Origin of the sequence: Xanthomonas sp. SI (assembly GCF_014236855.1) — a bacterium.
Taxonomy (GTDB): domain Bacteria; phylum Pseudomonadota; class Gammaproteobacteria; order Xanthomonadales; family Xanthomonadaceae; genus Xanthomonas_A.
In genome coordinates this window covers 1834934-1948302 of record NZ_CP051261.1, presented here as the reverse complement: position 1 = coordinate 1948302, position 113369 = coordinate 1834934, and the positions used below count along the sequence as shown (strand labels likewise).

The 113369-nt window shown below is 69.5% G+C and carries 103 protein-coding genes (2 of these 103 running past the window's edge); 57 read left to right on the top strand and 46 right to left on the bottom strand.

Annotation, left to right across the window (positions count from 1 at the left end; genetic code table 11):
• From HEP75_RS07960 to HEP75_RS07850, 23 genes are all read left to right on the top strand, one after another.
• A protein-coding gene (locus tag HEP75_RS07960; protein ID WP_255424034.1) for a fimbria/pilus periplasmic chaperone crosses the window boundary here: on the top strand, window positions 1–555 show its 3' portion. Its footprint begins 162 nt before the window's first position; 555 of the gene's 717 nt are visible here — the last part of the coding sequence; the start codon falls outside the window, past its left edge; its stop codon occupies window positions 553–555.
• On the top strand, window positions 509–2872 hold the full coding sequence (locus HEP75_RS07955) for a fimbria/pilus outer membrane usher protein (RefSeq protein WP_221899317.1): 2364 nt from the start codon (window positions 509–511) through the stop codon (window positions 2870–2872). The genes HEP75_RS07960 and HEP75_RS07955 overlap by 47 nt, the downstream gene beginning before the upstream one ends.
• Complete coding sequence (locus HEP75_RS07950) at window positions 2869–3885, top strand: spore coat U domain-containing protein (RefSeq protein WP_185826060.1); 1017 nt, start codon at window positions 2869–2871, stop codon at window positions 3883–3885. The genes HEP75_RS07955 and HEP75_RS07950 overlap by 4 nt, the downstream gene beginning before the upstream one ends.
• 82 nt (window positions 3886–3967) lie before the next feature.
• Window positions 3968–4285: a hypothetical protein gene (locus HEP75_RS07945; RefSeq protein WP_185815924.1), complete on the top strand. Its 318-nt coding sequence runs from the start codon at window positions 3968–3970 to the stop codon at window positions 4283–4285.
• The gene (locus HEP75_RS07940) at window positions 4286–4996 is read left to right on the top strand and encodes a fimbria/pilus periplasmic chaperone (RefSeq protein WP_185826059.1); all 711 of its coding nucleotides are present in this window, start codon (window positions 4286–4288) and stop codon (window positions 4994–4996) included. It abuts the gene before it with no gap.
• A 281-nt stretch (window positions 4997–5277) separates the two neighbouring features.
• A complete protein-coding gene (rpsB, locus tag HEP75_RS07935; RefSeq protein ID WP_185815922.1) occupies window positions 5278–6081 on the top strand; it encodes a 30S ribosomal protein S2 in 804 nt (267 codons plus the stop codon).
• Between the two features lie 148 nt (window positions 6082–6229).
• The gene (tsf, locus tag HEP75_RS07930; protein ID WP_185822786.1) at window positions 6230–7108 is read left to right on the top strand and encodes a translation elongation factor Ts; all 879 of its coding nucleotides are present in this window, start codon (window positions 6230–6232) and stop codon (window positions 7106–7108) included.
• 113 nt (window positions 7109–7221) lie between these two features.
• Complete coding sequence (locus HEP75_RS07925) at window positions 7222–8727, top strand: GGDEF domain-containing protein (protein WP_185826058.1); 1506 nt, start codon at window positions 7222–7224, stop codon at window positions 8725–8727.
• 92 nt (window positions 8728–8819) lie between these two features.
• Window positions 8820–9542, top strand: a complete 723-nt coding sequence (pyrH, locus tag HEP75_RS07920) for a UMP kinase (protein WP_104558608.1) — start codon at window positions 8820–8822, stop codon at window positions 9540–9542.
• Window positions 9543–9729: 187 nt separating this feature from the next.
• Window positions 9730–10287 carry a ribosome recycling factor gene (gene frr / locus HEP75_RS07915; RefSeq protein ID WP_185822784.1) on the top strand — a complete coding sequence of 186 codons (558 nt, stop codon included), beginning with the start codon at window positions 9730–9732 and terminating at the stop codon, window positions 10285–10287.
• A gap of 17 nt (window positions 10288–10304) precedes the next feature.
• On the top strand, window positions 10305–11063 hold the full coding sequence (uppS, locus tag HEP75_RS07910) for a polyprenyl diphosphate synthase (protein WP_185815918.1): 759 nt from the start codon (window positions 10305–10307) through the stop codon (window positions 11061–11063).
• The gene (locus HEP75_RS07905) at window positions 11060–11884 is read left to right on the top strand and encodes a phosphatidate cytidylyltransferase (protein ID WP_185815917.1); all 825 of its coding nucleotides are present in this window, start codon (window positions 11060–11062) and stop codon (window positions 11882–11884) included. Before uppS ends, HEP75_RS07905 begins: the two co-directional genes overlap by 4 nt.
• A 2-nt stretch (window positions 11885–11886) precedes the next feature.
• Window positions 11887–13074 carry a 1-deoxy-D-xylulose-5-phosphate reductoisomerase gene (gene dxr, locus HEP75_RS07900; RefSeq protein ID WP_185826057.1) on the top strand — a complete coding sequence of 396 codons (1188 nt, stop codon included), beginning with the start codon at window positions 11887–11889 and terminating at the stop codon, window positions 13072–13074.
• A gap of 26 nt (window positions 13075–13100) precedes the next feature.
• Window positions 13101–14465 carry an RIP metalloprotease RseP gene (gene rseP / locus HEP75_RS07895; protein WP_185826056.1) on the top strand — a complete coding sequence of 455 codons (1365 nt, stop codon included), beginning with the start codon at window positions 13101–13103 and terminating at the stop codon, window positions 14463–14465.
• An 86-nt stretch (window positions 14466–14551) separates the two neighbouring features.
• A complete protein-coding gene (gene bamA, locus HEP75_RS07890; RefSeq protein ID WP_185815914.1) occupies window positions 14552–16918 on the top strand; it encodes an outer membrane protein assembly factor BamA in 2367 nt (788 codons plus the stop codon).
• A gap of 477 nt (window positions 16919–17395) precedes the next feature.
• Window positions 17396–18418 carry a UDP-3-O-(3-hydroxymyristoyl)glucosamine N-acyltransferase gene (lpxD, locus tag HEP75_RS07885; RefSeq protein WP_185826055.1) on the top strand — a complete coding sequence of 341 codons (1023 nt, stop codon included), beginning with the start codon at window positions 17396–17398 and terminating at the stop codon, window positions 18416–18418.
• Complete coding sequence (fabZ, locus tag HEP75_RS07880) at window positions 18415–18870, top strand: 3-hydroxyacyl-ACP dehydratase FabZ (protein WP_185815912.1); 456 nt, start codon at window positions 18415–18417, stop codon at window positions 18868–18870. Before lpxD ends, fabZ begins: the two co-directional genes overlap by 4 nt.
• Window positions 18871–18889: 19 nt before the next feature.
• Window positions 18890–19681 (top strand): acyl-ACP--UDP-N-acetylglucosamine O-acyltransferase, encoded by a 792-nt coding sequence (gene lpxA, locus HEP75_RS07875; protein ID WP_185826054.1) that lies wholly within the window; start codon window positions 18890–18892, stop codon window positions 19679–19681.
• Between the two features lie 23 nt (window positions 19682–19704).
• Complete coding sequence (gene lpxB, locus HEP75_RS07870) at window positions 19705–20991, top strand: lipid-A-disaccharide synthase (RefSeq protein WP_185826053.1); 1287 nt, start codon at window positions 19705–19707, stop codon at window positions 20989–20991.
• Window positions 20988–21683, top strand: a complete 696-nt coding sequence (locus tag HEP75_RS07865; protein WP_185826052.1) for a ribonuclease HII — start codon at window positions 20988–20990, stop codon at window positions 21681–21683. Before lpxB ends, HEP75_RS07865 begins: the two co-directional genes overlap by 4 nt.
• Window positions 21684–21834: 151 nt before the next feature.
• On the top strand, window positions 21835–25425 hold the full coding sequence (dnaE, locus tag HEP75_RS07860; RefSeq protein WP_185826051.1) for a DNA polymerase III subunit alpha: 3591 nt from the start codon (window positions 21835–21837) through the stop codon (window positions 25423–25425).
• A 196-nt stretch (window positions 25426–25621) separates the two neighbouring features.
• Complete coding sequence (locus HEP75_RS07855) at window positions 25622–26581, top strand: acetyl-CoA carboxylase carboxyltransferase subunit alpha (RefSeq protein WP_185815907.1); 960 nt, start codon at window positions 25622–25624, stop codon at window positions 26579–26581.
• Window positions 26582–26605: 24 nt separating this feature from the next.
• The gene (locus HEP75_RS07850) at window positions 26606–27364 is read left to right on the top strand and encodes a tetratricopeptide repeat protein (protein WP_185826050.1); all 759 of its coding nucleotides are present in this window, start codon (window positions 26606–26608) and stop codon (window positions 27362–27364) included.
• Window positions 27365–27438: 74 nt separating this feature from the next.
• On the opposite strand, the gene HEP75_RS07845 is transcribed toward HEP75_RS07850, so the two are convergent.
• Window positions 27439–27894 (bottom strand): CopD family protein, encoded by a 456-nt coding sequence (locus HEP75_RS07845; protein WP_185826049.1) that lies wholly within the window; start codon window positions 27892–27894, stop codon window positions 27439–27441.
• Window positions 27895–27975: 81 nt separating this feature from the next.
• Between HEP75_RS07845 and HEP75_RS07840 the strand changes: the two genes are divergently transcribed.
• Entirely contained in the window at window positions 27976–28581 is a 606-nt protein-coding gene (locus tag HEP75_RS07840) for a class I SAM-dependent methyltransferase (protein ID WP_185826048.1), read from the top strand.
• A gap of 63 nt (window positions 28582–28644) precedes the next feature.
• On the top strand, window positions 28645–29955 hold the full coding sequence (gene phaZ, locus HEP75_RS07835) for a polyhydroxyalkanoate depolymerase (protein WP_185826047.1): 1311 nt from the start codon (window positions 28645–28647) through the stop codon (window positions 29953–29955).
• A 54-nt stretch (window positions 29956–30009) separates the two neighbouring features.
• Here the strand turns inward: phaZ and HEP75_RS07830 are convergent, their stop codons facing one another.
• Both HEP75_RS07830 and HEP75_RS07825 read right to left on the bottom strand, forming a co-directional pair.
• A complete protein-coding gene (locus tag HEP75_RS07830) occupies window positions 30010–30930 on the bottom strand; it encodes a sensor domain-containing protein (protein ID WP_185826046.1) in 921 nt (306 codons plus the stop codon).
• The gene (locus tag HEP75_RS07825) at window positions 30927–31292 is read right to left on the bottom strand and encodes a PadR family transcriptional regulator (RefSeq protein ID WP_053834570.1); all 366 of its coding nucleotides are present in this window, start codon (window positions 31290–31292) and stop codon (window positions 30927–30929) included. The genes HEP75_RS07830 and HEP75_RS07825 overlap by 4 nt, the downstream gene beginning before the upstream one ends.
• A 162-nt stretch (window positions 31293–31454) precedes the next feature.
• Between HEP75_RS07825 and HEP75_RS07820 the strand changes: the two genes are divergently transcribed.
• Window positions 31455–33215, top strand: coding sequence for an XVIPCD domain-containing protein (locus HEP75_RS07820; RefSeq protein WP_185826045.1), 1761 nt, complete (start codon window positions 31455–31457; stop codon window positions 33213–33215).
• A 28-nt stretch (window positions 33216–33243) separates the two neighbouring features.
• Entirely contained in the window at window positions 33244–34215 is a 972-nt protein-coding gene (locus tag HEP75_RS07815; protein ID WP_185826044.1) for a peptidylprolyl isomerase, read from the top strand.
• 58 nt (window positions 34216–34273) lie between these two features.
• On the opposite strand, the gene HEP75_RS07810 is transcribed toward HEP75_RS07815, so the two are convergent.
• Entirely contained in the window at window positions 34274–34789 is a 516-nt protein-coding gene (locus HEP75_RS07810) for a DinB family protein (protein WP_185826043.1), read from the bottom strand.
• Between the two features lie 11 nt (window positions 34790–34800).
• Window positions 34801–35730, bottom strand: a complete 930-nt coding sequence (locus HEP75_RS07805; protein WP_255424032.1) for a DMT family transporter — start codon at window positions 35728–35730, stop codon at window positions 34801–34803.
• A gap of 219 nt (window positions 35731–35949) precedes the next feature.
• Here HEP75_RS07805 and HEP75_RS07800 point away from each other — a divergent pair, with 219 nt between their 5' ends.
• The 4 genes from HEP75_RS07800 (at window position 35950) to HEP75_RS07785 (ending at window position 39262) form a co-directional block, all read left to right on the top strand.
• Window positions 35950–36891: a LysR substrate-binding domain-containing protein gene (locus HEP75_RS07800; protein WP_185815897.1), complete on the top strand. Its 942-nt coding sequence runs from the start codon at window positions 35950–35952 to the stop codon at window positions 36889–36891.
• A gap of 212 nt (window positions 36892–37103) precedes the next feature.
• Window positions 37104–37418: a metalloregulator ArsR/SmtB family transcription factor gene (locus HEP75_RS07795; RefSeq protein WP_145707662.1), complete on the top strand. Its 315-nt coding sequence runs from the start codon at window positions 37104–37106 to the stop codon at window positions 37416–37418.
• 32 nt (window positions 37419–37450) lie between these two features.
• Window positions 37451–38902 carry a DUF2867 domain-containing protein gene (locus HEP75_RS07790; RefSeq protein ID WP_185826041.1) on the top strand — a complete coding sequence of 484 codons (1452 nt, stop codon included), beginning with the start codon at window positions 37451–37453 and terminating at the stop codon, window positions 38900–38902.
• Window positions 38903–38968: 66 nt separating this feature from the next.
• Window positions 38969–39262 (top strand): hypothetical protein, encoded by a 294-nt coding sequence (locus HEP75_RS07785; protein WP_184410501.1) that lies wholly within the window; start codon window positions 38969–38971, stop codon window positions 39260–39262.
• A gap of 110 nt (window positions 39263–39372) precedes the next feature.
• Here HEP75_RS07785 and HEP75_RS07780 read toward each other — a convergent pair whose 3' ends face one another.
• Complete coding sequence (locus HEP75_RS07780) at window positions 39373–40029, bottom strand: DUF4349 domain-containing protein (RefSeq protein ID WP_255424031.1); 657 nt, start codon at window positions 40027–40029, stop codon at window positions 39373–39375.
• A 263-nt stretch (window positions 40030–40292) separates the two neighbouring features.
• Window positions 40293–40649 carry a GFA family protein gene (locus tag HEP75_RS07775; protein WP_185826039.1) on the bottom strand — a complete coding sequence of 119 codons (357 nt, stop codon included), beginning with the start codon at window positions 40647–40649 and terminating at the stop codon, window positions 40293–40295.
• Window positions 40650–40753: 104 nt separating this feature from the next.
• Between HEP75_RS07775 and HEP75_RS07770 the strand changes: the two genes are divergently transcribed.
• On the top strand, window positions 40754–42571 hold the full coding sequence (locus HEP75_RS07770; protein ID WP_185826038.1) for a DUF885 domain-containing protein: 1818 nt from the start codon (window positions 40754–40756) through the stop codon (window positions 42569–42571).
• A 195-nt stretch (window positions 42572–42766) separates the two neighbouring features.
• Here the strand turns inward: HEP75_RS07770 and HEP75_RS07765 are convergent, their stop codons facing one another.
• Window positions 42767–44596 (bottom strand): ABC transporter ATP-binding protein, encoded by a 1830-nt coding sequence (locus HEP75_RS07765; protein ID WP_185826037.1) that lies wholly within the window; start codon window positions 44594–44596, stop codon window positions 42767–42769.
• 100 nt (window positions 44597–44696) lie between these two features.
• The gene (locus HEP75_RS07760; RefSeq protein WP_255424030.1) at window positions 44697–45638 is read right to left on the bottom strand and encodes a helix-turn-helix domain-containing protein; all 942 of its coding nucleotides are present in this window, start codon (window positions 45636–45638) and stop codon (window positions 44697–44699) included.
• 112 nt (window positions 45639–45750) lie between these two features.
• Here HEP75_RS07760 and HEP75_RS07755 point away from each other — a divergent pair, with 112 nt between their 5' ends.
• Window positions 45751–46173, top strand: a complete 423-nt coding sequence (locus tag HEP75_RS07755) for a rhodanese-like domain-containing protein (RefSeq protein ID WP_185826035.1) — start codon at window positions 45751–45753, stop codon at window positions 46171–46173.
• A gap of 608 nt (window positions 46174–46781) precedes the next feature.
• Here the strand turns inward: HEP75_RS07755 and HEP75_RS07750 are convergent.
• The 6 genes from HEP75_RS07750 to HEP75_RS07725 form a co-directional block, all read right to left on the bottom strand.
• On the bottom strand, window positions 46782–47180 hold the full coding sequence (locus tag HEP75_RS07750; RefSeq protein WP_255424029.1) for a VOC family protein: 399 nt from the start codon (window positions 47178–47180) through the stop codon (window positions 46782–46784).
• An 8-nt stretch (window positions 47181–47188) separates the two neighbouring features.
• Complete coding sequence (locus tag HEP75_RS07745; protein WP_185826034.1) at window positions 47189–48796, bottom strand: serine hydrolase; 1608 nt, start codon at window positions 48794–48796, stop codon at window positions 47189–47191.
• 231 nt (window positions 48797–49027) lie between these two features.
• Entirely contained in the window at window positions 49028–50281 is a 1254-nt protein-coding gene (locus HEP75_RS07740; RefSeq protein ID WP_255424028.1) for a sigma-70 family RNA polymerase sigma factor, read from the bottom strand.
• A 55-nt stretch (window positions 50282–50336) separates the two neighbouring features.
• Entirely contained in the window at window positions 50337–50744 is a 408-nt protein-coding gene (locus HEP75_RS07735; protein ID WP_185826033.1) for a VOC family protein, read from the bottom strand.
• A gap of 42 nt (window positions 50745–50786) precedes the next feature.
• Entirely contained in the window at window positions 50787–51209 is a 423-nt protein-coding gene (locus HEP75_RS07730) for a VOC family protein (protein ID WP_185826032.1), read from the bottom strand.
• A gap of 34 nt (window positions 51210–51243) precedes the next feature.
• A complete protein-coding gene (locus HEP75_RS07725; protein ID WP_185826031.1) occupies window positions 51244–51660 on the bottom strand; it encodes a YciI family protein in 417 nt (138 codons plus the stop codon).
• A 177-nt stretch (window positions 51661–51837) separates the two neighbouring features.
• Here HEP75_RS07725 and HEP75_RS07720 point away from each other — a divergent pair, with 177 nt between their 5' ends.
• Window positions 51838–52239 carry a YciI family protein gene (locus tag HEP75_RS07720; protein WP_185816541.1) on the top strand — a complete coding sequence of 134 codons (402 nt, stop codon included), beginning with the start codon at window positions 51838–51840 and terminating at the stop codon, window positions 52237–52239.
• 109 nt (window positions 52240–52348) lie between these two features.
• Here the strand turns inward: HEP75_RS07720 and rraA are convergent, their stop codons facing one another.
• The gene (rraA, locus tag HEP75_RS07715) at window positions 52349–52831 is read right to left on the bottom strand and encodes a ribonuclease E activity regulator RraA (protein ID WP_185815887.1); all 483 of its coding nucleotides are present in this window, start codon (window positions 52829–52831) and stop codon (window positions 52349–52351) included.
• A 135-nt stretch (window positions 52832–52966) separates the two neighbouring features.
• Here rraA and HEP75_RS07710 point away from each other — a divergent pair, with 135 nt between their 5' ends.
• From HEP75_RS07710 to HEP75_RS07700, 3 genes are all read left to right on the top strand, one after another.
• Window positions 52967–53797, top strand: a complete 831-nt coding sequence (locus HEP75_RS07710) for a DUF72 domain-containing protein (protein WP_185826030.1) — start codon at window positions 52967–52969, stop codon at window positions 53795–53797.
• Window positions 53798–54001: 204 nt separating this feature from the next.
• A complete protein-coding gene (gene kdgT / locus HEP75_RS07705; protein ID WP_185826029.1) occupies window positions 54002–54967 on the top strand; it encodes a 2-keto-3-deoxygluconate transporter in 966 nt (321 codons plus the stop codon).
• Window positions 54968–55048: 81 nt separating this feature from the next.
• The gene (locus tag HEP75_RS07700) at window positions 55049–55996 is read left to right on the top strand and encodes a DMT family transporter (RefSeq protein WP_185815884.1); all 948 of its coding nucleotides are present in this window, start codon (window positions 55049–55051) and stop codon (window positions 55994–55996) included.
• 18 nt (window positions 55997–56014) lie between these two features.
• Here HEP75_RS07700 and HEP75_RS07695 read toward each other — a convergent pair whose 3' ends face one another.
• The 3 genes from HEP75_RS07695 to HEP75_RS07685 all read right to left on the bottom strand — a co-directional run bounded on the left by HEP75_RS07695 (window position 56015) and on the right by HEP75_RS07685 (window position 60029).
• Window positions 56015–57082, bottom strand: coding sequence for a sensor domain-containing diguanylate cyclase (locus HEP75_RS07695; RefSeq protein ID WP_185815883.1), 1068 nt, complete (start codon window positions 57080–57082; stop codon window positions 56015–56017).
• A gap of 83 nt (window positions 57083–57165) precedes the next feature.
• The gene (locus tag HEP75_RS07690) at window positions 57166–57885 is read right to left on the bottom strand and encodes a pseudouridine synthase (protein ID WP_179565957.1); all 720 of its coding nucleotides are present in this window, start codon (window positions 57883–57885) and stop codon (window positions 57166–57168) included.
• Window positions 57886–58016: 131 nt separating this feature from the next.
• A complete protein-coding gene (locus HEP75_RS07685; protein ID WP_185826027.1) occupies window positions 58017–60029 on the bottom strand; it encodes a DEAD/DEAH box helicase in 2013 nt (670 codons plus the stop codon).
• 159 nt (window positions 60030–60188) lie between these two features.
• Here HEP75_RS07685 and HEP75_RS07680 point away from each other — a divergent pair, with 159 nt between their 5' ends.
• The 4 genes from HEP75_RS07680 (at window position 60189) to HEP75_RS07665 (ending at window position 62120) form a co-directional block, all read left to right on the top strand.
• Window positions 60189–60695, top strand: a complete 507-nt coding sequence (locus HEP75_RS07680) for a sigma-70 family RNA polymerase sigma factor (RefSeq protein WP_185826026.1) — start codon at window positions 60189–60191, stop codon at window positions 60693–60695.
• Between the two features lie 23 nt (window positions 60696–60718).
• Window positions 60719–61378, top strand: coding sequence for a serine/threonine protein kinase (locus HEP75_RS07675; protein ID WP_185826025.1), 660 nt, complete (start codon window positions 60719–60721; stop codon window positions 61376–61378).
• A 123-nt stretch (window positions 61379–61501) separates the two neighbouring features.
• On the top strand, window positions 61502–61723 hold the full coding sequence (locus HEP75_RS07670; RefSeq protein WP_185815878.1) for an RNA-binding S4 domain-containing protein: 222 nt from the start codon (window positions 61502–61504) through the stop codon (window positions 61721–61723).
• Window positions 61724–61781: 58 nt separating this feature from the next.
• Window positions 61782–62120: a hypothetical protein gene (locus tag HEP75_RS07665; RefSeq protein WP_185826024.1), complete on the top strand. Its 339-nt coding sequence runs from the start codon at window positions 61782–61784 to the stop codon at window positions 62118–62120.
• Between the two features lie 380 nt (window positions 62121–62500).
• On the opposite strand, the gene ubiM is transcribed toward HEP75_RS07665, so the two are convergent.
• The 4 genes from ubiM to HEP75_RS07645 all read right to left on the bottom strand — a co-directional run bounded on the left by ubiM (window position 62501) and on the right by HEP75_RS07645 (window position 65149).
• Window positions 62501–63688, bottom strand: coding sequence for a 5-demethoxyubiquinol-8 5-hydroxylase UbiM (gene ubiM, locus HEP75_RS07660; RefSeq protein WP_185826023.1), 1188 nt, complete (start codon window positions 63686–63688; stop codon window positions 62501–62503).
• 120 nt (window positions 63689–63808) lie between these two features.
• Window positions 63809–64204 carry an MAPEG family protein gene (locus HEP75_RS07655; RefSeq protein ID WP_185826022.1) on the bottom strand — a complete coding sequence of 132 codons (396 nt, stop codon included), beginning with the start codon at window positions 64202–64204 and terminating at the stop codon, window positions 63809–63811.
• Window positions 64205–64247: 43 nt separating this feature from the next.
• Window positions 64248–64814, bottom strand: a complete 567-nt coding sequence (locus HEP75_RS07650; RefSeq protein WP_255424027.1) for a DUF4019 domain-containing protein — start codon at window positions 64812–64814, stop codon at window positions 64248–64250.
• A 74-nt stretch (window positions 64815–64888) separates the two neighbouring features.
• Window positions 64889–65149, bottom strand: coding sequence for a hypothetical protein (locus HEP75_RS07645; RefSeq protein ID WP_185826021.1), 261 nt, complete (start codon window positions 65147–65149; stop codon window positions 64889–64891).
• 412 nt (window positions 65150–65561) lie between these two features.
• Here HEP75_RS07645 and HEP75_RS07640 point away from each other — a divergent pair, with 412 nt between their 5' ends.
• Window positions 65562–66407, top strand: a complete 846-nt coding sequence (locus tag HEP75_RS07640; protein ID WP_221899314.1) for a hypothetical protein — start codon at window positions 65562–65564, stop codon at window positions 66405–66407.
• A gap of 222 nt (window positions 66408–66629) precedes the next feature.
• Here the strand turns inward: HEP75_RS07640 and HEP75_RS07635 are convergent, their stop codons facing one another.
• Window positions 66630–67718 carry a hypothetical protein gene (locus tag HEP75_RS07635; RefSeq protein ID WP_185826019.1) on the bottom strand — a complete coding sequence of 363 codons (1089 nt, stop codon included), beginning with the start codon at window positions 67716–67718 and terminating at the stop codon, window positions 66630–66632.
• A 188-nt stretch (window positions 67719–67906) separates the two neighbouring features.
• Here HEP75_RS07635 and HEP75_RS07630 point away from each other — a divergent pair, with 188 nt between their 5' ends.
• The 4 genes from HEP75_RS07630 to HEP75_RS07615 all read left to right on the top strand — a co-directional run bounded on the left by HEP75_RS07630 (window position 67907) and on the right by HEP75_RS07615 (window position 73547).
• Window positions 67907–69382 carry an AlkA N-terminal domain-containing protein gene (locus HEP75_RS07630; RefSeq protein WP_185826018.1) on the top strand — a complete coding sequence of 492 codons (1476 nt, stop codon included), beginning with the start codon at window positions 67907–67909 and terminating at the stop codon, window positions 69380–69382.
• Window positions 69375–69899: a methylated-DNA--[protein]-cysteine S-methyltransferase gene (locus HEP75_RS07625; protein WP_185826017.1), complete on the top strand. Its 525-nt coding sequence runs from the start codon at window positions 69375–69377 to the stop codon at window positions 69897–69899. The genes HEP75_RS07630 and HEP75_RS07625 overlap by 8 nt, the downstream gene beginning before the upstream one ends.
• 643 nt (window positions 69900–70542) lie before the next feature.
• A complete protein-coding gene (locus tag HEP75_RS07620; protein WP_185826016.1) occupies window positions 70543–71811 on the top strand; it encodes an ectonucleotide pyrophosphatase/phosphodiesterase in 1269 nt (422 codons plus the stop codon).
• Window positions 71812–72143: 332 nt separating this feature from the next.
• Window positions 72144–73547, top strand: coding sequence for a chloride channel protein (locus tag HEP75_RS07615; protein ID WP_185826015.1), 1404 nt, complete (start codon window positions 72144–72146; stop codon window positions 73545–73547).
• 192 nt (window positions 73548–73739) lie between these two features.
• Here the strand turns inward: HEP75_RS07615 and HEP75_RS07610 are convergent, their stop codons facing one another.
• Complete coding sequence (locus HEP75_RS07610; RefSeq protein WP_185815867.1) at window positions 73740–73925, bottom strand: 30S ribosomal protein THX; 186 nt, start codon at window positions 73923–73925, stop codon at window positions 73740–73742.
• 110 nt (window positions 73926–74035) lie between these two features.
• On the bottom strand, window positions 74036–74449 hold the full coding sequence (locus tag HEP75_RS07605) for a MerC domain-containing protein (protein WP_145707752.1): 414 nt from the start codon (window positions 74447–74449) through the stop codon (window positions 74036–74038).
• 168 nt (window positions 74450–74617) lie between these two features.
• On the opposite strand from HEP75_RS07605, the gene HEP75_RS07600 reads away from it, so the two are divergent.
• From HEP75_RS07600 to HEP75_RS07580, 5 genes are all read left to right on the top strand, one after another.
• On the top strand, window positions 74618–76681 hold the full coding sequence (locus tag HEP75_RS07600) for a TonB-dependent receptor (RefSeq protein ID WP_185826528.1): 2064 nt from the start codon (window positions 74618–74620) through the stop codon (window positions 76679–76681).
• Between the two features lie 453 nt (window positions 76682–77134).
• Complete coding sequence (locus HEP75_RS07595) at window positions 77135–79543, top strand: TonB-dependent receptor (RefSeq protein ID WP_185826014.1); 2409 nt, start codon at window positions 77135–77137, stop codon at window positions 79541–79543.
• 318 nt (window positions 79544–79861) lie between these two features.
• Window positions 79862–80695: a 2Fe-2S iron-sulfur cluster-binding protein gene (locus HEP75_RS07590; protein WP_185826013.1), complete on the top strand. Its 834-nt coding sequence runs from the start codon at window positions 79862–79864 to the stop codon at window positions 80693–80695.
• Entirely contained in the window at window positions 80682–81683 is a 1002-nt protein-coding gene (locus tag HEP75_RS07585) for a xanthine dehydrogenase family protein subunit M (protein WP_185826012.1), read from the top strand. The genes HEP75_RS07590 and HEP75_RS07585 overlap by 14 nt, the downstream gene beginning before the upstream one ends.
• A gap of 22 nt (window positions 81684–81705) precedes the next feature.
• Window positions 81706–83901 carry a xanthine dehydrogenase family protein molybdopterin-binding subunit gene (locus tag HEP75_RS07580; RefSeq protein WP_185826011.1) on the top strand — a complete coding sequence of 732 codons (2196 nt, stop codon included), beginning with the start codon at window positions 81706–81708 and terminating at the stop codon, window positions 83899–83901.
• 180 nt (window positions 83902–84081) lie between these two features.
• On the opposite strand, the gene HEP75_RS07575 is transcribed toward HEP75_RS07580, so the two are convergent.
• Together HEP75_RS07575 and HEP75_RS07570 are read right to left on the bottom strand one after the other, a co-directional pair.
• Window positions 84082–84687, bottom strand: coding sequence for a nucleotidyltransferase family protein (locus tag HEP75_RS07575; RefSeq protein ID WP_185826010.1), 606 nt, complete (start codon window positions 84685–84687; stop codon window positions 84082–84084).
• Window positions 84684–85754 (bottom strand): XdhC/CoxI family protein, encoded by a 1071-nt coding sequence (locus HEP75_RS07570; protein ID WP_185826009.1) that lies wholly within the window; start codon window positions 85752–85754, stop codon window positions 84684–84686. The genes HEP75_RS07575 and HEP75_RS07570 overlap by 4 nt, the downstream gene beginning before the upstream one ends.
• Window positions 85755–86117: 363 nt before the next feature.
• Between HEP75_RS07570 and HEP75_RS07565 the strand changes: the two genes are divergently transcribed.
• Entirely contained in the window at window positions 86118–86939 is an 822-nt protein-coding gene (locus tag HEP75_RS07565; protein WP_185816539.1) for an alpha/beta hydrolase, read from the top strand.
• 168 nt (window positions 86940–87107) lie between these two features.
• Here the strand turns inward: HEP75_RS07565 and HEP75_RS07560 are convergent, their stop codons facing one another.
• The gene (locus HEP75_RS07560) at window positions 87108–88259 is read right to left on the bottom strand and encodes a crosslink repair DNA glycosylase YcaQ family protein (protein ID WP_185826008.1); all 1152 of its coding nucleotides are present in this window, start codon (window positions 88257–88259) and stop codon (window positions 87108–87110) included.
• Between the two features lie 269 nt (window positions 88260–88528).
• On the opposite strand from HEP75_RS07560, the gene HEP75_RS07555 reads away from it, so the two are divergent.
• A complete protein-coding gene (locus HEP75_RS07555) occupies window positions 88529–88972 on the top strand; it encodes a MarR family winged helix-turn-helix transcriptional regulator (RefSeq protein ID WP_185826007.1) in 444 nt (147 codons plus the stop codon).
• Window positions 88969–90195: an MFS transporter gene (locus HEP75_RS07550; RefSeq protein ID WP_185826006.1), complete on the top strand. Its 1227-nt coding sequence runs from the start codon at window positions 88969–88971 to the stop codon at window positions 90193–90195. Before HEP75_RS07555 ends, HEP75_RS07550 begins: the two co-directional genes overlap by 4 nt.
• Here the strand turns inward: HEP75_RS07550 and HEP75_RS07545 are convergent.
• The 4 genes from HEP75_RS07545 to HEP75_RS07530 are packed head-to-tail and all read right to left on the bottom strand — an operon-like array spanning window position 90192 to window position 96733.
• Window positions 90192–90875: a TetR/AcrR family transcriptional regulator gene (locus HEP75_RS07545; protein WP_185826005.1), complete on the bottom strand. Its 684-nt coding sequence runs from the start codon at window positions 90873–90875 to the stop codon at window positions 90192–90194. The genes HEP75_RS07550 and HEP75_RS07545 overlap by 4 nt on opposite strands.
• A 14-nt stretch (window positions 90876–90889) precedes the next feature.
• A complete protein-coding gene (gene adeC, locus HEP75_RS07540; protein ID WP_185826004.1) occupies window positions 90890–92356 on the bottom strand; it encodes an AdeC/AdeK/OprM family multidrug efflux complex outer membrane factor in 1467 nt (488 codons plus the stop codon).
• Window position 92357: 1 nt separating this feature from the next.
• Window positions 92358–95507, bottom strand: a complete 3150-nt coding sequence (locus tag HEP75_RS07535; RefSeq protein WP_185826003.1) for an efflux RND transporter permease subunit — start codon at window positions 95505–95507, stop codon at window positions 92358–92360.
• 14 nt (window positions 95508–95521) lie between these two features.
• Complete coding sequence (locus tag HEP75_RS07530) at window positions 95522–96733, bottom strand: efflux RND transporter periplasmic adaptor subunit (protein ID WP_185826002.1); 1212 nt, start codon at window positions 96731–96733, stop codon at window positions 95522–95524.
• 138 nt (window positions 96734–96871) lie between these two features.
• Here HEP75_RS07530 and HEP75_RS07525 point away from each other — a divergent pair, with 138 nt between their 5' ends.
• Window positions 96872–97474: a TetR/AcrR family transcriptional regulator gene (locus tag HEP75_RS07525; protein WP_185815852.1), complete on the top strand. Its 603-nt coding sequence runs from the start codon at window positions 96872–96874 to the stop codon at window positions 97472–97474.
• Window positions 97475–97606: 132 nt separating this feature from the next.
• Here the strand turns inward: HEP75_RS07525 and HEP75_RS07520 are convergent, their stop codons facing one another.
• Entirely contained in the window at window positions 97607–98077 is a 471-nt protein-coding gene (locus HEP75_RS07520) for a cupin domain-containing protein (RefSeq protein WP_185826001.1), read from the bottom strand.
• Window positions 98078–98722: 645 nt separating this feature from the next.
• Here HEP75_RS07520 and HEP75_RS07515 point away from each other — a divergent pair.
• Window positions 98723–100024, top strand: coding sequence for a sugar MFS transporter (locus tag HEP75_RS07515; protein ID WP_185826000.1), 1302 nt, complete (start codon window positions 98723–98725; stop codon window positions 100022–100024).
• Window positions 100025–100128: 104 nt separating this feature from the next.
• On the opposite strand, the gene HEP75_RS07510 is transcribed toward HEP75_RS07515, so the two are convergent.
• Complete coding sequence (locus HEP75_RS07510; RefSeq protein ID WP_185825999.1) at window positions 100129–100266, bottom strand: hypothetical protein; 138 nt, start codon at window positions 100264–100266, stop codon at window positions 100129–100131.
• Between the two features lie 118 nt (window positions 100267–100384).
• On the opposite strand from HEP75_RS07510, the gene HEP75_RS07505 reads away from it, so the two are divergent.
• A complete protein-coding gene (locus tag HEP75_RS07505; RefSeq protein WP_185825998.1) occupies window positions 100385–100756 on the top strand; it encodes a hypothetical protein in 372 nt (123 codons plus the stop codon).
• Window positions 100757–101012: 256 nt separating this feature from the next.
• On the opposite strand, the gene HEP75_RS07500 is transcribed toward HEP75_RS07505, so the two are convergent.
• The 11 genes from HEP75_RS07500 to HEP75_RS07450 all read right to left on the bottom strand — a co-directional run.
• Entirely contained in the window at window positions 101013–101501 is a 489-nt protein-coding gene (locus HEP75_RS07500) for a transcriptional repressor (protein WP_003472952.1), read from the bottom strand.
• A 16-nt stretch (window positions 101502–101517) separates the two neighbouring features.
• A complete protein-coding gene (gene gltX, locus HEP75_RS07495) occupies window positions 101518–102924 on the bottom strand; it encodes a glutamate--tRNA ligase (protein WP_185825997.1) in 1407 nt (468 codons plus the stop codon).
• A gap of 206 nt (window positions 102925–103130) precedes the next feature.
• Window positions 103131–104213, bottom strand: coding sequence for a DUF3616 domain-containing protein (locus HEP75_RS07490; RefSeq protein ID WP_185825996.1), 1083 nt, complete (start codon window positions 104211–104213; stop codon window positions 103131–103133).
• Between the two features lie 322 nt (window positions 104214–104535).
• Complete coding sequence (locus HEP75_RS07485; protein ID WP_185825995.1) at window positions 104536–105423, bottom strand: carbon-nitrogen hydrolase family protein; 888 nt, start codon at window positions 105421–105423, stop codon at window positions 104536–104538.
• Window positions 105420–106025 carry a GNAT family N-acetyltransferase gene (locus HEP75_RS07480; protein WP_185825994.1) on the bottom strand — a complete coding sequence of 202 codons (606 nt, stop codon included), beginning with the start codon at window positions 106023–106025 and terminating at the stop codon, window positions 105420–105422. The genes HEP75_RS07485 and HEP75_RS07480 overlap by 4 nt, the downstream gene beginning before the upstream one ends.
• Before the next feature lie 480 nt (window positions 106026–106505).
• A complete protein-coding gene (locus tag HEP75_RS07475) occupies window positions 106506–106937 on the bottom strand; it encodes a hypothetical protein (RefSeq protein ID WP_185825993.1) in 432 nt (143 codons plus the stop codon).
• A gap of 25 nt (window positions 106938–106962) precedes the next feature.
• On the bottom strand, window positions 106963–108279 hold the full coding sequence (gene creD, locus HEP75_RS07470; protein WP_185825992.1) for a cell envelope integrity protein CreD: 1317 nt from the start codon (window positions 108277–108279) through the stop codon (window positions 106963–106965).
• A gap of 689 nt (window positions 108280–108968) precedes the next feature.
• Window positions 108969–110411 (bottom strand): two-component system sensor histidine kinase CreC, encoded by a 1443-nt coding sequence (gene creC / locus HEP75_RS07465; protein ID WP_185825991.1) that lies wholly within the window; start codon window positions 110409–110411, stop codon window positions 108969–108971.
• Window position 110412: 1 nt separating this feature from the next.
• A complete protein-coding gene (gene creB / locus HEP75_RS07460) occupies window positions 110413–111126 on the bottom strand; it encodes a two-component system response regulator CreB (protein ID WP_185825990.1) in 714 nt (237 codons plus the stop codon).
• Between the two features lie 152 nt (window positions 111127–111278).
• A complete protein-coding gene (locus HEP75_RS07455; protein ID WP_185825989.1) occupies window positions 111279–111635 on the bottom strand; it encodes a NirD/YgiW/YdeI family stress tolerance protein in 357 nt (118 codons plus the stop codon).
• Window positions 111636–111996: 361 nt separating this feature from the next.
• Window positions 111997–113369, bottom strand: the 3' portion of a protein-coding gene (locus HEP75_RS07450) for an ATP-binding protein (RefSeq protein WP_185825988.1). Its footprint extends 82 nt past the window's final position; the window shows 1373 of its 1455 coding nt (coding positions 83–1455); the start codon falls outside the window, past its right edge; its stop codon occupies window positions 111997–111999.

The following is a 113369-nucleotide window of genomic DNA, read 5'->3' as shown; positions in this document are numbered from 1 at the left end:
GTACGGGTATTCCGCTGGCGCCAGCAGGACGGCGAGGACCTGCTCGACCCCAGCGACAAGATCGCGATCAGCCCGCCGATGCTGGAACTGGCGCCGCACTCGCGACAACTGGTACGCATCATCCGCCTGGACGATGCGCCCAGGACCACCGAGGACACCTATCGGGTCCTGGTCGACGAACTGCCGTCGGCGGACGCCACGGCCAACGCGTCCGGCCTGCAGTTCGTGCTGCGCTACTCGGTGCCGATCTTCGTCAAGCCGGCCGCCGCCGCGGCCCCCGCATTGCAGGCACGGCTGATCCGCGACGCCGCCGCACCGGCGCTGGAGGTCATCAACCAGGGCAGCCAACACGCGCAGCTGGTGGACCTGCATTTCGTCGCCAGCGACGGCACCCGTGCCGCGATCGCCGACGGTCTGGCCGGCTACGTGCTGCCGGGCCAACACAAGCGCTGGCCGCTTCCTCCTGCACTGGTGCGTGCCGACGGCACGTTCAAGGCCACGATCAACGGTGAGCCCATTGCTCAGTCGCTCGCGCTGGACGCACAGGCTCCTTGAGCTGCTGCTGGCGCTGTGGGCGAGCGCCGCACACCTCGCCGCCGCCCAGCCCAGCGGCCCGCCCCCGGACCAGGAAACGCTGTACCTGGAGGTCACCCTGAACGAAACCCGCAAGCCTGGACTGTTCCGCTTCGAACGCGACGGCGCGCGCATGCTCGCCGATGCGGCCACGCTGCGTCAGCTGGGCCTGCGTATCGGCGCCGACCCCGCCGACGCGGCGATCGCCCTGGAAGACCTGGACGGGGTGCGCTACCGCTACGACGCCGGCCTGCAGCAACTGGCGATCGATGCGCCGGTGGCGCTGCTCGACGTGCCGCTGACCCGCATCGACGCGCAGGGCAGCGGCCCGGCGCTGCCGGCGACCAGTTCGCCCGGCGCGCTGCTGGACTACGACCTGTACGCCAGCCGCCAGGGCAGCGCCAGCAATCTCACCGCGAGCGGCGAACTGCGCGCCTTCGGCCTGGGCGACGGCGTGCTCGGCCGCGGCATGTTCCGCCAATCCTTCGTCGGCCGTCTGTACCGCGAGCCGCGGCGCGACTGGCGCAGCCAGGCGATCCGCCTGGACACGCAATGGTGGTGGTCGCTGCCCGAGAGCATGACCAGCGTGGTGGTCGGCGATACGCTGAGCAGCAGCACCAGTTGGAGCCGCACGCTGCGTCTGGGCGGGATCCGCGTGGGCCGCGATTTCGGCCTGCAGCCGTACCGCGTGACCACCCCGCTGCCGGAATTCCTCGGCGAAGTGACGGTGCCGTCGAGCGTGGACCTATACGTCAACGGCATCCGCCAGTACGGCTCGGAGCTGCCGGCCGGGCCGTTCCAGCTGTCCGCCGCGCCCGGCGTGGACGGCGCCGGCAACGCGCAACTGGTCATCACCGACGCCTACGGGCGCAGCCGTTCGGTCGAGTTCCCGTTCTACGCCACCCAGGACCTGCTGGCCGATGGCCTGGACGACTGGTCGCTGGCGCTGGGCCGGGTCCGCGAGGGCTATGGCAGCGACGCCTTTGCCTATGCCGGCGATACCGTCGGCAGCGCCAGTTGGCGCCGCGGCCTCAGCGCCGGCTTCACCGCCGAGGCCCATGCCGAGGCCGGCGCCGGCATCCGCAACGCCGGTGCCGGCGGCATCTGGCTGCTACCGCGGGCCGGGGTGGTCGGCGCGTCATTGGCGCACAGCCAGGGCAATGGCCTGAGCGGCCGCCAGTACGCGCTCAGCTACCGCTGGAACAACGGCCGCTTCAACGTCTCGATGGATACCCAGCGCGCGCAGCGCGGCTATCGCGACGTGGCCTCGCAATACGGCGCACCGCCGCCGCGGATCAGCGAACGCGCGCTGGCCGGGGTCAGCTGGGAGCAGGTCGGCAACGTGTCGATGAGCTATGTGCGCCTGTCCTACCCGGACAGCGGCGATGTGCGCTATGCCAGCCTGTTCTGGACCCGGGCGCTGCCATGGCAGTCCTCGCTGAACCTGAGCGTCAACCAGAATCTGGACCAAGCCAGCGATCGCAGCATGTACCTGGGCTGGTCGATCGCGCTCAGTGGCGCGCGCCAGGCCAGCGTCGCGCTGCAGCGGGTCGGCGAGCGCATGAGCATGGCGGCCGATCTCAGCCGCTCGGCCGCCGCCGACGGCGGCAGCGGCTGGCGGCTGCAGGCGCGCAGCGGCCAGGACAGCGCCGGCGGCCTGGCCGAGGCCACCTGGCGGGGCGACACCGCACGCTATGCCGCCGGCCTGGCCAGCTACGGCGGCCAGGCCTATGGCTATGCCGAAGCTTCCGGCGGCCTGGCCTGGATCGGCGGCGGCTGGTTCCCCAGCCGCGATCTCGACCAGGCCTTCGCCCTGGTTTCCACCGGCGGCATCGCCGACGTGCCGGTGCTGCTGGAAAACCGCCCGATCGGGGTCACCGACGCACGCGGCTTCCTGCTGATCACGCCGCTGATGGGCTGGCAGCACAACCAGGTATCGATCGACCCGATGCAGCTGCCGCCGCAGATGCGTCCGGAGCGGGTCGACCAGATCGTGGTGCCGCGCGACCGCAGCGGCGTAGTGGTGGACTTCCCGATCCGCAGCAGCGACGGCGTCCTGGTGCAACTGCACGATGCGCAGCACGCGCCGCTACCGGTCGGCAGCCGGGTGCGCGGCCCGGGCATCGCCGCGGTGGTCGGCTACGACGGCGAGGCCTACCTGGAAGGGCTGAAGCTCGGCCGCAACGAACTGGAGGTGGACATGGCTGCAGGCAGCTGCAGGGTCACGATCGAATACGCGCCGCAACGGCGCCCGGCCCGCCTGGGGCCGCTGCGCTGCAGCGCAGGGCCGGCGCCGTGATCCGTCGCGCATGGCAGTGCGGCGCGCTGCTGGCGGTGGCCGCGGCGCTGGCGCCAGCGCCGGCAGCCGCCGCCACCACCTGCACGGCGGTGACCACCGCGCTGGATTTCGGCAACGTCTCCGCCAGCGCCGCCACCGACAGCAGCGCGCAGATCACGGTCACCTGCCAGACCGGCGCGCTCAGCATCCTGGGCACGATCTATGTGCGCATGTGCCTGAACATCGGCGAGGGCGCGCAGGGCGGCGGCTTGGGCATCGCGGCGCGGCGCATGCTCAACCCGCTCAGCGACAGCCTCGGCTTCCAGCTGTACCGCGACAGCGCCCGCAGCCTGATCTGGGGCAGCGCACTGAACGCCTCCACGCCGCTGCAGGTGGACCTGACCTATTCGTCGCTGCTGACCGGCGGCAGCGGCAGCGCCAGCTACACCATCTATGGACGCGTCCCGCTGCAGAGCGGCATCGCCACCGGGCTGTACCAGAACAGCTTCAGCGGGGTGTTCACCAACCTGCAATACCGCTACGACGAACCGCTGATCGGCACCCCGGCCAGCATGCCCGCCTCTTGCACCACCGGCGGCACCGGCGGCGCCACCGCGGCGCAGTTCCCGTTCGTGAGTTCGGCCAACGCGGCCACGCTGTGCACCATCGCCAGCATCGCCGACCTGGACTTCGGCAGCCAGTCCGGCCTGGTCGACAGCGCACTGAACTACACCACCGCGCTGAGCATGAACTGCCGCCGGCGCACCGCCTGGCAGGTCAGCCTGGACAACGGCCAGTACGCCAGCGGCAACCTCCGGCGCATGCGCAATGCCGCAGGCCAGTACCTGCGCTACGAGCTGTACCGTGACGCGGCACGCAGCCAGCGCTGGGGCAGCACCCTGAACAGCGATACCCAGACCGGCACCGGAACCGGCAGCACCCAATCGCTGACCCTGTACGGCCAGGTGCCTGCAGCACAGACCCCGCCCCCCGGCAGCTACAGCGACGTGGTCAAGGTGACTGTGACCTACTGAGAGATAAACGTCGGCGCGGACGCGGTAAAGTTGCTGCACGGCACGCCGTTATCTGTCGCATCCTCTTGGGAATACCACCATCATGACCGCCAGCCCGTTCATGCAATCGCTGCTGCTCGCTGGCCTGTGCGCCGTCTGCGCGAGCGCGGCGGCGCAGAATCCCGGCGCGAACGAAAACACGGCGTTCCGGGTCGGCATCCGCCTGATGGGCAGCTGCGAGATCGACACCGCCGGCCGCAGCCAGCCGGGCGCGGCCGCCGCGCAGGTGGCCTGCAGCCGCCCGCTGCCCTACCAGGTCAACATCGATGGCATCGCCGCGCCCAACGCGCTGGCGCTGAGCCTGAGTCTGGCCGAAGGATTGCCGCGCCAGGATTCGCGCTACGCCACGGTCGCGTTCTAAGTGAGCGGCCGCCCTAGCGGTTGGATCGCCGGCCTGCTGCTGGCGCTGCTGCCGAGCCTGGCCGCGGCCGCCGGCGTGCGCATCAGCCCGACCATCGTGCAGATCCCGCCCGGCGCCCAGACCGCCGAGATCTGGTTAAGCAATACCCAGGACCGGACCTGGCAGGCGCAGGCCAAGCTGTACCGTTGGCACCAGGCAGAAGGCATGGAGCAATTGCAGGCGACCGACGATGTCCAGGTCAGCCCGCGCCTGATCGACATCCCCGCGCAGGGGCGGCAGCTGCTGCGGGTGGTGCGTACCGGGCCGGCCGCGACCGACGGCGAGCTCGCCTACCGCCTGGTGCTGGAAGAACGCCCGGACGCGGACGTAGCCGCCGATCCGCGCCTGCTGCTGCGCTATTCCACCCCGGTGTTCCTGTCCCCGCCCGGTACCGCACCGGCCGCCGCGCTCAGTGCCAGCCTGGTCGCCGGCGCCTACGGCCCCGAACTGCAGGTGCGCAACCGCGGCAAGGCGCACGCGCGGCTCAGCGACCTGAGCCACGTCGGCGCCGACGGGCGCCAGCTGACCCTGTTCCACAACCTGGCCGGCTACGTGCTGGCCGGGGAACAGAAGCGCTGGCCGCTGCCGGTCGAGTTCGGCACCGCGCGCGGCGGCCATTTCGCCGCCCGGCTCGACAACCAGGCCGAGCTGCAGCCGCTGCTGGCCGAATGACCCGGCCGGCGCGCATTTGCGCGCAGGGCCGCAGCCCGTTATAGTTCCGCTGCTTTGTTGCGCCCGCCAGGGCCAGCGAACCGTCCACGCCGGACGCACCGGCGAATACACACCTGCTGCCATCGCCCGTGCCGGGGTGCTCCGCGAGGAGTTCGGTCACGGAGGCTGCAGGGAGGCCCAACCCCGGAATCGTCGTGCACGCCGTCGCAGGCCTGCACGTCCATGCGCGGCTTCACCCTACTTGCCCGCGCACGGCCGGTTCCCCATCAGGAGTCACTGCAATGCCCCAAGTCACCATGCGTCAGATGCTGGAAGCCGGCGTCCACTTCGGCCACCAGACCCGCTACTGGAACCCCAAGATGGCGCCGTACATCTTCGGCGCGCGCGGCAAGATCCACATCATCAACCTCGAGAAGACGGTTCCGCTGTTCAACGACGCGATGAACTTCATCTCCAGCGTCGCGCAGAAGCGCGGCACCATCCTGTTCCTGGGCACCAAGCGCAGCGCCCGCGACTCGGTGAAGGAAGAAGCCGAGCGTTGCGGCCAGCCGTTCATGACCCAGCGCTGGCTGGGCGGCACGCTGACCAACTTCCGCACCGTCAAGCAATCGGTGGCGCGCCTGAAGGAACTGGAAGCGGCGGAAACCGACGGCACCTTCGACAAGCTGGTCAAGCACGAAGTGCTGACCCTGCGCCGCGAGCGCGAGAAGCTGCTGGCCTCGCTGGGCGGCATCAAGGAAATGAACCGCCTGCCCGACGCGCTGTTCGTCATCGACATCGGCCATGAAGACATCGCCATCAAGGAAGCCAAGAAGCTCGGCATCCCGGTGATCGCGGTGGTCGACACCAACTACAACCCGGAACTGGTGGACTACGCCATCCCGGGCAACGACGACGCCATCCGTGCCGTGCAGCTGTACGCCCGCGCCGCCGCCGACGCCGTGCTGGAAGGCAAGGCCGCCGCGCCGAACGCCGCCAGCGTGCGCGAGGAAGAGTTCAGCAGCGAAGCCGGCGACGACAAGGGCCGCGGCCCGCGCAAGAACGGCAAGAAGGCCGAAGAAGCCGCCGCTCCCGCCGCCGAGTAATCGGCGCGCCATGCGATTGCGCGAGCATGCGCAGTCGCCACCCGGCGCGCGCTGCGCGCCCGGGTCCGCGGGCGCCGCAAGCGCCCGTTTCCCAGAATTCCCGGCCGGCCGCAAACCGGCCCTTTCCCACCTTTTGTGAGGTCACCCCGTGGAAATCACCGCTTCCCTGGTCAAGGAACTGCGCGAGCGCACCGGCGCCGGCATGATGGAATGCAAGAAGGCGCTCACCGAGAACGCCGGCCATATCGACAACGCCGCCGAGTGGCTGCGCAAGTCGGGCCTGGCCAAGGCCGACAAGAAGGCCGACCGCGTCGCCGCCGAAGGCCGCATCGCGATGGCCCAGGACGGCGGCAAGGCCGTGCTGGTCGAGATCAACTCCGAGACCGACTTCGTCGCCAAGGACAACAACTTCCTGGCCTTCACCGAAGCCGTGTCCCAGGCTGCGCTGAACTCCGGCGCTGCTGATGCCGAAGCGCTGAAGAGCGCCAAGCTGCCCGGCGGCGAGACCGTCGAGGAAGCCCGCGCCGCGGTCATCGCCAAGGTCGGCGAGAACGTGCAGGTGCGCCGCCTGGCGCGCATCGACAGCGCCAACAACGTCGCCGCCTACGTGCACGGCGGCCGCATCGGCGTGCTGGTCGAGATCAAGGGCGGCGACATCGAGCTGGCCCGCGGCATCGCCATGCACATCGCGGCGATGAACCCGCCGCACGTGAAGGCGTCCGACGTCCCGGCCGACTTCGTCGCCAAGGAAAAGGAAATCGAGCTGGCCAAGATGTCGGAAAAGGACAAGGCCAAGCCGGCCGACATCCTGGAGAAGATCATCAGCGGCAAGATCGCCAAGATCGTCAACGAAGTCACCCTGTACGGCCAGCCTTACGTGCTGAACACCGACCAGAGCGTGGAGCAGGCGGTCAAGGCCGCCGGCGCCGACGTGGTCGGTTTCCAGCGCCTGGCCGTGGGCGAAGGCATCGAGAAGGTGGTGGAAGACTACGCCGCCGAAGTGATGAAGCAGGCCGGCCTGGCCTGAGTCCGGCCCTCCGGAGAAAAAAAGCCGCGCGTGTCGCGGCTTTTTTTTCGCCAGTGGTACGCTCTGCGGGCAGGGACCCATCGCTGTCCCCATCACACTTCCCGCGGAACCGCATGCGCCCTGAACTCGAAGCCATCCTGGCTCACTCCCGAAACCTGCCCTCGCCGCCCGGGATTGCGCTGCGCATCATCGACCTGGCCCAGGATCCGGACGTCGATCTGGCCACCACCGCCGACACCATCGCGATGGACATGGCGCTGAGCGCGCGCATGCTGCGCATCGCCAATTCGCCGCTGTACGCCAGCCGGCGCCGCATCGACAACCTCGGCCAGGCGCTGACCATGCTCGGGCTCAACGCCGCGCTGAGCCTGGCGCTGGGCTTCTCGATGGTGCAGAGCCTGCGCGACGGCGCCGGTGCCGGCGACCTGCAGGAACGGGTCTGGCGGCGCAGCGTGCTGTCGGCGCTGGCCAGCCGCCTGCTCGGCCAGGCCATGGGCCTGCGCAAGCAGGAGGAACTGATGCTGGCCGGGCTGCTGCAGGACATGGGCGCGCTGGCCCTGCTGCACATCTGCCACGACGACTACGCGCCGCTGCTGCGCGAAGCCGGCGGCAGCGGCAGCGAGACCCTGATTGCCATGGAGCGCGAGCGGCTCGGCTGCGACCACGCCGAGGTCGGCGCCTGGCTGGCGCAGAAGTGGAAGCTGCCCGGTTACCTGCAGCGCAGCATCGGCCACAGCGCCGGCACCGAACTGGCGCCGGACACCTTCGGCAAGTGCGTGCTGCTGTCCGGCAGCGTCGCCGACATCTGGCTGAGCAGCGACGTCGACGCCGCGCGCGGCCTGGCGATGGAGCGCGCCTATCGCGAACTGCAGCTGGACAGCCGCCGCTTCGACGAGGTGATCGCCGGCATGGCCGAAGCGCTGCCGGTCATTGGCCCGATCTTCGACGTGCGCATCGCGCAGCCGGAGCGGATCGACGCGATCATCAGCCATGCCCGCGAACTGATGGTGCTGCGCAACCTGCGGCAGATCCAGGAAGCCACCCTCGCCCGGCACCAGGCCGACGAATCGGAGCACCGCGCGCGGCGCCTGGCCGAGCAGGCCAGCCGCGACGCGCTGACCGGGGTGTACAACCGGCACCAGCTGGACATCCTGCTCAGCCAGCAGTTCGACCTGGCCAGCCGCCACGACTGGCCGCTGTCGATCGCCTTCATCGACCTGGACGACTTCAAGAAGATCAACGACGCCCATGGTCACCTGATCGGCGACCAGGTGCTGCGCGCGTTCGCGCAGGCCCTGCAGCCGCTGTTGCGCGGCAGCGATACCGTGGCGCGCTTCGGCGGCGAGGAATTCCTGGTGCTGCTGCCCAACACCAGCGAGGAGGCCGCGCTGAGCGTGATCCGGCGCATCCTCATCGAGATCGCGCAGCGGCCGATGGTCGAATTGCAGAGCGGGCCGCTGCACATCAGCTTCTCCGCCGGCGTCGCCACCCAGGGCGGGCGCGAGCGCTTCGGCACCGCACAGGAACTGCTGCAGGCCGCCGACGACATGCTCTACAGCTCCAAGCACGGCGGCCGCAACCGCGTCACCGCGCGCTCGTTCCGCGACACCCTGGCCTGAACCGGGCCACTGCACGCACGCGTGCGCGCGGCAGATTCCGCGCCGCGCTTCGGCTAGAATCTCGTGGTTTGCCCGTCCCCCACGAGGTCACCATGTCCCAGCTCGCCTATCGCCGCATCCTGTTGAAACTTTCCGGCGAAGCGCTGATGGGGGATGGGGATTACGGCATCGACCCCAAGGTCATCAACCGCCTGGCGCATGAAGTGATCGAGGCGCAACAGGCCGGCGCGGAAGTGGCGCTGGTGATCGGCGGCGGCAACATCTTCCGCGGCGCCGGCCTGGCCGCCGGCGGCATGGACCGGGTCACCGGCGACCACATGGGCATGCTGGCCACCGTCATCAACGCGCTGGCGATGCAGGACGCGCTGGAAAAGCTCGGCGCCAAGGTGCGGGTGATGAGCGCGATCAAGATCAACGACGTGTGCGAGGACTTCATCCGCCGCCGCGCGATCCGCCACCTGGAAAAGGGCCGCATCGCGATCTTCGCCGCCGGCACCGGCAATCCGTTCTTCACCACCGACTCCGGCGCGGCGCTGCGCGCGATCGAGATCGGCGCCGACCTGCTGCTGAAGGCGACCAAGGTCGATGGCGTGTACGACAAGGACCCGAAGAAGCACGCCGATGCGGTGCGCTTCGACAGCCTGACCTACGACGAAGTGATCGCGCGCAACCTGGAAGTGATGGACACCGCCGCCTTCGCGCTGGCCCGCGACAGCGACCTGCCGCTGCGCATCTTCAACATGGGCCAGCCCGGCGAGCTGCTGAAGATCCTGCATGGCGCGGAGATCGGGACGCTGGTCAAGGGACGTAGCTGATAACGGCCGGGATTGGGGATTCGGGATTCGCAAACGCGACAGCCGCTAGCATGCGCCGTTGCGAGGCGCTCGCGGCAGACAAGCTGCTGCAGTGCGCAACGCTTTAGCGAATCCCCAATCCCCAATCCCGGCACCACGCTGTTCCCGGCTATAATCGTCCGATTCAGATTCAGCACGGACACCGGCGATGCTCAACGAAATCAAACAAGACGCACAGACCCGCATGGCCAAGAGCATCGATGCGCTGCGCCATACGCTCATCAAGGTGCGTACCGGCCGCGCCTCGACCGCTCTGGTCGAACACCTGAAAGTCAATTACTACGGTTCGGAAATGCCGCTGAGCCAGGTCGCCAGCGTGGCCGTGGCCGATGCCCGCTCGCTGACCATCAGCCCGTGGGAAAAGCAGATGGTCAGCGCGGTCGAGAAGGCGATCCTGGCCTCGGACCTGGGCCTGACCCCGAACACCTCCGGCACCACCATCCGCCTCAACCTGCCCGCGCTGACCGAAGAGCGCCGCCGCGAGCTGTCCAAGGTCGTGCACAGCGAAGGCGAGGACAGCAAGGTCGCGATCCGCAACATCCGCCGCGACGCCAACCAGCAGATCAAGGATCTGCTGAAGGACAAGAGTGTCACCGAGGACGAGGCCCGCGCCGCCGAGGACGACATCCAGAAGCTGACCGACAAGGCGATCAAGGACGTCGACGACGTGGTCAAGGGCAAGGAACAGGAACTGATGGCGGTCTGAGCCTGCGCCTCGCGGCCATGCCTTCGGACCCCTCTTCCATGTCCCTGCCCCGCCACATCGCCATCATCATGGATGGCAACGGCCGCTGGGCGCAGCGCCGCCGCCGGCCGCGCGTGATCGGCCACCGCGCCGGCGCGCGCGCGGTCAACCGCACCATCGACTTCTGCCTGGAGCGCGGCATCCCCGCGCTGACCCTGTTCGCCTTCTCCAGCGAGAACTGGGGTCGGCCGCAGGAAGAAGTGGACGCGCTGATGAAGCTGTTCCTGCACGCGCTGGATCGCGAGGTCGAGGAACTGCAGCGGCGCGGCGTGCGCGTGCGCTTCATCGGCGACCGTTCGCGCTTCGCGCCGTCGCTGCGCCAGCGCATGGCCCAGGCCGAAGCCGGCACCGAGCACAACCAGGCCCTGCACCTGTCGATTGCGGCCAGCTATGGCGGCCGCCAGGACATCGCGCAGGCCGCGCGGGCGCTGGCCGAAGAGGTCGCGGCCGGACGCCTGCGCCCCGAGCAGATCGACGAGAACATGCTGTCGGCGCACATGGCGCTGGCCGACCTGCCGCCGCCGGACCTGTTCATCCGCACCGGCGGCGACGTGCGCATCAGCAATTTCCTGCTGTGGCAGCTGGCCTACACCGAACTGTGGTTCACCGAGACCCTCTGGCCCGAGTTCGGCGCCGAGGTGCTGCAACAAGCCCTGGACGACTACGCCAGCCGCGAGCGGCGTTTCGGCCTGACCAGCGCGCAAGTCGCCCCGGCGACGGAGAACACATCCGCATGACCCGTACCCGTGTCATCGCCGCGCTGATCATGGCCCCGCTGGCCATTTGCGCCATCCTGCTGCTGCCGACGCAATGGCTGGCGGCCCTGGCCGCGCTGATCTTCCTGATCGGCCTGTGGGAGTGGCTGAAGCTGGCGGAGGTCGACGACACCTTGCCGCGCACCATCCTGCTGGTGCTGAACCTGCTGCTGATGGTGCTGCTGGTGTGGGCCTCGGCCGGCTCGCTGGTGCTGTTCCAGCTGACTACCCTGGTCGGCGTCGGCTGGTGGTGCGTGGCGCTGCTGTGGCTGCGCTTCTTCCAGTTCGGCTCCGACCACGCCACCTACGCGCGGGTGTTCAAGCTCGCCGCCGGCACCCTGGCGATCGTCCCGGCCTGGGCCGCGCTGGGCCTGATCCATGCCAGCGAGCCGAACGGGCACCGCTGGCTGCTGACCGCGCTGGTCACGGTGTGGGCCGCCGATTCCGGCGCCTATTTCGCCGGGCGCCAGTTCGGCAAGCACAAGCTGGCGCCGCGGATCAGCCCCAACAAGACCGTCGAAGGGCTGATCGGCGGACTGCTGGCCGGCCTGATCTGCGCCGCCGGCTTCGGCTGGCTGGCCGGGGTCACCCTGCCGCAGCTGCCCGGCCTGCTGATCGTGGCCGCGGTCAGCGTGCTGGCCTCGGTGGTCGGCGACCTGTTCGAGAGCCTGCTCAAGCGCCACGTCGGCGCCAAGGACTCGGGCAACGTGATCCCCGGCCATGGCGGCGTGCTGGACCGCGTCGACGGCGTGCTGGCGGCACTGCCGATCTTTGCGCTGGGTAAAGAGATCTTCGGATTCTGAACATGGCCGACGCCGTCCGCTCCATCGCCGTGCTCGGCGCCACCGGCTCGATCGGCGCCTCCGCGCTGGACGTGATCGCGCGCCACCCGCAGCGGCTGCGCGCCAGCGTGCTGGCCGCCGGCGGCAACGTCGCCGGGCTGCTGGCGCTGTGCGCCGCGCACCGGCCGGCGCACGCGGTGATCGCCGACCCGGCCCTGTACCCGGCGCTGCGCGACGGCCTGCGCGACGCCGGGTTGCGCACCGAAGCGCATGCCGGCGCCGCCGCGCTGGAACAACTGGTGGCCAGCGACGCCTGCGACAGCGTGGTCGCCGCCATCGTCGGCGCCGCCGGCCTGGCCTCGACCCTGGCCGCGGCCCGCGCCGGCAAGCGCCTGCTGCTGGCCAACAAGGAATCGCTGGTGCTGGCCGGCGAACTGGTCACCGCCACGGCCGCCGCGGCCGGCGCCGAAATCATCCCGATCGACAGCGAACACAGCGCGATCTTCCAGTGCCTGCGCTCGCGCCAGACCGGCGCCGAGGTGCGGCGGGTACTGCTGACCGCTTCCGGCGGCCCATTCCGCGGCTGGGACCGCAGCCGGCTGCAGGGCGTGACCCCGGCGCAGGCGGTGGCGCATCCGAAGTGGTCGATGGGCCCGAAGATCTCGGTCGACTCGGCCACCCTGATGAACAAGGGCCTGGAAGTGATCGAGGCGCACCACCTGTTCGCGCTGCCGCCTTCGCGCATCGAGGTGCTGGTGCACCCGCAGAGCCTGGTGCACTCGCTGGTGGAGTTCATCGACGGTTCCACCTTGGCGCAGATGGGTTTGCCGGACATGCGCACCACCCTGGCGGTGGGTTTGGGCTGGCCGCAGCGGATCGAATCCGGGGTCGCCGGACTGGACCTACTGGCCCATGGCCGCCTGGACTTCGAACCCGCGGACCTGGAGGCCTTCCCCTGCCTGGGCCTGGCCTGGCGCGCGATGCAGGTCGGCGGCAGCGCGCCGGCGATCCTGAATGCGGCCAACGAAGTGGCTGTTTCAGCTTTTCTTCAGGGCCGTATCGGTTTCCTATCGATTCCTGCGCTGGTCGAGAACGCCCTGACCGTGCTGCCTGCGGGCGCGGCCGACTCCCTGGACGCGCTGCTGGCGGCGGACGCGCAATCGCGCAAGATCACCGAACTCGCCATTGCCCGCCAGCCTGCCCATGTCTGACACGCACGCCCCTATGAGCCACGCGCATGGGTGACTTCATCGGGTCCGTCTGGTGGATGATCGTCAGCCTGGGCATCCTGGTGACCTTCCACGAGTTCGGCCACTTCTGGGTCGCCCGCCGCTGCGGGGTCAAGGTGCTGCGCTTTTCGGTGGGCTTCGGCAAGCCACTGTGGTCGTACTACGACCGCCACGGCACGGAGTTCGCGATCGCCGCGATTCCGCTGGGCGGCTACGTAAAGATGCTCGACGAACGCGAGGGCGAGGTCGCCCCGGCCGAGCGCGACCAGGCCTTCAACAGCAAGAGCGTGTGGCAGCGCATCGCCATCGTCGCCGCCGGCCCGATCGCCAATCTGGTGCTGTGCGTGGCGCTGCTGTGGGCGATGTTCGTGATCGGCAAGCAGGATTACGCGGCGGTGGTCGGCCGCGCCGAGGGCCTGGCGCTGCAGGCCGGGCTGCAGCCTGGCGAGCGCATCGTGCGCATCGGCAAGCTCGAGGTCTCCAGCTGGAGCGATGCCAGCATGCAGCTGACCGTGGCGGCGATGGACGCCGCCGACGTGCGCATCCAGACCGAGGACACGCGCGACGGCGCCAGCCGCGTGCATACGCTGCGCCTGTCGCAGCTGCCTGCCGGCTTCGACGAACAGCAGGTGCCGCGCCTGGCCGGCCTCACCTGGCGGTTCAGCCTGCAGCCGGCGATCGTCGCCAAGGTGACCCCGGGTTCGGCTGCCGACGGCGTGCTGCGCCCCGGCGACCTGATCCTGGCGGTGGATGGCGCCTCGGTCGCCGGCGCCGACCAGGTTGCGCCGCAGATCCGGGCGCTGGCCAAGAACGGCGGCAGCGGCCTGGTCGAGGTCGAGCGCAACGGCGAACGGCTGGCGCTGGAGGTGCATCTCACCCCCAGCAAGGACCCGCGCCTGAAGGGCCTGTCGCTGGGCGTGGACCTTGGCCAGGAGGACCGCCCGCCGCCGGCGTTCGACGCCAAGCTGCAGTACGGCCCGCTGGCGGCGATCCCGGTCGCGTTCCGCGAAACCGGCAAGCTGGCCGGGGATACCCTGGGGCTGATCCGGCGCATGCTGACCGGCCAGGCCTCGATCAAGAACGTGTCCGGGCCGATCACCATCGCCAAGGTGGCCAACGTCTCGGCCCAGCAGGGGCCGGACTGGTTCCTGTATTTCCTGGCGCTGCTGTCGCTGAGCCTGGCGATCATGAACCTGCTGCCGATTCCAATCTTGGACGGCGGGCACTTGCTGTATTACCTTATTGAGTTGGTCAAGGGCAGCCCGCTGAGCGAGCGTGCCATGGCTGCGGGGCAGTTCGTCGGTCTGACGATGCTGGCCGGGCTGATGGGGTTGGCGTTTTACAACGACATCTTCGGCCAGGTCCTGCGATGAACCCGATGCTGATCCACTCGACCCCGCTGTCGTCGTCTTACGCCGGCGCCCATGCAACAACGATATCGACCTCTACCGGACGTGACATGACGAGATTTCCCACTCGCCGCCTGCTAGCCCTCGCCCTTGCCGCCAGCCTCAGCTTGCCGGTTCTGGCCCAGGCGACGGAGCCCTTCACCGCCAGCGACATCCGCGTCGACGGGTTGCAACGCATCTCCTCCGGCACCGTGTTCACCTATCTTCCGGTGGAACGCGGCGACACGGTCGACGACGCCAAGGTCGGCGAAGCGATCCGCGCGCTGTACCGCACCGGCTTCTTCGAGGACGTGCAGGTCGATCGCCAGGGCAACATCCTGGTGGTCACGGTCAAGGAACGTCCGGCGATCAACAAGCTGACCGTCACCGGCAACAAGGACATCAAGAGCGAAGAGCTGCTCAAGGGCCTGTCCGACATCGGCCTGACCGAGGGCGGCACCTTCGACCGGCTGAGCCTGGACCGGGTGACCCAGGAACTGACCCGCCAGTACAACAACCGCGGCAAGTACAACGTCGAGATCACCCCGACGGTGAGCCCGCTGGACCGCAACCGGGTCGACGTGGCGATCGCGATCAAGGAAGGCAAGGCCGCCAAGATCCAGCACGTCAACCTGATCGGCACCGAGAAGTTCGCCACCGACGACATCCTGGAGAACTGGGAGTCGCGCGAGCACAACTGGCTGTCGTGGTACCGCCGCGACGACCAGTACTCCAAGGAAAAGCTGTCCGGCGACCTGGAGAAGCTCAACTCCTGGTACCTGGACCGCGGCTACGTCGATTTCAGCGTCGATTCCACCCAGGTGGCGATCAGCCCCGACAAGCGCGACATGTACCTGACCGCCGGCATCACCGAGGGCGAGCAGTACAAGATCTCCGACATCAAGGTCACCGGCGACACGGTGCTGCCGCAGGAAGAGGTCGAGAAGCTGGTGATCCCGAAGCCGGGCGACACCTTCTCGCGCGCGCTGCTGGAATTCAGCTCCGACGCGATCACCAACACCTTGAGCAACATCGGCTACGCCTTCGCCAAGGTCAACCCGGTCCCCACCACCGACCGCGAGAAGCGCACCGTCGCGATCAACCTGCAGGTGGTGCCGGGCCCGCGCGTGTCGGTCCGCCGAATCGTGTTCAAGGGCAACACCCGCACCTCCGACGAAGTGCTGCGCCGCGAGATGCGCCAGTTCGAGAACAGTTGGTACTCGCAGGCCGCGATCGACCGTTCCAAGGTCCGCCTGCAGCGCCTGGGCTACTTCGAGGCGGTGGACGTGGAAACGCCGCCGGTGCCGGGCAGCAACGACAAGGTCGACGTGGTCTACAGCGTCAAGGAAACCACCTCGGGCAGCTTCACCTTCGGCCTGGGCTATTCGCAGACCTACGGCGTCACCACCTCGATCCAGCTGTCGCAGAACAACTTCCTGGGCGGCGGCAACCGCGTCTCGGTGGACGCCTCGCGCAGCAGCTACCAGGAGCGCTACGCGTTCTCCTACACCAATCCGTTCTTCACCGACGACGGCGTGTCGCTGGGCTACAACATCTCCTACCGCAAGCTGGACTACTCTGACTTCGGTACCGCCCAGTACAACAGCAAGAACGGCGCGGCGCAGATGATCTTCGGCGTGCCGATCACCGAGAACGACACCGTCTCGCTGATGTTCGGCATCGACAGCAACCAGATCACCACCTATCCCGGCTACACGCCGCAGGCGATCATCAACTACATCGACGCGATCGGGCAGAAGACCTTCCACGCCTGGCGCAGCGAACTTGGCTGGGCGCGCGACACCCGCAACGACTACTTCATGCCGACCCGCGGTATGTATCAGCGTGTGGGCCTGGAAGCCACCCTGCCCGGCTCCACCGTCGAGTACTGGAAGCTGAACTACCAGATCTCCAAGTACTGGCCGATCATTCCTTCGATCGTGCTCAATACGCGCGCAGAGTTCGGCTACGGCGACAGCTACGGCAGCGACGTCAGCCGCACCATCACCAACGCCGACGGCACCACCCGCACGGTCACCGCGTCGGGCCTGCCGTTCTACGAGAACTTCTACGCCGGCGGCACCAACTCGGTGCGCGGTTTCGAGGACAACACGCTCGGCCCGCGTTCGGAAGCCACCGCCTCGTACAGCCGCGGGCAGCCGCTGGGTGGCTCGTTCAAGACCGTGGGCTCGGCGGAACTGTACTTCCCGAAGCTGTTCGACAGCCCTTCGGCGCGCGTCTCCGCGTTCGTCGACGTCGGCAACGTGTTCAACGGCGTGGACAACTACAAGACCAACGAACTGCGCGCCTCCACCGGCGTGGCGTTGCTGTGGCGCGCACCGGTCGGCCCGATCTCGATCAGCTACGCGCTGCCGCTGAAGAAGGAAGACAACGACGAGATCGAGCGTCTGCAGTTCACGTTTGGTGGGCAGTTCTGACGAACTGCCCGCTCCAGATTCCCGCTTCGCGGGAGCCTGGAGCTCGGGGCTTGGCAACCAAATCCCCGCGCCTGTCGGCGCGCCCCCTTTACTAAAGGGGGGAGCGCGTCATCGCGTTCGCGCTGACGCCCCACGATTCGCTGCGCGAATCGCGGGCCCCGGCTCGTCTTCTCCCAAATCCCCGCGCCTGTCGGCGCGCCCCCTTTACTAAAGGGGGGAGCGCGTCAACGCATTCGCGCTGACGCCCCACGATTCGCTGCGCGAATCGCGGGCCCCGGCTCGTCTTCTCCCAAATCCCCGCGCCTGTCGGCGCGCCCCCTTTACTAAAGGGGGCTTGTCTGCGCTCAATTGGCTGCGATCTTGGCCTGGGCATGAGCAGGTCTTTTCTGCAATCGGCGGGCGGCGGCTGATCGGGCCGCGCTGCCCGCTGCGCAGGGGCAGCATGACCGTGCCGATGGCACACGGTAGAATCCCCGCGTGAATACTCCTTCCCATACCGCACACGAGATCGCCGAGCGCTTCGGCCTGCAGGTGCATGGCGACGGCGCGGTCGCCGTGCATGGCGTCGCCACGCTGGCGCATGCCGGTCCCGGCCAGCTCAGTTTCCTCGCCAATCCGCGCTATCGCGCGCAGCTAGCCGACAGCGCCGCGGCGGTGGTGGTGCTGCGCGCCGACGACGCCGAAGCGGCGCCCGGTACCGCGCTGATCGCGCGCGATCCGTACGTCGCCTTCGCCAAGATCGCCGCGCTGTTCGACGTGACGCCGGCGCGTCCGCCCGGCATCCATGCCAGCGCCAGCATCGACCCCAGCGCGCAGATCGCCGCCGGCGCGCATATCGGCGCCTTCGTCAGCATCGGCGCGCGCAGCGTGATCGGCGACGGCTGCGTGATCGGTCCGGGCTGCGTGATCGGCGACGACTGCCAGGTCGGCGACGGCTGCGAACTGATCGCCCGCGTCACCCTGGTCACCCGGGTGCGGCTGGGCAAGCGCGTGCGCATCCATCCCGGCGCGGTGCTCGGCGCCGATGGCTTCGGCCTGGCGATGGACGCCGGCCACTGGATCAAGGTGCCGCAGCTCGGCGGCGTGTCGATCGGCGACGATTGCGAGATCGGCGCCAACGCCTGCGTCGATCGCGGCGCGCTAGAAGACACCACGCTCGAGGAAGACGTGCGCCTGGACAATCTGGTGCAGGTCGCGCACAACGTGCACATCGGCGCGCACAGCGCGATCGCCGGCTGTACCGGCATCGCCGGCAGCGCCAAGATCGGCCGCTACTGCATGCTCGGCGGCGCGGTCGGCGTGGTCGGCCACCTGGAAATCTGCGACAAGGTGGTGATCACCGGCAAGTCGGTGGTGCGCAATTCCATCCATGAGCCGGGCGAGTATTCCTCCGGCACCCCGTTGACCGACAACCGCACGTGGCGCAAGAACGCCGCGCGCTTCAAGCAGCTCGATGCCCTGGCCCGTCGCATCCTGTCTGTAAGCAAGGAGAAGCAATGAGCCACGACCAGACCCTGCCGGACATCCTGCAGATCCAGAAGCTGATCCCGCACCGCTACCCGTTCCTGCTGGTGGACAAGGTGGTGTCGCTCGACTTCGAGAACCGCAAGATCGTCGCGCACAAGAACGTCAGCGTGAACGAGCCGTTCTTCCAGGGCCATTTCCCCGGCCAGCCGATCATGCCCGGCGTGCTGATCATCGAGGCGCTGGCCCAGGCCGGCGGGATACTGACCCAGCTCGCGCTGGGCCGCGATGCGCAGTCCAAGCTGTTCTACATGGTCAAGGTCGACAACGCCCGCTTCAGCAGCCAGGTGGTGCCCGGCGATGTGCTGGAGCTGCACGTGCAGATCAAGCGGGTGATCCGCAACATGGCCGTGTACTACGGCGAAGCCAAGGTGGACGGCAAGGTCGTCGCCTGCGCCGAGGTGCTGTGCGCCGGCACCCGCGAATGAGCCAGGCAGGAGACCTGCAATGAGCGACAACGCCCCTCTCATCCATCCCACCGCGGTGATCGACCCGTCGGCGACGCTGGCGGCGGACGTGCGCGTCGGCGCCTTCACCCTGATCGGCGCCGAGGTCGAGATCGGCGAAGGCAGCGTGATCGGCCCGCACTGCAGCATCGCCGGTCCGACCCGGATCGGCCGCGGCAACCACCTGGTCGGCCACGTCGCGCTGGGCGGCGATCCGCAGGACAAGAAGTTCGCCGGCGAACGCACCGAACTGGTGGTCGGCGACCGCAACGTGATCCGCGAGTTCGTCACCGTCAACCGCGGCACCGGCCACGGCGGCGGCATCACCCGCGTCGGCAGCGACAACTGGTTCCTGGCCTACACCCACATCGCCCACGACTGCGTGGTCGGCGACCATTGCGTGTTTTCCAACAACGCCACCCTGGCCGGGCATGTCGAAATCGGCGACTACGTGATCATCAGCGGCTTCGCCGGCGCGCACCAGTTCTGCCGCATCGGCGATCACGCCTTCCTCGCCATGGGCGCGCTGGTCAATGGCGACGTGCCGCCGTTCACCATGGTCGGCGGCAACTCGCTGGGCCGCCCGCGCGGCATCAACAGCGAAGGCCTCAAGCGCCGCGGTTTCGACACCGAGCGCCTGGCCGCGATCAAGCGCGCCTACCGCGCGCTGTACGTGGCCGGCCTGCCGCTGGCCGAAGCCAAGCAGCAGCTGGCGGTGCTGGCCGAAAGCAGCGAGGACGTGCGCGCGATGCTGGAATTCATCGAAGCCAGCGAGCGGCCGTTGTTGCGATGAGTGCCGGGAATGGGGAATCGGGAATGGGGAATGGGAAGAGCGGTAGCCCGCCCGGCCACGGTCCCGCTCTTGCCTCACCCATTCCCCATTCCCCATTCCCGATTCCCGGCGCAGCAGCCAAGCTGCGCATCGCCCTGGTCGCCGGCGAAGCCTCCGGCGATCAGCTCGGCGCCGGGCTGATCGAGGCGTTGCGCGCGCGCTATCCGGATGCCGAATTCGCCGGCATCGGCGGCGATGCGATGCGCAACGCCGGTTGCCAGACCTGGTTCGATGCCAGCGAACTGGCGGTGATGGGCCTGATGGAGGTGCTGCGGCATCTGCCGCGGCTGCTGAAACTGCGCCGCGAGCTGCGCCAGCGCCTGCTGGACTGGCGCCCGGACGTGTTCGTCGGCATCGATGCGCCCGACTTCAACCTCGGCGTGGAGCGCTGGCTCAAGCAGCGCGGCATCCGCACCGTGCATTACGTGAGCCCCTCGGTATGGGCCTGGCGCGAGCGGCGCGCGGCCAAGATCGGCGCCAGCGCCGACCGGGTGCTGTGCCTGTTCCCGATGGAACCGCCGATCTACGCCAGGCATGGCGTGGATGCGCGCTTCGTCGGCCACCCGATGGCCGACGCGATCGCGCTGGACGAGGATCGCGATGCGGCGCGCGCCGAACTCGGCCTGCCGGCCGCCGCGACCGTGCTGGCGGTGCTGCCGGGCAGCCGCCTGGGCGAGATCGGCCGGCTCGGCGATACCTTCTTCGCCGCCGCTTGGCAGGTACTGCAGCAGACGCCGGGCGCGCACGTGGTGGTGCCGGCGGCCAATCCCGCGTGCAAGGCCTTGCTGGCCGAGCAGCTGTCGCGCTCGGCGTTGCCGGTGGTGTATTCGCACCTGCTCGACGGTCAGGCCCGCGCCGCCCTGCTCGCCGCCGACGTGGTGCTGCTGGCGTCCGGCACCGCGACGCTGGAGGCAATGCTGGTGAAGCGGCCGATGGTGGTCGGCTACAAGGTCGCGCCGCTGACCTACCGCATCGTCAAGGCGCTGGGCCTGCTCAAGGTCGATCGCTACGCGCTGCCCAACATCCTCGCCGGCCGCGACCTGGCGCCGGAACTGATGCAGGACGCCTGCACCCCGGACGCGCTCGCCGCCGCGCTGCTGCACTGGCTGCGCGACCCGCAGGCGGTGGCCGCGCTGCAGCCCGAGTACGCGCGCCTGCACCAGCTGCTGCGCCAGGACGCCTCGGCGCGTGCGGCCGATGCGGTGCTCGAGTTGCTGGAAGGCCGGGATTCGGGAGTGGGGATTCGGGATTCGGGAGAAGCAACGGCATGAAGCGCTCCGATCCCCCATCGCCGCAGCGGGAACTGCTCTGCGAATCCCCAATCCCGAATGCCGAATCCCGGCTGTTCTACGCCGGCGTCGACGAAGCCGGGCGCGGGCCGCTGGCCGGGCCGGTGGCGGTGGCCGCGGTGGTGTTCGATCCTGCGCGCACCCGCATCAATGGCCTGGACGACTCCAAGCAGCTGACTGCCGCACGCCGCGAGACGCTGTACGCGCGCATCGTCGAGCGTGCGCTGGCCTGGCAGGTAGTGCTGATCGAGGCCGAGGAGATCGACCGGCTGAACATCTACCAGGCCACCATGCTGGGCATGCGCCGTGCGGTCGAAGGCGTGGCGCACGTGGCCGGTTTCGCGCGCATCGACGGCAACCGGGTGCCCAAGGGCCTGCCCTGCGCCGCCGAGGCGCTGATCGGCGGCGACGGCCTGGACCGCGCGATCATGGCCGCATCGATCGTGGCCAAGGTCACCCGCGACCGCATCATGCAGCGCCTGCACGAACAGCATCCGCACTACGGCTTCGACCTGCACAAGGGCTACGCCACCCCGGCGCACCTGGCCGCGCTGGCCGCGCACGGCCCCTGCATCCACCACCGGCGCAGCTTCGCGCCGGTCAGGATGGCGCTGGCGGGCCGGGAGTCGGAAGTGGAGATTCGGGATTCGATGGAGTCACTGCAACTCGCTTAGACGTGCAAGCTGGATCTGCAGCGACGGTACGCGGCGCAGCACTGCCTGAGACCGCGACGAATCCCCAATCCCGACTCCCGAATCCCGGCTGTCAAGCCTTGCCCGTCCCCGCCCCCGCCGCTAACCTGCCCGGGCATCGTTCTGGTTCCGCATGTCCATTTCCCGCTTCGCTCATCTGCACGTCCACACCGAGTTCTCGCTGGCGGATTCGACCATCCGTGTGCCCGAGAAACCGGATCAGGCCGACCCGAAGAAAGCCAAGCAGGCCAACCTGCTCAGCCGCGCGGTCGAACTGGAGTTGCCCGCGCTCGCGGTCACCGACCTGAACAATCTGTTCGCGCTGGTCAAGTTCTACAAGGCGGCCGAAGGCGTGGGCATCAAGCCGATCGCCGGCGCCGACCTGATGATCGCCGACAGCGCCGGCGAAACGCCGTGGCGGCTCACCGTGCTGTGCCGCAACCGCGACGGCTACCTGAGCCTGTCGCGCCTGCTGACCCGCGCCTGGCTGGAAGGCCAACGCAACGAGGGCGGCGTGGCGATCCGCCCCGAGTGGCTGCAGACCGGCAGCGACAACCTGTTCGCGCTGGCCGGGCGCGACAGCCTGGCCGGGCGCCTGGCCAGCGAAGGCCGCCACGACCTGGCCGAGCAGCAACTGGCCGACTGGCAACGCATTTTCGGCGACGGCCTGCACCTGGAACTGACCCGCACCGGCCGCGACGGCGAGGAAGCGTTCAACCAGTTCGCGCTGCACGCCGCCGGCACCCGCGGCTTGCCGGTGGTGGCCAGCAACGACGTGCGCTTCCTGTACGCCAGCGATTTCGCCGCGCACGAAGCGCGCGTGTGCATTTCCTCCGGCCGCGTGCTCGACGATCCCAAGCGCCCGCGCGACTACAGCGACCAGCAATACCTGAAGTCGTCGGAGGAAATGGCCGCGCTGTTCGCCGACATTCCCGACGCGCTCGACAACACCCTGGCGCTGGCGCAGCGCTGCAACATCGAGATGCAGTTGGGCACCTACTTCCTGCCCGCGTATCCGGTGCCCGACAACGAGACCCTGGACAGCTGGATCCGCAGCCAGTCGCGCGACGGCCTGACCGCGCGCCTGGAGAAGAATCCGCTGGCGCCGGGCAAGACCCGCCAGGACTACGTCGACCGGCTCGAGTTCGAGCTGGACACGATCATCAAGATGGGCTTCCCCGGCTACTTCCTGATCGTGGCCGACTTCATCCAGTGGGGCAAGAACCAGGGCATCCCGATCGGCCCGGGCCGCGGCTCCGGCGCCGGCTCGCTGGTGGCGTGGGCGCTGCAGATCACCGATCTGGATCCGCTGCCGTACAACCTGCTGTTCGAGCGCTTCCTCAATCCCGAGCGCGTGTCGATGCCCGACTTCGACATCGACTTCTGCATGGACCGCCGCGACGAGGTCATCGACTACGTCGCGCGCAAGTACGGCCGCGACCGGGTCAGCCAGATCATCACCTACGGCACCATGGCGGCCAAGGCGGTGGTGCGCGACTGCGGCCGCGTGCTCGGCTTCCCGTACGGCCTGGTCGACGGCGTGGCCAAGCTGATCCCCAACATCCTCGGCATCACGCTGAAGGACGCGATGGGCGAAGGCAAGGACAGCGAGATGGCCTCGCCGGAGCTGATCCAGCGCTACCAGAGCGAGGACGACGTCCGCGACCTGATGGATCTGGCGCGGCAGCTGGAGGACCTGACCCGCAACGCCGGCAAGCACGCCGGCGGCGTGGTCATCGCGCCGACGCCGCTGTCCGATTTCTGCCCGCTGTTCGCCGAACACGACGTCGACAACCTGGGCAAGAACCCGGTCACCCAGTTCGACAAGGACGACGTCGAGCAGGTCGGCCTGGTCAAGTTCGACTTCCTCGGCCTGCGCACGCTGACCATCATCGACTGGGCGGTGAAGGCGATCAACGTGCGCCATGCGCGCGCCGGCATCCCGCCGGTGGACATCACCGCGCTCCCGCTCGACGACGCGCCCACCTACAAGGGCATCTTCGCCTCGGGCAACACCGGCGCGGTGTTCCAGTTCGAATCCTCGGGCATGCGCCGGCTGCTGAAGGACGCCAAGCCCGACCGCTTCGAAGACCTGATCGCGCTGGTGTCGCTGTACCGCCCCGGCCCGATGGACCTGATCCCGGACTTCAACGCGCGCAAGCACGGCCAGCAGGAAATCATCTACCCCGATCCGCGCACCGAAGCGATCCTGAAAGACACCTACGGCATCATGGTGTACCAGGAGCAGGTGATGCAGATGGCGCAGATCGTCGGCGCCTACTCGCTGGGCGGCGCCGACCTGTTGCGCCGCGCGATGGGCAAGAAGGTGCCGGCGGAGATGGCCAAGCACCGCGAGATCTTCCGCGAGGGCGCGGCCAAGGGCGGCGTCGGCGAAGCCAAGGCCGACGAAATCTTCGACCTGATGGAGAAGTTCGCAGGCTACGGCTTCAACAAGTCGCACGCCGCCGCCTACGCCCTGGTCAGCTACCAGACCGCGTGGCTGAAGCGGCACTACCCGGCCGAGTTCATGGCCGCGACGCTGTCTTCGGACATGGACAACACCGACAAGGTGGTCGGCTTCCTCGACGAGGTGCGCAACCTCGGCCTGACCGTGCTGCCGCCGCGGCTCAACGCCTCGGCCTACATGTTCGAAGCGGCCACGCCGGACACCATCCAGTACGGCCTGGGCGCGATCAAGGGCGTGGGCCGCGGCGCCTGCGAAGCGATCGTGGCCGAGCGCGAGCGCGGCGGCGAATACGCCTCGCTGCTGGATTTCTGCACCCGCGTGGAATCGGCCAAGCTCAACAAGCGCACCCTGGAAGCGCTGATCAACGCCGGTGCGATGGACGGGCTGGGCAGCAACCGCGCCACGCTGATGCTGCAGCTGCCGGAGGTGATGAAGGCCACCGAGCAGATGGCGCGCGAGCGCGCCTCCGGGCAGAACTCGCTGTTCGGCGGCGCCGACACCAGCGCCCCGGCCCTGCACCTGGATCTGTCGGAAAGCAAGGAATGGCCGCTCGGCCAGTTGCTGACCGGCGAGCGCGAGACGCTGGGCTTCTACCTCAGCGGCCATCCGTTCGATCCCTACCGCGAGGAAGTGCGCGAGCTGGTCGGCTGCGACCTGAGCGCGCTGGAAAAGATCTGCGCGCAATCCGGCGGCGGGCGCGGCGGTGGCGGCGACGGCGAAAAACGCGCCTGGCGCCCGGAAACCAGCGCGATCCTCGCCGGCCAGGTGGTCGGCGTGCGGCGCAAGGGCGACAGCCAGGTGTTCGTGCAACTCGAGGACGGCCGCGGCCGGGTCGAGTGCAGCGCGTTCACCGACGCCATCGCCGAGTTCGGCCACCTGCTCACCCGCGACCGCATCCTGATCGTCAAGGGCGGCGTGCGCGAGGACGAGTTCAACGGCGGCTATGCGATGCGCATCCGCCAATGCTGGGACTACGAACAGATCTGCACCCACCACGCGCAGCGCCTGTCGCTGCGCCTGGACCTGCGCCAGCGCAGCACCTGGCAGCGCATCGACGCCTTGCTGGCGCGCCACCGCCCCGGCAAGACGCCGCTGCGCCTGGACCTGCTGCTGCAATCCGAGCAAGGCCCGGTGGCCGGCATGCTCGACCTCAACGGCAGCCACGCGGTGCGCGTGGACCCGCAACTGCTGGACACCCTGCGCGCCGATCCGGGCGTGCGCGCGGTGAAGGTGAAGTACAGCCCGCCGTGGGCTTGAACGGCCGGAATTCGGGATTCGGGATTGGGGATTCGTAGGAGCGGGATCCGCGCTGTCCGCAGCGGCAGGAGCCGCCCGGCTTTTTCGAATCCCCAATCCCCAATCCCGAATCCCGGCCCCCAAACCGCACGGCCCCGTACGGGTGACGGACAGCGGTTCGGCTAAACTGCGCCCCTTACGTTCACGACGGCCTCCAATGAATCCGAACTACCTCGACTTCGAGCAACCCATCGCCGATCTGGAAGCCAAGATCCAGGAACTGCGCAACGCCAGCACCGGCCCGGCGGTCAACGTCGAGACCGAAGTGCGCGCGCTGCAGGACAAGCTGCGGGTGCGCACCGCGCAGATCTTCCGCGACCTGTCGTCGTGGCAGATCTCGCAGCTGGCGCGGCATCCGCAGCGGCCGTACACGCTGGACTACATCAACGTGTTCTGCGACGAATTCCAGGAACTGGCCGGCGACCGCGCGTTCGCCGACGACAAGGCGATCGTCGGCGGCCTGGGCCGCATCGACGGGCGCCCGGTGGTCATCATCGGCCACCAGAAGGGCCGCGACACCAAGACCAAGGTCGCGCGCAACTTCGGCATGCCGCGTCCGGAGGGCTACCGCAAGGCGCTGCGGCTGATGAAGCTGGCCGAGCGCTTCAAGCTGCCGCTGCTGACCTTCATCGACACCCCAGGCGCCTATCCGGGCATCGGCGCGGAAGAACGCGGGCAGAGCGAGGCGATCGCGCGCAATCTGCTGGAGATGGCCGAACTGAAAGTGCCGGTGATCTGCACCGTGATCGGCGAAGGCGGCTCCGGCGGCGCGCTGGCGATCGGCGTCGGCGACCGCACGCTGATGCTGGAGTACGGCACCTATTCGGTGATCTCGCCGGAAGGCTGCGCCTCGATCCTGTGGAAGGACGCCGGCAAGGCCAAGGACGCCGCCGAGCAACTGGGCCTGACCGCCAAGCGCCTGTCCGCACTCGGCCTGGTCGACAAGGTGGTGCGCGAGCCGATCGGCGGCGCGCACCGCAACCCCACGCAGATGGCCAAGCGCCTGAAGGCGGTGCTGCTCAACGAACTGGACGCGCTGGAAAAGCTGCCGGTCGAGCAACTGCTGCAGAAGCGCTACGAGCGCCTGCGCGGCTACGGGGCGTACGAAGCGGCCTGATCGCGACACAAGGAAGCGTTGCCCATGAATCCCATCGTCCTGCTGTCGCTGGCCTTGCAGTTGGCCTGCTGCGTGCACGTGGTGCGCAGCGGCCGCCCGCTGTACTGGATCTTCATCCTGCTGATCTTTTCGTATCTGGGGATCCTGATCTACGTGATCGCCGAACTGCTGCCGGAATGGCGCAACGATCCGCGCGCGCGCCGCCACCTGCGCAAGGTCGGCGCCACGCTCGACCCGAACCGCGACAAGCGCACCGCCGGCAATCGCCTGGAACTGGCCGACACCGTGGACAACCGCCGGCAACTGGCCGAGGTGCACCTGGACAACGGCGACTACGCGCAGGCCGCCGAGGTGTTCGAGAGCGGCTTGCGCGGCATCCATCGCGACGATCCGGGGCTGCTGCTGGGCCTGGCCAAGGCGCAGTTCGGCCTGGACCAGCCGGCCGCGGTGAAAGCCACGCTGGACCGGCTGATCGCCGCCAACCCGCAGTTCCGCTCGCACGACGGCCACCTGCTCTACGCGCGCGCCACCGAGGCGCTGGGCCAGACCGACGCGGCGCTGGAAGAATACGCCGCGCTCGCCGACGACTATCCCGGCGAAGAAGCGCGCGTACGCTACGCGCAACTGCTGCAACGCGCGGGCCAGCCGCAGCGCGCGCGCGAAGTGTTCGACGAAGCACTGAAGCGCTCCAGCCTGGCCCCGCGCTACTACCAGCGCGACCAACGCCAATGGATCGACCTGGCCCGCAGCGAACTAAAACAACTTGACAGCCGCAACGCCTAACTGCTGACGCAAACCCGGAAAGGATCGGCCACCAGGATTTTTCTAATCCCCAATCCCGAATCCCCAATCCCGGCTCAAAACGGCTTCGCCAACACCAACCAGATCACCACCAGCAGCGCCAGCACCGGCAGTTCGTTGAACAGCCGCAGCGCGCGCGAGGACGGCAGCGCACGCGCCTGCGCCACGCCCTTCAGCCAGCGCCCGCTGAAGATGTAGTAGCCGAGCATCAGCCCCACCAGGCCCAGCTTGGCGTGCAGCCAGCCGCTGTGGCCGGGCGCGACCATGGTCGGGAAATCGGGCAACACCTTGTAGCCCAGCCACAGCGTCAGCCCCAGCAGCAAGGCCAGGCCGAACATCATGTGGCCGAAGCGGTACAGGCGCCGCCCCATCAGCACCAGCCGCGCCTGCACCTCCGGCTGCCCCGCGCTCTCGGCGATGTTGACCAGGATCCGCGGCAGGTAGAACACCGCCGCCATCCATGCGACCACGAACAGCAGGTGCAGGGACTTGATCCACAGATAGAGTTGCATGCGCTGGCTCCGGGTCGCTGGCGTAGGATGTCACGCCATTTTCGCCGATTCGCATCGCGCCCGCACGGACCACGACCCCGCATGGACAAACAGTACGACGCCGACTATTTCCAGCGCTGGTATCGCCGCGACGATATCGGCGGCAACGCGCGCCTGGCGCGCAAGGTCGCGCTCGCCGTGGCCCAGGCCGAGTACTACCTGGAACGGCCGATCCGCAGCGTGCTCGACATCGGCTGCGGCGAAGGCGCCTGGCGCGCGCCGCTGCTGAAGCTGCGGCCGAAACTGCGCTATTTGGGCTTCGACAGCAGCGAGTACGCGATCGCGCGCTACGGCCGCCATCGCGACCTGCGCCCGGCGCGGTTCGGCGATTTCGCCTGGCTGCGGCCGTGCGCGCCGGTGGACCTGCTGGTGTGTTCGGACGTGCTGCACTACGTGCCCAACCGCGAACTGCGCCAGGGCCTGCCGGGCCTGGCCGAACTGTGCGGCGGGGTCGCGTTCCTGGAGACCTTCGCCATGGAGGACGACTTCGACGGCGACCATGCCGGCTTCCAGCCGCGTCCGGCGCGCTGGTACCGGCGCCAGTTTGGTGCGCTCGGGCTGCGCCCGGTCGGCAGTCATTGCTGGCTATCGCCAGCGCTGGCGGGGGATGCAGCGGCGCTGGAAACAATTGGTCTGGTGCCCCATTAAGGTGCAACCACCCCGGATAGGATATGCTGCACGGCAGCATACGCTCAGGATGGAAACACCGGCATGCTCTACCAGTGGCACGAACTGACCCGCAACCTGCTCGCCCCCTGGGTCCACCAGGCAGCGGCCAACGCCAAGATCTTCTCCGACGCCAATAGCCTGTGGGCCACGCTCCCGGGCGCCGAGCGTCTGGCCGCCACCAACGAACTGCTGCACCGGCTCGGCAAGGACTACGAGAAGCCGGCCTGGGCGCTGGACCACGTCGAGGTCGACGGCCACCCGCTGCCGATCGTCGAGCAGGAAGTGCTGCGCAAGCCGTTCTGCCGCCTGCTGCGCTTCAAGCGCTTCAGCGACGACGCCAAGGTCGTGGCCGGGCTCAAGCAGCAGCCCGCCGTGCTGGTGGTGGCGCCGCTGTCCGGGCACCACGCCACGTTGCTGCGCGATACCGTGCGCACCCTGCTGCGCGACCACAAGGTCTACGTCACCGACTGGATCGACGCGCGCATGGTGCCGCAGAGCGACGGCGACTTCGGCCTGGACGACTACGTCAACTACGTGCAGGACTTCATCCGCCACATCGGCGCCGACAAGCTGCACGTGATCAGCGTGTGCCAGCCGACCGTGCCGGTGCTGGCCGCGGTGTCGCTGATGGCCGGACGCGGCGAAGCCACGCCGCGCTCGCTGGTGATGATGGGCGGGCCGATCGACGCGCGCCGCAGCCCGACCCAGGTCAACAATCTGGCCACGCGCAATCCGCTGTCGTGGTTCGAGCACAACGTCATCCACACCGTGCCGCAGGCGTATCCGGGGCATGGCCGCGCGGTGTATCCGGGCTTCCTGCAGCACACCGGGTTCCTGGCGATGAACCCCAGCCGGCACTTCATGTCGCACTGGGATTTCTACGCCGACCTGGTCAAGGGCGACCTGCAGGACGCCGAGGCGCACCGCCGCTTCTACGACGAATACAACGCGGTGCTGGACATGCCGGCGACCTACTACCTGGACACGATCCGGGTGGTGTTCCAGGAATTCCTGCTGCCGCGCGGGGAATGGGTGATCGGCGGCGAGCGCGTGGATCCGGCGGCGATTCGCGACACCGCGCTGCTCAGCATCGAAGGCGAACTGGACGATATCTCCGGCCTGGGCCAGACCGCCGCCGCACAGGACCTGTGCACCGGCATCGCCGCGCACCGCCGCCAGCATCTGGAAGTGGAAGGCGCCGGCCATTACGGCATCTTCAGCGGCCGCCGCTGGCGCGACATCGTGTATCCGCAGGTGCGTGCGTTCATCGCCGCCAACGCGTCCGCCACGGCGCAGGCGCCGAGCGGCAACGTCACCCCGCTCAAGCGCCGCGGCAGCCGCAAGGCGGGCTGAGCGGCGTACCGCTCGCGGCCGGCGCCTGCCGGCCGCGCAGCGTCAATGTCAATGTCATTGCGCCGAGCTGTGCACCAGCAGGTGCTTGGCCAGCATGCCGTGCAACTTGCCGATGCCACGCGCTAGGTGCAGCGTGGCGAACAGCAGCACGATGCCCATCGCACTCCACAGCGGCAGCAGCCACGGCGCGCTTTCGGTGACGTTCCAGTCGACGAACATGACGTTGAACTGCTGCGGCAGGAAAAATCCCAGCGGTGCCGCCGCGAGCGCCAATCCCGTGCTCAGCAGCGTGATGAACACGGTGAAGTAGAAGATCCCCAGCGGCAGCATCAGCACGAAATACAGCATCGTGGTCCAGGTCCGCGCATCGGTGAACATCTGTCCGATGCGCCGCAGCCACGGTTGCTCGGGCGCGCTGTACAGCGGCCGCCGCGGCATGCGCTCGCCCAGCAACACCTCGACGATGCGCCCTTCCACCAGCGACAGCAGCCGCACCGAACCGAAGAACAGCACCAGCAACGGCACGCCGATGATCAGCAGCAGCATGCCCAGCGAGACGCTGACCCCGGTGACCACCCAGGTGAAGTAGAAGATGCCGGTGACCAGCGACAGCAGCATGTAGAAGAACGCGCCGTAGGCGCGCGGATCGGCGGCCACGCCGAAGAAGCGGCCGAGCAGCGACTTGCGCTTGGGCGGCGCCGGCGGCTTCAGCGCGCGGTTCACCGTGACCTCGGTGTCGCGGTAGATCGCAGCCACCTCCTCCGGCGCGCCGTAGCTGCCGGCCACCTCGGCGATGACCTCGGCCTCGCTCTTGCCGGCCTGCTCGGCCAGCTCGGCGCGCAGGTATTCCTCCGCGTCGTACAACGCGTCTTGGACCAGCGCCGGATCGGCGCCGGCCAGCGCCGCGCGCAGTTGCGCCAGGTAGTCGGGAATGGTGGCCGGCAACGGCCGCGCCTGGAGTTGTTCGCTGCTCATTCTGAAATCCCCTTCAGGACGGAATCGACGGAATCGCGAGTGGCGCGCCACGCCGCGGCCCACTGCTGCAAGGTGGCGTGGCCGGGTTCGGTGATGCGGTAGTAGCGCCGCGGCGGCCCGGCCACCGACGGTTCGACATGGCTGGACAGCAGCCCGGCCGCTTCCAGGTTGCGCAGCACCGGATACAGCGCGCTCTGCTTGCCGCTGAGCACGCCCTCGCCCACTTTTTCCAGGCGCTTGGCGATCAGGTAGCCGTACAGGGGTTCCTTGGCCTCGGCCAGCACCGCCAGCAGCGCGAGCGACACGGTGCCCGCACTCAGCTCCTTCTGGAACTTCTTCAGCTGCGCATCCGGCTCGACCATGACCGCTCCCCCACTAGGTTGGAATGCATACTAGTGTTGAGTTGGGTATAGCGAATGTGCCGGTAGTCATGGCAGGCATAACGAACGCCTGACGCATCGGCAACATCGGCCCGTCTATCCTCCGCGCCGCTTGCGCCGTCAGGCGCTATCCAGGAGGAATGCATGAATTCAACGACGCCCCCCGCCCAGGCTACGGATCCCACCTTCGCCAGCGCCGGCAGCAGTCGCAGTGCCGGTCCATTGAAGTGGAATCCAGCCGACGGCAGCGTCAGCGCGGAGCACACCGAATCGCGCGTACTGGGGCGCACCGGGCCGATCGAGCACCGGCTTGTCGCCACCCAGAGCGTGGGCGCCAGCCGGCGCACTGCCGACGGCAAAACCGAGTTCGGCCTGGAGATGGAATTTCGCCAGGGCCACCAGCTCGACGCCGCCACCACCGGCCGCAACGCAGCGAGCGTCAGCAGCACGACCCAGCTCGGCGAGCGAGCGCGCTACAGCGTCAAGCTGCCCGGCGACGCCACCGCCGAGGCCGCGCGCGGGGTCAATCCATTCGATCCACTGAGCATCCCGGTCGACGGCAGCGTCAAACTCGACGGCCAGGCCTTCGTCCGCACCTCGCTGGAGGCCTGGTTCCGCAGCTTCGCCAGCAGCAGCGAACACACCGACGCGGCGGGTATCAGCTACGCCGCGGAGCGCCTGGACCCCTACCACGTGCGCGTGGCCATAGGACCGACCGCGGCGATCGAACACGCCGAGATGCTCGGGCTGAAGACGTCCGTGGCGCAGGCCATGCTCGGCCGCCAGGACGCGCTGGGCCAGGCCAGCATGCACACCGCCACCTTCGATCTGCGCGAGCCGCAGGCGCAGGCCGCCTACCGCGATTTCCTCGGCAGCGGCCAGCTGCCGGCACAGGCGCCCGGGGTCAGCGACGTGCAGCGGATCGACACCCTGAGCATGAGTTCGCAGACCCGCGCCAAACTCGGGCTGGGGCCGGTGAGCGTGGATCTGGGCGGGCAGCGCAACAGCGGCGAGAACGTGCGCGCCACCCAGGCCGACGGCAGCAGCACCGTCGCCAGCAAGCTGCAGTACGCCGACAACGTGCCGCTCACCCTGACCCGCCAGTTCGATGCCGCCGGCAGCGAACACCTCGATGCGCGGCGCTACCAGCTCGGCTTCGGCAAGGTCGACGCCAATCAGGCGCAACTGCTCAATGCCGCGCTGGCCAGGAAGGACACCGCGGCCGACGCCATCGCCGCCGGCCAGGACGTGACCCTGAACTTCTCCGAGGCGCAGATGGGCGCGCTGCGCCAGCAGTACGCACAGGCCGCGCAGGCGCGCCCGTTCGATCGCGAGCGGGCCGGCGACTACGCCCGCATGAGCAACGAGGAATTCGCGATCGGCCTGGCGCGCAATCTCGGCAATTCCCCGTACGGCCTGAGCGAACGCCTGTTCCACATCGCCGCCGATGCCGATGGCGCGCTCAGCGGCGCGCTGACCCGGATCGACGCCGAAATCGAGCGCCACGCTCCGAAGACCGCGGCCGCAACGCCGGCAACAGCCGCGAGCGCGCCAGCCGATCCCCGCGATCCGGCGCATCCGGACCACGCGATGCAGCGCATGATCGACGCCCGGTTGACGCCGGCCGATCCGCAACTGGCGACCCATCTGCTGCTGGCGGCCAAGCGCGAAGGCCTGACCCAGGTCGACCATGTGCTGCGCAACGACGCCGGCCGCGTGTTCGCGGTGCAGGGCGACCCGCTGGGAGCCGACAAGCGCACCGCCTACGTGGACGCGCAGGTCGCCACGGCCACACCGCTACAGGACAGCCTGCGCCAGCTCAACGCCTTGAATGCGACTGCGCAGCCCGCGATGGCTGCCGCGCAGGAGACCCAGGACGCCCCGCAACGCGCACCGGCGCGCTGAGATAAAGGCAGGCAACGCAACGGCGGCATTGGCGCGGCGACGGTGGCTGGGTAAGAATCGGGCTACCGTCCTCCAGGCTGCCGCCATGCCCTTGCGTCCCACCCTGCTCGCCCTCGCACTGCTGTCGTCCGCCGCCTGCGCACTGGCGGCCGCGCCGGCAGTGCCATACCGCAGTCCGCAGCAGATCCTGGACGCGTCCAAGCCTGGTGACTGGCGCACGCTCGACCCGGCCAACACCCTGTATCTGGACCTGGATACCGGCCGCGTCGTCATCGAACTGGCGCCGGCATTCGCACCGCAGCATGTCGGCAATATCCGCACCCTGGCCCACGAGCACTTCTGGGACGGCCTGAGCATCTACCGCTCGCAGGACAATTTCGTGGTGCAGTTCGGCGATCCCGACGGCGAGGAGGCGGACAAGGCCAAGCCGCTGGGGTCGGCCAAGCGCCACCTGCCCGCCGAGTTCCAGCGCGACGCCAAGGGCCTCGCGTTCCAGGCGCTGCCGGACCGTGACGGCTGGGCGCCGCAAGTGGGCTTCGTCGACGGCTTCCCGGCCGCGCGCGACCCCAAGGACGGCAAGACGTGGCTGGCGCACTGCTACGGCACCCTAGGCGCCGGCCGCAACAACGACGAGGACAGCAGCATCGGTGCCGAACTGTATGTGGTCACCGGGCAATCGCCGCGGCAGTTGGACCGCAACATCACCGTGGTCGGGCGCGTGGTCAAGGGCATGGAACTGCTCAGCGTGATTCCGCGCGGACCGGACCCGATGGGCTTCTACGCCAAGCCCGAACAGCGCACGCCGATCCGCGCGATCAAGCTCGCCAGCGACCTGCCCGAGGCCGAACGCACCCCGCTGCAGTTGCTGCGCACCGACACCCAGACCTTCCGCGACGTGGCCGAAGCACGGCGCAACCGCAGGGACGATTTCTACAAGCGCCCAGCCGGGCACATCGACCTGTGCAACGTACCGTTGCCGGTGCGCACGCCGCCGCAGTAATTCGCCCCGGCGCTCGCGCTCGCCAGCGGACTGCCCTGCATTGGCTTTCCGCCGGCGCTCAGGCCATTGGCGCCGCGCCGCGCCGCTCGGGCTCGACTGCGTGCAGGAAGCGGGTGAACAGTTCGCGCGGCTGCTCCAGCCCGCAGTCGCTCAGCAACATGGCGATGTTGCCGCGGTGATAGGCGCCGTGCGCCAGCACATGGAACAGCATTTCCTCGCGGGTCATGCGGCCGGCATCGCCGTCGGTGAAGCGGAATACGAGAAACTGCTGCAATGCGACCGCATCGAGCTGGGCGACGTAGCCGGCATACCAGAGGTCGGATTCGGCGACGGCCGCGTGCAATACGTCCAGCGCCGGCGTCTCCGGCGTGTTGCTGTCCGTGAACGCATGCGTGCCACCGTCCAGGTGCGCGGCAAAGATCCGGTCCACCACGTAGGTGTGGTTCAACAGCCGGATCGCACGCTGCCGTTGCGCCGGATACGCGACCGCGTCGATCTGCGCCAGCGCCTGCAGCAGTTCGGCGTTGGCCCAGGCCTTGTAGGCGAATTGCGATACGAGCAGGGAAGCGGTCATCGGCAGCTCCTTCAACGCGCGCGCTGGCTGAAGGCGACGCTGCCCAGGATCAGCGCGCCGGCCAGCAGCATGCTCCAGGTCAGCGGCTCGCCGAGGATCGACCAGGACAGCAGCGCGCCGAACACCGGGACCAGATAGGTCACCGTGGACGCGCGCGCCGGGCCGATGCGCTGGATCAACCGGTAATACATCAGGAACGCCAGGCCGGTGCAGACCACGCCCAGCGCGCCGGCGCAGGCCCAGGCCACCGCCGGCACCGGCGCGGCCGGCCAATGCGTCCAGGCCAGCGGCGCCAGCAGCACTGCGCTGCAGCCCAGGGTGGAGGCGGCCGACGCGGCCGGCGGCAGGTCGCTCATATAGCGCTTCACCAGGCTGTAGCCGATGCCGTACAGCAGCGATGCGGTGGCGCCGGCGAATGCCGCCGGCCCCACGCTCAACCCGGCCGACTTGCCGGTGGCCAGGACCACGATGCCGACGAAGCCGATCAGCAGCGCCATCGCACGGCGCGCACCGATCTTCTCGCCGAAGAACAGGAACGCGATCAACGCGGTGAACAGCACCGTCATCGCGTTGCAGATCGCGCCGATCGCCGCCGGCGCATGCTGCGCGCCCCAGGCGAACAGCAGGAACGGCAGCGCGGAATTGAGCAACCCGATCGCCGCCAGCGTCGGCCAGCGCCGCAGCGGAAAGCGCGCGCGCGCCATCCACAGGAACGGCAACAGCACCGTCGCGCCCAGCGCCAGGCGCAGTTCCACCAGCGCATAGGCGCCGAATTGCGGCGCCGCCACGCGCATGAACAGGAACGAGCAGCCCCAGACGATGCCCAGGAACAGCAGTTCCAGCGGCGTGCGCCAGTCGCGCACCGCGGGTGCCGGAACGGCGTCGGCTGGATCGCCGGACGCGGGGTTGGCTGCATTCACTGTGTTGTCTCCTGGATTCATCTCGTGTCCGCTGCCATCGATCTTGCTGCCGCCGCGGACGCAGCTGCCGCCTGCCGCCGGGCAACAGGCAACGCGCGAACAGCGGCAGAAGCGGGCCGCGCACCGACCTGGGCCGCACCGGCCCCGCATCTTGCGCATGGCTGCGAGGATCGCGCGCCGTCGCAACGCCCACAAGCGCGTAGTATCGTCGCGAGCCACAAATCTGCCACGTGTCCCGCCATGCAACTGCGTCCTGCCCTGCTGCCTGCGCTCGGCGTCTTCGCCGTCGCCGCGCGCCACCAGAACTTCGCCCATGCGGCGGAGGAACTGCACCTCACCGCCAGCGCGGTCAGCCACCATGTGCGCAAGCTGGAAGCGCTGCTCGGCGCGGCCCTGTTCCAGCGCCATGCGCGCGGGGTCAAACTGACCGCCGAGGGCCGGCAACTGGCCGATGCGGCCAGCGCAGCGCTGGCCGACATCGCCGCGGTTGCCGGCAACCTGCACCCGCAAGCCGACACCGCGCCGCTGCGCATCACCACCTTGCGCTCGCTGTCCTACTGTTGGCTGCTGCCGCGGCTGCCGCGCTTCTGCCAGGCGCATCCGCACGTGCGCCTGGACATCCAGACCGACGCGGCGTTCTCGCGCTTCGAGGACGGCGGACCGGATCTGGGCATCCGCTACGGCCAGGGCGCGTGGCCCGGGCTGACCTCGCATCATCTGATGGACGACGAACTGTTCCCGGTGGCCTCGCCGGCGCTGCCGCAGTTGGCCACGCTGCGCCGCCCCGAGCAGATCGCGCAGCTGCCGCTGCTCACCGACATGTCGCCGCAGGGCTGGCGCGACTGGTTCCGCGCCGCCGCGGTGCGCGGCGTGGAACTGCCGCCGATGCACACCTTCAACGACAGCACCGATGCGATGCGCGCGGCGGTGTATGGCGTCGGCGCGGTGCTGGCGCGCAAGCACATCGCCCAGCCGTACCTGCAACGCTACGAACTGGTGCGCCTGCCCGGCCCGGCGCTGAAAGCGCGCTATTCCTACTACATCGTGCACCCCAGCCACCGCCTGCCCAGCCCGGCGGCCAGCCAGTTCATCGACTGGCTCAAGCGTGAGGCGCTGGACGAACGCACCCCGATGCCGGCGCTGCCGGCGGAACTGCTCGGATTGCCGCCGAGGGCGAGCTAGCCGTTCGCGTCTAGCCGCCCGCTCTTGACCGCACGCTCTTGTAGGAGCGGCTTCAGCCGCGACAGGCGTTACCGATAGATCCTGTCGCGACTGAAGCCGCTCCTACAAAAATGCCATTGCCCGAGAATCGGGACGACTGCTCCCACAGGACGCTTGACACCCCGCCATCGATACGTCATTAATTAGCTAATTCGTTAATTATCTAATCCCTGATGTCCATCGACCGCGTCTTCGAAGCCCTCGCCTCCCGCCCGCGCCGCGAGATCCTGGCCTACCTGTCGGCGCAGGAACTCACCGCCGGGCAGATCGGGCAGCGCTTCGCGATGAGCGCGCCGGCGATCTCGCGGCACCTGTCGGTGCTGGAAGCGGCCGGGCTGGTGTCGAGCGAGCGCCGCGGCCAGTTCGTGGTGTACCGGCTGACCCCCGACAACCTGGTCAACACGCTCAGCGGCTTCGCCTTCGAGGTCTGCCCCACTGCCGGCCCGCTCAAGCGCGAAGCGCGCAAGCTGGCGAAGAAGAACGCCTGACCCGTCCCGCCCCGGCCAAAAGGAATCCGCCGATGTCCACCGCTCCGCTCCGCGAAACCGCTGCCGCACAGGCAGGTTTTCCCTCCGTGCGTCTGGCCTCGTACAGCGGCGGGCTGCCGGTGGAAGTGACCCTGATCGCGCAGCTCGGCGCCGGCGCCGGCGATCCGTTGATCGCCCAGGCCTGCGTGCGCCAGCGCGCGCACCCGAGCTTCCACGATGCGCTGGACGAACCGTCGGCACGGCTGGCCGACACCGATTTCGCCAATGGCGAATCGACGTCGCTGTTCTCCTTCGCGGTCGGCGCGAACGGACATCCCTTCCATCGCCACGCCGGGCATCGCATGTTCACCGCGATCACCGGCAGCGGCGGCGCGCAGCTGCGCTTCTGCACCGCATCGATGGCGCAACTCGAACAGGATCCGCAGCATTTCCTGGCCGCGTTGCGCCACGTCGACCTGCCGGCCGACTGCCTGTTCACCGTGCGCTTCGGCGGCGGCACCTGGCACCAGTTCGCGCCGCTGCGCGCGCACGCGGCGCATCCGGCGTTCTTCGCGCTGTCCTGCCACAGCGACGAGGCTGGCGGCGAACTGAGCGCGGAAGTGCGCGAACGGGTCATGGCCGGCACCGCCGACATCGCCACGCTGACCGAGGTGCTGCCGCCCGCGGTGAGCGCGCTGCTGGCGTCGCCGCAGGCGCAGGCGATGCAGGTGCCGACCGTGCGCCTGTCGCTGTCCGCTTCGCCCGGCAGCCGGCGGCTGGCCTGGTGCGCGGACCTGCGCGCGCGCAGCGGGCGCCTGCGCCAGGCGCTGGGCGCATGGCGGCATCCGCCCGGCTTCGTCGCGTTGGCGCCGCGCCTGGCGGCCGTGCGCTCGCTACCGCAGCCGGTGCCCGGCTCGCTGCTGTGGGACGCACTGCAGGCGCACGACCACCAGGACAGCGTGCGCCTGCGCCTGCAGCCGCATCAGCTGCGCCAGCGCGGCGCGCACGCGTTGATGGCGACGCTGCTGGAAGGCTTCATGCAGCGTCGGCCGCTCGGCGTGACCTGGCTGATGCGGATCCGCAACGCGCTGGTCGCGCCGCTGCGGCTGCGCACCTCGCCGCTGGGGTGTCCGGTGTCCTCGCTGTTGTCGCCGCAGCGCGAGCGCCTGTTCGCCGGCCGCTTCCCGGTGCTGGACCAGGCGCACGCCGCGCACGACCGACGCGCGCAGGTGCTGCTCGGCGCCGACGACCGGCACCTGGTGTTCCGCAGCTGCGTGGGCGTGGACGTCGCCGAGGACGGCAGCGTGGAACTGAGCCTGGACACACGCGTGGCCTGCCGCAACTGGTTCGGCCGCCTGTACATGGCGCTGATCGCGCGCGGCCATCGCCACTACATCGCCCCGGCGATGCTGCGCGCCGCGGCCGAGGCGCTGTTGGCACCGGTGTTCGACGAGAGCACCGTGGACCAGGCCGTGCTCGGCAGCGCAGCGTCGCAGCCGCGCTGAGCCGTCATCACTTCGTCTTAGCCAGCGCCTGCCTAGCCTTGCCTTCCCCTACCCAGAGGAAGACGCATGCCCCAGCTCCGTATCCGCATCACCGGCAGCGAAGACGATGCCCGCGCCATCATCAACCTGCTCGGCAGCCTGGAAGGCATCGAGCACGTCGAGGAAATCGACGATCTGATGAGCCACATGGACGACGACGATTCCAGCTCGGCCGGACTGCCCGACGACCAGGGTCCAGGCACCCACGAGGTCGAGATCGAGGCCGGCAACCTCGCCACCGCGCAGAAGGTGCGCGAAGCGGTGGAGGCGCTGGCCTTCGACCTGGAAGTGATTGTGGAGTTCGAGCAGGACGAAGGCTAGCGCCTGCCGAAACACTGTAGGAGCGGCTTCAGCCGCGACGGGCCTTACTGATAAAGCCTGTCGCGGCTGAAGCCGCTCCTACAAGCGGCACCCTAGCGAGCGCCCGCTTCCTAGACGCGCCTGCGTCGCCGGCGCAGCCAGGCGATCAGCCACCAGAGCACCGCGCCGAGCAGCACGAACGGCGTAAGCGCCGCGATCGCACGGATCGCCCAGGCGGTGGCGGAGGCGAAGATCGAGCCGGTGTCGGCGAAGGCTTCGCCGATCTCGCTGCGGCTGCGTTCGCCGTCGGGCGTGGCGAACTGCAGGGTCAGCTGTTGCGTCTCGATGCGCCGGCGATGCTGTGCCGCTTCCTGGCTGACCGACAGCAGTTGCGTGTCGAGTTCGGCCATCTTCTCCGACAGGCTGATCATGTCGGCGACGCTGAGGTCGCGGCGCTGCTGGAATTCCTGCAGACGGCGCTGCTCGGCCTGCAGGCGCTGCTGCAGCGCGGCGTTGTCCTGCACCGCCTGCGCCAGGTCCTCGGCATGGGTGCTGCGGCTGCCGATCTCGCCGCCGTTGCCGGCCTGCGCGATCAGCGGCTCCACCCCCGCCGGCACGATGCGCACGCTCAGCGTGGCCTGCGGATACTCGCCGCCGCGCTGCTCCATCGACAGCACGTTGCAGGCGCCGAAGCGCCCGCTCAGGCAGCTGTCCTGCGCCTGCTTCAGCCGCGCCTCGATCTGCACCGCCGGCAATTGCACGCTCACCTCGTGTTCGTACGCCAGCATCGCCGCGCGTCCATCCACGGTCGGCGCTGCGGCCGGCACGGCAGCGGACGCCTCGGCCGCGCTTTCGGCACTGTGTTTGGAACACGCGGCGAGTGCCAGCATCAGCACCAAGGGCGCACAGACGATGCCGATGCTGCTTCTTGCGGGAGCGACTCCGGGTGGCTTCAGGCCATCAGTCGCGCCAGGCCTTCCCGGTACAGCCCGTCGCGACTGAAGTCGCTCCCACAACATGGTAGCTAGCCACCAGTACCGCGAGCGCGCCCTCACAGGCTCGCTCCGTCGACGCTGTGCACCTGCAGCGCGCGCAGGTCCAGCTCGGGCAGGCAGCGCACGTTGACCGCCACCGTCGCCTCGCCGGTCTTGGGATGGGTGCCTTCGCTGAACGGCGCGATGCCGCAGTCCGGGCAATGGTGATGGTCGATGTGCTGGCGATTGAACCGATACGTGCCCAAGACCTGCGGCGCGCTGCGCAGCGAAAACGACGTGCGCGCGCCAAACCACAGCAGCCCGCCGCGACGGCGGCACATGGAGCAGTTGCAGTCGTAGACCTCGGCGATCGGCGCCTCGGTTTCCAGTTCGAATGCAATGCGCCCGCAATGGCAACTGCCCGTGTAGTTCATCCCTGCGCTCCCGTCCAAGAACAAGCGCCAGAATAATCCAACGGCAGGTGCGCGCGCCGCCGCGGCCGCCTATGCTTGGGAATCGACCCACCACAGGAAACCCGATGCGCAAGCACCTGCTCGCTGCCGCCCTGCTCGCCGCCCTCGCCGGCTGCCAGAAACCCGCCGACGCGCCGAGTGCGCCATCCACCGCCACGCCCGGCGCGGCCGCCGATGCCGCCGACCCGGCCGCCGACGCCGCCTTCGCCGCGCTGTCCAAGCGCGCGGTGGACACCTGGATGCAGCTGTCCCCGGTCGGCGCCACCCAGACCGGCGATCACCGCTACGACAGCGAGTTGGACGATCTCAGCGCCGCCGGCCGGCAGAAGAGCCTGGACGCGAGCAAGCAACTGCTGGCCGAGCTGGACAAGCTGCAGGTGGCCAAGCTCTCGCGTGAGAACCAGGTGGATGCGGCGATCCTGCGCAACCAGTTGCAATCGGACATCTGGAACAGCGACGTGTCGCAGAGCTGGGCCTGGGATCCGCAGGTCTACAACGGCCTGGCCGGCGGCGCGATCTACGGGCTGATGGCGCGCGAATTCGCGCCACTGCCGGAGCGGCTGAAGTCCGCCACCGCACGCATGGAGAAGATCCCGGCGCTGTTTGCGCAGGCACGCGCGAACCTGGACCCGGCGCGAGTGCCGCAGATCAACGCGCAGACCGTGGCCAAGCAGAACCAGGGCATCCTCAGCATCGTCGATACCTTCATCGCGCCGCACGTCAAGGAACTGCCGGACGCCGACGCGCAGCGCCTGCAGGCGGCGATCGATGGGCTGAAGAAGGCGGTGGCCGAACAGCAGACCTGGCTGGACAAGACCCTGGTGCCCAACGCCAAGGGCGATTTCCGCATCGGCGCGGAGAAATACGACCAGAAGCTGAAATTCGCGCTCAACTCCTCGCTGTCGCGCGCCGAGATCAAACAGCGCGCCGAGGCCGAGCTCAAGCGCGTGCGCGAGGAGATGTACGGCATCGCCCGCACCGTGCTGAAGGACCGCCCGAATGCGCCGGCGCTGGTCGATGCGCCGAGCGACGCGCAGCAGCAGGCCGCGATCGAGGCGGCGCTGGAGCTGGCCTACGCGCAGCACCCGGCGCGCGATAAGGTGGTCGAGGACGCCAAGGCGTCGCTGGCCTCCTCCACCGAATTCGTCCGCGCCAAGGACCTGCTGACCCTGCCCGACGCGCCGGTGGACATCATCCTGATGCCGGAGTTCCAGCGCGGCGTGGCGGTGGCGTACTGCGATTCGCCCGGCCCGTTGGACAAGAACCTGAAGACCTTCTATGCGGTGTCGCCGATTCCCGACGACTGGAGCGCGCAGCAGGCCGAGTCGTTCCTGCGCGAATACAACGGCCGCATGATCCACCTGCTGAGCATCCACGAAGGCGTGCCCGGCCATTACGTGGAAGGCTGGCACTCGGCCAAGTTCCCCTCGACCCTGCGCGGCGTGCTGCGTTCCGGCACCTTCGCCGAGGGCTGGGCGGTGTACACCGAGCGGATGATGCAGGAGCAGGGCTACCTGGACAACGATCCGCTGTTCCACCTAGTCCAGCTGAAGTTCTACCTGCGCACCCTGGCCAACGCGCTGCTGGACCAGGGCGTGCACGTGGACAACTGGAGCAAGGAACAGGCCATGCAACTGATGGTGCACGACACCTTCCAGCAGCAGAGCGAAGCCGAAGGCAAGTGGGTGCGCGCGCAACTGACCTCGGCGCAGCTGCCGACCTACTTCGTCGGCGTGCAGGAACACCTGGACCTGCGCAAGGCGATGCAGGCCAAGCTCGGCGACACCTTCGACCTGAAGGCCTACCACGACCAGGTGCTGTCCTACGGCGCGCCGCCCGTGCGCTTCGTGCGTGAGCTGATGCTGGACGAACCGATCCAGTGAGGGGCCGGGATTGGGGATTCGGGAGTCGGGATTCGTAGAAGCGGTCCACCGCGCTCGATGACCTCACGCGACCCAACTGGAGAAAAGCCCCCCTTGAGTCAAGGGGGGCGCGCCGACAGGCGCGGGGGATCTGGAAGATGGTGAGCCGGGGCCCACGGTTTGCGTAGCAAACTGTGGGGCGTTAGCGCGAATGCGCTAGCGCGCTCCGACGAATCCGCCGGTCTGCCGCGCCCACAGTCGGGCGTACAGGCCGCCGCGTGCGACCAGTTCGGCGTGGGTGCCGGTCTCGACGATCGCGCCCTGGTCCATGACCACCAGCCGGTCCATGCGCGCGATGGTCGACAGCCGGTGCGCGATCGCGATCACCGTCTTGCCCGCCATCAGTTCGTCCAGGCTGTCCTGGATCGCCGCCTCCACTTCCGAGTCCAGCGCCGAGGTGGCTTCGTCCAGCACCAGGATCGGCGCGTCCTTCAGCAGCACGCGGGCGATGGCGATGCGCTGGCGCTGGCCGCCGGACAGCTTGACCCCGCGTTCGCCGACATGCGCCTCGTAGCCGCTGCGGCCTTCGCCGTCGCGCAGCGCGTCGATGAAGCCGTCGGCGCGCGCCTTGCGCACCGCCGCCAGCAGTTGCGCCTCGCTGGCGTCGGGACGGCCGTACAGCAGGTTGTCGCGGATCGAGCGGTGCAACAGCGAGGTGTCCTGGGTCACCAGGCCGATCTGCCCGCGCAGGCTTTCCTGGGTCACCGTGGCGATGTCCTGACCATCGATCAGGATGCGTCCGCTCTCCAGGTCGTACAGCCGCAGCAGCACATTGACCAGGGTCGATTTGCCGGCGCCCGACGGCCCCACCAGGCCGATCTTCTCGCCCGGGCGCACCTGCAGGTCGAGCCCGGCGATGACCCCGCCGCGCTTGCCGTAGTGGAAATGGATGTGCTCGAAACGCACTTCGCCGCGGCTGACCTGCAGCGCCTGCGCATCGGCGCGGTCCTGCACCTGGATCGGCTGGGCCACGCTCTCCATGCCGTCCTGCACGGTGCCGATGTCCTCGAAGATGCCGTTGACCACCCACATGATCCAGCCGGACATGTTGTGGATGCGGATCACCAGCCCGGTGGCCAGGGTGATCGCGCCGACGCTGATCCGGCCCTGGCTCCACAGCCACATCGCCAATGCGCAGGTGCCGACGATCAGGAAGCCGTTCAACGCCGCGATTGAGAAATCCATGGCGGTGGTCATCCGGGTCTGCACGCGGTGCTTGACCGCCAGCTCCTGGATCGACTCGCGCACATAGGCCTCCTCGCGCTTGGCATGCGCGAACAGCTTCAGCGTGGCGATATTGGTGTAGCCATCGACGATGCGGCCCATCGCCTTGGAACGCGCCTCCGAGGCGATCCACGCGCGCTGCTGCATGCGCGGCACGAAGTACGCCATCAGCGCCGTGTACGCGACCAGCCAGGCCAGCAACGGCACCATCAGCCGCACGTCGGCCTGCGCGAACAGGTACAGCGCGGTGCCGGTGTAGACCAGGATGTACCACAGCGCATCGACCATCTGCACCGCCGATTCGCGCAGCGAAGTGCCGGTCTGCATGACCCGGTTGGCGATGCGTCCGGCGAAATCGTTCTGGAAGAAATTCAGGCTCTGCCGCACCACGTAGTTGTGCATCAGCCAGCGCGTGCGGTTGCTCAGCCCGGGCATGATCGCCTGGTTGACCAGCAGGTTGTGCAGCCCGGTCAGCAGCGGCCGCGCGACCAGGGTGATGGCGGCCATCCACAGCAGTTCGTCGCGGTGGCGCGCGAAGAAATCCGGCCCCGGCGCCTCCGCGACCAGATCGACGATGCGGGCGAGGAAATCGAACATCGCCACTTCGACCAGCGCCAGCAGCAGCCCGGCCACCAGCGTGGCGGCGAACACCGGCCATACCGGACGCAGGTAGAACGCGTAGAAGCGCCACACGCCGCGCGGCGGCGTGCGCGGATCGATCTCGGGGAATACGGGAATCAGCGACTCGAACCAGCGGAACATTGCGGACCATCCTCTTGCAAGACGCGCAGCGTAGCCGATGCCGGTGTCCTCGCCGTGTGCGTTCGCGCCGGGCGGCGCGGATCGCGCAGGCGTCCAGGCCTCAGGCGAACCGCCCGAAGCCGCTGCGATACACCGAAGGCGCCACGCCCACATGGCGCCGGAACGCGGCGCGGAACGCCTCCAGCGTCTCGAAGCCGCAGGCCGCGGCCACCCGCTCCAGATCCAGCCGCCCGTCCTCCAGCAGGGCCTTCGCCGCGCGCACCCGCTCCTGCTGCAGCCAATGCGCCGGGGTGGTGCCGATCGCCGCCTTGAACCGTCGGTAGAAATTGCGCTCGCTCATCGCCGCCGCCCGGGCCAGGTCCGCGGCGCCGATGCCGGTGTGCAGTTGCTGGCGCGCCCAGTCGAACACGCCGTCGAACGGATGGCGGCGCGGCGCGGCGACCGGACTGGCGACGAACTGGCGTTGCCCGCCCTCGCGGTGCGGCAGCATCACCAGGCGCTGCGCCACGCGGTTGGCCACGGCGGTGCCGAAGTCGCTGCGGATCAGATGCAGGCCGGCATCGATGCCGGCGGCGCTGCCGGCCGAGGTCACGATGCGGCCGTCTTCCACGTACAGCGCATCGCAGACCAGGGTGCTGGCGGGAAAGCAGTCCCGGAACTGCTGCGCGTAACGCCAATGCGTGGTCGCCCTGCGCCCGTCGAGCAGCCCGCAATGGCCGAGCAGGAACGCGCCCGAGCAGATCGACAGCATCCGCGCGCCGCGGGCATGCGCGGCGCACAGGGCCGCCTTCAGGGCGGCGCCGGGTAACACCGCCGGCCCGCTCCAGCCCGGCACCACGATCGTATGCGCCTTGCGCAGCAGTTCCAGTCCGCCGTCGGCGGCGACCCGCAGCCCGCCGATACCGCTGTGCACCTTGCGCGCGGTCATCGCCACGCCGAAGCGGTACCACGGCATGTCCAGTTCCGGCCGCTGCAGCCCGAACAGCTCGGCGGCGATGCCGAACTCGAACAGGCACAGGTTCGGATAGGCCAGTGCGACCACGTAGGGTGGCGCTTTCGCCTTGGCAGGAAATGACCGGTGTTCGTCCATCCTGCCAGTGTAGTCGTCGCGGCGCCGGCGGCACACTGGCCATTCCCATGCCGAGGGCACCCCTATGCAGAATCCCGTGCTACAGACACCTGCCGCTTCCAGCGCCGACGCGCTGCGCCATTTCGCCGCCAAGCGCTCGCTGGAAACCGATTGCTGGGACGTGCACGCCGCGCTGTCCGGCGCCGATGCCGGCTTCGTCCTGCTCGACGTCCGTTCCCCGGCGCTGTATGCGCAAGGCCACCTGCCCGGCGCGATCAACCTGCCGCACGCCAAGCTCGTGCAGGGCAAGCTGTCCGCCTATCCGGCCGACACCCTGTTCGTGGTGTATTGCGCCGGCCCGCATTGCAACGGCGCCGACAAGGCGGCGCTGCGCCTGGCGGCGCTGCAGCGCCCGGTGAAGCTGATGATCGGCGGCGTCACCGGTTGGCTGGACGAGGGTTTTGCGCTGGTGCGCGGTGATAGCGGTGCCGGTGCCGACATCGGATGATCGGTCGCGGCTGCTTGCCGCTGCGCGAGTAACCGTGGGAACGGCGCTGCCGCGATATGGCTTTTTGTAGGGACTTCAGTCCCGACTGCTGCCGAAGACGGATACTTTCCGGCTTGGATGTCGCGAATGAAGTCGCTCCCACAAAAAACTGCGTGCGTCGAAGGCCATCCGCACGGCCCATCAGGATCTTTGTAGGAGGGACTTCAGTCCCGACTGTTGCCAAAGCCGGATGCTTTCCGGCTTCCATGTCGCGGCTGAAGCCGCTCCTACAAAAAACAGCGTATGTCGAAGGGCATCCGCGAGGCCGAGCAGGATCCTTGTGGGAGGGACTTCAGTCCCGACTGTTGCCGAAGGCGGGTGCCTTCCGGCTTCGGGGTCGCGGCTGAAGCCGCTCCTACAAAAGCAGCGTGTGTCGAAGGACATCCGCGCGGCCGAGCAGGATCCTTGTGGGAGGGACTTCAGTCCCGACTGCTGCCGAAGCCGGGGCCTTCCGGCTTCCATGTCGCGGCTGAAGCCGCTCCTACAGATGCCCTTGCGATCGGGGCTTGTTTCCTGCGTGGCGTACTAAACCGGGACAGTGGCCGACAGCATCGCGGCAACCACTGCGCTCATTCCGCGCCATGGCAGCACACGCACAGCTTGTTGCCGTCCAGGTCGCGGAAGTAAGCGCCGTAATAGTCCGGGTGGTAGTGCGTGCGCAGCCCGGGCGCACCTTCGCAGCGCGCGCCCTGCTCCAACGCCAGCGCATGGCAGCGATCCACCTGCGCCCGGCTCGCCGCCTGTAACGCGAGCATCTGGCCGTTGCCCGGGGTCGCCGGCTGGCCGTCGAAGGCACGGCCGATCAGCAGCAGCGGCCGTGGCGCGTCCGCCGCGGTCCAGCCGGCCCAGCCGCGCGCGTCGTCGCGGAATTTCAGCTGCAACCCTAGCGCCTGCAGCAGCGGCGCGTAAAACGCGAACGCGGCCGGGAAGTCGTTCACCCCCAGATGCACGTGCGAAAGCATCGGCATGGCCGCGCTCACGATGCGGCGGCCACCGGGGTCAGCAGCAGATCCTGGAAATCGAAGCTGAAATCGGTCAGCGGCGAGATCGCTTCCATGCGCACCTCGCGCACCTTGCCGTCCGGGGTCAGCGCGAAGTTGACGAAGGCATCGGCATTGAGCGAGCGGTCGCGCCAGCGCACGATGAAGGTGTCGTGCTGCCAGTGTTCCAGCGTGCCGACCAGCTGCGCGGTCTTGCTGAAGCGCAGTTCCAACTGCTTGCCGCGCTGCACGATCGCCACCTCGCCGTACCACGGATCGCGATAGCTGCCGGCGTAACCGGCCAGCGGCAGCGACGGTTTGGATTTGGCATCGCGCGCAGCCTGGTGCTTGCTCCAGTCCTCGTCGGCCTTCGCATCGGCCTTGGCCACCGCGGCGGCGTAGGCGGCGGTCCAGTCGGTCGCCGGCGCGCCCAGGTAGGCGTCGAGCACCTGCAGGGTCAGCGCGTTGAACGCCGCACCCACTTCCTGGTTGGTCAGCACGATCACGCCCAGTTTCTGTTCCGGCAGCAGGGTCAGCCGCGACACCATGCCCGGCCAGCCGCCGGTGTGCCAGACCAGCTTGTGCCCGCGGTAATCGCTCAGGCTCCAGCCCTCGCCGTAGCCGGCGAAGTTCGGCTTGGCCGGCAGCAGTTGCGGCACGCTCGGCTCGGCGATGCTGATCGGGGTGATCACCTGCCACATCTCCTGCTGCCGCTGCGCGCTGAACAGGCGCCGCTCCTGGCCATCGGCCGACGGCAGGCGACCGCCGTCGAGCTGCACCTGCATCCACTTGGCCATGTCGTGCACGCTGGCGTAGATGCCGCCGGCGCCGGAATTGTTCGACCAGGTCAGCGGCGGCACCGGGCGCAGGTCGCGGAAATCGGCCTTGGCATGGCCGACCGCCGCGCGGTCGCCGGGTTGCAGGTAATCGCTGTTGATGCGCGCGCCGCTCATGCCCACCGGCACGAAGATGCGCTGGCGCACGAACTCGGCGTAGGACTGCCCGGAAACCTGCTCGATCACTTTCTGCGCCACCGCGTAGAGGATGTTGTCGTAGGCATAGCGGTCGCGGAAGCCGCCCTTCAGCGGCACCTGCGCCAGGCGCCGCACCACTTCCTCGTTGCTGTAGCTGGTCGCCGGCCAGAACAGCAGGTCGCCGGCGCCCAGGCTCAGTCCGCTGCGGTGGCTGAGCAGGTCGCGCACGCGCATCTCGCGGGTCACGTAGGGATCGGCCATCTGGAACCACGGCAGGTGCTCGATGACCCGGTCGTCGAGTTTCAGCTTGCCCTCGTCGGCCAGGATCGACAGCGACGCGGCGGTGAACGCCTTGGTGTTGGAGGCGATCGCGAACAGGGTCTGCGCGTCCACCGGCTCGGGCTTGCCGAGTTCGCGCACGCCGTAGCCGCGCTCCAGCACCACCTGCCCGTCCTTGACGATGGCGATGGCGATGCCGGGCACGTCGAACTGCTTGCGCACGCGCTCGACCCGCGCGTCCAGGTCCTGCAGCGCCGGCGGCAGTGCGGCGTCCACTGGGGCGGGCGCCTGCGCCTGCGCGGTGGCGGTCATCGCCAACAACAGTCCGCAGCCCATCGACATCGTCTTCAAATCCATCGCTCCTCGCAGAAATACCGAAAAAGAACCAAGCCGGCGCCTTACCGCGGCATACATGCGCGGCGCATGCGGCATCGGCCAACACGCCGGCCGTCAAACCGCAGCGCGATCCGGCAGCGAGGCGAGACATCGTCAGCACCGCAGCGCTGCCGCATGCACCGCCCCACCCCGCGCCAGCGCAGCACCGAGTGTAGGACAGCTGGCGGCATGCGCGGCAGTGCCGCGCTAGAGCGCCGCCGCGCGCGCCAGCAGCGCCTGCCGCTCGCGCGCGTTGGCGGTGAGCGCGGCGGCCTGCGCGAAGGCCGCGCGCGCCTCGTCGGTGCGGCCCAGACGCTGCAGCACATCGCCGCAGGCCGCGGCCAGCGGCGCGTAGTCGCGCAGCCGCGGATCCTCGCGCAAGGGTTGCAGCAAGGCCCAGGCCGCAGCCGCGCCCTCGGCGCGCGCCACCGCGACCGCGCGGTTGAGTTCCACCACCGGCGAGGGATGCAGCTGCGCCAGCCGCGCGTACAGCGCCGCCAGCCGCGCCCAATCGGTGTCCTCGGCACGCCGCGCGCAGGCATGGCATTCGGCGATGGCCGCCTGCAACACGTAGGCGTCGTCATCGCCACCCAGCGCCTGCGCGCGCCGCAGCGCGTCCTGGCCGCGCGCGATCTGCAGCCAGTCCCAGCGCGCCCGGTCCTGCTCGGGCAACAGCACCGGGCTGCCGTCGGCGCGTACCCGCGCGGCGCTGCGCGAGGCCTGCAATTCCATCAGCGCCAGCAACCCATGCACCTGCGGCCACGCCGGCAACCGATGCGCCAGCACCCGGCCCAGCCGCAGCGCCTCCTCGCACAGCGCCGGACGCATCCAGTCGTCGCCGGCGCTGGCCGCGTAGCCTTCGTTGAACACCAGATAGATAACCTCCAGCACCGAGGCCAGGCGCTGCGGCAGCGCCGCCTGCCGCGGCACTTCGAACGGCACCTGCTTCTGCGCCAGGGTGCGCTTGGCGCGGACGATGCGCTGGGCGATGGTCGGCTCCGGCAGCAGGAACGCGCGCGCGATCTCCTCGGTGGTCAAGCCGCCGAGCAGGCGCAGGGTCAGCGCCACCCGCGCGTCGGCCGGCAGCAGCGGATGGCAGGCCACGAACATCAGCCGCAGCAGGTCGTCGCCGATGTCGTCCTGCAGCGCGTCGCTGTCGTCCGGCGCGGGCAACGCCTGCGGCTGCAGCGCCTCGCCCCACTGCGCGTGCTGGCCGGCGATGCGCTGGTGCTGGCGCAGCACGTCGATGGCGCGATTGCGCGCGGTGGTCATCAGCCACGCTCCGGGGTTGTCGGGAATGCCCTGCGCGGGCCAGCGCTCCAGCGCGGCCAGCCAGGTGTCCTGGACCAATTCCTCGGCACGGCCGACGTCGCCGCCGAGCAGCCGCGACAGGCGCGCGATCAGGCCCGGCGCCTCCATGCGCCAGACCGTCTCCAGGCGTTGCGCGAACGTGGTCTCCATGCGCGGAATCAGAGCACCGGATGCGCCGTGGCACAAGCCGCGGCGGCAACCGCGCTCAGCCCGGCGTGCCGCTCATGTGCGCGATCTCCCACAGATGGCCATCGGGATCCTCGAAGCCGCGCTGGTACATGAAACCGTAGTCGCGCGGCGGTTGCGGCTCGCGCGCGCCGGCCGCCAGCGCTTTCTCCAGCAGCGCGTCGACCGCGGCGCGGCTGGTGGCCGACAACGCGGTGATGACCTCGGTGCGCACACGCGCATCGCTGATCGGCTTGCTGGTGAAACCGGCGAAGAACGGCTCGGTCAGCAGCATCACGAAGATGCTGTCGCTGACGATCATGCAGGCCGCGTTCTGGTCGGTGAAGGTCGGATTGAAGGCGTAGCCCAGCGCCGCGAAGAAGGCCTTGGAGGCCTCCAGATCGCGGACCGGGAGGTTGACGAAGATCATCTGCGGCGCATCGGACATGGCGGCGTTTCTCGGACGAAGGGAGGCAGGAAGGCGCGGGAATCACGGCTGTTTCATGCAGTTGACCATCCACGGCTTGCCGTAACGATCGACCAGCATGCCCCAGCGCCGCGCCCAGAACGTCTCGGCCAGCGGCATGCCGACCTGACCGCCGGCGCTCAGCGCGGCGAACACCCGTTCGGCCTCCTCCACCGAATCCACCTCGACGTTGATGGTGGTGGTGCCGGCGCCCTGTGCGGCGTGGCTGTCGGCGGCCATCAGCACCGCGCCACCGGCTTCGAGCTGGCTGTGCGCGACCTGGTCCAGCGTGTCCGGCGGCATCTCGCCGCAGCCGTCCATGCTGTCGCTGGGCGGCATGTCGCGATAGGTCATTTCCGACACGACACTGCCGCCCAGGGCCTGCGCGTAGAACGCCATCGCCTCGTGGGTGCTGCCGTCGAAGCTCAGGAACGGAATCAGTTTCATCGGGGTTTCTCCTTGCGGTGGTGGTCGTGGTGGCTCAGTCGGGATTGCACGCGCGCAGGCGGCGCTGTCGGGCCTGCAGCAGATCGGGAGGGAGGGTGTCGCCCAGTTCCTGCAGGTCCAGCAGCGGGCGCAGTTCGACCTCGGTGCCGGCCTCGAACGGGGCGCGCTTGAGCCACTCGGTGGCCTCGTCCAGCGAGCGCACCTGCCATAGCCAGAACCCGGCTACCAAGTCGCCCGTGGCGGCGAAGGGACCGTCGAGCGCCTGCCGCCGCTGCGGCTCGAAACGCACGCGGCGGCCGCGCGAACTGGGCTGCAGGCCTTCGGCGGCGAGCAGGATCCCGGCCTCGGCCAACTGGTCGTTGTAGGCGCCCATCGCCCGCCACTCGTCTTCGCTGGGCAAGCGCCCGGTCTCGGAGTCGGCAGTGGCCTTGACCAATACCATCACTTTCATCGCGTTCTCCCTGGGTGCGGCCGCTGGCGGGCCGTGCATTGGGTACGACGCCCGGGGAAGACGGAAATCGACAGGCCTGCGCAAAAAATTTCGAGGCGATCGGATGCGGCGCCGCAACACGCGGCCGCGCCGCGCTGAGCGATCATGGGCCTCCTGTCGCCGCTGGCCGCTCGCACCATGCAATTCCTGCTGCTGATCTACATCGACGAGTCCTTGCTGCAGGCCCTGCCCGCGGAGGAATACGACAGCCTGATGCGCGATTGCCTGCAGCACGCCGATGCGCTGCAGGCCGACGGCACCCTGGTGCTGGCGCAGCAACTGCAGCCGGTGGCCAGCGCCCGCACCCTGCGCTCGCGCCAGGGCCAGCTACGCATCACCGACGGCCCGTTCGCCGAGACCCGCGAACTGCTCGCCGGCTTCAACCTGATCAATGCGCGCGACCACGACGAGGCGGTACGCATCGCCAAGCACTTCCCGTGGTCGCGCTTCGGCAGCATCGAGGTGCGGCCGCTGGCCGACATGGACGCCGAACGCGCGCGGGTCGGCGCGACCGCCGCGAGCCGGATCTCCGTTGCATAGCCGCGCCGCGTCCGCCAGGCGCGGGCTGCCGGGGAGTACCGCAGCGGCGCGGGTGCCGCGCGCGTGACGCAGCCGCTCGGCAGTGCTTAGCCCTGCCGAGCAGACACGCTCACGCCACGCGCAGCGCCTGCGCGGCGACCAGCACGCCGTTGCGATCGGCGTACAGCCAGTGCCCGGGCACGAACGCCACACCGGCGAACTGCAGCGGCACACCGACCTCGCCGAGGCCGCGTTTTTCGGTCTTGCGCGGGCATGCGGCCAGCGCCTGCACGCCCAGCGGCAGCGCCGCCAGCGCCTCCACGTCGCGTACGCCGCCGTGGATCAACAGCCCGGCCCACCCGTTGCGTACCGCGTTCTCGGCGATCTGGTCGCCGAGCAACGCGCAGCGCAGCGAGCCCTGCCCATCGACAACGATGACGCGGCCGGCACCGGGCGTGGCCGCCAGTTCGCGCACCCGCGAGTTGTCCTCGAAGCAGCGCACGGTGACGATCTGCCCGCAGAACGCGGCGTGGCCGCCGTAGCTGCGGAACAGCGGTTCGGCGACCTGCACCTCGGGATGGTCGTCGCACAGATCGGGCGTGGTCCAGGTCATGGTCGGTCCGGGCAGTAGGCGGCGCCTGGATGGTAGCGCGACGCCAACGCGGCGGCAGCCGCAGCGGCCATGCACGCGACGCAGGCGCGGCCTGCGGCACAATTCGCCTCCCTGTCCGCGCCGGCGTGCACTGCCATGAACGATCTCTTCGACTCCGCCCCGGCCGCGCCGGACGGCATCCGCGTCGGCATCGGCGGCTGGACCTATGCGCCGTGGCGCGGCGGCATGTTCTACCCGCAGGGACTGGTGCAGCGCCGCGAGCTGGAATACGCCAGCCGCCACGTCACCAGCATCGAGATCAACGGCACCTACTACGGCACGCAGAAGCCGGATACCTATGCGCGCTGGCGCGACGAGGCACCGGCCGATTTCCTGTTCTCGGCCAAGGCGCCCAAGCGCATCACCGGCATGCGCAAGCTGGCCGCGGCCGGCGCGCAGATCGAGGACTTCATCGGCGGCATCGCCACGCTCGGCGACAAGCTCGGCCCGCTGGTCTGGCAGTTCGAGCACGGCCGCACGCTCGACCTCGACGAACTGGCCGCGTTCCTTGAACTGCTGCCGCAGCAGGCCGATGGCCGCCGCCTGCGGCATGTGCTGGAAGTGCGCGACCCGGCCTGCGTCGGCCCACGCCTGCTGGAGCTGGTGCGCCGCCACGGCGTAGCCACGGTGTTCACCGATTCGCCCGACTTCCCCTCCTTCGCCGATCTCAGCGCCGACTTCGTCTACGCGCGGCTGATGCGCAGCCGCGCCGAGCTGGCGCACGGCTATCCGCCCAAGGAATTGCGCGCCTGGGCGGCGCAGGCGCAGGCCTGGCGCCGCGGCGAAGATCCGGACGCGCTGCCGCATGCCGACGCGCCGACCGCCGAGGCCAAGCCGCGCGAAGTGTTCGTCTATTTCATCAGCGCGGCCAAGGAACGCAATCCGGCCGCGGCGATGGCACTGCTGGCCGAACTCGGCAAGCGCTGAGCAACGGCAGCGGCGCGAGCGACCACCGGCACAGGCGACCGAGCGCACGGTGCGGCTGCGACGCGCGACTGAACCCAGCACAGACGGCACTGCGCCGCGACACTCTTCGCGCAATGCAGTTGCAGTACAAGCGGGAGCGCAGAACGACACCGGCGCAGGCCGGCGCCGGATGCGCCTTTTTCCCGAGTGGACATTCCAATCCCGATGCAGATCAAGCACACGCTCGAACGCATTCCAGGCGGCATGATGCTGGTGCCGCTGCTGCTCGGCGCCGCGTGCCATAGCGCATGGCCGCAGGCCGGCGCCTTCCTCGGCTCGTTCAGCCAGGGCCTGATCGGCGGCGTGGTGCCGATCCTGGCGGTGTGGTTCCTGTGCATGGGCGCCTCGATCCAGCTGCGCGCCAGCGGCCGCATCCTGCGCCAGTCGGGCGTACTGCTGCTGACCAAGCTCGGCGTGGCCTGGCTGGTGGCGGTGCTCGCGGCGCGGGTGCTGCCGCCGGCGGGAATCGCGCAGGGCTGCTGGCAAGGGGTCTCGGTGCTGGCCCTGGTCGCGGCGATGGACATGACCAACGGCGGGCTGTTCGCCTCGCTCATGCAGCAGTACGGCAAGCCCGGCGAAGCCGGTGCGGTGGTGCTGATGTCGCTGGAATCGGGCCCGTTGATGACCATGCTGATCCTCGGCAGCGCCGGCATCGCGGTGTTCGAGCCGCGCCTGTTCCTTGGCGCGGTGTTGCCGCTGCTGGTGGGGTTCGCGCTCGGCAACCTGGATCCGCAGCTGCGCGCGTTGTTCGCCGCGGCGGTGCCCGCGCTGATCCCGTTCTTCGCCTTCGCGCTGGGCAATACATTGGATCTGCACGTGATCGCCAGCGCCGGCGTGCCCGGCGTGCTGCTCGGGGTGCTGGTCGTCGTCGTCACCGGGATCCCGTTGCTGCTCGCCGATCGGCTACTCGGCGGCGGCAGCGGCAGCGCCGGCATCGCCGCCTCCAGCACCGCCGGCGCCGCGGTGGCGACGCCGGCGCTGATCGCGGCGATGGCGCCGCAGTTCCGTGCGGCGGCCCCGGCCGCCACCGCGCTGGTGGCGACCTCGGTGATCGTGACCTCACTGCTGGTGCCGCTGCTGACCGCGCTGCACGCGCGTGCGCAGGCCAAGCGCGCGCCGCCCGGCAACTGACGCGGCACCGGCGAGGCGATTGCAGGATCTGCCGCGACAACGCCGTCCGCCGCGCCGCCGGTTTACGCGACAATAGGCGCCATGCCCCTACACCCCACGACCAAAGCCCAACTGCAAATCCACTTCTGCGTGCTGCTGTGGGGGATCACCGCGATCCTCGGCAAGCTGATCACCCTGCCGGCGCTGCCGCTGGTGTGGTGGCGGATGCTGATGGTGGTGGCGGCGCTGGCGCTGCTGCCGCGGGTGTGGCGCGGGCTGGCCGCGCTGACCCCGAAGCTGGCGCTCGGCTACGCCGTGGTCGGCGCGCTGGTCGGCCTGCACTGGTTGACCTTCTACGGTGCGATCAAGCTGGCCAACGCCTCGGTGGCGGCGACCTGCATCGCGCTGGCGCCGGTGTTCACCGCGGTGATCGAACCGTGGGTGGCCAAGCGCCCGTTCCGTCCCAGCGAATTGGTGTTCGGCCTGGCGGTGCTGCCGGGGGTGGCGCTGGTGGTCGGCGGCGTGCCCGACGGGATGCGCGCCGGCGTCGTGGTCGGTGCGGTCTCGGCGCTGTTCGTCGCCGCGTTCGGCTCGCTCAACAAGCGCCTGGTCGATCATGCCGACCCGCTGACCGTGACCGCGCTGGAACTGGGCGCCGGCACCCTGACCCTCACGCTGCTGGCGCCGCTGCTGCCGTTCGTGCTGCCGGCGCTGAGCGGCCCGTTGCTGGTGCTGCCGAGCCTGCACGACACCCTGCTGCTGCTCGCCCTGGCGCTACTGTGCACGCTGTTGCCGTTCGCCCTGGCGCTGGTCGCACTGCGTCGGCTCAGCGCCTACGCGGTACAACTGGTGACCAACCTGGAGCCGGTCTACGCGATCGTGTTCGCGATCCTGCTGCTGGACGAGCAGAAGGAACTCACCGCGCTGTTCTACCTGGGCGTGGCGGTGATCCTGGGCGCGGTGTTCCTGCATCCGCTGCTGACCCGCGGCAAGCCAGTGCGGCACCCGGAACTGCTGGCGACCTCCGAAGCGAAGAACGCGCTGGAGTGAAGCCGCCGCCGGCGCGGTTCACTCCGCCAGCGAGACGCAATCGCGGCCGGCGCGCTTGGCCCGGTACAGGGCCTGGTCGGCGCGCTTGAGCAACTGCTCGGCGCTCTCGTCCGGCTGATAGGTGGCGACGCCGAAACTGGCGGTCAACGGCACCCCGGTCTGCAGCAGGCTGGTCTCCTGGCGCAAGGTCTCGCATTCGTGCATGGCCTCGGCCGCATCCAGGCCCGGCATCAGCACCGCGAACTCTTCGCCGCCATAACGCGCCACCAGGCTGCCTGCCGGCGCCCGCGCGCGCAGCATGTCCGCCAGCGCCAGCAGCACCGCGTCGCCCTTGTCGTGGCCATGCAGGTCGTTGATGTGCTTGAAGTAGTCCAGGTCCAGCAAGGCCACGCTGAGCGGCGCGGGACTGAACCGCGCCGCCTCCGCGTTGACCAACAGCGCGGTGGCGAACGCGCGCCGGTTGAGCAGCCCGGTCAACGGATCGGTGCGCGACTGTTGGAGCAGTTCGGCGTTAAGCGTTTCCAGCGTGGACTGATACTGCGCCAGCTGCTGCTCGTAGCCGTCGCGCGCGTGCAACTGCAGCGCCAGCGCATGGCTGGTGCGGCGCAGCTCGATCAGCTGCATCACCTGCCGCGACAGCGCCTGCAGCGCCACCACCTGCTCCGGCTCGAGCGTGCGCGGGCGGCGGTCGAGCACGCACAGCGCGCCCACCGCCAGCCCGTCGCTGTTCACCAGCGGCGAGCCCGCGTAGAAGCGCACCCCGACCTCGGTGACCAACGGATTGAACGCGAAGCGCGGATCCACCGCGGCGTCGTTGACCACCATCACCTGTTGCGGGGTCAGGATGGTGTGGCCGCAGAACGAGTCGTCGCGGGTGGCGCTGAGCAGGGTGACGTTGCGCTGCGATTTCAGCCACTGGCGCTCGTCGTCGACCAGCGAGATCAGCGCCGACGGCGTGTCGCACAGGCTGGCGGCGATGCCGACCAGGTCGTCGTAGGACGCTTCCGGCTCGGTATCCAGGATCTGCAGCGCATGCAGCGCGCGCAGGCGGTCGGCTTCGTTGTCGGGCTTGCGTGGCTTGATCACGGGAACGGGCGGCCGGCGGCGGATTGCCTGGCGAGTATGGCCAAAATCGCCGCCGATGCCAGTGAAGGCCATGCGGCCCGGGATTACCAGTCCTGGCGCTGCGGCAGCAGGCCGCGCAGTTCCTGCTCGGTGAGGTTGCGCCACTGGCCCGGCTTCAGCGCGCCGAGCTTGATGTTGTCGATGCGCACGCGGCGCAGTTGGGTGACGCGGTAGTCGAACGCGGCGGCCATCAACCGGATCTGCCGGTTCAGGCCCTGCTCGAGCACGATGCGGAAGCCGAACTTGGCGATCCGCGCGGTGCGGCACGGCAGCGTGGTCTCGTTGTGCACGCGCACCCCGCGCGCCATGCCGCGCAGGAATTCGTCGCTGACCGGCTTGTTCACCGCCACCAGGTATTCCTTCTGGTGGCGGTTCTCGGCACGCAGGATCTCGTTGACGATGTCGCCGTTGCTGGTCATCAGGATCAGGCCCTCGGACTCCTTGTCCAGGCGCCCGATCGGGAAGATGCGCTGCTCGTGGCCGACGAAATCGACGATGTTGCCCTTGACCTCGCTCTCGGTGGTGCAGGTCACCCCGACCGGCTTGTTCAGCGCGATGTAGACGTGGCGGCGGCCGGATTTCTGCTTGGCGCGCGCGCGCAGCGGCTGGCCGTCGACCTGCACCTCGTCGCCCTCGCCCACCACCGCACCGACCCCGCCGGGCCGGCCGTTGACGGTCACGCGGCGCGCGGCGATCAGCCGGTCGGCCTCGCGGCGCGAACAGTAGCCGGTTTCGGCGATGTGCTTGTTGAGGCGGATGGACATTGAGCGGGGATTCGGGAGTCGGGATTGGGGATTCGCAAAAGCGGGCTACCGCCATCTGCGGCGGCAGCGAGGAAGTCAGGGACACGGGAGCAGGGACGAATCCCCACTCCCGAATCCCCAATCCCGGCCCCTCAGCGCTTCGGCGGACCCTTGCGCGGCGGGCGATCGCCGGCCTTGTCGGCCATGCGGGTGGCGGCGCCGGCCGGGCGCGGGCCGGCCGCGTTCGGGCGGCCGCCGGGCTTGCCGGCGGCGCGCGCGAACTTCGGCTTGAACGGCGCGCTGGCGCCGGCGGCGGCGTCGCCGTCGAGCTTGCGCATCTGCAGTTGCTGACCCGAGACCCAGACCTTCTTCAGGTGGGTCAGCAGCTCGCGCGGCATGTCCGCCGGCAGGTCCAGCACCGAATGGTCGTCGTGGATGTCGATGCGGCCGATGTACTTGCTCTCCAGGCCGGCCTCGTTGGCGATCGCGCCGACGATGTTGGCCGGCTTGACCCCGTGCTGGTGGCCGACCTCGATGCGGTAGGTCTCCATGCCCACTTCCGGCTCGCCGCGCGGCGCCTTGGGCGCCTTGTCGCGGCGCGGGGCCTCGAAGCTGCCGACGTCGCGCTGGTAGTCGTAGTCGGGACCGTGCCCGGCCGGCGCGGGACGCGGCGCACGCGGCGGCGCGCGCTCGCCCTCGTCGCGGCGCGGCGGGCGCGCTTCGCGGTCGAACTTGGGCTCGAACTTGGGACGTTCCGTGCGCTCGCCGCGGTCGGCGCGCTCGCGGCGCTCGGCAGTGGGCCGCTCGAAGCGCTCGCCCTGCGGCGGACGCGCGCGCTCCGGCGCCAGCAGCAGCGGCGTGTCGCCCTGCAGCAGGCGCGCCAGCGCCGCGGCCACTTCGACCATCGGCACGTTCTTCTCGGTCTCGAAACGCTGCAGCAGGTCGCGGTAGGTGTCGATGCCGCCGCTGGCGATGGTCTCGCTGATCTTTTCCATGAAGCGGGTCACGCGCTGGTCGTTGACCGCGTCCACGCTCGGCAACTGCATCTCTTCGATCGGCTGCCGGGTGGCGCGCTCGATCGCGCGCAGCATGCCCTTCTCGCGCGGGCTGACGAACAGGATCGCCTCGCCGCTGCGGCCGGCGCGGCCGGTGCGGCCGATGCGGTGCACGTAGCTTTCGGTGTCGTACGGGATGTCGTAGTTCAGCACGTGGCTGATCCGCTCCACGTCCAGGCCGCGCGCGGCCACGTCGGTGGCGACCAGGATGTCGAGCTTGCCGTCCTTGAGCTGCTGGATCACCCGCTCGCGCTGCGACTGCTGGATGTCGCCGTTGATCGCCGCGGCGGCCAGGCCGCGCGCCTGCAGCTTCTGCGCCAGCTCGTCGGTGGCGGCCTTGGTGCGCGCGAACACGATCATCGCGTCGAACGGCTCCACTTCCAGGATGCGGGTCAGCGCATCGAGCTTGTGCAAGCCGCTGACCGCCCAGTAACGCTGGCGGACATTCGCCGACGTGGTGGTCTTGGAGGCGATGATGACTTCGGCCGGATCGTTCAGATAGGTCTGCGCGATGCGCTTGATCGCGGTCGGCATGGTCGCCGAGAACAGCGCCACCTGGCGCGAGGCCGGCAGCTTCTTCAGCACCGCCTCGACGTCGTCGATGAAGCCCATGCGCAGCATCTCGTCGGCCTCGTCGAGCACCAGCGTCTTCAGCTCCGACAGATCCAGGGTGCCGCGCTCCAGGTGGTCGATGACCCGCCCCGGGGTGCCCACCACCACGTGCACGCCGCGCTTGAGCGCCGACAGCTGCTGCACGTAGGGCTGGCCGCCGTACACCGGCAGCACCTGGAAGCCGGGGATCGCGCCGGCGTAGCGATGGAACGCCTCGGCGACCTGGATCGCCAGCTCGCGGGTCGGCGCCAGCACCAGCGCCTGCGGCTTGCGCTGGTTGAAGTCCAGCCGCGACAGGATCGGCAGCGCGAACGCGGCGGTCTTGCCGGTGCCGGTCTGGGCCTGGCCGAGCAGGTCGCGGCCGGTCAGCAGCGCGGGAATGGTGGCGGCCTGGATCGGCGACGGCGACTCGTAGCCGACATCGGCGACGGCTTTCATCACAGCAGGCGAGAGGCCGAGATCTGCGAACAGCAGCGGCGCGGGGATATCTTGGGACATGGGAGACTCCGGAGGCGCCGCAGAGAACCGGCAGGCGCAAAGAAGTGCATTGTGCGCCTTGCCGGGCCGCATGTCTAAACCGGGTGAACGATGCCGTTCAGGCGTGAGAAACCCCTGCCTGCCGCGAACCACCTTGCAGACCCTTCCGCGACCCGCCCAATGCCCGACACCCCCACCCCTGCCGCACCGGCCCCAACCGACTTCGCCACGCTGTTCCAGGCGCACCGCGGCATCGCCGCGAAAGTGGCCGGCAGCTATTGCCGGGATACGGACGACCGTGCCGACCTGATCCAGGAGATCGCCGCGCAGGCCTGGCGGGCCTTCCCCCGCTACGACCGGCAGCGGCCGTTCTCCACCTGGCTGTACCGGATCGCGCTGAATGTGGCGATCGGCGACCTGCGCGGGCGCAGCCGGGCGCATCGGCAGACCCTGCCGCTGGAGGACCTGGACCTAGCCGATCCGCACGCCGCCGACCCGGAGCGCGAGCGCCAGGTACAGGCCCTTTACCGCTTCATCGCGCAGTTGCCGGCGCTGGAACGGGCGCTGGCACTGCTGTACCTGGACGACCGCCCGCAGCGCGAGATCGCCGAGATCCTGGGCATCGGCGAAAGCAATGTCTCCACCAAGATCGGCCGCCTCAAGCAACGCCTCCGCGACGAACTCTGAAACTCCCACACAGGACATTCGACATGCATCCCGACGAACTGAAACACGCCTGGCAGGCGCTGGACCAGCGCCTGCAACGCCACGACCGCCTGCACGCGCAGCAGCTGCTGCAGCACAACCTGCAGCGCGTGCAGCGCAGCCTGCGCCCGCTGCTGTGGGGCCAGCTGCTGCAGTTGCCGTTCGGCCTGTGCTGCATCGCCCTGGCCGGCCTGCTGTGGAGCCGCGGCGGCGCGCTGCCGGCGTACCTGATCGCCGCCGGCGTGGCGGTGCATGCCTATGGCGTGGCCACCGTGGCGCTGGCCGGCATCGTCCTGGGCCGGCTGCTGCAGGTCGACTACAGCGCACCGGTGCTGGAGATCCAGCAGCGGATCGCGCGCACCCGGCGCTGGTACGTCGGCAGCGGCGTGGTCTGCGGGCTGTCGTGGTGGCTGCTGTGGGTGCCGGTGCTGATGGTGCTGGCCGCGCTCGCCGGCATCGACCTGCTGGCACGGGCGCAGGCCGTGGTATGGATCGGGCTCGGCGCCGGGCTGGCGGGGCTTGCCGGCAGCGCATGGCTGTATCGCCGTTCGCGCGATCCCGGGCAGCCGCGGCTGCGGCGCATCGTCGACGACGGCCTGGGCGGAGCGAGCCTGCGCAGGGCCAGCGGCCTGCTCGACGAGGTGGAGCGTTTTCGGCACGACTGAGTGCGCAGCCGCTGCGTTGCGATGCACGCGAAGATGTACGGCACGGCGTGCGCAGCGCGAAGTCCGAGCGTTTCCTTCGCGAATGACCGACAATGGGCGCCGATTTCCGAACAGCGTCCCCCAATGCAGACCATCGATCTCCAGTTAGAAAGCGACTATGTCGAACTCAAGCACCTGCTGAAACTGACCGGCGTGTGCGACAGCGGCGGCGCGGCCAAGACCGTGATCAGCGAAGGCCAGGTGCGCGTGGACGGCGAAGTGGAAGTGCGCAAGGCCTGCAAGGTCCGCGCGGGCCAGGTGGTCGAACTGGACGACGTGCAGATCCGGGTGATCGGCAAGGCATGAGCGTGGCCGGCGCGCCCTGCGCGTCGCTTCCCCGGCGGTACGACGCGGCAGCCGCGCCATGCTGACCAGCATCGGCATGCGCAACATCGCGCCGTCGGCGGACGATCCGCTGCATGACGTGTACGAAGTGCTGATCGATCCGGCCGCAGCGCGGCCGCTGTGCCTGGCGCAATCCATCCATGGCGGGCATGCCGACCGTGGCGGCGCGATCTTCCTGGGGCTGGACGAGCTGGATGCCTGGGCCGGCGACTGGCGCCTGCACCTGCGCCACGCCGACTGCGCCTGGGCCATCGCACCGATCGAAGCGGCGCAGCGCGGCGGCGACACGCAAGCCGCCCTCGCCCACCTCATCGCCGAGGCGGACGCTCGCCGCCTCGCCCGCACGCCGCGGCGCTAGCGCGGTTTTTTTCTTGCCTTCATTCGGGCGATTGCATTTTGTGGGAGCGACTTCAGTCGCGACGGGTCTTCCCGGTAGAGCCCGTCGCGACTGAAGTCGCTCCCACAATTACTTCGCCAAGCGAATAGGGCAGCCAGCATCCGCGTGCCGATCCATAGGCCATGTCATCACTACAGCTGGCGCCAGCTTTTTGTAGGAGCGGCTTCAGCCGCGACCGGAACTTTCTGGTAACGCCCTGTCGCGGCTGAAGCCGCTCCTACAGGGTGCATGCAGGCAGGCGAAAGAAGCGTTGCGCGGTGGCACTGGCTTGGCGGCGCGGCTGTCGCCGTAGCTCGCCGAGCAACGGCTATGTCTCCCAGCATCCCGCGCGCATCCACGCCTCAGCGCGCACCCACCGCAGCACGCTGGGTCAGGTGCGCGGCGATCGCGCGCTTGAACGGCGCCACCTTGTCGGCCACGCGCAAGGCCGCGTTGCGCAGCGCGCGCGCCGGCAATCGGTCGTCGGTGTACAGCGCGGCGATCGCGTTGGTCGCCTCGTACAGCGGGCGCGTGGCCAGGCGGTGGCCGCGCTCGTAGCCGGCCAGCAAGCCAGGCGCGGCGATGTCGCGGCCCTGCGCCGCGGCCGCGTGCAGCGCGCGCGCCAACCGCGCCTGGCTCTGCAGGCCGAAATTGAAGCCGTGCGCGGTCACCGGATGCATGCCCACCGCCGCGTCGCCGATCAGCGCATAGCGCTTGCCGACGAAGCGTTGCGCGTACACCGCAACCAGCGGATACGCCTGCGGCCGCACGATCGGCGTCATCGCGCCGAGCCGGTGCTCGAAGCGGGCGCTGATCTCCGCGCCGAGTGCCGCCTCGTCCATGTCCAGCAGCGCCTGCGCGCGATCCGGCGGCAGGGTCAGCACCGCCGAGGCCTGGTTACCGTGCAGCGGCAGCAGCGCCAGGGTCTGGCCGTAGCCGAACCACTCCCAGGCTGTTTGGTGGTGTGGGCGCTCGTGGCTGACCCGGCACACCAGCATGCTGCGGCCGAAATCGCGCATCTGCGCGCCGATGCCGAGCATGCGCCGGGTGGTCGAGAAACGGCTGTCGGCCGCCACCACCAGGCGCGCAGTCAGCGCCTGGCCATTGGACAGGCTCAGCTGCGCCTGGCTGTCGTCGCTGCGCAGCGCCTGCACCGAGACGCCGTCGAGAAGAGTCAGGCCCGGCTGCGCCTGCACCGCGGCGAACGCGGCACGGCGGATCAGGTGGTTGGGCACCAGCCAGCCCAGGTCGCCGCGGCGGTCCTGGCTGGCGGCAAAGGTCAGCGCGAACGGCGAGGAGCCGTTCATTACCCGCGCATCGCGCAGCGGCGCGATCGCGGCCGGATCGATCCGCGACCACAGGTCCAGCTGCTCCAGCAGCGTGCGCGAGGCGTGGGTCAGCGCGATCTCGCGGCCGTCGAACGCGGCCTCGGCCAGCGCGGTGCGCGGCTGCGGTTCGATCAGCGCCAGCGACAGGCCGCTACCGGCCAGCGACCGGGCGAAACACAGGCCCGCGGGGCCGGCACCGACAATGGCGATATCCACGTGCATTGCTGCGTTTCCTGTCTCAGACGCAGCCAGCATAAACCCGCCGCGGCGCGCGGCATTGATCTGGATCAGCGCTGCGGCAAACGGTCGCAGCGTCGTGCTTCGAACGCCACGCGCGCAGCCTCAGAACAGCGCCCACACCAGTTGCAGGATCGACCACAGCGACACCGCCCAGACCAGGCTGCGCAAGTAAGGCACGCCCGCCGCGTACAACGGCACATAGGCCAGCCGCGCCCAGAAATACAGCTGCGCCGCCAGCGCGGTATGCGCACTGCCCTTGCCCATCGCCACCACCGCCAGCGCCGCGGCGGCAAAGAACGGAAAGGTCTCCAGGAAATTGCGCAGCGCGCGGTCCAGGCGCCCGGCCACGCCGGCGGGCGGCGGCAGCTGCGCGTCGCGCGCGCCAGCATTCCACTTCAGGCCGCGCTGTGCGGTGACGAACGCTGCGGCCAGCAGCAGTTGCACGATCCCGAGCAGGATCGCCCAGGCCAGCATGCGGATTTCGATACTCATCGACACCTCGGTCGGTTGCGAAAACTAGGGAGCGACGCGCGCATGCGCGTCAGTTCGGCGGTCCGACGTGATAACCGACCAGGCGCCAGGTCTTGTCCTCGTCCAGGCGCAGCGAAACCAGCTCGCGCACCGGCTGCGGCGCGTTGGCGAACCGGCTGGGGAAACTGACGTTGACGTAGACCCCCGGCGGCACCTGCGAACCCGCCGCGTACTGCACCCGTGCCACGCTGGCCACGCCGCGACCGAGCAGCGCGCCGAGCCGTGCGCGGCCGGCATCGACCTGGCGCACGAACGTATCGCGCGCGACGGCCTTCTTGGCCACCGCGGATGCGCCGTCCCACAGCTCGCCGCTGCGTCCGGCATCGACCAGCTGCGCGGCGCGCAGGCCGGCCTGCGCCATCTGCGCGTCCTGCTTGGACAGCGGGCCCGGCGCGGCAGGATCGGCATGCTTGGCCGCGGCGGGTCTGGCGGCGGCGGGCTTGGGCGTCGCTGGCTGCGCCGCGGGCTGGGCCGGCGCGGATTGCGCAGGGACGCTCTGCGTCGGTGCGGTCTGCGCCGCTGCGGCGAACACGGCAGCGCCCAGCAGCGCGGGGAACAGACGAAGTGACAACGGCATGGGCATCGCTCAGGCAGCGCGGTGACGGCGGGGGCCGCAGTCTACGCCGGCCACGTGCGCCTGCGCAGCGACGCTCACGGCTCCTCGCCCGGCGCGGCCGCGCTCACCGGCACCGCATAGCGCTGCCGATGCCAGGCGCGCCAGCTCGCCCACAGCGCCCACACCGTGCCCCCGAGCAAGGCCGCCAGGCTCAGCAGCGAAGCGGTGCGCGCCAGCACCTGCGCATACCTGCCGCTGGCGAAATGCAGCAGCAGCTCCGCCGCCAGGAAACCGCCCACCACCAGCAAGGCCGGGGGCAGGTACAGCCGCATCATCATCTTCGATCCGACCGACATGCCAGGCGCCTCCAGGGAATTGGCCCGGACGCTAGCGTCAGCGCGGTGCCGGCGACGTGAAAGCCCGGCCGGCGCAACGGAAGGCTGGCCCGGGCGAGCCGAAACCCGGGGCCGCCCCGCAATCCAGCCTGCCGGTGATCCGCCAGGCGCTCCTCGGCACGCCATGCCGCCCGCCCCCGCCACTATCCACGGCGTGGATGCGCCGTGGATACCCGCGCCAACCCATTTGTGCCAGAGTGGCGCGAGGCCGTGAACCCATACATGGGAATGGCCGGGCCGCAGTGGCAAGCGGTCCGACAGCGCTCAGGGGTGATCTGGGAGAAAGCCGACATTTCCAAAATGCAGCATGGCGGCGATCGCCGCGTGCCGCGTGCCGCGTGCCGCGTGCCGCGTTGCCAGTAGAGGATTGCCGATGTCCATCACGACGAAACGCAACGGCTGGAGCGGCCCGGTGCTGGTTGTGGCGCTGTGCGCCGCTATCGTCATTTTCGGAAAACCCGCGCGCTATTCGATTCCGGTCTCCCTTGCGCTTTCGGCCATCCAACTCCTGGTAATGGCCATCGCGGCAGCGCCGCTGCTGTTGCGGACGTGGCGCTCTGGGGATGAACACAGGCGTCGGATCGCGCTTGTCGGCACCTTGTTGATACTGCCCTGGGCTCTACTGACGCTGATGCCGGGCTACGGTCCGCCGTTCGCTTCGAATCTCGCAATGAACCATGTCCGGTTCGTCATTCTTTTTGTCTCGGCTGCGGTTCTTGGTGCGGGTCTGTTCCTGCTCAAAGAGCCGTTGGCCGACGCTGCAGGCGATCGCCTGCTTGCGCCGCTGGGACAGGCAAGCGGCCTGTTTGCCGCACTCATTCAACTCGTCTGGGCTGCGCTGATGATCGGCTGGACAATGTCCGAAGCGCATAAACCCGCAGCCTATCTGCCGCTGTACGGCACGCCGCTCGGCAATGCCGCGGACGTCCTGCTCTTCTTCGCAGGATTGATGACGTATGTTTCCACTGCGCTCTATGCACTGTCGTTCGCACGGCAGGGCTGGCTTCGGCCCGCATGGGCGGGAATCATCGCGTCGGTGGCCGCTCTCGCCGTCGTTGCGCTGATGGTGCGCGGCCTCCAGTATCCCGACTTGTCCGACGGTTGGTTCACCATGCCCGGCATGATCGTCGGCATCCCCGCGATCCCCTGGCTGATGCCCTATCTGCTCGGGGTGTGTGCGCTGGTGCATGCGGCTCACGGGCCGAAGGCTGTTGCGTAAGCGGCAGGCTTGAACCGGACGAGCGGAGCTACGGCAGCACCTGGCGCGATTCCATGCCGACCGCGGCATGCATCTTCGGCCTACCACTACCGCCACGTGCAGGCCGTCAGGACGCGCACGCCGATTGGATCCGCCGCCGCTTCCACGCGCAGGCGGGATAGGCTCCGCACCGCACGCCCGTCCAGGCATGCCCTGGCTGAACAAGCTGCCGAGCGATCGCAGCTAGGCGCCCGGCGAGGCCAGCGGCAGCGTGGCCACGTCGATTTCCGACAGCGGGCTCTCCGCCGGGCAGGCCTGGTCGGGAAAGCCGAAGCGCTGCTTCAGCGCCTGCCCGCAGGCGGTCAGCGACTCCAGGTCCACGCCCTTGGCCTTGCACTCGTGGTCGAACGCGATCAGGAACGCGTCCTTGCGCCGCACGAAATCGTCGCCGCACTTGCGCAACTGCTTGATCCGCTCCAGATCGTCCTGCACCGCGTTGGTCCCGTCCAGCCCGTACTGCTTGAGTTCGTCGTTGCTGAGCAGGCGCAGGCTGCGATTGGGCACGGTCATCATCAGGTCGGCCACCGCCACCGCCACGCCGTTGCGCTCCAGGTAGTCCTTGACGTTGCCGTAGACCTCCTGCAGTTCGCGATTGAGCTCGGCGCGCGAGGTCGCGGTGGAACTGATCCGCATCATGCGGTGGATGCCGACCTTGCCGGAGATCAGCCGGTTGTCGCCAGCGGCGAGCACGAACACGCAGGCGCTGTGGCAGATCGAGCCCTCGCGCACCCAGATGGTCCAGCCGGACTCGCCGATCGCATCGCCGGCGCGGATCGCCGCCTCGACCTGGCCGCCGCTGGAATCCAGGTCCAGCACGCGCTTGCCGATGCCGGCGTGCGCGGCGACCTCGGCCAGGCGCCGCACCATCTCGGCGAAACCGGCGTTGATCTTGCCTTCGTAGCGCACCCGCAGCAGGCCGCGCTCGCGGCATGGCGCCAGCGCCGCCTCGATGGTCGGCCGATCCAGCCCGGCCAGCGCCTCGCCGTCGCCGGCGTCGGCCGCGTAGTCGGTGTCGCAGCTGACGAAGGCCTCGCCGTTCTCCAGCGCCGCCTGCTCCCAGACGTCGGCATCGGGTTTGGGCGTGGTGGCAGGCCGCGGCGCCGGCGTCGGCGCGGGCGGCGGCGTCCCGACCGACACCATGTGCTCGCCGTCGCCGGGCGGGCTGTCGGCCACGGTCCTGCCGGCGGATGGCGCGCCCTGCTGGCACGACAACAGGCCGACGCAGCACAACGACAGCCACCAGATTTTTGACGGAAGAGGCAAGCAGGACATCCGCGAAGGAAGAGACGGCGCTTTCGAAATGCGCGTCGCTAGTCTAGTGCCGATACGCATTCGGTTCCCAACTGCGCCTAAACCGCCGGCATCCCACCACAAGGACGTCTCGTGGACCACGCCGGGGCCGCTGCATCCATGTCCGAAAACGGCGAGTCGGGCGCGGCGGCGCGGACTAGACTGGCCCCATGCCGCACATCACGCTCGACGACCACGACCTCTACGACCGCGCCCGCCAGTCCCGCGATGCGCGCTTCGACGGGGTGTTCTTCACTGCCGTGCGCAGCACCGGCATCTACTGCCGGCCGGTGTGCCCGGCGCCGCCGCCCAAGCGCAGCAACGTGCGCTACTACCCCAGCGCCGCCGCCGCGGCCGCGGCCGGCTACCGCCCGTGCCTGCGCTGCCGGCCGGAACTGTCGCCGGAAGCGCAACAGCACCTGGGCGAGGAGTCGGTGCAGCGCGCGCTGGCGCTGATCGCCGAGGGCGCGCTGCAGGACGCCAGCGTCGAACGGCTCGCCGCCGAGGTCGGACTCAGTGCGCGCCAGTTGCAGCGCGTGTTCGTGGCCCAGCTCGGCGCCACCCCGGCGGCGGTGCATGCGACGCGGCGCCTGCTGCTGGCCAAGCAATTGCTGACCGAGACCGCGCTGCCGATCACCCAGGTGGCGTTGGCGGCCGGTTTCAACAGCCTGCGCCGCTTCAACACCGCATTCCTTGAAGGCTGCGGCATGCCGCCGTCGGCGATCCGCAAACAGCGCGCCGAGGTGCCCGGCGGCGACCTGCTGCTGCGCCTGGGCTACCGCCCGCCGCTGGATTTCGCGGCGATGCTGGCGTTCCTGCGCAAGCGCGCGATCCCCGGCATCGAGCGCATCGGCGAGGCCAGCTACGAGCGCGTGCTCGGTCCGCTCGACGCCTCCACCAGGATCCGCGTCGAGGCCGATCCGCAGCGCCACGAATTGCGCCTGCGGATCGCCGCGGCCGATCCGCGCGCGATCCCCGACATCGTGCGGCGGGTGCGCCGCATCTTCGACCTGGATGCCGACCTGCGCGCGGTGCACGCCACGCTCGGCGCCGAGCCGCTGCTGGCGCGCGCGATCGCGCGGCGCCCGGGACTGCGCGTGCCCGGCGGCTGGGACGGCTTCGAAGTGGCGGTGCGCGCGGTGCTCGGCCAGCAGGTCAGCGTGGCCGGCGCGGCGACCCTGGCCGCGCGTCTGGTCGAGCATCATGGCGCGTATCGATCGGGCCAGCCGCCCGGCCTGGACCGCGCGTTCCCGGCGCCGCAGGAGCTGCTGGACGCGCCGCTGGAGGCGATCGGCCTGCCGCGCTCGCGCGCCGCCACGATCCGCGCGCTGGCCGCAGCGGTGGTGGACGGACGCCTGCAGTTCCGCGCCGGCCAGCGCCTGTCCGAGTTCGTCGAACGCGCCACCGCCCTGCCCGGCATCGGTGCCTGGACCGCGCACTACATCGCGCTGCGCGCGCTCGGCCAGCCCGATGCGTTCCCGGCCGGCGACCTGGTCCTGCAACGCATGCTCGGCGCCGACGGCGCGCGCATGAGCGAACGCGCCACCGACGCCCGCGCGCAGGCCTGGCGGCCATGGCGCGCCTATGCCGTGCTGCACCTGTGGCATCTGGCCGGCGACCCATCCGAGGAGACTCCCCATGACTGAGCAACGCCTGTACTACGACGCCTTCGCCACCCCGATCGGCGAACTGACCGTGGCCGTCGGCGACGACGGCGTGCGTCACATCCTGTTCCCGGAGAACCGCTACGACGCGCGCGGCCGCGCCGACTGGATCCGCGACGCGGCGCCGGTACGCGAGGCGCGCGAGCAGTTGCTGGCTTATTTCGCTGGCGAACGCACCCGCTTCGACCTGCCGCTCGCGCCGCGCGGCACCACCTTCCAGTGCCGCGTGTGGCAGGCGCTGGCGCAGATTCCATTCGGCGCGACCTGGAGCTACGCACAGCTGGCGCGGCACATCGAGCAGCCGCGTGCGGTGCGCGCGGTCGGCGCCGCCAACGGCCGCAATCCGCTGCCGATCGTGCTGCCCTGCCATCGCGTGATCGGCGCCAACGGCACCCTGACCGGCTTCGGCGGCGGCCTGCCGACCAAGGCCGCGCTGCTGGCGCTGGAGCGGCGCGGGGCCGTCGAGGCGGACGGCGGGATGGCGTCGTTGTTCGACTGAGTTGCAGTGCGCTTGCGCCCCGACGGGCGAATGACGGCAGTGAGGTGCCCGACAGAGCTCCCTTCTCCCATCGGGAGAAGGTGCCCCGAAGGGGCGGATGAGGGTACGAGCGCAGCCTCGTGCACCCAAACTCAGCGAGTCGCTTCGCGCCATACCCTCACCCCAACCCCTCTCCCGGGGGGAGAGGGGCTACGGCAACTCCCTTCTCCCCTCGGGAGAAGGTGCCCCGAAGGGGCGGATGAGGGTACGGGCGAAGCCTCCTGCACCCGAACTCAGCGAGACGCTTCGCGCCGGACCCTCACCCCAACCCCTCTCCCGGTGGGAGAGGGGCTACGGCTGTTCCTTCTCCCATCGGGAGAAGGTGCCCCATAGGGGCGGATGAGGGTACGGGCGCAGCCTCGTGCACCCAAACTCAGCGAGTCGCTTCGCGCCGTACCCTCACCCCAACCCCTCTCCCGATGGGAGAGGGGCTGTTGCGGCTGGCGGCTGCGCGGGTGCATGCTTTTCGTTTCGCAGCACGCTGCCGCTGGCATCGTCGAAACGCATCGCTGTACATCGCTGTACCCGGAGTGCGTCGGCCATCGTGCGTGCGCGGCACGACGATGTCTTCGCCAGGTCACCGGACGCGTCTTATCATGCGCCGATGACTTCCATCGCCCTACGACTGGCAAGCGCCTGCGCGGCGCTGCTGCTCGGCGCTTGCGCCTCCGCCCCCTCTTCTCCCACTGCCAAGGCCACCGCGCCGCAGGCCGCGTCCAGTCAGGCGCAGCGACCGTTGCTGCTGCTGATCTCGATCGACGCGCTGCGCGCGGACATGCTCGATCGCGGCATCGCGCCGAACCTGAGCCGGCTGGCGCGCGAGGGCGTACGCGCGCGATGGATGACCCCGTCGTATCCGTCGCTGACCTTTCCCAACCACTACACCCTGGTCACCGGGCTGCGTCCGGACCACCACGGCATCGTCCACAACAGCATGAACGACCCGCTGCTGGGCACGTTCCGGGTCAGCGACCGCGACGCGGTCGGCGACGGCCGCTGGTGGGGCGGCGAACCGATCTGGGTCGGCGCCGAGAAGGCCGGCCTGCCCACGGCGAGCTGGGCCTGGCCGGGCAGCGAAGCGGCGATCCAGGGCGTGCGCCCCAGCCGCCGCCAGGCTTTCGACAAAGACGTCGCGCCGAACGCGCGGGTCGACCAAGTACTGGGCTGGCTGGACGATCGCAGCGCGCCGCATCCGCAGCTGCTGACCCTGTATTTCGAGCAGGTCGACGAGGCCGGCCACGACTTCGGCCCGCAATCGGCGCAGTACGCGCGCGCGATCGAACAGGTCGACGCGGCGATCGGCCGCCTGCTCGACGGGCTGGCCCGGCGCGGGCAACTGGATCGCACCAACCTGATCGTGGTCTCCGACCACGGCATGGCGACGGTGCCGGCGCAGCAGGTGGTCATCGTCGAGGACATGGTGTCGATGCAAGAGGCCGAGGTGGTCAGCTACGGCCAGTCGGTCGGCATCGCGCCGCGGCCCGGCCAGGAGGCCAGGGTCGAAGCCAAGCTGCTCGGCGCGCATCCGCAGTACGACTGCTGGCGCAAGGCCGAGCTGCCGGCGCGCTGGCACTACGGCAGCAATTCGCGCATCCCGCCGATCGTGTGCCAGATGCACGAAGGCTGGGACGCGCTGCCGGCCGAGCGCGCCGCGGAGAAGCCGCAGACCGGCCTGCGCGGCTCGCACGGCTACGATCCGGCGCTGCCGTCGATGCGTGCGGTGTTCATCGCGCGCGGCCCGGCGTTCCGCCAGGGCGCCACGCTTGCGCCGTTCGACAATGTCGATGTGTATCCGCTGCTGACCCGGCTGCTGGGAATTCCTGCCGCACCCAACGACGGCGATCCGCAGGCGCTGCTGCCGGCATTGCGCTGAGCGCCGCGGCGCCACGTCGCGCCGCGCCTTGAAGCGCCGCTAGCCGGGCGCGGCCTTGCCCGCCTGCAGCGCCTGGTCATCGGTTGCCGCATCGCCGCGTACCGCGGCGGCGCGATCGCGTTGCGGCCATGCCACCGCCTGCCGGTGAAGCGTGTCGCGACCGATGGCACGCGTCACTGCTGGACCACGGTGCCGACTGCAGATACCCGTCGCAACCGCCCGCGTTCGGCGCGGCGATCTGCCCAGCTGTGCAGCGCCACACACCGCGCCAGGCATGAATGTGTGGACGAGGCGACAAGCCCACGCGATGGCGCGCATGCGACAATCCCCGCATGCAGTCGCCCGATCCCGTGCCGCCGCCGCGCATGCGCCATCGCCTACGCCCGTTGCTCTCGCACGAGAGCTGGAAACAGCGCGCGGTGCTGTGGGGCGGCGCGGTCGCGGTGGCGCTGGTCGCGATCGTGTTCGCCAAGGCCAGCGACGCCGCCTTCCATCTGTTCCAGCGCATCATCGCGCACTCGCCGTGGTGGGCGCTGCTGCTCACGCCGAGCGTGTTCGCGCTGCTCGCCTGGCTGACCAACGGCGTGTTGCGGCCCACCCGCGGCAGCGGCATTCCGCAGGTCATCGCCGCGCTGGAGCAGCCGGACGACGCGTTCCGGCAAACCAACCTGTCGCTGCGCGTGTCCGCCGGCAAGCTGCTGCTGACCACGCTGGCCTTGCTCGGCGGCGCCTCGGTCGGGCGCGAAGGCCCGACCGTGCACGTCGGCGCCAGCCTGATGTACGTGCTCGGGCGCTGGTTCGGTTTCCGCGATCCGCGCCAGGCCTCGCATTTCCTGCTCGCCGGCGGCGCCGCCGGCATCGCCGCGGCGTTCAATACGCCGCTGGCCGGCGTGGTGTTCGCGATCGAGGAACTCAGCGGCCGTTTCGAACACCGTTTCTCCGGCACCTTGCTGACCGCGGTGATCGTCGGCGGCGTGATCTCGCTGGGCCTGCTCGGCAACTACACCTACTTCGGCAAGGTGTCCGCGGCGCTGCCGCTGGGCCGGGCGTGGCTGGCGATCGTGCTGTGCGGGGTGGTCGCCGGCCTGCTCGGCGGCGCGTTCAGCCGCATGGTGCTGGCCACTGTCGCCGGCAAGCCGCGCTGGCTGGGCGCGCTGCGCGGCCGCCATCCGGTGCTGCTGGCCGCGGCCTGCGGCCTGGCCCTGGTCGCGCTGGGCCTGATCTTCGGCAACGGGGCGTTCGGCACCGGCTACGAGCAGGCGCGCAGCCTGGTGCAGGGCCACGCCAGCGTCGGCCACGAGTTCGGGCTGATGAAGCTGCTGGCGAACCTGGTGTCGTACGTGGCCGGCATCCCCGGCGGCCTGTTCTCGCCGGCGCTGGCGGTCGGCGCCGGCGTCGGCCACAACCTGGCGGTGCTGATGCCGGACGTGGATCCGCGCACCTTCGTGTTGCTCGGCATGTGCGCCTACCTGACCGGGGTCACTCAGGCGCCGCTGACCTCGGCGGTGATCTCGCTGGAACTGACCGACAGCAGCGACATGCTGCTGCCGATCCTGGCCACCGTTCTGATCGCGCGCGGCGCCTCGGCGCTGGTGTGCCGCACGCCGATCTATCGCGGGCTGGCGGAACAGTTGCTGCCGGTGCCTAGCGTCGCCGAACCCGAACCCGAACCCGAACCGACCTCGCTGGCCGCCGACCTGGCCGGCGACAGCGGCGAGGACGATCCGCCGCGCTGAGCGCCGACTCCGCGAGTCGCTTCGCGCCGGACCCTCACCCCAACCCCTCTCTCCCACGGGGACTTCCTTCGGTCGCCGGGGGGAGAGGGGCTTAAGCTGCACCCTGCGGGGCTGCGGGGCTGCGACGTTTTTTTCAAGGCAAAAAAAACGCGGCGCAAGCGCCGCGTTCTTTCGTACCGCTGGAGCCGAGGCTCAGCCGGCCTTGGCGACCGTCTTCTTGGCCACTGCCTTCTTCGCCGCCGGGGTCTTGACCACCGACTTCTTGGCGACCGGCGACGCGGCGCCCACGGCCACCTTGCTCACGCTGTGCGAGCGCGAATTGCCATAGCTGGCGTTGTAGCGCTTGCCCTTGGCGGTCTTGCGGTCACCCTTACCCATGCTCATCGACTCCTGAATGTGTGTGCGAAAATCCCCGCGCGGTGCACGGGTTTGGCGAGGCCAACGCGGTCAGCGCCCTCGCGCAAGGGCGGCAAGCCTATCACGTGCGCTCAGTGGGCGCAGCTGGCGTCGTGCACGTGACCGTGGTTCAGCCGCAGGTTGAGCAGGTGCGCGAGTCCGACCAGGGTGCCGCCGAAGGTCATGATCGCCGCGTGCGGCGCCACCGCATGGTGCAGCGCCGGCACCAGCATGCCGGCCCACAACGACAGCAGGCCCAGCAGCAACAGGCCCAGCGCCTGCCAGGCGCGATGCCGGCGGTAGCCGAGCACCAGGCTGAACAGGCCAAGGCAGGTCACGAACAGCACCAGCGTGCGTTCCACCCCGTCGCCCAGCCACACCGACAGGCCCAGCGAGGGCAACACGGCCAGCGCCAGCGGCAGCAGCGCGCAATGCACCGCGCACAGCAGCGAACCGGTGGCGCCGAGGCGGTCGAGCAGTGCGCGCAGATCGGAGGTAGGCGACATGACTTCCAGCACAGTGGTGATTGCGTTATAGAATAATATAACATTACCGGGCCGGCGACCAGGGGGTCGCCACGCCCCCCATGCCATGCCTGTCGCCGCCTCAACGCGGCAAACGCGAGCGCCCGCGCTCGCCTGGCGGCGCCTTTTTTCCTCCCATTCGGTATGTCTATGTCCTCCTCCTCGCGTTCCCGCTCGCTCCATCGCACCGCCCTGTCCCTGGCGCTGGGCGGCCTGTTCAGCCCTGCCCTGGCCCTGGCCGCCGATGCACCCGCCGCCGACGCCACGCCGCCGGCCAGCGACAGCCGCCATGCCGACGGCCGCAAGCAGGACCGCCACGTGAAGGACATGGACGCGGTGGTGGTCACCGCCAGCCCGCTGCGCGATGCCGCCGGCGACCTGAGCCAACCGGTGGACGTGCTGGCCGGCGAGCGCCTGGACGAGAACCGCGGCGCCAGCGTCGGCGAGACCGTGGCCAGCCTGCCCGGCGTGCAGAGTTCCAACTTCGGCCCCGGCGTGGGCCGGCCGATCATCCGCGGCCTGGACGGCCCGCGCGTGGCGGTGCTCAGCGACGGCCTGTCCACCCAGGACGTGTCCACCGTCAGCCAGGACCACTCGCCGGCCGTGGAATCGTTCCTGGCCGACCAGATCGAAGTGCTGAAGGGTCCGTCCACGCTGCTGTACGGTTCCGGCGCGATCGGCGGCGTGGTCAACGTGGTCGACGGGCGCATCGCCGAAACCCCGGTGGACGGCGTGCACGGCCGCGCCGAAGTGCGCTTCGACGGCGGCGACAAGGACGGCAACACCGACATGTTCCGGGTCGATGCCGGCAACGGCAGCGGCCTGTCGATCCATGCCGACGGCGTGTACCGCAACCAGAAGGACTACGACACGCCGCAGGGCCGCCAAGCCAATTCCTTCCTGGACACCAAGACCGGCTCGGTCGGCGCCTCGCTGGCCGGCGACTGGGGCTTCGTCGGCGTGTCGGCCTCGCGCTTCCGCGACAACTACGGCAACCCGGGCGAACCCGGCGATCTGGCCGCCGGCGAGCGCGGCGTGTCGCTGCGCATGCACCAGGACCGCTACGAGCTCAAGGGCGGGCTGACCGATCCTTGGGGCGACGGCAGCGCGCTGCGCTACAGCTTCGGCCACACCGCCTACACCCACACCGAGTTCGAGGGCGAGGAAGTGGGCACGGTATTCGACAAGCGCGCCAACGAAGGCCGCGTCGAAGCGTCCTTCACCTTCGGCGGCGGCTGGCAGACCGCGTTCGGCGTGCAGGGCAGCGATTCCACCTTCCAGGCGATCGGCGAAGAGGCGTTCGTGCCGAAGACCGACACCCGCGCCATCGGCGTGTTCGCCGTGGCCCGCAACAACTGGGAGCGCGTCACCGCCGAGATCGGCGCGCGCGTGGACAAGGTCAAGTACGAAACCGACACCGGCGTGGACCGCGACTTCACCCCGAAGAGCTTCTCGCTCAGCGGCGGCTTCCGCTTCAACGAGCAGTGGCGCCTGACCGCCAACCTCGACCATGCCGAGCGCGCGCCGGCCGAGGAGGAACTGTTCGCCGACGGCCCGCACATCGCCACCCTCGCCTACGAGATCGGCGACGCCGACCTCAAGCCGGAGAAGGCCAACCAGGCCGAGCTGGGACTGAACTTCAAGAACACCTGGGTGGATGCCAAGGTGGCGGCGTACTACAACCGCTACGACGATTTCATCTACATCGTCGATACCGGCGCGCAGTGGTTCCATGAGGAAGACAACGACTTCCTGCCGATCCGCCAGTGGACCCAGGCCGACGCGATCTTCCATGGTTTCGAGGGCGAAGCCACCTTCCACCTGGCCGACAACGACAGCGGCGCCTGGGACCTGCGCGTGTTCGGCGACACCGTGCGCGCGCGGCTGAAGGACGGCGGCAACCTGCCGCGCATCGCCCCGGCACGCTACGGCGCGCAGCTGCGCTGGGACGCCAGCAACTGGCGCGCCTCGCTCGGCGCCACCCGCTACCAGAAGCAGGACAAGGTGGCGGTCAACGAGACCCCGACCGACGGCTACACGCTGGTCGATGCGCACCTGGCCTACCACGTCGATGCCGGCGCCACCGCCTGGGAAGTGTTCCTGGACGGCAACAACCTGACCGACCAGGACGCGCGCGTGCACACCTCGTTCCTGAAGGACGACGTGATGCTGCCCGGCCGCAACGCCTCGTTCGGCGTGCGCCTGTTCTTCTGACGCGGCTCCCCTCCCGAGCGTCAGTGGAGGCCGCCTTCGGGCGGCCTTTTTTTTGACGGCGCAGGAAGACCCGATCGATAGGCACGCTTGCAGCGAAAGCATGCAGCCACTGCGCGGTGCAGCGATCGGCTGCCATGTGCCAGCGGCAAGGAAAGTACGTCGTGATCTAGAGCGCACGGCCAGCTAACGTCGCTCCCACAACGCAGCGTCACGCTGCGCACGGCACGCCGCACGACACGCAGCGCTGGCGACCGGCCTGCGCAACCGGTCACGCAAACGGCGCATCTTCCGCGCTGCACAACGGCCTGCCCGCGCAACGGCGTTACAAAGAGCGCCGCGCGCTGTCCCCTGCATCGCGCTGTGCCGGCCGGCCCTGCTTTGACGCGCACTGCACGCGTGGGCCGCTATGCGTACCGGCGCATCGTTTTCGGATGAAGAAAGGAGAGATTCTTCATGAAAGCCGCCCTGCCGCTCCGCCTGCTGCCGCTGTCCATCGCCGCCATCCTGCTCGCGCCGACCGCGTTGGCGCAGACCGCCGCTGCCCCCGACGAGGCCGTCCAATCCGCCGCACCCGCCGCGCAATCCGACGCCACCACCCTGGATACCGTGGTGGTCAGCGGCACCGCGCGCTTCAAGGGCCTGCGCAAGCGCGACGCCAGTTTCTCGATCACCACCGCCACGCCCGAACAGATCCAGCAGGCGGTGCCGCAGAGCAGCGCCGACCTGCTGAAGATCGTGCCAGGCGTGTGGGCCGAGCCCAGCGGCGGCGGCACCGGCGCCAACATCTTCGTACGCGGCATGCCCTCCGAAGGCGATGCGCCGTTCGTCACCTTCCAGCTCGACGGCTCGCCGCTGTTCCCGCCGCCGACGCTGTCGTTCCTGGAAAACTCCACGCTGTTCCGCACCGACGACACCGTCGAGCGCCTGGAAGTGCTGCGCGGTGGCTCCAGCCCGATCTTCTCCAACGGCCAGGCCGGCATCACCGCCAACTTCATCCAGAAGCAGGGCCAGGACGAGCCGGCCGGCAGCGTGCGCCTGACCGGCGGCAGCGACAATCTGCGCCGCATCGACCTGTTCAACAGCGGGCCGATGGGCAATGGCTGGTACTACAGCATCGGCGGCTTCTTCCGCGAGACCGACGGCGTGCGCGACCCGCAGTTCTCCGCCGACAAGGGCGGCCAGTTCAGCGCCACCCTGAGCAAGCGCTGGGACAACGGCGACCTGACCTTCTACGCGCGCCACACCGACGACAACAACGCCTTCTACACCGCGATCCCGCTGCTGTCGCGCAACAACGGCAGCGACCTGTCCAGCTTCCCCGGCCTGAACGCGCAGACCGGCACCCTGCTCAGCAACGACTTCCGCAACGTCAGCCTGCCGGTCGGCCCGAACGGCGAGACCGTGCAGCGCGACCTGGCCGACGGCCGCGGGGTCAACATCGACGTGTTCGGCGGCGAACTCAACTGGCAACTCGGCGACTGGACCCTCGCCGACCGCTTCAGCGTGATGGGCGGTACCGCGCCGACCTACGCGCTGTTCACCGGCGATGCGCCGCAGCGCCTGGGCGATTTCATCGCCGGCTACGGCAGCACCGGCAGCGCCAGCTACAGCAACGGCGGCGGCGCGGTCGATCCGAACCAGCAGGTGCTGGAAGCCGGCTGGTGGTCGGTGGACAAGCGCCTGAATTCCTTCACCAACGATCTGCGTCTGAGCCGCGAACTGTTCGCCGGCAATACGCTCACGGTGGGCAGCTACTACGCCAAGTATTCCTCCAACGACACCTGGTATCTGGGCAACACCATGCTGCTGACCGCGCAGAACCACGCGCGGCGCATCGACGTCAGCCTGGACGACGGCCGCCAGCCGACCCGCGACGGCTTCACCAGCACCGCCTTCTTCGCCCTGCGCGCGCACTACGACGGCGAGAACACTGCAGTGTTCGTCGCCGACGAATGGGAACTGGACGAACGCCTGCGCCTGGACCTGGGCGCGCGCTACGAGCGCCAGCGCGTCACCGGCACCGTGCACGACACCGCCACCGTGGACCTGGACGGCGATCCGGCCACGCTGTACGACAACGCCACCTCGATCTCGCTGCCGAGCGCGCGCCGCATCGACCAGGACGACAACGCGCTGTCGTGGACCGCGGGCCTGAACTTCAAGCTCGATGAGTACAACAGCCTGTTCGCACGGGTCAATTCCGGGGTCAAGTTCCCGGGCTTCGACAACCTGCGCGACGGGCAGACCAAGGTGCAGGACATCGACCAGTACGAACTGGGCTTGAAGTCCGGTGCGGCCGCCTACGACCTGTACCTGACTGCGTTCTACAACACCTTCAAGAACTCGCCGTTCCAGGCGTTCCTGGCCGACGGCAGCAACTTCACCACGGTCGGCGATTCGCGCGCCTACGGCCTGGAAGTGGAAGGCGCGATCCGTCCGTTCGGCGGCTTCGAACTGGCCGGCACCGGGGTGTGGCTGGACGCCAAGTACCGCAACTACCGCGAGTTCACCGGCAACCAGGTGATGCGCCAGCCCAAGCGCCAGTTCCGGCTGACCCCGAGCTATTACTGGATGCTGCCGTTCGGCGACCTGCGCGTATTCGCCACCTACTCCTACATCGGCGAGCGCTACGCCGACCTGGCCAACAGCCAGCGCCTGCCGTCCTACGACATGCTCGACGTCGGCGCCAGCCTGCATGCCGGCGAGCACTGGGAGGTCACCGCCAGCGGCAGCAACGTGACCGACGAACTCGGCCTGACCGAAGGCAACGTGCGCGTGCCCGGCGCGGCCACCGGCGGCGTGTTCATGGGCCGCCCGATCGCCGGCCGCCAGTATCAGGTGTCGGTGGCGTATCGCTGGTAGCGCCTGCGCAGAAATTTGCGATCGCCCCGCCGTTGTAGGGGCGGTTTCAGCCGCGACAGGATCTATCGGTAACGCCTGTCGCGGCTGAAGCCGCTCCTACAGAAACGCAAAATACCGCCCGCGGCTACGCCGCGCATCACCACCCCACCACCCGCCCTTCGCAATCTCTTCGCGACGCCGCTGCAATGCTCGGGTTTGGGCGTGCCAGCGCGCCCGTGCGCCGGTGCCACGATGGCGGCACCGCTACCCAGGTCGAACCGTGCATCCGTTGTTGCGCCAGCGCGCAGCGATGCGGCGGTCCCCAGGCAGGAGAGACCGATGCAGCACGATCCCCACCCATCCCAGGCCGCGCCCGGCGCCACCGAACTCCCGCACGATGTCGGGCTGAGCGACGACGAGGCCGCGCTCGCGCGCCGGCTCGGGATCAGCGGCCTATCGCGGCGCGAATTCCTCGCCCTGCTGTCGGCCGCCGGCCTGGGCAGCGCCGGCGGGCAGATCGTCTTCAGCGACGCCGCTTTCGCCGCACCGGCCCCCAGTGCCGCCCCGCCGCAGAACGCGATGCCGGTGGTGCTGCAGGTCAACGGCCAGCGCCACGCCTTGCAGTTGGACCCGCGCACCACGCTGCTGGACGCACTGCGCGAACACCTGGCGCTGACCGGCACCAAGAAGGGCTGCGACCACGGCCAGTGCGGCGCCTGCACGGTGATCGTCGACGGCGAGCGGCGCCTGTCTTGCCTGACCCTGGCGGCGCAGGCCGAAGACGCGCAGATCACCACCATCGAAGGCCTGGCCGACGGCGAACGGCTGCATCCGATGCAGGCCGCGTTCGTGCAGCACGACGGTTTCCAGTGCGGCTATTGCACGCCCGGGCAGATCTGCTCGGCGGTGGCGCTGCTCAACGAGATCAAGCGCGGCGACGCCAGCCATGTCAGCGCCGACGTCAGCCAGCCAGTCACCGAGCTCAGCGACGCCGAAGTGCGCGAACGCATGAGCGGCAATATCTGCCGCTGCGGCGCCTATCCGAAGATCGTCGCCGCGATCCAGGACGTGCACAGCGGCGGCGCGCCACGCCCGCTGACCTGGCGCTACGTCGACCAGTCCGAACTGACCGCACTGAAGCTGGCGAAGGAGGTGGCCGATGACGCCGTTTGATTACCGGCGCGCCAGCTCGCCGGAAGACGCGGTACGCCGTGTCGCCGCCAATCCGAACGCGCGCTTCCTCGGCGGCGGCACCAACCTGCTCGACCTGATGAAGGAAGGGGTGACCGGCGCCGACGAAATCGTCGACCTGACCCGGCTCAAGGGCCTGGCCGAGATTACCGAAACCGCCGACGGCGGCCTGCGCCTGGGCGCGCTGGCCAACAACACCCACACCGCCAACCATCCGCTGGTGCGCCAGCGCTATCCGCTGCTGAGCCAGGCGATCCTGGCCGGGGCGACGATGCAGTTGCGCAACATGGCGACCAACGGCGGCAACCTGCTGCAGCGCACCCGTTGCGGCTATTTCTACGACACCGCCCTGCCCTGCAACAAGCGCGAGCCCGGCAGCGGCTGCGGCGCGCGCGAGGGGCTCAATCGCACCCATGCGATCTTCGGCCACAGCGAACACTGCGTGGCGGTGCATCCGTCGGACATGTGCGTGGCCCTGGCTGCGCTGGATGCGACGGTGCAGGTGCGCACGCCGGCAGGCACCCGCCGCGAGATTCCCTTCGCCGAGTTCCACCTGCTGCCCGACGCCCGTGCCGACCTGGACAACCAGCTGGCGCACGGCGAACTGATCGAGTCGATCGTCCTGCCGGCGCAACGCTTCGCCGCGCACAGCCACTACCTGAAGGTGCGCGACCGCGCCAGCTACGCGTTCGCGCTGATCTCGGTGGCCGCGGCGCTGGCGCTGGAGCCGGACGGGCGCATCCGCGAGGCGCGCATCGCGATGGGCGGGGTGGCGCACAAGCCGTGGCGCGCGCACGCCGCCGAACGCGCGCTGGTCGGGCAGCGCGTCGGCGAAGCCGCCTTCGCCGCCGCCGCGCAGGCGGAGATGGCCGCCGCGCGCCCGCTGGCGCACAACGCCTACAAGGTGCCGATGGGCACGCACGCGATGATCCGCGCCCTGCACCGCGCCAGCGGCAGCGACGCCGCGTGAGCACCGAACCGGAGAACCCGCAATGAACTACATCGGCAAGGAAATGCGCCGCGTCGACGGCTACGCCAAGGTCACCGGCAAGGCCCGCTATGCGGCGGAATTCCAGATCCCGCACCTGGCCCACGGCTACATCCTCACCAGCACCATCGCCAAGGGCCGCATCGTGCGCATCGACACGCGCGCCGCCGAGGCCGCGCCGGGGGTGATCAAGGTGCTGACCCATCTGAATTCGGTCAAGCCGGTGTCCGACGCCGTCAAGAAGAAAGGCGAAGACCTGTCGTTCCGCGCGCTGGTCGACGACCGCATCCATTTCAGCGCGCAGCCGATCGCGGTGGTGGTCGCCAGCACCTTCGAGCAGGCGCGGCATGCTTCGCGGCTGATCCAGGTGGACTACGCCGCCGAAACCGCGCACACCGATTTCGACGCGCTGCTCGGCCAGGCGCACGATCCCACCCCGGAGGAGTCGCCGAAGCCGCGCGGCAACCCGGCCGCCGCGTTCGCCGCGGCAAAGGTCAAGGTGGAAGCCGCGTACACGATGCCGATCGAGCACCACAATCCGATGGAACCGCATGGCGGCATCGGCTACTGGATCGGCGACACGCTGACCGTGGTCAACAAGAGCCAGAACGTGCACCAGGACCGCGAGCAGTTGGCCGGCTACTTCGGCATTCCGATCGAGCGGGTCAACGTGGTATCGCTGTTCGTCGGCGGCGCGTTCGGCTCGTGCCTGCGCCCGAACTACTACACCTTCCTGCTCGGCGCGGTGTCCAAGGCGGTCGGCCGCCCGGTCAAGATCGTCTACACGCGGCGACAGATGTTCAGCGGCCACGGCTACCGGCCCTACTACCGGGTGGAACTGGGGCTGGGCGCCGACGCCGCCGGCAAGCTGCAGGCGATCCGCTACCGGCACGTGCTCAACACCTCGCGCATCGAGGCGTTCAACGAGGCCTTCTTCCGCAACGCGCGCTCGCTGTACGCCTGCCCCAACGTCGAGGACCGCTTCGAGGTGGTGGAGACCGACCTGCCGACGCCGCAGGCGATGCGCGCACCCGGCACCATCAGCCAGATGTTCGGCATCGAGTGCGCGATGGACGAACTGGCCTACGCGCTGAAGATGGATCCATTGCAATTGCGCCTGGCCAACTACGCCGAAACCGACCCGGAGAGCGGCAAGCCGTTCTCGAGCAAGGCCTTGCGCGAATGCTATTCGCTCGCTGCCGAGACCTTCGGCTGGAGCAAGCGCACGCCCGAGCCGCGCTCGATGCGCGACGGCCGACTGCTGGTCGGCTGGGGCATGGCCACCGGCACCTGGGCGGCGATGCAGATGCCGGCGCTGGCACGGGTGGTGTTGAAGGCCGACGGCAGCGCCCAGGTCGGCAGCGCCACCGCCGACATCGGCCCCGGCACCTACACGGTGATGACCCTGATCGCCGCCGAATACCTGGGCCTGGACGCCAAGCGCGTGCAGTTCGAACTCGGCGACACGCGCCTGCCGAAGGCGCCGTCGCAAGGCGGCTCGTGGACCACCGCCAGTGTCGGCAGCGCGATCCACGGCGCCGCGCGCGAGATCCGCGGCAAGCTGCTGGAACTGGCCAGGCAGGACGGGCAAGCCGCGTTCAGCGGGCTGGACGTGGATGCGGTGGAATTGGCCGACGGCAAGCTGCGCCCGACCGGCAAGCCCGAGGCTAGTCTGGAGGTGGCCAAGCTGATGCGCCAGCACGGTTTGCAGGAACTGGAAGTGGTGCACGAGTCCAAGCCCTCGGCCGAGCGCAAGAAGTACGCCACCGCCGCGCACGGTGCGCAGTTCATCGAGGTCAAGGTCGATCCGGACACCGGCATGGTGCAGGTGACCCGGGTCATCGAGGCCACCGCCTGCGGCAAGATCATGAATCCGCTGACCTCGCACAGCCAGGAGATCGGCGGCGTGGTGATGGGCATCGGCATGGCGCTCAGCGAAGGCACCGAGGTCGACCATCGCTACGGGCGCATGCTCAACGCCTCGCTGGCCGACTACCACGTGCCGGTCAATGCCGACGTGCACCTGATCGAGACCATGTTCGTCGAGGAGAACGACACCATCGTCAACCCGCTCGGAGTCAAGGGCATGGGCGAACTGGGCATGGTCGGCATTCCCGCCGCGATCGCCAACGCCGTGTTCCATGCCACCGGCAAGCGCATCCGCGAACTGCCGATCACGCCGGACAAGTTGATCGGCTGAGCAGCCATCGAGGCGTCGCGCGGTTGGTCTCGCGACGTCCTCTTATGCCATTGCCCTCCCATGCCTTGTTGTAGGAGCGGCTTCAGCCGCGACATGACGTATCAGGCAACCATGACGTATCTGGCAACGGGTCGCGGCTGAAGCCACTCCTACAGGGGCGGGGCAGGTTGCCCTGCCACGCTACGGATCCAACCAGCCGCGTTCCACCGCGGCCTGCACGTCCTGCGGCGTGTCCAGGTCCAGCGCCAGTGCCGGGGCGACGATGCAGCCGAGGCTGTCCGGTGCCATCGCCTCGAACAACCCGCGTAGTCCCTGGTCGCCGCCCAACGGCAGTGCGTGCCAGCACGCCTGCGCCACCACCGCCGGCATGCCGCGCACGCCGGCGTAGGCGCTGACCGCGCAACCGGAGGCGGCGCGCCGCGACGCGGCCAGCAGATCCTGCAAGTGCGCCGCCTCCAGCGCCGGCTGATCGCAGCCCAGCACCAGGCTGTGGGTGATCGACGCATCCCCGTGCAATGCCTCGCGTAGACAAGCCAGGCTGCCGCCCATGCCGGTCGACCAATCGCGATTGACCACGATCTCCACCGGCAGGTCGTCCAGCGCCTGGCGCAGCGCCTCGGCCTGTGCGCCCAGCACCACCACGCAGCGGGCCGGCGACGAGGCCAGCGCCAGCCGCGCCGCGCGCCGCAGCAAGGGCTCGCCGTTGCGTGTCAGCGCCTGCTTGGCGTGGCCGAGGCGGCGGCTGGCGCCGGCGGCGAGAATCAGCGCGGCATGCGCGTCGCTCATCGCGCCGCACCCCGCACGCTGTCGGCGCGCAACGGCGCAAGCGCGGCCGATGCGACATCGCCGCCGTGCAGGCGGGTCACGCTGCAACGATTCGGTTCGTGAATGGTGCTGACCTGCTGCACGTCGCGGATGCCTTGCAATTGCGCGGCGATGCTCAGCGCGATCGCCTCCGCGCCGCTGCCGCCGAGGCGCAGCCCGATCGGGGAATGCAGCCGCGGCAACAGTTGCGCGTGCTGCTGCGGGCGCAACAGCCGGAACAGGTCCTCGCGCCGGCGCGCCGGTCCCAGCAGCCCCAGGAACGGGATCGTGCTCGCCGCCAGCGCCTCCAGCGCCTCGCGGTCCAGTTCGAAATGATGGTGCATCACCAAGGCCGCGTCGCTGTCGGCGCAAGCGTCCAGCGCACGGGTCGGCGTGCACGCCAAGGCCTGGTCGGCCAGCATCGCCTGCGCCGCCCAGCGCGGACGCTGTTCCACCAGCGTGGTCATCCAGCCCAGTTGCCGCAGCAGCGGCAGCAGCACCGCGGTTTCCGGGCCGGCGCCGAACACGCTGACCCGCGGCGGCGGCGGCACCTGCACCTCGCCGCCGCAAGCCGCCGCGCCAGCCCACGCCTGGCACCGCAAACGCCACTGCAAGGTTTCGCCGGCCACCGCCGCGACGATGCCGCCGTCGGCATCCAGCGCCAGGCGCAACGCACCGCGCCGCTGCAGCCACGCCTGCGCCAGGCGGTCGAACCCGGGCAAGGCGCGCAACGGCAGCAAGGCCAGATGCAGGCGGCCACGGCAACCCACCGCCGAACCGGACAGCAGGTCCTCGTCGTCGCGCGTGTCGATATCCATCCAGGCCAGTTCGCCCGCCACTGCCGCGGCCGCCGCGCAACGCGCGATCTCCGGCTCCAGGCAACCGCCGCTGAGCCAGCCCTGCTGCGCGCCGTCGGCGCCGAACAGCGCCACCGCACCGGCATGCGCGTAGGTGGAGCCTTCGGTGGCCATCACCACCGCCAGCACCGCAGGCGCGCGCGCACGGCAGGCGGCGATGGCATCGTGGAAACAGTGTCTGGCAGCGGACATGCGGCGGCGCAGGCTGGGGGGAACCCACAGCCTAAGCAGCGGCCTGTGGTGACGAGGTGACTTGGCGGCGACGAAAGCGCGATGGCGCCACCGCGCATGCTCGCGGCGTGGCGCGGCAAACCAGCAGGATTATGCAATCGGCATTACGCGGCGCCGCGCATCATCTGCATCGCTGCTTTCGACGCGGGAACTGCAATGGACGCTCACACGACGCACACCGGCATCGCCGATCCTGTCAGGCGGCGCCTGCTGCTCGGCGCCGCCGCATTGACCGCCCTGCCCCTGGCAGGCATCGCCGCACCGGGCCGAACCGGCCTTTCCCCCACGCCTGCGGCCAGCCCGCACGCCCATCAGGACACCACTATGCCCAGCATCACCACGCAAGACGGAACCGACATCTTCTACAAGGACTGGGGCACCGGCCAGCCCATCGTGTTCCATCACGGCTGGCCGCTCAGCGCCGACGACTGGGACGCGCAGATGCTGTTCTTCGTCGCCCAGGGCTACCGCGTCATCGCCCACGACCGTCGCGGCCATGGCCGTTCCACGCAGACCGCGAACGGCAACGACATGGACACCTACGCCGCCGACGTGGCCGCGCTGGCCAAGCATCTGGACCTGAAGAACGCGATCCACGTCGGCCATTCCACCGGCGGCGGCGAAGTGGCGCGCTATGTCGCCAAGCACGGCGCCGGCCGCGTGGCCAAGGCGGTGCTGATCGGCGCGGTGCCGCCGATCATGCTCAAGACCGCGAACAACCCGGGCGGCCTGCCGATGGACGTGTTCGACGGCTTCCGCACCCAGCTCGCGGCCAACCGCGCGCAGTTCTACAAGGAGGTGCCGGTGCCGTTCTACGGCTACAACCGCGACGGCGCCAAGATCTCGCAGGGCGCCATGGACAACTGGTGGCGGCAGGGCATGATGGGCGGCGCCAAGGCCCACTACGACTGCATCAAGGCGTTCTCGGAAACCGACTTCACCGAGGACCTGAAGCAGATCGACGTGCCGGTGCTGATCCTGCACGGCGACGACGACCAGATCGTGCCGATCGCCGACTCGGCGCTGCTGTCGGCCAAGCTGGTCAAGCACGCCACGCTGAAGGTCTACAAGGGCTACCCGCACGGCATGTGCACCACCCACCCGGACGAGATCAACCAGGATCTGCTGGCCTTCTTCAAGGCTTGATCCGCTCGCCGGCGCACGCAACGCGTGTGCGCCGGCAGTTGCACGGCGGCCAGCATGGTGTTCCGCTGCGCGCTGCACGCAGCAAGCGCGGCAAGTCCAGCGCGATGCACGGCTCCATGATCTGCACCACGAACCACGACGTGCGCGGCAGGGCGCGCAGCGCCTGCGCTATTGCAGATGAAACCGCTCGAAGCGCTGCAGCGCCGTATCGATCGCCGCCTTCAGCGCCGGCCGCTGCGGCACCAGCCAGGTCCATTTCTGGATCAGTAGCCTGCCCGCCTGGCGATCCATCTTCAGATCCAGCGCCGCGACGATGCGGTCGCCGACCAACACCGGCAGCGCGAAGTAGCCGAGCACCCGCTGCGGCGCCGGCACGTAGGCCTCGAAGCGATGTTCGTAGCCGAAGAACTGCTGCAGCCGCTTGCGCTGGATCAGCAACGGATCGAACGGCGACAGCAGCTGCGCGAGGGAATCGTCCGGCAGCGGCGGCGCATGCTCCAGCAGCGCCGGCGCAGCCCACAGCGCGGCCTGCTCCTGGCCCTGCAGATGCACCGGGACCAGGCGTTTGGCGGCGACCGCCGCGGCGAGCAGCGCGCGCACCGCGGGCTTGGCGCCGGCATCGCCGTAGCAGGTCGAATCCACGCCGACCAGGCCCTGCGCGCGCAGCGCGCGCTCCAGCAGATAGCGCGCGTACTGCACGTCGCTGGCCGGGCGCGGGCGCCGGCTCCAGCCGAAATGGCGCGCGGCCAGCTCGTAGGTCTTGAGCATGCCGCTGCGCTGGCTGACCACCAGGTCGCCGCTGAAGAAGCCGTAGCGCAACGCCGCCCGCGACGGCTTGCGGCTGCCCCACGGATGGGTCTTCTCGACCAGCACGTCGTCGTCGATATCGCGGATCGACAACGGCCCGTCGTTGCGGATGCGCCGCAGCAACCTGGCGTAGTCGGCCGGATCGATCTTGCCGGCCGCGTCCGCCTGGGCACGGTAGCGCGCCATCTGCGCCACGTACATGCGGTAGTCGGCGATCGGCACATAGGCCAGCGCATGCGTCCAGTATTCGAACACCGACTTGTCCTGCGCCTGCGCCTGTTCCAGATCCTGCTTGCGATAGGCGGGAATGCGGCTGTACAGCACGTGGTGGTGGCTGCGTTCGATCACGTGGATGGTGTCGATCTGCACGTAGCCCAGGTGCGCCGTGGCCTGCCGCACCGCCTCGGCGCCCGCGCCGAACGGCGCCGGGGTGGTCAGCCGCTGCGCATCCAGCCACAGCGCACGCGCCCGCGCGGCGGCGATCGGCACAGAGGCGGTGCGTGTGTTCGGCATCGGGATGGCACTCCGGCAAGCGCAAGGCGCCGCAGAGCATAGCAATGCCGGCGATCCGCGAGCGCGCGCAAGCGTCTGCGTGCGTTCGCTGCGCCTGGACGAAGCGTGGCGCTGCCGCAGCTGCACGCGAGCCGCACCATCCGTCCGCATGCCGTCGACCGACCAGGGCATGCCCCGCCCACGTCGCCCGCAGACGGCGGCGACACGTCGTCCTCCCCGCTCATCCGGGCGCTTGCCAATTGCATGCATATGCACGTACTTTGCGAAACATGGAAGACACCGCACCCTGCCGCTGCACCTGTTTCCTGCTGCGCCGCGCCGCGCGGCGTACCTCGCAGGTCTACGACCGCGAGCTGAGCGCGGTGGGGCTGAGCCTGAACGAGTATTCGATCCTGCGCCGCGCCGGCACCGCGCAGCAGCTCGGCGCGCTGGCCGAGCGCCTGGGCATGGACCGCAGCACGCTGTCGCGCAATCTCAAGCCGATGCAGGCGGCCGGCTGGATCGAGCAACGCCGCGGCGACGATGCGCGGCAGAAGCTGGTGGTGGTCAGCGCCGCCGGCCGGCGCCTGCTCAAGCGCGCGCTGCCGCACTGGGAACGCGCGCAGGCACGGATCGACGCGCTGGCCGGCGATGCGGCCATCGACGCCCTGCACCGCCAACTGCGGCAGCTGGAACGCGCGCTGTGCGCCGAGCGTGAGGACGCCGCCGCATGAGCGCCGCGGCGCCGCACGCGCAGGCCAGCCGTCACTGGGGCCTGCTGATCATCGCCTCGGCGACGCTGATGCTGACCATGGGCGCGCGCCAGACCACCGGCCTGTTCGTCGAGCCGATCCACCGCAGCAGCGGCGTCGGCATCGCCGCGATCAGCTTCGCGCTGGCGGTCGGCCAGTTCGTGTGGGGCGCGGTGCAGCCTGTCTTCGGCGCCATCGCCGACCAGCGCGGCCCGCTGCCGGTGCTGTGGCTGGGCGGGGTGTTGCTGGCGCTGGGCCTGGGCCTGGCGCCCTGGTTGCCGAGCGAATGGGGCCTGATCGTCAGCCTGGGCCTGCTCGCCGCGGCCGGCGCCGGTGCCGGCAGCTTCTCGGTGCTGATCGGCGCCACCGCGCATCGCATCGCGCCGGAACGGCGCTCGTTCGCCGCCGGGCTGATCAACGCCGGCGGCTCGCTCGGCCAGTTCCTGTTCGCGCCGCTGGTGCAATGGATGATCGGCGCCGCAGGTTGGGCGATGGCGATGACCGGCATGGCCGCGTTGTCGCTGCTGACCCTGCCACTGGCCTGGCCGCTGCGCCGCAAGGGCCAGACGCAGGTGGCGACGGCGGCCGCGCCGGACGGCGGCCTGCGCGCGCAATTGCGCATCGCCCTGCGCGATCGCAGCTATTGGTGCCTGCACCTGGGCTTCTTCACCTGCGGCGTGCACATCGCGTTCCTGGTGACCCACCTGCCCGGGGAAATCGCGTTGTGCGGGCTGGCGCCCAGCGTGTCGGCCATCGCCATCGCGCTGATCGGCCTGTTCAACGTCGCCGGCAGCCTGATTGCCGGCAAGCTCGGCGAACGCGTGCGCATGAAGTGGCTGCTGCTGGCGATGTACGCCAGCCGCGCGGTACTGATCGCGCTGTACCTGGTCGCGCCGCCGACGCCGCTGACCTTCTACCTGTTCGCCGCCGCGCTCGGTTTCACCTGGCTGGCGACGGTCCCGCCGACCGCCGGCCTGATCGGCAAACTGTTCGGGCCGCGCTACCTGGGCACGCTGTTCGGCCTGACCCTGCTGTCGCACCAGATCGGCGGTTTCTTCGGCGCCTGGCTCGGCGGCGTGGCGCTGGAGCGTTTCGGCAACTACCAGTGGATGTGGTACGCCGACATGGCACTGGCCGCGGCCGCGGCGCTGGTCAATCTGCCGATCCGCGAACAGCGTCCGCTGGCGGCCGCACAGCCCGCCTAGGGCCTGGCGGCGACGCGCCGGCGCATTGCCGGCGCAGGATTCGCCTCCGCGCGGTAGCCGCGCACGAACAACGCCACCGCGCTTTCCACGCAACGTGCGCCCGGCCGCTGCGGCGCGCCCGGCTCGCCGGTCAGCAAGCCGCGCAACGCCGACGCGCTGGCGATCAACGCGAAGAACTGCGCGGACGCCTGCGCCACGTCGGCGATCGCCAGCGTGCCCTGCCGGATCTCGGCGCGCAGCAACCGCTGCATGGCGCGATCGTAGCGCGCGAAACACAGGTCCCAGTACGTCTCGGCGCGCTGCAGCGACACCTGCGTGGACAGCGCGAGCATGCGCTGGATGGCCTGCAGCATCGGCGCGGCGGTCATCGCCATCAGGTCGTGCGCCACCGCCGTCAGCCGCAGCGGCAGCGGCCCGCCGATGGCGAGCAGCGCATCCCAGCGATCCGGCATCTCGCTCGCCATCGCGTCCACCGTGGCCTGGAACAGCGCATCCTTGCTGGCGAAATGCGCATAGACGGTGGCCTTGGACACGTCCGCGCAGGCGGCGATGGCATCCATGTTGGTGTGGTCGAAGCCGTTGCGGGAGAACAGCCGCCGCGCCGCGTCGAGGATCGCGGCGTGCTTTTCGCGCGTCGCGCTCCGCTCGCCACGCCGCCGCGCCCGTGCCGGCGCGGACACCTGGCGCGGCACCGCTAGCGCCCCGTCGAGGCCGTCGCGTCCGTGGACGCGGCCATCTCCACCCAGCCGCCGCCCAGCGCCTTGTAGAAGGTCACCAGGTTGGTGAAGCGCGACAGCCGCGTGTCGATCAGGGTCTGCTCGGCGGCGTACAGCGTGCGCTGCGCATCCAGTGCGCCGAGATAGCTGTCCACGCCGCGCTCGAAGCGCGCCTGCGACAGCCGGTAGCTGTCGGCGGACGCATCCACCAGCGCCTGTTGCGCCTGCAGCTGGCGGCCCAGCGTGCTGCGCTCGGCCAGCGCATCGGAGACCTCGCGGAACGCGGTCTGGATCGCCTTCTCGTAGTTGGCCACGTCGATGTCGCGCTGCACCTTGGCGACATCGAGATTGGCGCGGTTGCGGCCGCCGTCGAAGATCGGCAACGAGAGGCTGGGCGCGAAGCTCCAGCTGCCCGAGCCGCCCTTGAACAGGCCGGACAGGCCGGCGCTGGCGCTGCCGGCCGAGGCGGTCAGGCTGATGCTCGGATAGAACGCGGCACGCGCCGCACCGATGTTGGCGTTGGCGGCCTGCAGGGTGCGCTCGGCCTGCAGGATGTCCGGACGGCGCTGCAGCAGCTCCGACGGCAGCCCCGCCGGAATGCTGGCCAACACGTTGGCGTCGGCGCTAGCGCTGTCCGGCAGCGCGGTCGGCAGCAGCTCGCTCGGCACTTCCGTGCCCGCCAGCAGGCGTAGCGCATTGCGATCTTGCGCCACCTGCGCGGTGTAGCGCTCCACGTCCACCCGCGCGCTTTCCACCGTGGTCTGCGCCTGCCGCAGGGTCAGCGCCGAGGCCGCGCCGAGTTCGAAACTGCGTTGCTGCAGCCGGTAGCTCTCGCCCTGGCTGCTCAGCGTGTCCTGCGCCAGGCGCAGCAGATCCTGGTCGGCGGCCAGGGTCAGATAGGCCGTGGCGACCTGCGCGATCAGGCTGATGTGGGTGCTGCGCTGCGCCTCGGTGGTGGACAGGAACTGCTGCAGCGCCTGTTCCTTGAGGCTGCGCACGCGGCCGAACAGATCCAGCTCGTAGGCGCTGATGCCGAGCGTGGCGCTGTAGCTGTGCGCCACCAGCGGTTGCCCGGTGCCGGACAGGTCGCCCGGGGTGCGCGAGCCGTTGCCGCTGCCGCCCAGGTCCACGCCCGGCGCCAGGTCGGCGCGCTGCACCCGGTACTGCGCCCAGGCCTGGTCGATGTTGAGCGCGGCCACGCGCAGGTCGCGGTTGTTGTCCAGCGCCAGCTCGATCACCTGCTGCAGCTTGGGATCGGTGAACACCGCGCGCCAGCCGATGTCGGCGACGGGAACGGCGACGGTCTGCGCGCCGCTGTCGGCGGCGGCGCCGTCGAACTGCGCCGGCACCGGCGCCGCCGGGCGTTCGTAGGCCGGCATCAGGCTGCAGCCGGCAAGCAAGGTGGACACCGCCAGCGCCAGCGGGGTCAGGATCGAACGGGACATGTCAGGCTCCTTCCGCGACGCGCGCGGCGGACGGGTCGTCGGGGTTGCCGGCGCGGCGCTTGAACAGGCCGCACACCAGCACGAAGAACAGCGGCACGAAGAAGATCGCCAGCACCGTGCCCGACAACATGCCGCCGATCACCGCGGTGCCCAGCGCATGCTGCGCGCCGGCACCGGCGCCGCTGCCCAGCACCATCGGCACCACGCCGAGGATGAACGCCATCGAGGTCATCAGGATCGGCCGCAGGCGCATGCGCGCCGCTTCCAGCGCCGCCTCCAGCAGGCTCTTGCCGCCCTCGTGCAGTTCGCGGGCGAACTCCACGATCAGGATCGCGTTCTTGCAGGCCAGGCCGATCGTGGTCAGCAGCCCGACCTGGAAGTACACGTCGTTCATTTTCCATGTCAGCACCGCGCCGAGCAGCGCGCCGAACACGCCCAGCGGCACCACCAGGATCACCGCGAACGGAATCGCCCAGCTTTCGTACAGCGCGGCAAGGCACAGGAACACGATCAGGATCGACAGCCCGTACAGCATGCCGGTCTGGCCGCTGGACGCCTTCTCCTGCCGCGACAGCCCGGTCCACTCGAAGCCGATGCCCGGCGGCAGTTTGGCCGCCGCGGCCTCGACGATGGCCAGCGCCTCGCCGCTGGACGCCGCGCCCGGCAACGCCATGCCCAGGATCTCCACCGACGGCACGCTGTTGTAGCGCTCCAGCCGCGGCGAACCCATGCTCCAGCTGGCCTTGGCGAAGGAATTGAACGCGACCATGGTGCCGGCGCTGTTGCGCACGTACCAGCGGTCGATGTCCTCCGGCAGCATGCGGTACGGCGCATCGGCCTGCAGCATCACCTTCTTGACCCGGCCCTTGTCGATGAAGTCGTTGACGTAGGTACTGCCCCAGGCGCTGGAGAAGGTGTTGTTGATATCGGAAATCGACAGGCCCAGCGTTTCGGCCTTGTGCGGATCGATGTCCAGCCTGAACTCGGGCGTGTCCTCCTGCCCGTTCGGGCGCACCGCGACCAGCCGCTTGTCCTGCGACAGCTCGGCCAGCAACTGGTTGCGCGCCTGCATCAGTGCGTCGTGGCCGAGATTGGCGCGGTCCTGCAGCATCAGGTCGAAGCCGGTGGCATTGCCCAGTTCCGACACCGCCGGCGGCGCGAACGCGAACACCCTGGCGTCGCGGATGCCGGCGAAGAACTTGCCGGCCTTGGCCGCCACATCGGTCACGCTCTGGCCCTTGCCGGTGCGCTCGTCCCACGGCCGCAGCTTGACGAAGGCGAAGCCGACGTTCTGCCCGCTGCCGGCGAAACTGAAACCGGACACGGCGAACACGCCGGCGACCGAGTCCTTCTGCTCGACCAGGAAATGCTGCTCGACCTGGCGGATCACCGCATCGGTGCGCGCGGCGGTGGCGCCGGGCGGCAGCTGCACCAGCACGAACAGCGTGCCCTGGTCCTCGTCCGGCAGAAACCCGACCGGCAGCTTCATGAAGCCGACCATCACCAGCGCCAGCACCACCGCGTAGGCGATCATGTAGCGCCAGCCCTTGCCCAGCATGTGCCGCACCGCGCCCTGATAGCGGCCGTTGCCGCGGTCGAACACGCGGTTGAACCAGCCGAAGAAGCCGGTGGTGGCCATGCCGTGCTGCTTGGCCGGCTTGAGCAGGGTCGCGCACAGCGCCGGGGTCAGCACCATCGCCACCAGCACCGACAGCGTCATCGCCGCGACGATGGTGATCGAGAACTGGCGGTAGATGACGCCGGTGGAGCCGCCGAAGAACGCCATCGGCACGAACACCGCCGCCAGCACCAGGGCCACGCCGACCAGCGCGCCGGTGATCTGCCCCATCGACTTGCGCGTGGCTTCCTTAGGCGGCAACTGCTCCTCGTTCATCACCCGCTCGACGTTCTCCACCACCACGATCGCGTCGTCCACCAGCAGGCCGATCGCCAGCACCATCGCGAACATGGTCAGCGTGTTGATGGTGTAGCCGAACACGGCCAGCACGCCGAAGGTGCCCAGCAGCACCACCGGCACGGCGATGGTCGGGATCAGCGTGGCGCGGAAGTTCTGCAGGAACAGGTACATCACCAGGAATACCAGCACCACCGCCTCGATCAGGGTGCGTACCACCTCTTCGATCGAGATGCGCACGAACGGCGTGGTGTCGTACGGCTTCTGCACCTTCATGCCCGGCGGGAAGAACTTCTCCTGCTCGGCCATGCTGGCGTCGATCGCCTTGACCGTGTCCAGCGCGTTGGCGCCGGTGGCCAGCTTGATCGCCAGGCCGGCGGCGGGCTTGCCGTTGTAGCGGCCGACGGTGTTGTAGCTCTCGCTGCCCAGCTCGATCCGGGCCACGTCGCGCAGGCGCACCTGCGAACCGTCGGATTGCGTGCGCAGCAGGATGTCCTCGAACTCCGCGGCGGTCTTCAGCCGCGTCTGTGCGGTGATGGTCGCGTTGAGCTGCTGGTTGGCGGCCGCCGGCAGCGCGCCGAGCTGGCCGGCCGAGACCTGCGCGTTCTGCGCCTGGACCGCGGTCTTCACGTCCAGCGGGGTCAGGCTGAAGTTGCTCAGCTTGTTCGGGTCCAGCCAGATCCGCATCGAATACTGCGAACCGAACAGGGTGGTGTCGCCGACGCCTTCGACGCGGCTGATCGCTTCCTGCACGTTGGCGGCCACGTAATCGGACAGGTCCGAATCGCTCATGCTGCCGTCTTCGGAGGTGAAGGCCAGCACGTTGAGGAAGTTGGTCGCCGACTTGGTCACGGTCACGCCCTGCTGCTGCACTTCCTGCGGCAGCAACGGCGTGGCCAGCGACAGCTTGTTCTGCACCTGCACCTGCGCGGTGTCCGGGTCGGTGCCGTTGTCGAAGGTCAGGGTGATGGTGACCTGGCCGCTGGACTCGCTGGTGGAGGCCATGTAGCTCAGATGATCCAGGCCCTTCATCTTCTGCTCGATGACCTGGGTGACGGTGTCCTCGAGGGTCTTGGCCGAAGCGCCGGGATAGTTGGCGGTGATCGCCACGGCGGGCGGCGCAATGCTCGGGTATTGCGCGATGGGCAAGGTGGCGACGGAAAGGATGCCGGCCAGCATCACGATGATGGCCAGCACCCAGGCGAAGATCGGACGATCGATGAAGAAGCGTGCCATGACGGTCTAGCGCCTCAGTTGGCCGCGCGCGGCGTGGCCGCGGCGGGTGCGGCGGCGGCAGGCGCGCCCGTGGCCGCCGGCTTCGGCTGCCACGGCACGGTCTTGACCGTCGTCCCGGGCTGCGCCCGCGACTGGCCTTCGACCACCAGTTGCTCGCCGGGCTTGAGCCCGCTGCGCACCAGCCATTGGTCGCCGACCGCACGGTCGGTCTCCAGCACGCGCAACTGCAGCTTGTGATCGCTACCGACCACGTACGCGGTCGGCTTGCCGGCGCCGTTGCGCGACACCGCGCGCTGCGGCACCAGCAGGCCGTCGTCCTTCACCCCTTCCTGCAGCACCGCGCGCACGTACATGCCGGGCAGCAGGTCCGCGTTCGGATTCGGGAACACAGCGCGCAAGGTGATCGAGCCGGTGTTCTGGTCGACGGTGACATCGGAGAATTCCAGCCGTCCCTGCAGCGGATACGCGCTGCCGTCTTCCAGCAGCAGATTCACCTTGGCCGCGGTGGCGTCGGCCTTTTCCAGCTCGCCGCTGGCCAGCGCCTGCCTGAGCCGCAGCAGCGAAGCGCTGGGCTGGGTGACATCGACGTAGATCGGGTCCAACTGCTGGATCGTGGCCAGCGCGGTCGACTGGCTGGCGGTGACCAGCGCGCCGGCGGTCACGCTGGACTTGCCGATGCGCCCGGAAATCGGCGCATCCACCCGCGCATAGGCCAGGTTGATGCGCGCGCTCTCCACGTTGGCCTTGGCCGCGGCGACATCCGCCTCGGCCTGGCCCAACGCGGCGTCGGCATCGTCGTTGTCCTGCTTGCTGATCGCCGACACCTTGACCAGTTCGCGGTAGCGCTCGGCCTTCAGCCGCGCAGTGCGCAGCGTGGCCTGGGCCTTGCCCAGCGCCGCCACGTAGCTGTCGTAGGTGGCGCGGTAGCTGGACGGATCGATCTGGTACAGCGTCTCGCCGGCCTTGACCTCGCCGCCTTCGCGGAACTTGCGCACCTGGATGATGCCGTTCACCTGCGGCCGCACGTCGGCGATCAGGTACGGCAGCGTGCGCCCCGGCAACTCGGTGGTCAGGGTGACCGGCCGCGTGGCGACGGTGACCACGCCCATCTCCGGCGTGCCCTCCTGCGGCGGCGGACCGCCCGGGGGCGAACCGCACGCGCTCAGCAGCGAGGTGGCCGCCACGGCCAGGGCCAGCGATAGACGAGAGGAAAGGACAGGACGCACGGGGAATCTCCGGGTGGGAACGCAGGGAGGCTGAAAGAATCTAAACGGTACGGTTCGGTATACTATTCGTGCAATTCGGCGCCGTCAATCATTTCTGCCCTCTCGGTATACTTAAGCGCCCTTCCCCATGGCACAGCGATGCGCGTCAGGACCGAAGCCAAACGCGAGGCGATCGTCGAAGCGGCGGCCGCGGTGTTCCTGGAGGCCGGTTTCGAGGGCGCCTCGATGACCCAGATCGCCACCCGCGCCGGAAGCTCCAAACGCACCCTGTACGGCTATTTCCCGTCCAAGGAGGAATTGTTCGTGGCGGTGGCGCACAGCGTCGCGGAACAGTTCATGGATCCGATCCTGGCCACGCTGGAACAGTCCAAGGACGATCTGCCGACCGCGTTGCAGCGCCTGGGCGAAGACGCCCTGGCGTTCCTGTGCTCGGCGCAGTCGTTGCAGGTGTGGCAGACCATCATCGGCGTCTCCGGCCGCTCGGACATCGGCCTGCTGTTCTTCCAGAGCGGGCCCGACCAGGGCATGCACCGCCTCGGCACGTTCCTGCAGGCACAGATGGACCAGGGCCGCTTGCGCCGCGCCGACCCGACCACCGCCGCCCGCCACCTGGCCGGGCTGCTGGAAGCGGAAACGCTGATGCCGTGCCTGTTCGGCGCACTGAAGAACCCGTCGCCGGAATACCTGCGCGACGCGACGCGGCGCGCGCTGCAGGTGTTCTTCGGCGGTTATGGGGCATAGCGAGAGCGCCAACAGGCGCCTCTGTAGGAGCGGCTTCAGCCGCGACAGGCATTACCGATAGAGCCTGTCGCGGCTGAAGCCGCTCCTACAGGTCAATCGCAATCGCACACACGCCCGCGCAATGTGCATCGCTCACTCCCCGCGGTACTGACTGTCCGACACCGGCTCCAGCCAGGTCACCGGCGAGCCGTCCACCGCTTCGGCGATGGCGATGTGGGTCATCGCCACCTGCGCGCTGGCGCCGTGCCAATGCTTGACCCCCGGCGGAATCCACACGATGTCGCCGGGGCGGATCTCCTGCGCCGGCTTGCCCCATTCCTGCACATGGCCGACGCCGGCGGTGACGATCAGGGTCTGCCCCAAGGGATGGGTGTGCCAGGCCGTGCGCGCGCCCGGTTCGAAACTGACCGTGGCGCCGCCGACGCGCGCCGGCGCCTCGCCCTGGAACGGCGCATCGATGCGCACCGTGCCGGTGAAATACGCCGCCGGACCGACCGCCGACGCGGTGCTGCCGGCACGGGCGATCCTGATCGGCTTGGCGTCATCGTCGGGAACCGCAGCGGCCATCATCGACAGCGACATGGCAGTGGCGAACAGGCTCATCAGATTCTCCTTGCATGGACGTCTGCAGCGACTGTAGGCGCGCAGCGCTGGCGGCACTAGCCCATGACGCGTACATGCCGCCATAAGCGCCGCTCATCAATCGTCCGGCGGCGTTGCAGCAAAGCCGCGCGATACACATGACCGCCGCGCATGAATGGCAAGCCCTGCTTCGGCGTCCACGACTATCGTCGCAGATAACTCCCGCGGTTCGCCGGCCATGTTCTCGTCGCTCCGTCCGCGCATTCTTCGCTCATGCACCACAGCGACACCACGCGCGCCTCTGTGCACCCATGCCCTGCGACCGCGTCCACAGCCCATAGGTTGGCCGCGAAATGCAACGCGGCGCCTGTTGCGGCAGGCGAACCAGTCGCTGCCGACCAGTCGCAGAAGACGCATCCACACAGCCGCCAGAACGACGCGCCGCTGCAGTGCAGCATTGCAATAACCGTATAACCGCCGCGATTTAAATCATTGGTCGTGCGCGAAGCGCGGCGCCTATCCTCGCCCCTGCGCTCGCGCCGCGATATCGTTTGCGGCCCTGCGCAACAACGCCGCAACCCGCGCGACAGCTGCGCTGTTGCAGCGCAGGCACACGCCCGCGCGTGCCCGACGACAAACCCCGTAACAGCGTAGAGGACACCCACGATGGCAGGACCGATGGGGCCGGCGGCTCCGCTTTCCCACTCCGCACCGCTCACCGGCAACGCGCCGTCCTACCGCGCCGCGCTGTCGCTGCTGGCCTCGCTGTTCTTCATGTGGGGCTTCATCACCGTCATCAACAACACGCTGCTGCCGCACCTGCGCAGCGTGTTCGAGCTGAGCTACACCCAGGCCACGTTGATCGAGTCGGTCTGGTTCATCGCCTATTTCTTCGCCTCGCTGCCGTCGGCCAAGCTGATCGAACGCATCGGCTACCAGCGCGCGCTGGTGATCGGCCTGGGCATCATGGCGCTGGGCGCGCTGGGCATGATCGCGGCCGCGCGGCTGGTCTCGTACGGCATCACCCTCGGCTCGCTGTTCGTGATCGCCAGCGGCATCACCTTGCTGCAGGTCGCTGCCAATCCCTATGTCGCGGTGATCGGCAGCGCGGACACCGCCTCGGCGCGACTCAACCTGGTGCAGGCGTTCAACTCGGTCGGCACCACGCTGGCGCCGCTGTTCGGCGGTTACCTGATCCTGGGCCGCTCGGCCTCGGGTACCGCCAAGGGCGATGCGGTGCTGACCCAGGCCGAACGCCTGGCCGACGCGCAATCGGTGCAGTTGCCCTACCTCATCGTCGCCGTGGTGCTGGTGCTGCTGGCCGTGGTCATCGCCCGCTTCAAGCTGCCCGCGCTCGGCCAGGCCACCCAGCGTGCCACCGGCGCGCAGCGCGCCAGCCATTCGCTGTGGCGGCACCGCAACCTGGTGCTCGGCATCCCGGCCATCTTCATCTACCTGATCGCCGAGATCGGCGTGTCCAACCTGTTCATCAATTTCGTGTCGCAGCCGCACATCGGCAACCTCACCCACGAACAGGCCTCGCACTACCTGTTCCTGCTGTGGGGCGGGATGATGGTGGGGCGCTTCGCCGGCAGCGCGCTGATGCGCCGCATCGCGCCGGAAACCGTGCTGGCGCTGTTCTCGATCGGCGCGTTCGTGGTGGTGCTGCTGACCGTGTTCACCACCGGCCACGTCGCGATGTGGTCGCTGATCGCGGTGGGCCTGTTCCACTCGATCATGTTCCCGACCATCTTCACCCTCGGCATCAAGGGCCTGGGTCCGCTCACCGAGGAAGGCTCCGGCCTGCTGATCATGGCCATCGCCGGCGGCGCGCTGGTGGTGGTGCAGGGCTGGCTGGCCGACCACGTCGGCCTGCAACAGGCCTTCCTGCTCACCGCCGCGTGCGAGTTGTACGTGCTGTTCTACGCACTGTGGGGCGCGAAGACGTCGCCTGCACCCGCCGTCTAGCCTCATGCAGGCGGCCCTGCAGCGATTTGCCGTTCGGCCGCGGTGGCACCGCCGCGGCTGCTCCGCCGGGCAGCCAGCGACCGCGCCGACAGCGCGCCGATTGCTCACATATCCCAAGCAAAAACAATAGTTTGCGGCAACAAAAAGCGCTTGTCGCGGCACCCTGGAATGGGTACGCTGCGGCGGTCGAAAGAGAGCAGGCCGGATGGTAGCCCGGCCGTCGCCGCATCCAGCGGCGACATCTCAGCCAATCGGGCACCCGCGACACCAGCCACCGGCAGCGCCGGTCGATGCGGGTGTGTCCGATGGGGTCTCTCGCAGGTCTCCCGGCACGCCTTCTTTGTCACAGAGGAAGCGAGCATGCACAAGACGACCTACCCGATTCCCGGCACGCACGAGGCGCACGCCTTCGCCGTGCCGCTGCAGCGTGCCCGCCCCGCTCCGACGCGCGACGCCGCTGCGGACCACACGGCGCGGCCGCGCTGGCAACGCGACACGCTGGCGGACCTGTTGATCTGGCGCTGCGATGTCGTCACCGGGAACGCGGAGTTGCCTGCACTGCTGCTCGCGGCGTGGCTGCCCAAGCGGACGCGGACCTGGGAATGGGAAGTCATCGATCCGCGCGGCGATACCACCCTGGCCGAGGGCAGCAGCGTTTCGGCTGCGCTCGCACAGGCGGCGGCCGAAGCGTGGACGCGGCTGCGCTTCGGCGATGTGCTGGAGCATGGCTGAGGCGGGCGGCGGATCCTCGGCACGCCGTTGCAAGGGCTCGAATCTGCGTCGGATCGCAACGTCCGACGCTACGCCAAGTCGGCGTTCCCTGACGGTTTGCTTGCGTCAGCCGACGCCATCCGCGATCCACTGCAGCGGCGGCGGCGAGGCCTCAGGCGATCGGCAGGCAGCGCTTCGTGGCCGTATGCCCGCGCGCGGCGGCCCGACGCATAGCGTCGCGGGCAGCTCCGCACAACATTTCCGGAAGCGCAGCGCCCTACCCCGCGCAGCGCGCGCACAGCCCGTGCACTTCCAGGGTCTGCGCCTGCGGCTGGAAGCCCAGCGCCTTGGCGCGCTGTTCCAGTTGCGCGACCACGTCGCGGTCCTCCAGTTCGACCGCGCTGTGGCAGCGATCGCAGATCAGGAACGGTACCGAGTGCTGGGCGCTGCTGGGATGGTGGCAGGCGACGAAGGCGTTGACCGACTCGAGCTTGTGCACGAAGCCGTTGGCCATCAGGAAATCCAGCGCGCGGTACACGGTGGGCGGTGCATCGGCACCCACGCTCTTGCCTTCGCGCACCCATTCCAGCAGGTCGTAGGCCTTCACCGGCCGCCCGGCCTCGGCGATCAGGCGCAGCACGTTGGCGCGGATCGGGGTCAGCCGCAGCCCGCGTTCGCGGCTCACCCGCTCCACCACCTTGACGAAGTCGTCGGCGTCGTGGACGTGGTGGTGCGGCTCGGTGCAGGCGGTCTTCTTGCTGGACATGGGCTTCTCCGGGGAATCAGCTTCCCGCTGGGATCTTGATGAGCGCGGCATCGATGCGTTTCAAGGCCTGCTCGCGCCCGGCCAGGTAGACCGTGTGCGAGATATCGGGGCTGACCTGGGTGCCGGTGATGGCCACGCGCAGCGGCTGCGCCACCTTGCCCATGCCGATCTCCAGCGCCGCGGCGGCGTCGTGCAGCGCGGCGGACACGCCGTCCACGCTCCACTCGCCCAGCGCGGCCAGCAGCTCGCGCGCCTTGCCCAGCGCCAGTTCGGCGCCCGGCTTCAGGTGCTTGGCCACCGCCGCTTCGTCATAGGTCTCCAGCGGCCGGTACCAGACCACCGCCTTCTCGGCCATTTCCTTCAGCGTCTGCACGCGCTCGCGCAGCGCCAACACCACGTCGGCGGCGGCCGGGCCGGCGGCGGGGTCGATGCCGAGCTTGGCCAGCTGGTAGTCCAGCTGCGGCGCGATCGTGGCCGGGTCGTCGGTCTTCAGATAATGCTGGTTGACCCAGCCGAGCTTGGCCATATCCAGCCGCGCGGCCTTGGAGTTGACGTCCTTGACGTCGAACAGGTCGATCAATTCCTGGCGGCCAAACAGTTCCTGGTCGCCGTGCGACCAGCCCAGCCGCGCCAGGTAGTTGATCAGCGCGTGCGGCAGGTAGCCGGCGTCCTTGTACTGCATCACGTCGGCCGCGCCGGTGCGCTTGGACAGCTTGGCGCCCTGCTCGTCCAGGATCATCGGCATGTGCGCGAACTTCGGCACCAGCGCGCCCAGCGCTTCGTAGATGTTGATCTGGCGCGGGGTGTTGTTGATGTGGTCGTCGCCGCGGATCACTTCGGTGATGCCCATGTCCCAGTCGTCCACCACCACCGCGAAGTTGTAGGTGGGATAGCCGTCGGGACGGAAGATCACCATGTCGTCGAGTTCGCTGTTGGCGATCTCGATGCGGCCCTTGATCAGGTCGTCGAACACCACGCTGCCGCCGACGGGGTTCTTGAAGCGGATCACCCGGTTCGGGTCGTCGCGGTAGGCCAGGTTCTGCTCGCGCGCGGCGCCGTTGTAGCGCGGCTTCTCCTGCTTGGCCATGGCCGCCTCGCGCATCGCATCGAGTTCCTCGCGGGTCTCGTAGGCGTAGTAGGCCTTGCCGGCGGCGAGCAGCTGTTCGGCCACTTCCTGGTAGCGGGCGATGCGCTGGGTCTGGTAGACCGGGCCTTCGTCGTAGTCCAGGCCGAGCCAGTCCATCGCTTCCAGGATGGCGTCGATCGCCGCCTGGGTGCTGCGCTCGCGGTCGGTGTCCTCGATGCGCAGCACGAACTCACCGCCGCGGTGGCGCGCCTCCAGCCAGCAGTACAGCGCGGTGCGCGCGCCGCCGATGTGCAGGTAACCGGTGGGACTGGGGGCGAAACGGGTGCGGCAGGCCATGGAACGCTCGGAGCAAACGGGAATCGGGCGATTTTACCCCGCCGTGCCCGACGGTGCCCGGAAGCGGTGCCGTGCCTAAGCTTTTCCATTGTAGGAGCGGCTTCAGCCGCGACGCGCCTTACTGGTAGTGCCTGTCGCGGCTGAAGCCGCTCCTACAAAAGACCTGAACTCTGGCGATTCACCCGGGGCCACGATTCGGGCAGGCGCTAGCGCAGCAGATCGCCGTGCACGACGCACTCGCCGTCGCTGCGCGCCGGTCCCGGCGCGTCGTACAGCACCAGCCAGCTCGGCACGCCGCCGGACAGCGCCGGCGGCAGGTTGCACAGCGCTTCGGCGCGATCGCTGTCCTCGCCGTGCGGCAGCGCCAGCGATTTGATCAGCTCGCGCTGGAACCGCACCGGCTCGCGGTTGGCGGTCAGCGCCGCGCGCGCGCCGGGCCAGCGGAACAGGCGGATCTCGCCGTTCAGCACCATGGTCGGGCCGGCCAGCAGGTACAGGTCCTGGCCGTGGAAATGCAGGTCGCGCACGCCCAGCCCGCCCAGTTGCAGGAAATGCTTGCGCAGCAAGGTGCCCTCCGCGTCCAGCGGCACCAGCCGCAGATGGTCGTGATGCGCCTCCACCGCGATCTCCAGCAGTCCGGCCCAGCCGCGCAGCACCGGGCCGCGCAGGCCCAGCAGCAGGCGCTGGCCGTCCACCGCCATGCCTTCGATATCAAAGCCGTTGTCCTTGCCGGGAATCTTCAGATAGGCGCCGAAATGCGCATCGTCTTCGAGCAGTTCCGTGAGCTGGTTGTGCTTGGCGTCGCCCTTCAGCCGCAGTGCGCGACGGCCGTCGGCCGCCTCGCGGACCAGTTGCGGCGCGCCGTCGGCATCGCGCTCGATCGGCAGGCAGGCGAGCAGGCGCCGGTTGGCGTCGAGCTTGAGCTTGGCCAGGCGCTTGCCGTTGTCGGCGTCGCCGCGGTCGGGCTTGGCGTTCTTGCGCTTCATGCCGTGCGAGCCGACCACCCACAGGTAGCCGGGCGACAGCGCCATGCCTTCCAGGTCGGCCTCCTCGTCGTGGTCGCCGGGCAGGTCGAGCAACTCGCCGAGGGCGAAGCTGCGGCCTTCGCCGAAGCGCAGCGCCTCGTTGCCGACCGGCGCCAGCGCGTGCAGGCGATCGACCGCGCAGGCTTCGTCGCCGGCCACCCACAGCCAGTCGTCGGTGAAGGCGGCGCCGGACAGATTGGCGTGGACCAGCGCGCCGGGCGCGAATTCCAGGCGCACGGCGTGCGGCAGCAGAGTCTTGGGCATGAGGCGATGGACCGGTGGCGGAGCGGAAGCGCCAGCAGAACGCATCGTGCGTTCGGATGGCGTGTGTTGCGCAACGCATGCGGCGGTGAAGGCTGGAGACGGCAGTTCGTTCGGCGCGGTCTTCGCCATGGTCTCGGCGCGCGGGCGCTGGCTCAGCGCCGTTCGGCATGTCGATGACTGCTTAGCGCCGTTCGGCATGTCGATGACTGCTTTGGGCGCAAAGCCACGCTAGCGGCGGCGCCGCACCAGGCGAATGGCGCCTCGGTGCGGCAGCGGTGCCGGCCTGCCGAGCCCAGCGCCTGCGCATGGATCGACCAGGCGGCTACTCGAAGCCGCCCAGCTCCGCGCGCACGATGGCCGGCGCCAGCTGACCGCGCCAGTCGCGGTCGTTGGCGACCTGGGCGCGGGCGCGGCTGGCCTCGAACGCGGCGAAGTCCAGCTCGGCCAGCGCCCAGACCTGCTCGCCCTGGGTCTGCGCGACGATGCCGTCGGCCGGGAAGCCGGCGTCCATCGGCGCGTAGATCGCCGCCTCGCCGGTGTTCACGTCCAGCGCCGGGCTCCACTCGGCCAGCCCGGCGGTCACCGACTGGGCGACGAAGATCCGGTTTTCCAGCGCGCGCGCCAGGCAGCCGATGCGCACGCGGGTGGCGCCGGCCTCGGTGTCGGTGCAGCTGGGCACCACCAGCAGTCGCGCGCCGGCCTCGTACTGGGCGCGCACCGGCAGCGGGAACTCGCTGTCGTAGCAGACCGCCACGCCGGCGCGCACGTTCTCGCCCGCGGCGAACACCTTCAGCGCGTCGCCGCCGTCGATCAGGCCGGTGGCCTTCTCGAAGCCGGTCAGCTGCAGCTTGTCCTGCCAGCCGTGGCTGCCGTCGGGCGCGAACCAGTAGGCGCGGTTGCGGTAGCGGCCCTCGCCGCTGGCCAGCAGGAAGCTGCCGGCGACCAGATGCAGGCGATGCCGCTGCGCCAACTGCGCGAACAACGCCAGGTACTGCGGGTGCAGTGCCTGGATCGCCGCCAGCGAGGCCGGCAGGTCCTCGGACACGGCGCTGGCGAAGGTCGCGGCCAGTTCCAGCGACAGGTATTCCGGCAGCACCGCCAGCTGCGCGCCGGCCTGCGCGGCCTGGCCGATCAAGGCCGCCTGCTTGTCGGCGAAGGCGGCGAAATCGACCGGCGCGCCGATCGGGTATTTGGCGACAGCGATCTTCATGCGGCAGGCTCCAGTGGCCGGGTCCAGAAACTCAGGGTATGCAGGATCTCGCCGCGGTCGATTTCGTCCCACGCCAGCTGCATCCGCAGCGACGGCTGCCGCACATAGCCGCGCTTGTGCCAGAACGCGTCGTTGCCGCGGTAGCCGGGCGGGCGGCGCGGATCGTCGGGATCGCGGTCCACCGCGCAGAACGCGGTCAGGCGGAAGCGGCCGAGCGCGCGCGCATGCGCTTGGCGATGATCGAAGAAGGCATGGCCGACGCCGCGGCCGCGATACGCGGGCAGCAGCACCGATTCGCCGAAATAGAACACGTCCGTGACCGCGATGGCGCTGTCGGCGAACGCCGCGCCGAATGCCTCGGCATCGTCGGCGAGCGGCAGCCCGGTGGAGGCGCCGACCACGCGCTCGCCGTCGCGCGCCAGCACGAACACGCTGTCGGGCGAGGCGGCATAGGCGGACAGATACTCGCGCTCGTAGTCAAGGTCGCCGGCATACAGATATGGCCAGTCGCGGAACACGGCGATGCGCAGCCGCGCGACATCGTCCAGGAACGGGGCGATCTGCGCGCCGCGCAGGCGCTGGATGGGAAGCGGAGAGTCCATCCGTGAACTCTACCGCAGGCGTTTCCGTGGCGCTGCCGGCTTGGCGATGCCCTGGTCGGTGTTGCTCCTGGTGCCGTCCCTGGCGGTGGGCGTCCTGCCCGGTGCTGCGTCCTGTGGCGGCGTCCATGACCGCTGTCGCGTTGCGCGATGGCGCCGTTCCGGCCTATCCACGCATGTCGCCATCCTTGGCGGTGGGCGTCCCTGCCCGGTCATTGCGTCCTGCGGCGGCGTCCGTGGCCACTGTTGTGTTGCGCGATAGCGCCTGTCCCGCCTATCCACGCATGTCGCCTTCCTTGGCGGTGGGCATCCCTGCCCGGCAGTGCGTCCTGCGGCGGCGTCCGTGGCCGCGATGCCAGTGCGCGGTCGTGCCTGTCGGCCGATGCCGCATGTCGGCGCCATGTCGCCAGCGGGCCTATCGCGCAAGCAGGTGTGGCGGAGGCAGCGGGCGCAACGCTTCTCTCGCCAATGCCGGCGCGCGCCTCAGCGCCACCAGCGGCACAGCAGCGCTGCCTGCGCCGGCAACACCAGCAGCCGTGCGCGTCCCTGCGCTTCCCAGGTCACGAAGCCGGGTCCGTGCGCGCGCTGCTCGCCCTGCCCGGCCGGTGCCCAGGCCGAACCCCCGCGCAAGGCACGCCATGCGCAGTAGCGCCAGGGTTCGGCCTCGCCGGGCAAGACGGCGCGCGCCTGCAGCGCCGCCGCCAGGAACCCGAGACCGTGCGCGGCCAGCGCCTCGCGGCTGCGTTCGCTCAACCGCAGCCACAGCGCGCCGCCGCGGTCGGCGGCGGTGACCAGCGCCGCCTGCGCGCTGCGCGCCAGCGCCGCGCCGGCATTGCCGCGGTGCAGGCCGCGGGTGTCCAACGCGTCCGGCAACAGGGCCTGGACGCGACGATGCAGATGGGTGTGTGCCGACATGGCGGGGTCCTGGTCGCGTGCCGGTTCAGCGCAGTGCCGCGCCGAGTTCGTACCAGTCGATCTTGCGGGTGATCCACATGATCGCGGCGAGGATGCCGAACAGCAGCAGCGAGCCCATCAGCAAGGCGTTGTCTTCCGAGGCCAGCAATCCGTACAGCGCGCCGTACAGCACGGTGAGCATGCTGGCGAAGCCGGCGGCGCGGCCGCGGCTGCGCAACACCCCGGACAGGTAGAAGAACTGCAGGCCGATGCAGGCCACTGCCGAGACCAGGTACGCCTGCCAGAACGGGATGTGCTCGGACAGGCTGAGCAGCAGCAGGAAGAAGATCGCCAGCGCCAGGCCGACCAGCAGGTATTGCAGCGGATGGATCGGCAGGCGCTTGATCAGTTCGAACAGGGCGAAGGCGACGAAGGTCAGCACCACGAACAGGATGCCGTACTTGCTGGCGCGATCGGCCTGGGTATAGACGTCGACCGGGTCGACCAGGTCCACGCGCAGCGCATCGATCTCGCCGCCCGAGAACAGTTGCGCCTGCGCGCCGGTGGCCAGCGACGACAGCGCCCAGCTGGCCTGGAAGCCCTGCTCGGTGATGCGGCGCTCGTTGGGCAGGAAGCGGCCGCCGAACAGCGGATGCGGCCATGGCGAGGTCAGCGCGATCTGGTTGTCGTCGCCGACCGGCACGATCGACAGGCCCTGGGTGCCGTCGAGCACGAATTCCATTTCCACGCTGTGCAGGTCGGTGAGCTTGCCCTGGCGCGCATCGGCCAGCGCCGGCAGCAGCGCATGCACGCCCTTGGATTGGCCGGCCAGCGCCAGCGAACCCGGCTGCAGCGCCAGCGCCTTGCCGTCGGTGCGCAGATTGGGCGTACCGACCAGACCGCGCACGTCTTGGATGCCGACCACCAGATACGGCTGGCCATAGCTGCGGCCTTCGACCGCTTCGTAGTCGAGATCGTCGAACTGCGCCTTGAGCCGCGCGTGCCAGCTGTACACCTGCACCTTGAACAGGCCGATGCTGCGCTGCGACGGCTTCAGCTCGCCGCTGATCGCCAGATGCCTAGGCGTCTGCACGTCGTAGCCGTTTTCGGTTTCGCGCTTGACGCTGCGCTTGCCGTCGGCATCGACCACCGCGACATCGCGCACCTGCGTCCACGGCACCACCCGCAACGGGCCGAGCAGGCGCTGTTCGCCGGCCTTGCTTTGCGACACGCGTTCCACCGCCTCGTCGCGGTAGCGCTGGCGGTCTTGCACGGTGCCGCGGATCATCAGCAGCGGGATCAGCAACAACAGGATCAACCCGCCGATGGTGGCGAATCGCAGAACGAGCTTGAGGGATTTCATCGACGGTCCTCGGTGATGGAGGACGCCAGGGTGCCGCGCCTGCGTGTGCGGGGTTTGAGGCGAATTTGAAGCGAGTGTGAAGTGCGTGGGCGTGCGTGAGGCGGGACCGCAAAAGCCTTCGCGTAAGGCGCTCGCTTTGCGAGCGATGTCGGGACCAGCATTGGCGGCGCACAGCGTCGGGGCTGAAGCCCCTTCCACAGTGCGCCCAGCAAGTTGGCCGCAAGCCCCCCCCCTGTAGGAGCGGCTTCAGCCGCGACGAGCGAAGTCAGGCATCCCAATGCTGCCGGCTGTCTGTCGGGGCTGAAGCCCCTCCCACAGTGCACCCAGCAAGTTAGCCGCAAGTCCCCCTGTAGGAGCGGCTTCAGCCGCGACGAACGAAGCCAGGCATCCCAATGCTGCCAGCTGTCTGTCGGGGCTGAAGCCCCTCCTACAGTGCACTCAGCAAGCTAGCCGCAAGCCCCCTGTAGGAGCGGCTTCAGCCGCGACAAGCGAAGCCAGGCATCCCAATGTTGCCGGCTGTCTGTCGGGGCTGAAGCCCCTCTGCACCCAGCGAGTTGGGCGCGAGTCCCTTGTGGGAGCGACTTCAGTCGCGACGAGCGAAGCCTCCAGCCTTCGCGGTCAGGGACGCCGCAGGAACCGATGGCCTGCGGTCACCCCGGAACCGATCCCGCAGTGAATGCAGGCGCCGCTCAGGCCGCCGGCAGCGACAGCCGCGCCACGGCGCCGCCGCCCTCGCGGTTGCGCAGGCTCGCCTCGCCACCGTGCAGCCGCGCCACTTCGCGCACGAACGGCAGGCCAAGGCCGGAACTGCGCTGTCCGGTGGCCGGCCGCGCCAGCGAATAGAAGCGCTCGAACACCCGCTCCAGCGCGTAATCGGGAACCCCGGGGCCCGCATCCTCCACCAGCAGCGCGATGCGCGCGTCCGCGGCGCGCTCGGCGCGCAGCACCACGACCCCGCCGTCCGGCGAGAACGCGATCGCGTTGTCGAGCAGATTGTGCAGGGCTTGGCGCAGCAGATACGGATCCCCGGCCAGCGCCAGTTCCGCCTCCGGTGCCTGCACCTGCAACTGCACGCCGCTGGCGCGCAGCTGCGGCGCCAGCGCCTCGGCCAGTTGCGCGAACAGCGGCGCCAGCGCGATGCGCTCGCGCCGCTGCAACCAACCGTGCTGTTCCACCTCGGCCAGCGCCAGCAGCTTGTCGATGGTTTCGGTGAGGCGCTGCTGCTGCTCGGCGATGTTGCGCACGAAACGTTGCCGCTCCGCGTCCGGCAGCGGTTCCTGCAGCAGTTCGGCGGCGCCGCGGATCGCCGCCAGCGGACTCTTCATCTCGTGGGTCAGCGACTGCACGTACTGCTCGACATAGGCCTTGCCCTCGAGCTTGCGCCGCATCGTCTCCAGCGCACGGCCCAGATCGCCGATCTCGTCGCGGCGCGGCGGCGGCGGCGGCACCGGCTCGCCGGCGCTGACCGCCTGCGCGTAGCGGTTGAGACGGCCGATGCCGCGCAGCAGGCCCCAGGTCATCAGCAGCCCGATCAGCGCGGAGATGCCGATCAGCCAGGCGCCGCGCAACAAAATATTGCGCTGGCTGGCGACGATGAACGGCTCGATGCTGCGGTTGGGCTGCGACAGGGTCAGCACGCCGATCAGGCGCCGGGCGTCGTCCGGGTCGTAGATCGGCGCGGCCACGTGCATCACCGTGTGGTTGGGGTCGCCGTCGCCCTCGGCGCTGGAGCGTGCGCCGTATTCGCCGCGCAAGGTGCGGTAGACGTCGTTCCAGCGCGAGTTGTCGCGGCCCAGGTCCTGGCCGCGCGAATCGAACACCACCACGCCGGCCGCGTCGGTGATGGTGACCCGGTAATCGACGCTGCGCTTGGGAAAGCGCCACACCATCGCGCGCGGATTGCGCCGCTGCGCCGCGCCGAGGTCGCGGGCGAAGGCGCCGCTGTCGATGCGCCCGGCCTTGAGGTCGGTGGAGGCCATCTGCGCCAGCACGTTGGCCGCGTCCACCAGGGTCGATTCCATCGCCTGGCGCACGCCCGGCTTGACCTCGTTGACGAACACCCGCATCACGAAGAACGCGGCCACGCCGACGATCAGGAAGAAGCCCAGGAACAGCCTCAGCCCCAGCCGCATCTCACGACTCCAGCGCGTAACCGATGCCGCGATGGGTGCGGATCGGGTCGTGCGCGGCGCCGGCCGCGCGCAGCTTGGCGCGCAGCGTCTTGATGTGGGTATCCACGGTGCGGTCGGCGCTGTCTGCGCTGCTGTCCCAGCCGCGGTCCATCAGTTGCGCGCGGCTGAGGATGGCCCCGGGGCGCTGCAGCAGCGCGGCCAGCAGCGCGTATTCGTAGCGGGTCAGGTCCAGGGCGGCGTCGCCGTAGTGGATGCGGCGGCCGTCGCGGTCGATCGCGAACGCGCCGTGCCGCTGCCAGCCCTGCTCCGCTTCCGCGCTCGCCGCAGGCGCCGGCCGCCGCAGCCGCGCGCGGACCCGCGCCACCAGTTCGCGTGGCGAGAATGGTTTTGCCATGTAGTCGTCGGCGCCCAGCTCCAGGCCGAGCACGCGGTCGATCTCGTCGTTGCGCGCGGTCAGGAAGATCACCGGCACCTGGCTGAAGCTGCGCAGTTCGCGGCACACCTCGAAGCCGCCCAGGTCGGGCAGGCCGACATCCAGCACCACCACGTCGATGCCGCCGGCGCGCGCCTGCGCCAGCGCCTCGCGCCCGAGCAGGCAGTGCCGCACCTGGTAGCCCTCGCTGCGCAAGGCGTACAGCACGGTATCGGCGATGGCGGATTCGTCCTCGACGACGAGGACACACGGGGCGGCGGACGCGGACATGGCGCGCAGCATAGCCGCAGCGGGGCGCGGCGTGCAGCGGCCGCCGCGCCGCAACGCGGCGCCGCAGGCGATCCGGGTCAGGCATCGGCCGCCGACACGCGCGCAGCCATGGCCGGCCGCAGCGCGGCGCAGCGGCCGACACTGCGCCGCGACGCTGCGCCGGCTCAGCGCAGGAAGCGCACCTCGTCCACTTCGACTTCGGCTGAACGGAAGTCCTTGTCGAATTCGCCCAGCAGCTCGACCTGCGCCTTGTCGTCGAACGCCCGCCCGGCCGGCAGCCGGTGCGCATCGATCTCGACCTTCACGCTGCCGGTCGCGTCGCGGAAGGTATAGCGGTCGCCGCCATCGTGGGACACGATGTTCCCGCGCAACACCACCTGCTGCTCGTCCTTGCCCTGCTCCAGCAACTGCTTGACCGTGGTCACCGGCACGCTGCTGGGGCCGGTGTATTGCGCGGCGGCCTGGCCACTGGCGAGGACGGCTATGGCGGCGGCAAACGTGGAAAGAAGGATCTTGCGCATGGAGTGCTCCTTGGGGTCGATGTCATGGCCGATCGCCATGGACGCCATTGGAACGCGCGAACCTGAAGTGGATCTGATGTCCCGTGCTGCGATTTAGGTGCACCGCCTGATTGAAGCGGCGTCGATCGGCATGCTGGTGGTGCAGCGTCGACAGCACGCATGGCATGTGGCGGTTCTCGGGAGCCGCACGTACGCAGCGCATGTCGCGCTCCAGGGCTTTGCATGTCGCACAAATCGACGCGCCGCCTGGGTTGGCGGGTTCGCGTTGCGCATCGCACATGCCGCCGCTGTCCATCGCCCAGCGCGAGCACGCACGCGACGCGTGCCGCAATCGGTGCTGCTTATGGCGACAAGCCGCGTTCTAGCCGGCCGCCACCGACTCGCGCTGCGGCAATTCGATGCGCACCGCCAGGCCCATGCCCTCGCCACCGGAGTCCAGGCGCAGCTGCCCGCCGTGCAGGGCGACGATGCGCTCCACCAGCGACAGGCCCAGCCCGCTGCCCTGCCCGGCATTGCCGAGCACGCGGAAGAAGCGCTGGGTAAGCCGGGCCAGATCGCCCGAGGCCACGCCGGGGCCGTCGTCGCACACGACGATGCGCACCACCGATGGCGCGCCCGTGGCGCCGCGCACCACGGTGGCGTCGATGCGCACCTCGCCTTCATCCCTGCCGTAGCGCACCGCGTTGTCGAGCAGGTTGCGCAGCGCGCTGCGCAGCAAGTCGCCATGCGCCCAGACCGTGTCCACGCCGATGTCCACGTGCACGCCGATGCGCTTGGCCGCCGCCGCGGGCGCGATGTCGGCCAGCACCGCATCGACCAGCGCCGGCAACGCCACGGCCGTGCAGGCCAGGCTGCCGGGTTGCTGCGGATCCAGCCGCGCCAGCATCAGCAGGTTGTCCACCAACGCCGTGGCGCGGTCCACATCGGCGCGCAGCGTCGCCAGGTCCTGGCGCTGCGCCGGGTCCAGGGTCGCGGCGTGACTGCGCTGCATCAGCTGGATCTTCATGCGCAGCCCGGCCAGCGGCGTGCGCAGTTCGTGCGCCGCATCGGCGGTGAAGCGGCGCTCGGACTGCAGCGCCTCGCCCAGCCGCGCGAGCACGCCGTTGAGCGCCTGCACGATCGGACGCAGCTCGTCGGCCTGGCCGGCCGCGGAGACCGCGGTCAACGCCTGCGGCGATTGCCGGCCGATGTCCTCGGCCAGGCGCTCCAGCGGCCGCAGCTGGCGGCGGATCACCCACCAGTTGAGCGCGGCCAGCAATACCAGCAGCGCCAGCGCCGGCCATACCAGGTTCTCGGCCATGTCCTCGAGCAGTTCGGTGCGCTCTTGCAGCGGCTGCGCGACCTGCACGTAGAGATCCTGCGCGCGGGCGTGCAGCACGTGCACGCGCCACAGCCGTTGCGCGTGCAGCACGGTGGTCGTGGCATCGTCGCCATGCACCTGCCGCGGCGGCACGAACGGCTGCCGCGGCACGTCCGCCGAGCGGCGCAGCACCGTGCCGTGGCGATCGACGATCTGGTAGTACAGGCGCACGCCGCCGTCGGCGTCCGCCGCCGCGTCGCCGTCCTCCGATGGCGCGGCGCCGTGCAACAGGCCGGGACCGAAGGTCGCGACCAGGCGCGCGCTTTCTTCCAGCGCATCGTCGAACACGTCGCTGGTTTCGGTCCAGGCCACGCCGACGATGACCGCCAGGCTGACCAGCCAGCAGGCGATGCTCGATCCCAGCGTGGTGGCGA

Bases quoted from the DNA above. Each gene is read 5' to 3' on its own strand.
- HEP75_RS07475 (WP_185825993.1), bottom strand. From the start codon at position 106,937: ATGTCGGCACACACCCATCTGCATCGTCGCGTCCAGGCCCTGTTGCCG.
- HEP75_RS07520 (WP_185826001.1), bottom strand. From the start codon at position 98,077: ATGAGCCTGTTCGCCACTGCCATGTCGCTGTCGATGATGGCCGCTGCG.
- gltX (WP_185825997.1), bottom strand. From the start codon at position 102,924: ATGGCCTGCCGCACCCGTTTCGCCCCCAGTCCCACCGGTTACCTGCAC.
- bamA (WP_185815914.1), top strand. From the start codon at position 14,552: ATGACGAGATTTCCCACTCGCCGCCTGCTAGCCCTCGCCCTTGCCGCC.
- HEP75_RS07455 (WP_185825989.1), bottom strand. From the start codon at position 111,635: ATGCGCAAGATCCTTCTTTCCACGTTTGCCGCCGCCATAGCCGTCCTC.
- HEP75_RS07700 (WP_185815884.1), top strand. From the start codon at position 55,049: ATGCCCCTACACCCCACGACCAAAGCCCAACTGCAAATCCACTTCTGC.
- HEP75_RS07535 (WP_185826003.1), bottom strand. From the start codon at position 95,507: ATGGCACGCTTCTTCATCGATCGTCCGATCTTCGCCTGGGTGCTGGCC.
- creC (WP_185825991.1), bottom strand. From the start codon at position 110,411: ATGCGGCTGGGGCTGAGGCTGTTCCTGGGCTTCTTCCTGATCGTCGGC.
- dnaE (WP_185826051.1), top strand. From the start codon at position 21,835: ATGTCCATTTCCCGCTTCGCTCATCTGCACGTCCACACCGAGTTCTCG.
- HEP75_RS07855 (WP_185815907.1), top strand. From the start codon at position 25,622: ATGAATCCGAACTACCTCGACTTCGAGCAACCCATCGCCGATCTGGAA.
- HEP75_RS07565 (WP_185816539.1), top strand. From the start codon at position 86,118: ATGCCCAGCATCACCACGCAAGACGGAACCGACATCTTCTACAAGGAC.
- HEP75_RS07650 (WP_255424027.1), bottom strand. From the start codon at position 64,814: ATGCCGTTGTCACTTCGTCTGTTCCCCGCGCTGCTGGGCGCTGCCGTG.
- HEP75_RS07480 (WP_185825994.1), bottom strand. From the start codon at position 106,025: ATGGACTCTCCGCTTCCCATCCAGCGCCTGCGCGGCGCGCAGATCGCC.
- HEP75_RS07710 (WP_185826030.1), top strand. From the start codon at position 52,967: ATGAACGATCTCTTCGACTCCGCCCCGGCCGCGCCGGACGGCATCCGC.
- HEP75_RS07620 (WP_185826016.1), top strand. From the start codon at position 70,543: ATGACTTCCATCGCCCTACGACTGGCAAGCGCCTGCGCGGCGCTGCTG.
- HEP75_RS07555 (WP_185826007.1), top strand. From the start codon at position 88,529: ATGGAAGACACCGCACCCTGCCGCTGCACCTGTTTCCTGCTGCGCCGC.
- HEP75_RS07765 (WP_185826037.1), bottom strand. From the start codon at position 44,596: ATGTTCCGCTGGTTCGAGTCGCTGATTCCCGTATTCCCCGAGATCGAT.
- HEP75_RS07630 (WP_185826018.1), top strand. From the start codon at position 67,907: ATGCCGCACATCACGCTCGACGACCACGACCTCTACGACCGCGCCCGC.
- HEP75_RS07610 (WP_185815867.1), bottom strand. From the start codon at position 73,925: ATGGGTAAGGGTGACCGCAAGACCGCCAAGGGCAAGCGCTACAACGCC.
- rpsB (WP_185815922.1), top strand. From the start codon at position 5,278: ATGCCCCAAGTCACCATGCGTCAGATGCTGGAAGCCGGCGTCCACTTC.
- HEP75_RS07645 (WP_185826021.1), bottom strand. From the start codon at position 65,149: ATGTCGGTCGGATCGAAGATGATGATGCGGCTGTACCTGCCCCCGGCC.
- HEP75_RS07735 (WP_185826033.1), bottom strand. From the start codon at position 50,744: ATGTCCGATGCGCCGCAGATGATCTTCGTCAACCTCCCGGTCCGCGAT.
- creB (WP_185825990.1), bottom strand. From the start codon at position 111,126: ATGCTGCGCGCCATGTCCGCGTCCGCCGCCCCGTGTGTCCTCGTCGTC.
- HEP75_RS07635 (WP_185826019.1), bottom strand. From the start codon at position 67,718: ATGTCCTGCTTGCCTCTTCCGTCAAAAATCTGGTGGCTGTCGTTGTGC.
- HEP75_RS07675 (WP_185826025.1), top strand. From the start codon at position 60,719: ATGCATCCCGACGAACTGAAACACGCCTGGCAGGCGCTGGACCAGCGC.
- HEP75_RS07785 (WP_184410501.1), top strand. From the start codon at position 38,969: ATGCCCCAGCTCCGTATCCGCATCACCGGCAGCGAAGACGATGCCCGC.
- HEP75_RS07720 (WP_185816541.1), top strand. From the start codon at position 51,838: ATGCAATTCCTGCTGCTGATCTACATCGACGAGTCCTTGCTGCAGGCC.
- HEP75_RS07810 (WP_185826043.1), bottom strand. From the start codon at position 34,789: ATGACCGCTTCCCTGCTCGTATCGCAATTCGCCTACAAGGCCTGGGCC.
- lpxA (WP_185826054.1), top strand. From the start codon at position 18,890: ATGAGCGACAACGCCCCTCTCATCCATCCCACCGCGGTGATCGACCCG.
- HEP75_RS07800 (WP_185815897.1), top strand. From the start codon at position 35,950: ATGCAACTGCGTCCTGCCCTGCTGCCTGCGCTCGGCGTCTTCGCCGTC.
- HEP75_RS07680 (WP_185826026.1), top strand. From the start codon at position 60,189: ATGCCCGACACCCCCACCCCTGCCGCACCGGCCCCAACCGACTTCGCC.
- HEP75_RS07605 (WP_145707752.1), bottom strand. From the start codon at position 74,449: ATGTCGCCTACCTCCGATCTGCGCGCACTGCTCGACCGCCTCGGCGCC.
- HEP75_RS07845 (WP_185826049.1), bottom strand. From the start codon at position 27,894: ATGCAACTCTATCTGTGGATCAAGTCCCTGCACCTGCTGTTCGTGGTC.
- HEP75_RS07755 (WP_185826035.1), top strand. From the start codon at position 45,751: ATGCAGAATCCCGTGCTACAGACACCTGCCGCTTCCAGCGCCGACGCG.
- HEP75_RS07805 (WP_255424032.1), bottom strand. From the start codon at position 35,730: ATGAATCCAGGAGACAACACAGTGAATGCAGCCAACCCCGCGTCCGGC.
- HEP75_RS07515 (WP_185826000.1), top strand. From the start codon at position 98,723: ATGGCAGGACCGATGGGGCCGGCGGCTCCGCTTTCCCACTCCGCACCG.
- HEP75_RS07595 (WP_185826014.1), top strand. From the start codon at position 77,135: ATGAAAGCCGCCCTGCCGCTCCGCCTGCTGCCGCTGTCCATCGCCGCC.
- rseP (WP_185826056.1), top strand. From the start codon at position 13,101: ATGGGTGACTTCATCGGGTCCGTCTGGTGGATGATCGTCAGCCTGGGC.
- HEP75_RS07730 (WP_185826032.1), bottom strand. From the start codon at position 51,209: ATGAAACTGATTCCGTTCCTGAGCTTCGACGGCAGCACCCACGAGGCG.
- HEP75_RS07615 (WP_185826015.1), top strand. From the start codon at position 72,144: ATGCAGTCGCCCGATCCCGTGCCGCCGCCGCGCATGCGCCATCGCCTA.
- HEP75_RS07590 (WP_185826013.1), top strand. From the start codon at position 79,862: ATGCAGCACGATCCCCACCCATCCCAGGCCGCGCCCGGCGCCACCGAA.
- creD (WP_185825992.1), bottom strand. From the start codon at position 108,279: ATGAAATCCCTCAAGCTCGTTCTGCGATTCGCCACCATCGGCGGGTTG.
- HEP75_RS07685 (WP_185826027.1), bottom strand. From the start codon at position 60,029: ATGTCCCAAGATATCCCCGCGCCGCTGCTGTTCGCAGATCTCGGCCTC.
- HEP75_RS07945 (WP_185815924.1), top strand. From the start codon at position 3,968: ATGACCGCCAGCCCGTTCATGCAATCGCTGCTGCTCGCTGGCCTGTGC.
- HEP75_RS07665 (WP_185826024.1), top strand. From the start codon at position 61,782: ATGCTGACCAGCATCGGCATGCGCAACATCGCGCCGTCGGCGGACGAT.
- fabZ (WP_185815912.1), top strand. From the start codon at position 18,415: ATGAGCCACGACCAGACCCTGCCGGACATCCTGCAGATCCAGAAGCTG.
- HEP75_RS07790 (WP_185826041.1), top strand. From the start codon at position 37,451: ATGTCCACCGCTCCGCTCCGCGAAACCGCTGCCGCACAGGCAGGTTTT.
- HEP75_RS07740 (WP_255424028.1), bottom strand. From the start codon at position 50,281: ATGGAGACCACGTTCGCGCAACGCCTGGAGACGGTCTGGCGCATGGAG.
- HEP75_RS07600 (WP_185826528.1), top strand. From the start codon at position 74,618: ATGTCCTCCTCCTCGCGTTCCCGCTCGCTCCATCGCACCGCCCTGTCC.
- HEP75_RS07840 (WP_185826048.1), top strand. From the start codon at position 27,976: ATGGACAAACAGTACGACGCCGACTATTTCCAGCGCTGGTATCGCCGC.
- HEP75_RS07625 (WP_185826017.1), top strand. From the start codon at position 69,375: ATGACTGAGCAACGCCTGTACTACGACGCCTTCGCCACCCCGATCGGC.
- HEP75_RS07865 (WP_185826052.1), top strand. From the start codon at position 20,988: ATGAAGCGCTCCGATCCCCCATCGCCGCAGCGGGAACTGCTCTGCGAA.
- HEP75_RS07820 (WP_185826045.1), top strand. From the start codon at position 31,455: ATGAATTCAACGACGCCCCCCGCCCAGGCTACGGATCCCACCTTCGCC.
- HEP75_RS07585 (WP_185826012.1), top strand. From the start codon at position 80,682: ATGACGCCGTTTGATTACCGGCGCGCCAGCTCGCCGGAAGACGCGGTA.
- HEP75_RS07825 (WP_053834570.1), bottom strand. From the start codon at position 31,292: ATGGTCGAGCCGGATGCGCAGCTGAAGAAGTTCCAGAAGGAGCTGAGT.
- HEP75_RS07550 (WP_185826006.1), top strand. From the start codon at position 88,969: ATGAGCGCCGCGGCGCCGCACGCGCAGGCCAGCCGTCACTGGGGCCTG.
- lpxB (WP_185826053.1), top strand. From the start codon at position 19,705: ATGGGGAATGGGAAGAGCGGTAGCCCGCCCGGCCACGGTCCCGCTCTT.
- HEP75_RS07670 (WP_185815878.1), top strand. From the start codon at position 61,502: ATGCAGACCATCGATCTCCAGTTAGAAAGCGACTATGTCGAACTCAAG.
- HEP75_RS07525 (WP_185815852.1), top strand. From the start codon at position 96,872: ATGCGCGTCAGGACCGAAGCCAAACGCGAGGCGATCGTCGAAGCGGCG.
- HEP75_RS07575 (WP_185826010.1), bottom strand. From the start codon at position 84,687: ATGAGCGACGCGCATGCCGCGCTGATTCTCGCCGCCGGCGCCAGCCGC.
- HEP75_RS07925 (WP_185826058.1), top strand. From the start codon at position 7,222: ATGCGCCCTGAACTCGAAGCCATCCTGGCTCACTCCCGAAACCTGCCC.
- HEP75_RS07905 (WP_185815917.1), top strand. From the start codon at position 11,060: ATGACCCGTACCCGTGTCATCGCCGCGCTGATCATGGCCCCGCTGGCC.
- kdgT (WP_185826029.1), top strand. From the start codon at position 54,002: ATGCAGATCAAGCACACGCTCGAACGCATTCCAGGCGGCATGATGCTG.
- HEP75_RS07750 (WP_255424029.1), bottom strand. From the start codon at position 47,180: ATGCCGATGCTTTCGCACGTGCATCTGGGGGTGAACGACTTCCCGGCC.
- uppS (WP_185815918.1), top strand. From the start codon at position 10,305: ATGCCTTCGGACCCCTCTTCCATGTCCCTGCCCCGCCACATCGCCATC.
- phaZ (WP_185826047.1), top strand. From the start codon at position 28,645: ATGCTCTACCAGTGGCACGAACTGACCCGCAACCTGCTCGCCCCCTGG.
- pyrH (WP_104558608.1), top strand. From the start codon at position 8,820: ATGTCCCAGCTCGCCTATCGCCGCATCCTGTTGAAACTTTCCGGCGAA.
- HEP75_RS07485 (WP_185825995.1), bottom strand. From the start codon at position 105,423: ATGAAGATCGCTGTCGCCAAATACCCGATCGGCGCGCCGGTCGATTTC.
- ubiM (WP_185826023.1), bottom strand. From the start codon at position 63,688: ATGCACGTGGATATCGCCATTGTCGGTGCCGGCCCCGCGGGCCTGTGT.
- dxr (WP_185826057.1), top strand. From the start codon at position 11,887: ATGGCCGACGCCGTCCGCTCCATCGCCGTGCTCGGCGCCACCGGCTCG.
- HEP75_RS07510 (WP_185825999.1), bottom strand. From the start codon at position 100,266: ATGTCGCCGCTGGATGCGGCGACGGCCGGGCTACCATCCGGCCTGCTC.
- HEP75_RS07830 (WP_185826046.1), bottom strand. From the start codon at position 30,930: ATGAGCAGCGAACAACTCCAGGCGCGGCCGTTGCCGGCCACCATTCCC.
- HEP75_RS07795 (WP_145707662.1), top strand. From the start codon at position 37,104: ATGTCCATCGACCGCGTCTTCGAAGCCCTCGCCTCCCGCCCGCGCCGC.
- frr (WP_185822784.1), top strand. From the start codon at position 9,730: ATGCTCAACGAAATCAAACAAGACGCACAGACCCGCATGGCCAAGAGC.
- HEP75_RS07505 (WP_185825998.1), top strand. From the start codon at position 100,385: ATGCACAAGACGACCTACCCGATTCCCGGCACGCACGAGGCGCACGCC.
- HEP75_RS07560 (WP_185826008.1), bottom strand. From the start codon at position 88,259: ATGCCGAACACACGCACCGCCTCTGTGCCGATCGCCGCCGCGCGGGCG.
- HEP75_RS07500 (WP_003472952.1), bottom strand. From the start codon at position 101,501: ATGTCCAGCAAGAAGACCGCCTGCACCGAGCCGCACCACCACGTCCAC.
- HEP75_RS07780 (WP_255424031.1), bottom strand. From the start codon at position 40,029: ATGCTGGCGTACGAACACGAGGTGAGCGTGCAATTGCCGGCGGTGCAG.
- rraA (WP_185815887.1), bottom strand. From the start codon at position 52,831: ATGACCTGGACCACGCCCGATCTGTGCGACGACCATCCCGAGGTGCAG.
- HEP75_RS07725 (WP_185826031.1), bottom strand. From the start codon at position 51,660: ATGAAAGTGATGGTATTGGTCAAGGCCACTGCCGACTCCGAGACCGGG.
- HEP75_RS07690 (WP_179565957.1), bottom strand. From the start codon at position 57,885: ATGTCCATCCGCCTCAACAAGCACATCGCCGAAACCGGCTACTGTTCG.
- HEP75_RS07775 (WP_185826039.1), bottom strand. From the start codon at position 40,649: ATGAACTACACGGGCAGTTGCCATTGCGGGCGCATTGCATTCGAACTG.
- HEP75_RS07770 (WP_185826038.1), top strand. From the start codon at position 40,754: ATGCGCAAGCACCTGCTCGCTGCCGCCCTGCTCGCCGCCCTCGCCGGC.
- HEP75_RS07850 (WP_185826050.1), top strand. From the start codon at position 26,606: ATGAATCCCATCGTCCTGCTGTCGCTGGCCTTGCAGTTGGCCTGCTGC.
- adeC (WP_185826004.1), bottom strand. From the start codon at position 92,356: ATGTCCCGTTCGATCCTGACCCCGCTGGCGCTGGCGGTGTCCACCTTG.
- HEP75_RS07570 (WP_185826009.1), bottom strand. From the start codon at position 85,754: ATGTCCGCTGCCAGACACTGTTTCCACGATGCCATCGCCGCCTGCCGT.
- HEP75_RS07640 (WP_221899314.1), top strand. From the start codon at position 65,562: ATGTCCATCACGACGAAACGCAACGGCTGGAGCGGCCCGGTGCTGGTT.
- HEP75_RS07580 (WP_185826011.1), top strand. From the start codon at position 81,706: ATGAACTACATCGGCAAGGAAATGCGCCGCGTCGACGGCTACGCCAAG.
- HEP75_RS07490 (WP_185825996.1), bottom strand. From the start codon at position 104,213: ATGCCCAAGACTCTGCTGCCGCACGCCGTGCGCCTGGAATTCGCGCCC.